Origin of the sequence: Phytohabitans maris (genome assembly GCF_031085175.1) — a bacterium.
Taxonomy (GTDB): Bacteria; Actinomycetota; Actinomycetes; order Mycobacteriales; family Micromonosporaceae; genus Phytohabitans; species Phytohabitans maris.
Genome location: NZ_JAVHUY010000005.1, coordinates 1 through 114,961, shown reverse-complemented (window position 1 = coordinate 114,961; position 114,961 = coordinate 1). Strand labels below are relative to the sequence as shown.

The window sequence follows — 114,961 nt, the reverse complement described above, 5'->3', positions numbered from 1 at the left end:
GTGACCGTCGCCTCGCCGGCCGCCACCGGGGCCCGCGCCCAGGTCACGCCGTCGTCGTACGAGACGTCGACCGTGAGGCTGGTGTTGCGGCCGGCGGTCGAGTCGGGCTGGGCCACCACGCTGACCGGGATCGTCACGGTCTGGCCGGCCGGGGCGGCGTTCTGCTCGTCCACCCGCGGCGCGAACCGCACCGTGGAGAGCGGCAGCCGCGCGGCGGCATCACCGGAGACGTGCGAGGAGCGGAACGTCCACGCCACGCTCACCCGCGTGGAGAGCGTCGCCGGGCCGCTCCGCTCGGCACTCATCTCCAGCCGGTAGTCGGCCGCCTCCGGCGGTACCTCGAACTCGCCGGTCAGCTCCGCCACCGACGCGACGCGAACGCCGGCGCGGTAGAGCGTGATCTCCCCGGCCGCGATCGAGGAGTAGCCGGCCCGGCCAGCGCCGTCGCCGTACAGCGGGGCGAGCACCAGGAGCGTGTCGCCGCGGCGGGTCACCCACTGGTGCTCGTACGCCGGGGAGGCCACCGTCGGACCGAAGACGCCACGGCTCCACTGCTCCTGGTACGACTGCCCGGCCCGGTACGCGACCGGCGGCGCGACGGTGGACGTCACGTACTGGTCGGCGGTCATCTCGTCGAACGAGCGGAACCACCGCACCCGCCCCTCGACGTTGTAGAACTCGGTGCGCGCCGAGGGGAGCGTGACCGGCATCGCGTACGCGAAGCCGCCCATCACCGTGTCCGGCAGCACCGGCCAGGCCATCTTCTGCCCGGTGGTACCCGACGCCTCGTGGCCGTGGTCGGCGCGGACGGTGGCCAGGTCGGCGGCGGTCAGCGTACGGCCGAAGCCGGTCGGCATGCGGTCCTCGGTGAGCCAGCCGAGCAGGTAGGCCCCGCCGTCGAAGCCGTACGTCGCGGAGACCCGGTTGACGAAGCCGGCCCCGGTGGCGCCGATCCCCGCCGTGTACAGCCGGGCGAACGTGCGGCCCAGCGTGCCCACCTCGACCGTGCGGCCGGGCGTGATCGAGACGGCGGCCACCTCGGCGAACTCCTGCGCCGCGTCGGTCCGCGGCACGGTGACCGAGATCGGCGCGCCCTGGCGGGCGTCGAGGGTCGCCGTGGTCGCGCCGGCCACGTCCAGGGTGGGCTGGCCGAGGATCGTCGTCGCGTACCCGTCACCGTCCGGCCCGGTGATCGCGCTGAGCACCGAGTACCGCCCCCGGGGCAGCCGGGTGGTGACGGTGCCCGTCGAGGCGGGCAGGTTTCGGGCGATCGTGCCGTCGGCGGAGGCGAGCACGGTCACGTACCCGTCGGCGGCCGCGCCGTCCCGCCCGAGGTGCGCGACGGTCACGTCGTAGCTCTCCACCTCGCGGTCCACGGCGAGCGGCAGCCGCAGCGAACCGGCGACGAGGTGCCCGGTGAGCAGCCCCTCGCCGTCGTCGACCGTCCCGTCGGCGGTGACCGTCACCTCTGCCGAGCCGCCCGCGGGAACGGTCACCGACGCCGGCGAGACGGTGAACACGCCGGGTCCGTCGACGGCGGGAGCGAGGTCGACCGCCGCGGTGCCGCTGTTGTGCAGGGAGACGGTGCGGGACACGGGCGAGTCGTCGGCGTGCGGCCAGGCGAACCGGCCGAAGCTCAGGCTGGCCGGGCTCGCGGTCAGCGTCTGCGCCACCGCCCGCCCCACGTCGAGCCGCCCCGCGCCCTCCGCGAAGACGTCGCCGGTCAGCGGGTGCGCCGAGGTCATCAGGGCGCCCTTGAGCCGCGCCGCCGTCCAGTCGGGGTGCTGCTGGGCGAGGATCGCGGCCGCGCCGGCGGCGTGCGGGGCGGCCATCGAGGTACCCGAAAGGGTTGTCTCGCTCTCCCCCGGCAGCCCGGAGTCGGCGCCGCGGGCGGCGACGATGTCGACGCCCGGCGCGGTGAGGTCCGGCTTGATCACGCCATCCAGGCGCGGGCCGCGGCTGGAGAAGCTGGCCAGCGCGTCCGCCTTGCTGACCGCGCCGACCGAGAGCGCGTCGTCGGCGGTGGCCGGTGAGGCGATCGTGCCGGCGCCCGGCACGTTGCCGGCGGCGACCACGAAGAGCGTGCCGTGCTCGGCGGTCAGCGTGCCGACCGCCTCTTCGACCGGGTCGAGGCCGGGCGTGTCCGGGCCGCCGAGGCTGAGGTTGACGACCGTGGCGCCCTGTTCGGCCGCCCACTGCATGCCGGCGAGGATCCACGACTCGGCGCAGCCGCCGGCCACGCAGACCTTGCCGTCGAGCAGCCGCGCGCCGGGGGCCACGCCGGCGGTACCGGCGACGGTGGAGGCGACGTGGGTGCCGTGGCCGGTGCGGTCCTTGTCGTCCTCGTTCTCCTCGGTGAAGTTTCGCTGGGCGGTCACCCGGCCGGCCAGCGCCGGATGGGTCGCGTCGATGCCGCTGTCGAGCACGGCCACGCTGACACCGGTCCCGTCGTAGCCGGCCGCCCACGCCGCCGGCGCGCCGACCTGCGGCACGCTCTGCGCGAGCGCGGGCTGGCGCAGGCCGTCGAGCCAGATCGTGTCGACGCCGACGGTCAGCCGCCGCTCGGCCGGCCCGCCGACGGTGAACGTGCCCCAGAACGAGGTGAGCAGCGCCGACTGCGCCGCTACCGCGAGCGCGTCGACGGTGGGCAGCTCGCGGGTCACCCGGGCGCCGCCCTCGGCCACCCGCTCGCCGACCCGGGCCCGCTCGTCGTCGCTGGCGTACGCCACGATCAGTGGAAGCTCGGCCCGGCCGTCGTAGCCGTACTCCAGGAGGGTGGTCACGTCGAACAGCCGCGGGTCGAGGTCACCGGCGCGGAGCAGCGGCAGCGCGTCCGCCGGTACCACGTGGATGTGGCCCCGCTCGTCGCGGCGGGTGACGAACGGCATCGCCTCGCGGCCGGGCCCCGGCCGCACCGACGCCTTGTCGCCGGCCGTCACGGTGACCGCGTCGCCGGAGACCAGCGTGACCCCGCGGGAGTCGGCCGCCGCGCGCGGCGCCGGCGCCGTCCTCTCTTCGGAGGCGGCAGCGGGTACGACTCCGACGGCCGCGCACAGCACCACCAATGCCGCCGCTCGCCCGATAACCCGCCGCACTGTGTCACCTCCACCGAAAAGGACATCGATGGATGACTATACACGCACTTCCGTGATCGAAGCTCCCGCCAAGTCGTTCTAGCGACGTGGCGGGAGCTTCGATCACGCGAGGAGGCGCGCGGCGATGGCCTCCGCGAACCGCTCGGGGGCGCCCTGCGCGGTACCCAGGAACAGCGACGGCTCGGTGAGCTCCAGCTCGACCAGCACCGGCAGGTCGTCGGGGCCGGGTATGAGGTCGACCCGCGCGTAGAGCAGCCGGTCGGCACCGCCCGGCACGGCCGCCAGCGCCGCGCGCGCGATCTCCAGCTCGGCGTCGAGCGGCGTGCGGGGGCGGATCGTCTCCTCCTTGTACAGCCCTTCGGTGCCCTCGTCCGGCCCGGTCAGCATCGCGCCCTTGCGGACCGCGTGGCTGAACGCGAGCCCCTGCTGGCCGCGCTCGCTCCGCTCGCCGAGGGTCCCGGGCGGCCGGCGCCGCCCGACCCCGTCGCCGCGCTCCTCGGACCGGATGTCGCCGGCCCCGGAACCGCTACCGGCCGGGAAGAAGAGCAGGGCGGTCTCGCCGTACGTGTCGACGGCCGCCAGGTACGGCTGCACCATCGCCAGCCGCCCGGCCAGCTGGAGCCGCGCCACGTGGGCGGCGGCCAGGTCTCGGTGCTCGGGCCGGTCCAGGTCGTACCGCCCGGAGTCGAGGCTGCCCGCGCCGACCGCCGGCTTGACCACGACCTCGCCGCCCGGCGGCGGCTCCCACGCGTCGCTCGGCTCCACCCAGGTGGTGGGCACCACGGGCACGTCAGCGGCGGCGAGGTCGCGCAGGTAGCGCTTGTCGGTGTTCCAGGCGACGACGTCGGCCGGGTTGGCCAGGCGGGGCACCGTGCCGGCCCAGGCGACGAACTGCTCGCGCCGGGACACGTAGTCCCACGGCGAGCGGATCACGGCCAGGGCGAAGGAGGCCCAGTCGACGGCGGGCGCGTCCCACACGACCGAGACGGCCTCGACGCCGTGCTCGCGCAGCGCCGGTACGACCAGCCGGTCGTCGTGGTCGAGCTCGGGAATCCGGTCACACGTAACGAGAGCGACCCGGGATCGCTCCCGGGTCGCTGGGACAGAATTTTCGTTCAACACAACGGCTTAACGAGCGAGCGATCGCCGGCCCATCGACCTCCACAGGTCGTTGCTCGGGCGCATCTGGTCCATGAGCTCGCGCTCCCACTCGTTTTCCACCTCGACGCCTGCCTTGGCGCACGCCTGGCGCGCCACGTCGGTGCCGTCGGCGAACTGGTCCGCCCACTCGCCGTCTCCTCCGACGAGAACGATCCGGGCTCCCCGCTTGCCGACGTACTCGATGACCGCCTTCGCGCCGCCGTGACCGGCGGCGAATGCCCGCAAACCAGCGACGAGGCCGTTAGGGGCCTGCGCCGTGGCCGTCGGGCCAGCGGTCATGTTGGTATCGGAACCATCTGCCATGAGCCCGAGCCTAAGCAGCCACACAGCCGGGTGACGGTCCTCTCGCGTTTTTTTGTGATGCCAATTACCCGACGTTTAAGCCCGACAACCTTGCCCTTTTGCCCGATTTATGAGGCTAAATCAGGCCAATCAGTCCGGGCAAAAGGGACACTATTTCGGGCCTCAAACAGCCTCGCGACTAATCCGGCGTTTCGCGGACCGAAAGCTTCGAAACGGACGCGCCATTCACCCGAAGGCGTCAGACCAATGCGTCGGCGGCGACCGCGACGAAGAGAATCGTCAGGTACGTGATGGTCCAGTGGAACAGCCGCATCGGGCGCATCTGCTCGCCCCGCCGGGCCCGGCCGACCAGCGCGTGCGCCTCGCGCAGCAGCAGCACGCCGGTGACCAGCGCGGTCAGCCCGTAGATCGGGCTGAGGCCGAGCGCGTCGCGCCCCAGCGGCCACACCGCGACCGAGGCGGCCACGGTGAGCCAGCTGAAGAGCAGGATCTCCACGTTGACCCGGCGCTGCGAGGCGACCACCGGCAGCATCGGGATGCCGGCGCGGGCGTAGTCGGCCTTGAACCGGATGGCGAGCGCGTAGAAGTGCGGCATCTGCCAGAAGAACACGACGGCGAACAGGCCCCACGCGGTGGCGGAGAGCCCGCCGGTCACCGCGGCCCAGCCGATCAGCACCGGCGCCGCGCCGCAGACCCCGCCCCAGAACGTGTTCGCCGGGGTGCTGCGCTTGAGCCACAGCGTGTAGACCACGTCGTAGTAGACGATCGCCGCGAGCGTGAGCCCGGTGGCCAGCCAGTTGGTGAACGCGGCCATCAGCGCCACCGACACCACGCCCAGCACGAGGCCGAACGCGAGCGCGCTGCGCGGCGAGACCCGGTGCGCCGGCAGCGGGCGCCGGGACGTGCGCTTCATGACCTGGTCGATGTCGCGGTCGATGTAGCAGTTGAGCGCGTTCGCCGCGCCGGCCGCGAGGGAGCCGCCGACCAGCACCACGGCCATCAGCCACAGCGACGGGACGCCGCCGGCCGCGAGCATCATCGCCGGCACGGTGGTCACCAGCAGCAGCTCGACGATGCGCGGCTTGGTCAGCGCCACGTACGCCTTGATCACGGCGGCCACGTCGCCCGCGCCCACGCGCTGCCGGGGCGGAACCAGGTCGCGCGGGGCGACCGGCACCAGCGGCCGGGCGGTGGCCGGTGGATGGGGGCGCTCGGTGATCGTACTCACGTGGTGGGTCACCTTCCGGGCGTCGGCGCGGCGCGCGCGCCTGCGAGGCGGCTCGGCGACGCGGCGATCCGGCAAGGTCAACGCGCCGTCCGACAGGGTACGCGCTGGCAGAACGCCACCTACTACGACCCCACGTAGATAGACGCCACGACCACACGTAGACATACCGGAGCGTGCCGCCGGTCACAGCTTGTTGTCCCACGCGTCGGCCGGTCACCCCGCGCACGTTTAGCACGGGTAGATAGGGTCATCGCAAGAGGGTTGCCGCATTGCCGAGGAGCACACACCGTGACCGCGAACGAAGCCTCACTACCCTGGTCTGAGCTCGACCGCAAAGCGGTCGACACCGTACGGGTCCTGGCCATGGACGCCGTGGAAAAGGCCGGCAACGGCCACCCCGGCACCGCGATGAGCCTGGCACCGGCGGCGTACCTGCTGTTCAACAAGCTGCTGCGGCACGATCCGACGGATCCACAGTGGCCGGGCCGGGACCGCTTCGTCCTGTCCATGGGGCACTCCAGCCTCACCCTCTACATCCAGCTGTACCTAAGCGGCTACGGGCTGAGCCTCGACGACCTCAAGTCACTGCGGCAGTGGGGCTCCCTCACGCCGGGTCACCCCGAGCACGGGCACACGGTCGGTGTCGAGACCACCACCGGCCCGCTGGGTCAGGGCGTCGGCAACGCGGTCGGCATGGCGTTCGCCGCGCGGCGCGAGCGGGGCCTGTACGACCCGGAGGCGGAGCCGGGGCAGTCCCCGTTCGACCACCACATCTGGGCCTTCGCCTCGGACGGCGACCTCGAAGAGGGCATCAGCCACGAGGCGAGCGCGCTCGCCGGGCACCAGAAGCTGGGCAACCTCATCCTGCTCTGGGACGACAACGAGATCTCGATCGAAGACGACACCCGGATCGCCAAGAGCGAAGACATCGCCAAGCGGTACGAGGCGTACGGCTGGCATGTGCAGACCGTCGACTGGCGGGCCGGCCACCACGCCGACGAGGGTGAGTACCACGAAGACGTGCAGGCGCTGTTCGCCGCGTTCGAGGCGGCCCGGGCGGAGACCGAGCGCCCGTCGTTCATCGCGCTCCGCACGATCATCGCCTGGCCGGCCCCCAACAAGCAGAACACCGGCAAGTCGCACGGCTCGGCCCTCGGCGCCGAAGAGGTCGCCGCGACCAAGAAGCTGCTCGGCTTCGACCCGGCGCAGTCGTTCGCCGTGGACGAGAAGGTGCTCGCCCACGCCCGCGAGGTGGTCGACCGCGGCCGGGCCGCGCACGCCTCCTGGCAGTCCGGCTTCGACGCGTGGGCGGCCGCCAACCCCGAGCGCAAGGCCCTCTTCGACCGGCTCGCCACCCGTTCGCTGCCGGACGGCTGGACCGAGGCGCTGCCGGAGTTTCCGGCGGACGCCAAGGGGGTCGCGACCCGGGCCGCCTCCGGCAAGATCCTCTCGGCGCTCGCACCGGTCCTCCCGGAGCTGTGGGGCGGCTCGGCCGACCTCGCGGAGAGCAACAACACGACGATGAAGGGCGAGCCGTCGTTCGTGCCGCCGGAGCACGCCACCAAGGAGTTCCCCGGCGACGTCTACGGCCGCACGCTGCACTTCGGCATCCGCGAGCACGCGATGGGCGCGATCCTCAACGGCATCCTGCTGCACGGCGGCACCCGGCCGTACGGCGGCACGTTCCTGGTCTTCAGCGACTACATGCGCCCCTCGGTGCGGCTGGCCGCGCTGATGAAGCTGCCGGCCATCTACGTCTGGACGCACGACTCGATCGGCCTCGGCGAAGACGGCCCGACGCACCAGCCGATCGAGCACCTCTCGGCGCTGCGCGCGATCCCCGGCCTCGACGTGGTCCGCCCGGCCGACGCCAACGAGACCGCGTGGGCGTGGCGGCTGGCGCTGGAGCACACCGACCGCCCGACCGCGCTGGCGCTGACCCGGCAGGCGGTGCCGACCGTCGACCGCACCCAGCTGGCCGGCGCCGAGGGCGTCGCCAAGGGTGGGTACACGCTCGCCGACGCCTCCGGCGGCCAGCCGCGGGTGATCATCATCGCCAGCGGCTCGGAGGTGCAGCTCGCGCTCACCGCCCGGGAGCGGCTGGAGGCCGACGGCACGCCCACCCGCGTGGTCTCGATGCCCTGCCAGGAGTGGTACCGCGAGCAGGACGAGGCCTACCGCGAGTCGGTCATCCCGCGCGGGGTACGGGCGCGGGTCAGCGTCGAGGCCGCGGTGGCGATGTCCTGGCGCGACCTGGTCGGTGACTGCGGCGAGACCGTGAGCATCGAGCACTACGGGGCGAGCGCGCCGTACACGGTGCTGTTCGAGCAGTTCGGCTTCACCGCCGACCGCGTGGTGGCCGCCGCGCACGCGTCGCTCGCCCGGGTCGGCGAGATCACTGGCTCCACGACCGGAAACTAAGCACACGGGAACTGAGGGAGATTGATACTCATGACTGACCGGCTTGGTGAGCTGTCGGCCGCCGGTGTGGCGGTATGGCTCGACGACCTGTCCCGGCCGCGGCTGGAGTCCGGCGGACTCGACCAGCTGCGCCGCGAGAAGCACGTGGTGGGCGTGACGACCAACCCGACCATCTTCGCGAAGGCGCTCAGCGACGCCTCCTCGTACGACGGCCAGCTGCGCGACCTCGCCCTGCGCGGGGTCACCGTCGAGGAGGCGGTACGCATGCTGACCACGTACGACGTGCGGTGGGCGGCCGACGTGATGAAGCCGGCGTACGAGGCGTCCGCGGGCGTCGACGGCCGGGTGTCGATCGAGGTCGACCCGCGCCTGGCGCACGAGACCGAGAAGACCATCGCGGAGGCCAAGTCACTGTGGTGGCTGGTCGACCGCCCCAACCTGTTCATCAAGATCCCGGCGACCCGGGCCGGGCTGCCGGCGATCACCGCGACGCTCGCCCAGGGCATCAGCGTCAACGTGACGCTGATCTTCTCGCTCCAGCGGTACGCCGAGGTGATGGACGCGTTCCTGGCCGGCCTGGAGCAGGCGAAGGCGAACGGCCACGACCTGACCCGGATCGGTTCGGTGGCGTCGTTCTTCGTGTCCCGTGTGGACACCGAGGTCGACAAGCGCCTCGACAAGATCGGCTCGGAGGAGGCCAAGGCGCTCAAGGGCAAGGCGGCGATCGCCAACGCCCAGCTGGCGTACGAGCGGTACGCCGAGGTCTTCAGCTCCAACCGCTGGCAGGCGCTGGCCGACGCGGGGGCGCACCCGCAGCGTCCACTGTGGGCATCCACCTCGACCAAGAACCCGGACTTCCGGGACGTCATCTACGTCGAGGAGCTCATCGCACCCGGTGTCGTCAACACGATGCCCGAGCCGACCATCCACGCGTACGCCGACCACGGCGAGACCCGCGGTGACACGGTGACCGGCAGGTACGCCGACGCCCGCAAGGTGCTCGACGACCTGGCCAAGCTCGGCATCGAGTACGACGACGTGGTCGATACGCTGGAGCGCGAGGGCGTGGAGAAGTTCGAGGCGAGCTGGCTGGAGCTGTTGCAGACCGTGGAGAACCAGCTTTCCAATGCCACCAATGCGTGAAGTCGAGGCGGCCGCGGGACTCGCCGTCTGGGGCGCGGACGCCGTCGGCTCCGCGGCCCGGGCGGCCCTCGTCAGAGACGGGGTCCCGGGGCTCCTCGCGCGCAAGGACCCCACGCTGTGGGGTCCGGACGCGGAGGCCGAGGCCAAGATCCGGCTGGGCTGGATCGACACCCACCGGCGCAGCCGCGCGCTGCTCCCGCTGCTCGCCGAGCTGAAGGCGGAGCTGGGCGACCTCGACCGCGTGGTGCTCGCCGGGATGGGCGGCTCGTCGTTCGCCGCCGAGGTGATCGCCCGTACGCTCGGCCGGCCGCTGACCGTGCTCGACACCACCGACCCGGGACAGATCGGCCGGGCCATCGCCGACCGGCTCGACCGCACGGTCGTGGTCGTGTCCAGCAAGTCCGGCACCACGATCGAGACCGACAGCGTCCGCCGGGCTTACTTCGGCGCGTTCCTCGACGCCGGGCTCACCCCGGCCGAGGCGGGGCGGCACTTCGTGATCGTGACCGACCCCGGCTCCCCGCTGGAGGAGGCCGCCCGCGAGATGGGCGCGACGGTGGTGCTCGCCGACCCCGAGGTCGGCGGACGCTACGCGGCGCTGACCGCGTTCGGCCTCGTACCCGCGGCTCTCGCCGGTGTCGACGTGGCCGAGCTGCTCGACCAGGCCGAGGAGCTGCTGCCGGCGCTCTCCGCGGGGGGTGACAACCCCGCGCTGGCGCTGGGCGCCGCGCTCGGCGCGGCGACGACCGCCGGCAAAGACAAGATCGCCCTGGTACCGGACGGGACCGGCATCGTCGGCCTCGACGAGTGGGCCGAGCAGTTGCTCGCCGAGTCCACCGGCAAGGAGGGCACCGGCATGCTGCCGGTGGTGCTCGAGTCGCCGGGGGCCCCGGTCGACGGCCCCGACGTGCTCACCGTGACGCTGGGCGGCTCGCTGCCGGCCGGCGCGGTGCCCGGCGGCGGCGTGCATCCCGACGTGGCGGTCAACGGCCCGCTCGGCGCCCAGTTTCTGACCTGGGAGTTCGCCACCGCGCTGGCCGGCCGGGTGATCGGCGTCGACCCGCTCGGCATGCCCAGCAAGAGCGAGTCCAAAGACAACGCGGCGGCGATCCTCGCGCAGGGCCCGCCGGCCGAGGAGCCGTCGTTCGTCGAGGGCGCGATCGAGGTCTACGGCACCAGCACCTCGACGCTCGCCGGGGCGCTCAGCGCCGTCCTCCTCGATGCCCGGCCGCACGGGTACGTCGCGGTGATGGCCTACCTCGACCGCGACGCCGACACCGACGCCGCGCTGCTGCGGCCGATCCTCGCCGCGATCGCCCGCCGGCCGGTCACGTTCGGCTGGGGACCGAGGTTTCTGCACTCCACGTCCCTCTACCACAAGGACGGGCCGCCGCTCGGCGCCTTCCTCCAGATCACCGGCGCGGTCGCCAGCGACCTGGCGGTGCCCGGACGGCCGTACACGTTCGGCCAGCTCCAGGCCGCGCAGGCCGCGGGTGACCGGCAGGCGCTGACGCGCCGCGGGCGCCCGGTGGTACGCCTCCACCTGACGGACCGGGCGTCGGGCATCGTTCAGCTACTGGACGCTGCCCGGTCCCTGGGGAACTGAAAGGATAGTCCTGTGGGTAATCCGTTGCGCGATCCCCAGGACCGGCGGCTGCCGCGGATCCCCGAGCCCTGCGCTCTGGTGATCTTCGGGGTGACCGGCGACCTGGCTCGCAAGAAGCTCCTGCCGGCCGTCTACGACCTGGCCAACCGCGGGCTGCTGCCGCCCGGTTTCGTGGTGCTCGGCTTCGCCCGCCGCGACTGGGACCACGGCACGTTCGAGCAGATGGCGTACGAGCACGCGAAGGCGCACGCGCGCACCCCGTGGCGCGAGGAGGTGTGGGCGCGGCTGGCCGGCAACCTGAAGTTCGTCGGCGGCGCGTTCGACGACGACGCGGCGTTCGACACGCTCGACCGCACGCTCGACGAGCTGCGCGACACGCACGGCATCGGCGGCAACGCGGCGTTCTACTTCTCCATCCCCCCGGCGGCCTTCCCGACCGTGCTCAAGCAGCTCGCCCGCACCGGCATGGCCGACAACGAAAAGTGCGGCGGCTGGCGGCGGGTGGTGGTGGAGAAGCCGTTCGGCACCGACCTCTCCTCGGCCAAGGCGCTCAACGACCTGGTCGACGACGTCTTCACCGGGCAGGACGTGTTCCGCATCGACCACTACCTGGGCAAGGAGACGGTGCAGAACATCATGGCTCTGCGCTTCGCCAACTCCCTGTTCGAGCCGGTGTGGAACTCGAAGTACGTCGACTCGGTGCAGATCACGATGGCCGAGGACGTGGGCATCGGCACCCGGGCCGGCTTCTACGACGCCACCGGCACCGCCCGCGACGTGCTGCAAAACCACCTGCTCCAGCTGCTCGCGCTGGTCGCGATGGAGGAGCCGACGAGCTTCGACGCGTCGGAGATCCGGGCGGAAAAGCTCAAGGTGCTCCGCGCGATCAGCCTGCCCAAGGACATCCACGAGGGCTCGGTGCGCGGGCAGTACCTGCAGGGCTGGGTGGCCGGCGAGCGGGCCAAGGGGTACCTGGACGAGGAGGGCGTGCCGGAAGACTCGACCACGGAGACGTACGTGGCGGTCCGGCTCGGCATCCAAAACCGGCGCTGGGCCGGCGTCCCGTTCTACATCCGGGCCGGCAAGCGGCTGCCGCGGCGGGTCACCGAGGTGGCGGTGCTGTTCAAGAAGGCGCCGCACCTGCCGTTCAACCCGACCGACGTCGAGGCGCTGGGGCACAACCAGCTGGTGATCCGGGTGCAGCCGGACGAGGGCGTGGTGCTCAAGTTCGGTTCCAAGGTGCCCGGCACCACGATGGAGCTGCGCGACATCGCGATGGACTTCCAGTACGGCGAGGCGTTCACCGAGCAGAGCCCGGAGGCGTACGAGCGGCTGGTCCTCGACGTGCTGATCGGCGACCGCACGCTCTTCCCGGACGCGGCCGAGGTCGAGCAGAGCTGGCAGGTCATCGACCCGATGGAAGAGGCGTGGCAGGGCACCAAGCCGGAGCCGTACCGGTCCGGCGAGTGGGGGCCGCGCGCGGCCGACGAGATGCTGGCCCGCGAGGGCCGTCACTGGAGGCGTGCATAGATGATCGGGTTGTGGGACACCACGGGTAACGAGGTCGTCAAGGCGCTCGCGGCGGAGCGGCGCAGCGCCGGCGGCGTCGCCAGCGGCATGGCGCTGTCGCTCATCGTCGTGGTCGACGAAAAGCGGGTGCGCGAGGCGGAGGCGGCCGCCACGATCGCCACCTCCCAGCACCCGTGCCGCCTGCTGATGGTGGTCCGCTCCGACTTCGAGCGCCCGATCAACCGCCTCGACGCCGAGATCGTGGTCGGCGGGCGGCTGGGGCCGTGCGAGGCGGTGGTCATGCGGATGTACGGCCGGCTGGCCCTGCACGCCGAGTCGGTGGTGATGCCGCTGCTCGTACCGGACGTGCCGGTGGTCACCTGGTGGCACGGCGAGCCGCCGGAGCTGATCGCCAACGACTTCCTCGGCGTCGTGGCCGACCGGCGGATCACCGACACCGGGCAGGCCGACGACCGGATCTCGGCGCTGCGGCAGCGGGCCGCCGACTACGCGCCGGGCGACACCGACCTGGCGTGGACCCGCATCACCCCGTGGCGCACGCTGCTGGCCGGGGCGTTCGACACGCTCGACACGAAGGTCACCGGGGCGACGATCGTGGCGCCCGCGTCCGACCCGACGGCGGCGCTGATGAGCGGCTGGCTCGCCGCGCGGCTGGGCATCCAGCCGAGGCTGGAGGCGACGGCCGACTTCCCGCGCATGCGCTCGGTATCGCTCCAGTGCGCGAACGGTGAGGTGCTCACGCTGACCCGCGAGGACAGCATGGCCACGTTCGCCCGTACCGGCCACGCCGAGCGCAACCTGCCGCTGGTCCGCCGCCCCACCGGCGAGGAGCTCGCGGAGGAGCTGCGCCGGCTCGACTCGGACCAGATCTACGCCGAGGCGCTGAGCGCGTACGCCGGTGTGTCCGATCTGGACGGTCGCCCGCACAAGCGGGTGCACATCTGGAAGGACCCGGTGCTCGCGTCCCGTACCCCGGTCGCCACCCCGGCACCGGCACCCGCCGCCAGTACGCCGGAGGGGGGTTCCACCGATGGGTGAGACCAACGTCGTCGTCCACTCGGACGCCAAGGTGCTCGCCCAGGCCGCCGCGGCCCGCCTGGTCGTCAAGCTCATCGACGCGCAGGCCGCCCGGGGCTTCGCCGGCGTGGTGCTGACCGGCGGCAGGATCGCCGCGGCGGTCTACGAGGCCGTCCGCGACCTGCCAGCCCGCGACGCCGTGGACTGGTCGCGGGTCGACGTGTGGTGGGGCGACGAGCGCTTCCTGCCCTCCGGCGACCCGGACCGCAACGAGACCCAGGCCCGCGAGGCGCTGCTGGAGGCGCTCCCGCTCGACCCGGCGCGGGTCCACCCGATGCCACCCTCGGACGGCCCCGACGGCAACGACCCGGAGGCGGCCGCCGCCCGGTACGCCGAGGCGCTCGCCGCCGCCGCCAAGCCCGGCACCGCCCAACTCCCCCACTTCGACGTGCTGATGCTCGGCGTGGGTGAGGACGGGCACGTGGCGTCGATCTTCCCGGAGCACCCGGCCGCGTACGAGGCCCGCGTGGTCAGCGCCGTCCGCGGCTCGCCCAAGCCCCCGCCGGTCCGGATCACCCTGACCCTCCCGACCATCAACACGGCCGAGGAGGTCTGGCTGATGGCCGCCGGCCCGGAGAAGGCCAATGCGGTGGGCATGGCCATGGCCGGCGGCGGCCCCGTGCAGGTGCCCGCCTCCGGCGTGCAGGGCGTCGAGCGCACCCTCTGGCTCCTCGACCGCGCCGCGGCCGCCTCGGTCGCGCCCAAGCTCCGCAGCCTCCGCTGACGCGGCCTTCAGCCCGCCCCGCATGCCCGGGCGCGGTCCGCGGATCTATTCCCAACACATTGGGCTACCGCGACGTCCGCCGTGGTCCAGACCGTCGCTCCCGCGGCCTCACCCTCCGCGTTTGGTCGCGGTTACCCCACTTCGCCTCCGGCGGGAGCGCTCCGGACAATCAGGGCAGCGACGGTGCTGAGCGCGCTCGGCCCGCGTCGTGGTCGGTCGACAAATTCGCGGAGCTGTCGAGCTGCCCCGTCTATGCGCATGTGCGTCGGCGCAAGGCATGGACCCAGATGGGCGCCTTCTGACGATTTGTCCGATAACCGTGACGTCCAGGGCCAGAGCCCACCGCCCGCGAGCACGCTTCTTCAGCAGATCGTGGTACGAAACCGCCCTTCCAACGGCGGTTTCGTACCACGATCTGCCGCCGCTCTCCAACCGCCCAGCGGCCGTCCGGCCTTGTGCCCCCGGAGGCGCTGAAATACCACGATCCAAGGCGTCGCGGAGCGACTCGACCACTGCTTTGGCTGGCGGCCCGTTCCGGGCCGAAATCGGCCGGTGGACACCCAGGTGGTTGGAGATCTACTCACCCGGTGTCCCTTGGATCATCGAACTAAAGGGGCCAAACCGGCCCCGGGGGCCAAGGTGGGGTTGTGAAACCACGGAGGGTGAGGCTGCGGGAGCAGCGGTCCGGACCACGGCGGACATCGCGGTAGCTCAGACCTCGGAGGATCAGACGTCCGAGCGCCACGGACCGTACGGGCGTTGCGGAGCGGGGTGGGTCAGGCCTCGCCGCGGCGGCGCCGGAGGGCGGCCAGCGCCTCGGCGAGCAGTGCCTCACCGTCGGCGTCGGAGCGGCGCTCCTTCACGTACGCCAGGTGGGACTTGTAGGGCTCGGCGCGGGACGGGCCGGGCGGGTTGAGCTGGTCGAGGCCCGCGGGCTGGCCGCAGCGGGGGCAGTCCCAGTGGGCCGGCGGCGCGGCCTCGGCCGCCAGCAGGACCTCGATCGAGTGGCCCTTGGCGCACCAGTACGTCACGGGCCGGCGGGGGGCGGGGTCACACCGCTCGGTGGGCCGGACAGGGCCCGATCCGACGCGAGTGCCGCGGATGGCGCTGCCATGTGGCACGGCTCTTCGCTCCTGTCGTCGAGTGAGGGTTCGACGTTCGCGATCGACGCTCCGGCCCTAAGTGCCGCAGAGGGCCGAAACGCGTCATAGGGGAACCACGGATAAATCAGACCGCGCAGAGTCTATGACTACGTACGGTGCGGAGGGCCCTAAGAGTTCATCGCGAGTTTGAGCCAAAGGCCCAGGCCGACAATGCAGGCAAACCAGACGATTCCCACCAGGATGGTGTAACGGTCGAGGTTTTTCTCGGCGACGGACGAACCGGCGAGGCTGGTGCTCACACCGCCACCGAACATGCTCGACAGCCCGCCGCCCTTGCCCCGGTGCAGCAGGATCAGCAGCATCAGCAGGAAGCTGGTGATGACCAGCAACACGATCAACGTGTATGCGAACGCGATCGGCATGGTGGCGCTCAGTCCTCTCGACACAGAAGCCCATCGAAGATAGCCCATCGACGATGGACACCAAGGAGCCCACCAAGGATAGCGGAAGCGCATCCGGGCGGGCCGGCCCGTACCGCCCCCATATCCGGTGCGAACCGGCCCGACCGGCCAGCCTGACGATATGGACCACCGCCCGCCGCTGACACAACGCGCGGTAACCGGCCGGACCGGTGGCCGCACCGGCGTTGACCAGGGAAAACGCGCTCCTGCCGGAAAGCGGGTTTGCTCAGCCGGCAGAAAGCGGCAGGATGACCCGGGTACCGGCCCGGACGCTTGCGAGGAACAAGTCGGATATGGCGCCCCAGAACGCCGAGGCGACGGTGGGCTCGTTGCTGCGCCGATACCGCCTGGCGGCCGGCCTCTCCCAGCAGGAGCTGGCGGCCGGCGCCGCCGTCAGCGTACGCACGATCCGGGACATCGAGCACGAGCGGGTCGACGCGCCCCGTGCCCCCTCGCTGCGCCGGCTCGCCGAGGCGCTCGGGTTGGCCGCGTTCGACCGTGACCGGCTGCTCGCCGCGCTGCCCGGCCCCCGCCCGGAGCCCGACGCCGGCCGCCCGCTGCGGGTGGAGGTGCTGGGGCCGCTCTCGGTGCGGACCGGCCCGGCGGCGGTCGACCTCGGCCCGGCGCCCCAGCGCGACCTGCTCGCCCTGCTCGCGCTCCAGCCCGGCCGAGTGGTCAGCCGCGACGAGATCGTCGACGTGCTCTGGGGCGACCAGCCGCCGAAGACCTGCCTGAGCATGGTGCAGACGTACGTGGGGCGGCTGCGCGGGCGCCTCGACCCGGACCGCGAGCCGCGCTCCCCCGGCAAGGTCATCCGGCTGGCCGGCGACGGGTACGCGATCGACCTCGACACCGACGAGCTCGACCTGGCGCAGTTCCAGGAGCTGGTCGAGCGGGGCACCGCCGAGCCCGATCCCGCCGCCGCGGTCGACCTGCTCGACCGGGCGCTGCGCTGCTGGCGCGGCCCGGTGCTGGCCGGTGCGAGCCCCCGGCTCCGCTCCCACCCGGCGGCGGTCGCGGCGGCCCGGCGGCGGGTGCGCGCCGCCCTGGCGTACGCGGACCTCGCCGCCGACCTGGGGCTCCACGAGGCCGCCGTGGCCCGGCTGCAGGAGCTCGCGCCGGACGAGCCGCTGCACGAGGGGGTGGCCGCCAAGCTGATGGTCGCGCTCTCCGGCTCCGGCGAGCGGGCCGCCGCGCTCTCGCTCTTCGCCGAGGTGAGCCGCCGCCTCGCCGACGAGCTCGGGGTCGAGCCCTCCGCCGAGCTGCGCGACACCCACCTGCGCATCCTGCGGCAGGAGCAGGTCGTCCGGCGCGCGGACCCGCGACCGCGCCAGCTCCCGGCCGCGGTGCCGGGCTTCACCGGGCGGGCCACCCAGCTGGAACGGCTCGACGCGCTGCTGCCCAGCGCCCGCACCGGCCCCGGTACGGCGGTCGTGATCTCGGCGATCGACGGCACCGCCGGCGTGGGCAAGACCGCGCTCGCCGTGCACTGGGCCCACCGGGTCGCCGACCGCTTCCCCGACGGGCAGCTCTACGTCAACCTGCGCGGCTTCGACCCGGCCGGGCCGGTCCCGCCCGACGAGGCGGTACGCGGCTTCCTCGACGCCCTCCACGTCCCGGCGCAGCGGATGCCCGTGGGGCTGGACGCCCAGGCCGCGCTCTACCGCAGCCTCCTGGCCGGGCGGCGGATGCTGGTGGTGCTCGACAACGCCCGCGACGCCGACCAGGTACGCCCGCTGCTGCCCGGCTCCCCCGGGTGCCTGGTGATCGTGACCAGCCGCGACCAGCTCGCCGGCCTGGTGGCGGCCGAGGGCGCGCACCCGGTACCCCTGGATCTGCTGGACCCCGACGAGGCCGTGCGCCTGCTCGCCCGCCGCCTGGGTGCGGACCGGGTGGCGGCCGAGCCGGAGGCGCTGGCCGAGCTCGTGCGGGCCTGCGCCGGCCTCCCCCTCGCCCTGGTGATCGTCGCCGCGCGGGCCGCGACCCGGCCCGGCCTCTCCCTCGCCGCGCTCGCCGCCGAGCTGGGGCAGGCGCGCGGCGGGCTCGACGCGTTCTCCGGCGCCGACCCGGCCACCGACGTGCGCGCTGTCTTCTCCTGGTCGTACCGGTCGCTGAGCGAGCCGGCCGCGCGCCTCTTCCGGCTGCTCGGCCTCCACCCCGGCCCCGACCTGGCGACGGCCGCCGCGGCCAGCCTCGCCGGCGTACCGCCCGCGCAGGTGCGGCCGCTGCTGGCCGAGCTGGCCCGGGCCCGGCTGCTGGCCGAGCAGGCGCCCGAGCGGTACGCGTTCCACGACCTGCTCCGCGCGTACGCGGCCGAGCTCGCCGCGCGGGCCAACCCGCCCCAGGAGCGGCAGGCGGCGCTGCACCGGCTGCTCGACCACTACCTGCACACCGCGTACGCGGCGGACGAGCGGCTCAACCCGCACCGTGACCAGATCACCCGCACACCGGCCCAGCCGGGCGTGACGGTCGACGGGGTGGGTGACCAGCGGCAGGCGCTGGCCTGGTTCGCGGCCGAGCACGCCACGCTGCTCGCGGTCGTCGAGCACACCGCCACCGCCGGCTGCGACTCGCACACGTGGCAGCTGGCCTGGGCGCTCACCACGTACCTCGACCGGCAGGGGCACTGGCACGACTGGGCCGGGGTGCAGGACCTGGCGCTCACCGCCGCCCGCCGCCTGGGCCACCGCCCGGACGAGGCCGACGCGCACCGCGGGCTGGCCCGGGCGTACGCGCGGGTGGGGCGCTTCGTGGACGCGCACGTGAACTACTGGCGGGCGCTCGACGTCTTCGGCGAGATCGGCGACTGGCTCGGCGAGGCCAACACCCACCGCAACCTCGCCTTCATGTGCGGCTCGCAGGGGCACCAGCGGGACGCGCTCTACCACGCGAGCAAGGCGCTCGACCTGTACCGGGCCGGCGGCCACCGGGTCGGCGAGGCGAACGCGCTCAACAACGTCGGCTGGTACCACGCGCAGAACGGCGAGTACCGGGAGGCGCTGGAGCACTGCGAGCAGGCGCTGGCGCTGCTGCGCGAGATCGACCACCGGCCGGGCGTGGCGGCGACGCTGGACAGCATCGGGTACGCCCACCACCATCTGGGCAACCAGCGCGAGGCGGTGGCGAGCTTCGGGCGGGCGCTGGAGATGTTTCGGGTGGCCGGCGACCGGTCGCACGAGGCCGGTACGCTCACCCGCCTCGGCGACGCCCACCACGCGGCCGGTGATCGCGAAAGGGCCCGCCGCGCGTGGCGGCAGGCCCTGGTGCTGCTGGAGGAGCTCGACCAGCCCGAGGCGGACGAGGTCCGCGGCAAGCTGGCGGGCCTGCCTCCTCCCGCATGATCAAAGCTCCCGCCAAGTTGTTAGAACGACTTGAAGGGAGCTTTGATCACAGAAGCGTCAGCGCTGGATGTGCTCCGGAAAGCGGCAGATCTGCACGAACTCCTCGGCGTCGATGCTCGCCCCGCCAACCAGGGCGCCGTCGACGTCGGGCTGGGCCATGATGCTGGCGACGTTGGCCGCCTTGACCGAGCCGCCGTACAGCACGCGCACGACCTCGGCCGTCGACGCCCCGAACTTCTCGCCGATCCGCGCGCGGATGGCTCCGCACACCTCCTGGGCGTCCTCGGGCGTGGCGGTCTTGCCGGTGCCGATCGCCCACACCGGCTCGTACGCCACCACGACCTTCTCCACCTGGGCCGGGGTGAGCTTGTCGAGGCCGGCGTCGAGCTGGGCGATCACGTACGCCACGTGCTCGCCGGCCTCGCGGATCTCCAGCCCCTCACCGATGCACATGATCGGCGCGAGGTCGTTGGCCAGCGCGGCCTTGACCTTCGTGTTGACCAGCGCGTCGTCCTCCTGGTGGTACTCCCGGCGCTCCGAGTGCCCCACCACCACGTACTGGCAGCCGAGCTTGGCCAGCATCGGCCCGGAGATGTCGCCGGTGTAGGCGCCCTTCGGGTGCGGCGAGAGGTCCTGCGCGCCGTACCCGAGCAGGAGCTTGTCGCCGTCGACCAGCGTCTGCACCGTACGGATGTCGGTGAACGGCGGCAGCACCACCGCCTCGACGTCGGTGAGCTGCTGCTCGTTGAGGCTCGCGGCCAGCTTCTGCACGAGCAGGTTGGCCTCGAGGTGGTTGAGGTTCATCTTCCAGTTGCCGGCCATCAGCGGCCGGCGCGACGCCTTCGCTGCCATCACTGCTCCAACGCGGCGACACCGGGGAGGGTCTTGCCCTCCAGGTACTCCAGCGAGGCGCCCCCGCCGGTCGAGATGTGCCCGAACGCCGCCTCGTGGAGGCCGAGCGTGCGCACGGCCGCCGCCGAGTCGCCGCCGCCGACCACGGTGAAGCCGTCGACCTTGGTGATCGCCTCGGCTACGCCCCGGGTGCCGGCCGCGAACGGCGCGAGCTCGAAGACGCCCATCGGGCCGTTCCAGAACACGGTCTTGGCCGGGGCGAGCGCCTCGGCGAAGAGCGCGGTGCTGGCCGGGCCGATGTCGAGGCCGAGCCGGTCGGCCGGGATCGCCCCGGCGTCGACCACGTCGTGCTCGGCGTCGGCCGCGAACGCGGTCGCCGCCACCACGTCGACCGGGAGCACGATCCGGCCGGCGGCGCGGTCGAGCAGGTCGCGGCAGGTGTCGACCATGTCCTCTTCGAGCAGCGACTTGCCGACCTCGTGCCCCTGTGCCTTGAGGAACGTGAAGCACATGCCGCCGCCGACGAGCAGCTTGTCGACCTTGGGCAGCAGCGCCTCGATCACCGCGAGCTTGTCGGAGACCTTGGAGCCGCCGAGCACCACCACGTACGGCCGCTCGGGCTGCCCGGTGAGCTTGCTCAGCACCTCCAGCTCGCGCAGCACCAGCCCACCCGCGAAGTGCGGGAGTCGGGCCGGCACGTCGTACACGCTGGCGTGCTTGCGGTGGACGGCGCCGAACGCGTCGTCGACGTACGCCTCGGCGAGCGCGGCCAGCTCGTCCGCGAACGCGCCGCGCGCGGCGTCGTCCTTGCTGGTCTCACCCGGGTTGAAGCGCAGGTTTTCGAGCAGTGCCACGTCGCCCGAGGCCAGGCTCGCGGTCACCACCTTGGCCGCCTCGCCGACCGTGTCGGTCGCGAACGCGATCGGCCGGTCGAGCAGCTCACCCAGGCGCTGGGCGACCGGTTCGAGCGAGTACTTCGGGTCGGGCGCGCCCTTGGGCCGGCCCAGGTGGGAGACGACGACGACCCGGGCGCCCGCCTCGCTGAGCGCACGCACCGTGGGCAGCACCGCGCGGATGCGCCCGTCGTCCGTGATGGTCTTGCCGTCCAGAGGGACGTTGAGGTCGGCGCGCACGAGCACGCGGCGACCCTCGACTCCCTCGGCGAGGAGGTCGTCCAGCGTTTTCATCAGAGCGACGAACCCACGAGCTTGACCAGGTCGACGAGGCGGTTGGAGTAGCCCCACTCGTTGTCGTACCAGCCGACGACCTTGACCTGGTCGCCGATCACCTTGGTGAGGCCCGAGTCGAAGATGCAGGAGGCCGGGTCGGTCACGATGTCGGTCGAGACGATGTCGTCCTCGGTGTACGTGAGGATGCCCTTGAGCGGGCCCTCGGCGGCCGCCTTGAGCAGGCCGTTGACCTCCTCGACCGAGGTCTCCCGGCCAGCGGTGAAGGTCAGGTCGGTGGCCGAGCCGGTCGGGATCGGCACGCGCAGCGCGAACCCGTCGAGCTTGCCCTTGAGCTCCGGCAGCACCAGGCCGATCGCCTTGGCGGCACCGGTCGAGGTGGGCACGATGTTGAGCGCGGCGGCGCGGGCCCGGCGCAGGTCCTTGTGCGGGCCGTCCTGCAGGTTCTGGTCCTGCGTGTACGCGTGGATGGTGGTCATCAGGCCGCGCTCGATCGTGAGCCCGTCGTGCAGCACCTTGGCCATCGGGGCGAGGCAGTTGGTGGTGCAGGACGCGTTGGAGATGACGGTGTGCTTGGCCGGGTCGTACGAGTCGTGGTTGACGCCCATCACGACCGTCACGTCCTCGTTCTTCGCCGGGGCGGAGATGACGACCTTCTTGGCGCCGGCGTCGACGTGCGCCTTGGCCTTGGTCGCGTCGGTGAAGAAGCCGGTCGACTCGATCACCACGTCGGCGCCGAGGTCGGCCCAGGGCAGCTTGGCCGGGTCGCGCTCGGCCAGCGCCTTGAAGGTCTTGCCGTTGACGGTGATCTCGTCGCCGGTGGCCTTGACCTCGTACGGCAGGCGGCCCAGGATGCTGTCGTACTTCAGCAGGTGGGCGAGCGTCGCGTTGTCGGTGAGGTCGTTGGCGCCGACGAGCTCGATGTCGGCACCGGACGCGAGCACCGCCCGGAAGAAGTTGCGGCCGATCCGGCCGAAGCCGTTAATGCCAACGCGGATGGTCACGGTCCATCTCCTCGTTTGTGACTTGTGTGTTTTATCGGCCTCGTCGCCGCCTCGACAGTAGCCGAGGCACTGTCTGGGATTTGGCCCGGGGTGACCGGCTTCGGGTGGTCAGGCTTGATCCCTGGGCCGGTCACCCCGGGCCAAATCCTGACCTGGTCAGCCTGCCTGCGGACGCCTCCCCGCCCAGCGCCGTTACGCCCAGCGGATGGTTACCCGGTTCGCGGCTCTCGTGATTATCCGACGAGCATTTCGGGTGTGACGGCGGCCTCAGTGTCGGGGATTCCGAGGTCTCTCGCGCGCTTGTCGGCCAATGCGAGGAGCCGGCGGATTCGTCCCGCGATGGCGTCCTTTGTCAGTGGCGGGTCCGCCAAGGCGCCGAGCTCTTCCAGTGAGGCTTGGCGGTGTTCCAGGCGCAGTTGGCCGGCGCTCGTCAGGTGGTTGGGGGCGTCGTCGGCGAGGATCTCCAGGGCGCGGGTCACCCTGGCCGCCGCGGCGACCGCCGCCCGCGCGCTGCGGCGCAGGTTGGCGTCGTCGAAGTTGGCCAGGCGGTTGGCGGTCGCGCGGACCTCGCGGCGCACCCGGCGCTCCTCCCACGAGAGCACGCTGGAGTGCGCGCCGATGCGGGTGAGCAGCGCGGCGATCGCGTCGCCGTCCTTGACCACGACCCGGTCGACGCCGCGGACCTCGCGCTGCTTGGCGCTGACGCCGATCCGCCGCGCGGCGCCGACCAGCGCGAGCGCCGACTCCGGCCCGGGGCTGGTGATCTCCAGCGCGCACGAGCGGCCCGGCTCGGTCAGCGAGCCGTGCGCCATGAACGCCCCTCGCCACGCCGACACCGCGCAGCACACGCCGGCCGAGACCACGTGCGGCGGGAGGCCGCGCACCGGCCGGCCGCGCACGTCGAGCAGGCCGGTCTGGCGGGCCAGCGCCTCGCCGTCCTTGACCACGCGGACGATGTAGTGGCTGCCCTTGCGCAGCCCGCCCGAAGCCAGAACGTGTATCTCGCTCGGATAGCCGTACACCTCGGCCACCTCGCGCCGCAGCCGCCGGGCGACCGCGCCGGTGTCCAGCTCGGCCTCCACGACGACGCGGCCGGAGACGATGTGCAAGCCGCCGGCGAACCGGAGCAGCGCGGCCATCTCCGATCGGCGGCAGCACGGCTTCGGCACGTCGACCCGGCTCAGCTCGTCCTTGACCGCCGCGGTCATAGCCATCTCGTCGTCATCTCCTGGACAGTTGCGGGTGCTTCAGTTGTGACTAACGACCGGCGCCCAAGACAGGCACCAGTGCGGCGCCGAGCGCCGCCGGATCGTGCCGCGCGCTGCCGTCGGACATCGCCACCGGGGCGAGGGTGAGCCGCGCACCCAGCGATTCTGCCGCATGCCGGACGGGTTCGGGGTCGCCTACGGCCTTCTCGTCCGCGACGACCGTGTCGACTTTCAGCTCCGGCAGGTACCAGCGCAGGGCCGCCAGATGGCCGGCGACCGAGAGCCCCAGCGTCTCCTTCTCCTCCGCCAGGTTGAGGGTGACCAGGCGGCGGGCGGGGCTGGCGACGATCGCGGCGGCCAGCTCGGGCATGAGCAGGTGCGGGATCACGCTCGTGTACCAGCTGCCCGGCCCGAAGATCAACCAGTCGGCCGCCGCGATGGCCGCGACCGCCTGGGGGCAGGCCGCCGCCCGCGGTGGCGTCAACCGCACCGACAGCACGCGCCCCCGGGTCACCGCGACCGCGTGCTGCCCGCGGACGGTCAGCACGTCGTCGGGTACCGCCGGGTCGGCGCCCTGCACCTCGGCCTCGATCCCGAGCGGCTCGCACGACATCGGCAGCACCCGCCCGGCCGCGCCCACCATCGCGGCGGCGTGGTCGAGGGCGGCCACCGGGTCGCCGAGCAGCTCCATCAGGCCGAGCAGCACCAGGTTGCCCACGGTGTGGCCGGTCAGCGGCCCGGGCGGCCGGAACCGGTGCTGGAAGAGGTCGGCGGTGGCCACGCTCGTGCCGGGCATCTGTTTCCCGGGCGTGGCGAGCGCGGCCAGGGCCTGGCGCAGGTCACCGGGGGGCAGCGCACCCCGCTCGGCCCGCAGCCGCCCGCTGGAGCCGCCGTCGTCACCCACCGTCACCACGGCGGTGATGTCCAGGTCGAGCTCGGCCTGGCACAGGCGCAGCGCCCGCAGCGAGGCGGCAAGCCCGTGCCCGCCACCGAACGCCACGACCCGCTGCGGCGGGCCGGCGGCACCGCCCGCTGAGGTTTCGCGCTCGCTCACTCGCGCCCCAGGTCACGGTGCGACGCGTGGGCGGAGATGCGCGACTGTCTCAGCCGATCGGCCAGTTCCTCGGCGATTGCCACACTGCGGTGCTTTCCACCGGTACACCCGACGGCCACGGTGAGGTAGCGCTTGCCCTCCCGCTCGAAGCCGGGCGCGGTGGCCCCGATCAGGCTGGCGTACGTCGCGACGAACTCCCCGGCGCCCGGCTGCCCCAGCACGTAGCCGCTGACCTCCTCCTCCTGCCCGTTGTGCTCGCGCAGCTCGGGCACCCAGTACGGGTTGGGGAGGAAACGCGCGTCCAGCACGAAGTCGGCGTCCTGCGGCAGCCCGTACTTGAAGCCGAACGAGAGCACCGTCACCCGCAGCCGCCGCGCGTCTTCGCCGCCGAAGAGCTCCTCCACCCGCCGCCGCAGCTGGTTGACGTTGAGGTGGCTGGTGTCGATGATCACGTCGGCATGGTCACGCGCCTCTTCGAGCAGCTTGCGCTCGGCCGCGATCCCGTCCGCGAGCCGCCCGTCACCCTGCAGCGGATGCGAACGCCGCACGCTCTCGAACCGCCGGATCAGCACCTCGTCGTCCGCGTCGACGAACACCACCCGCGGGTGGAAGCCCCGCTCCTTGAGCGCCCTGATCGCACCCACCAGGTCCGTCGAGAACGCGCGGCTGCGCACGTCGAGCACCATCGCGGTGTGCCGGGCGGCGCCGCCGGCCTTTTGCGCCAGCTCGGCCATGTCGAGCATGAGAGCCTGCGGCAGGTTGTCGACCACGTAGAAGCCGACGTTTTCCAGCGCCCGGGCCACGGTGCTGCGCCCGCCGCCGGAGACGCCGGTCACCACCACAAGCTCGGTGTCGTCGTCGGGCGGCGCGCTGGAGTCGTCGTGCACCAGAGAATCCTAGGCGCTCCGCGCACCGAACGCCCCGCCGGCACGGCCGCCTCCACCCCACCGGTTGGTCACCCTCCGCCGCACGCCCGCCTCCACCTCGGACAGGAGGATCCTCGAAAAGACAGAATTCCGAGCTACCGCGACGCCCGCGGTGGTCTGGACCGTCGCTCCCGCGGCCTCACCGTTCGCGTCTGGTCACGGTCGCGCGACTTACGCTGCGCCGTAAGCGTCCGGGCCCGCGGCCCTGGGGCCCGGACGGTGTCGGTGATCGCGGAGCCAGCCTGCCGTCCGCTGGGTGAGTGGGCATTGTCGGGGACAAACCCCCACCGAAGTCCCGGGGTGTCGAGGTGGCGCGCGGGACCGACCCGGCTGTGACGGATGCGCGCGGGAGGCTATCGCGCCGCACGCACAGACGGGGCAGCTCGATAGCTCCGCGGTGAGACCTCTGGCGTCGCGGGCCGCGCGAAGGGGTGACCGCGACCACGCGCGGAGGGTGGGGCCGCGGGAACGCACCCCAAGAAAACGCTCCGCTGCGCTCCACGTTTCCCCGGGGACCCCGCGCAACGGTCCGGACCACGACGGCCATCGCGGTAGCTCGAATCTCTATTTAGGAATCGACTCCCCGGAGGCGGCGCTCCGCTCCGCCTCCGGGGAGGGGCCAGCGGCGGCCGGCGGGTCGGCCAGCGCTTCGACGATCGCCTCGGCGGTGCGGCGGCCGATGCCCGGCACTTCGGTGATCTCGTCGGCGCTCGCCGCGCTCAGCCGCTTGAGCGAGCCGAAGTGGCGCAGCAGCGCCTTGCGCCGCACCTCGCCGAGTCCGGGGATCGAGTCCAAACTGGACACCGTCATCCGCTTTGACCGGCGCTCGCGGTGGAACGTGATCGCGAACCGGTGGGCCTCGTCGCGCAGGCGCTGCAACATATACAGCCCCTCCGAGGCGCGCGGAAGGATCACAGGAAAGTCGCCTGAGCCATCGGAGGCGGACGGCAGCCACACCTCCTCCAGCCGCTTGGCCAGGCCGCAGAGTGCCACGTCGTCGATGCCCAGGTCGGCCAGGACCGTGGCCGCGGCGTTGACCTGGGGCTGGCCGCCGTCGACGACGACGAGCTGCGGCGGGTACGCGAACTTGCGCGGCCGCCCGGTCGTCGGGTCGATGCCCGGCCGCTCCGGGTCTTCGGCCTCCTCGGCGTCGAGCTCGCCCATCGACGCGCGGGCCTCCAGGTATCGGGCGAACCTGCGCCGCAGCACCTCCGACAAGGCGGAGAGGTCGTCGGTGGCACCGCGCACCGCGAACCGCCGGTATTCGCTCTTGCGGGGCAGCCCGTCCTCGAAGACCACCATGCTCGCCACCACGTCGGTGCCCTGGATCTGCGAGACGTCGTAGCACTCGATCCGCAGCGGCGCGGTGGCCATCCCCAGTGCCTCGGCGATCTCCTCAAGCGCCTTGCTGCGGGTGGTGAGGTCGCCCGAGCGGCGCAGCTTGTGGCGGGTGAGCGCCTCGGCGGCGTTGCGCGCGACGGTCTCCAGCAGCGCCTTCTTGTCGCCGCGCTGCGGCACCCGCAACTGCACCCGGCTCCCCCGGTGCTGGCTCAGCCAGTCGGCGAGCGCGTCGGCGTCCGGCGGCAGCGCGGGCACGAGCAGCTCGCGGGGGACGTCGCTCTCGCCCTGCTCCCCGCCGTACACCTGGCTGCAGAAGTGATGCACCAGGTCGCCGGTGGTCAGGTCTTCGACCTTTTCCACCACCCAGCCGCGCTGGCCGCGCACCCGCCCGCCGCGCACGTGGAAGACCTGGACCGCGGCCTCGAGCGGATCTTCGGCGAACGCCACCACGTCCGCGTCCGTCCCGTCGCCGAAGACCACGGCCTGCTTTTCCAGCGCCCGCCGCAGCGCCACGACGTCGTCGCGCAGGCGGGCGGCGAGCTCGAACTCCAGCCGCTCCGAGGCGGCCATCATCTCCCGCTCCAGCCGCTTGACCATCGTCTCGGTGCGGCCCGCCATGAAGTCGCAGAACTCCTCGACGATCGCCCGGTGCTCCACCGCACTGACCCGCCCGACGCAGGGCGCCGAGCACTTGCCGATGTCGCCGAGCAGGCAGGGCCGGCCGATCTGGCCGGCCCGCTTGAAAACCCCGGAAGAACAGGTGCGCGCCGGGAAGACGCGCAGCAGAAGGTCGAGCGTCTCGCGGATCGCCCAGGCATGCGAGTACGGCCCGAAGTAGCGCACGCCCTTGCGCTTGGCCCCCCGCATGACCTGGAGCCTCGGGTACTCCTCGTCGAGCGTCACGGCAAGGTACGGGTACGACTTGTCGTCGCGGTACTTCACGTTGAAGCGCGGGTCGTACTCCTTGATCCAGGAATACTCCAGCTGGAGCGCCTCGACCTCGCTGCCCACCGTGACCCAGTCGACAGAGGACGCGGTGGTGACCATCTGCTGGGTGCGCTGGTGCAGGTGCCACAGGTCGCCGAAGTACGAATTCAGCCGGCTGCGCAGGCTCTTGGCCTTGCCGACGTAGATGACCCGCCCGCTCGCGTCACGAAAGCGATAGACCCCTGGCGCGTCCGGGATGGTGCCGGGCGCCGGACGATAGGTAGAGGGGTCTGCCACTCGAAAAGACTAGCCCGCGCCCCTGTCAATTCCGCGAGGCGCGGGCCGGCCGGCGTGGTGTCACGCGAGCGTGATGTTGTCCCCGTCGACCTTGATCTGCTTCTCGGCCAGCGGTTTGGTGGCCGGGCCACCCTTCACCGAGCCATCCGCGATCGAAAACTTACTGCCGTGGCAGCTGCAGTTGATCGTCCCGCCCTCGACGGCCGTCACCGGGCACCCCTGGTGGGTACATTGCGAATCGAAGCACTTGAACTCGCCCTCGGTCGGCTGCGTCACCACGACGCTGGACGCCGCGATGATCGTCCCGCCTCCGACCGGCACCTTGCTGGTCTGGGTCAGCGCACCGCCGCCCGAGTCGCCGCCTTGGTCACCGGCGCCCGCGGAGGGGTCGCTCCCGCCGTTCGACTGGGTGCCGCCGGAGGAAGAGGTGTCCTCGTCGGGGTCGGTGCCGCACGCGGCCAGTACCGCGGTCGTGCCGACGGCTCCCGCACCCACCAGCAGCGCCCGGCGGGTGGTCACCCCCGACTGCGTCACCGGCTGTTCCTCGCTCATGCCTCACCCTTCCTGTCCTCGGCCCGCGGTCGGGTCGACCGCGGCCACGACAGTACACACGAGTGCCTCGCCGCTGCGGTTCACCTCGGACGTCGCGTCACCGCCTCGCCGAGCCGAGCGAACCCGAGTCATCCCTGGTCAGAGGCGACTCCAGCGAGTCGTCAAAAGCTCAACATCCCGACCGTCCAGACCGCACGAAACCCACGCCCGTCGATCCAGCGTTCCCTCTCCCGGCATTCGCCACCGCCCGACACCTCGCGACACCGCGATGCACGGACAGTAACCGTCCGTAGCCACCCCGCGCCGCGGAGGGCCCTTCTCGCCTCGTTGATCAAGAGGATCTATTCCAAGACTTGGGCTACCGCGATGTCCGTCGCGGTCCGGACCGTTGCGCGGGGCCCCGGGAACGTGGAGCGTTTTCTTGGGCGCGTTTCCGCGGCCTCACCCTCCACGGTCGGCACTCCCGCCCCGATCCGCAGCGGTCCGGGTTCGACATCGGGACGCGGAATCAGATCGTGGTATCCAGGTGCCCCCAGCGGGGCACTGAAATACCACGATCACCAGCCGAAGCCGGGTTCGGGCCGCGGCAGGGGCGCCTATGATCGTTCGCCCGTTCTCCGCGTGACGCGCCGGGAAAGACGCGGGTTTTGGGCGAACGATCACTGGGAGCGGCTCGCAACGGGCGATGTCCCGGACATTGCCCATTCACCCCGTTGGCAGCAGTCGCTCCCCTTCGAGGCCGCCCGGCCTCTGCGACCGCGCGCGCCGGCCGCTGCCGCGCGGGACCGGCCGGCGGGGGTCATCAAGCGCGGAGGGTGAGGCCGCGGGAACGGTAGCCCATCCCTTGAAATGGATCCTCTAGGGTGTGCCCGTGCAGTTGGAGATCGACTCACGCGGATACGCCCTAGATCAACGGGGCGAGATGCGGTGGCTCAGCCGCGCGACTTGGCGGGGGTCCGCCGCGCCTTCGCCGGCGCGGTCTTCACCGGCTCCTTCGCCGCGCTCGCCGCCTTGGTGGCCTTCGCCGCCTTCGTGGTCTTCGCCGGAGCGGCCGCCTTCGGCTCGGCGGCGGCCTTTGTGGACGTGGCCGCTGGCGCCCGCTTCGTGGTCGCCCGGCCGGTGCCGTTGGCCTTCGCCGCCCGGGATGTCGCCGCCGCCGCGCCGGTGGCCGCGCCGTCGAGCTTCAGCACGTGCCGCAGGAACTGGCCGGTCGCGCTCTCCGCCACCTCGGCGATCTCCTCGGGAGTGCCGGTGGCCACCACCGTGCCGCCCTTGTGGCCACCGTCGGGACCCATCTCGATCAGCCAGTCGGCGGTCTTGATGACGTCGAGGTTGTGCTCGATCACGATGACCGTGTTGCCCTTGTCGACCAGGCTCTCCAGCACCCGCAGCAGCTTGCGGATGTCTTCGAAGTGGAGGCCGGTGGTCGGCTCATCCAGCACGTACACCGTGCGGCCGGTCGAGCGCTTTTGCAGCTCGGAGGCGAGCTTGACGCGCTGCGCCTCACCACCGGAGAGGGTGGGTGCCGGCTGGCCCAGGCGCACGTACCCCAAACCGACGTCGACCAGCGTCTTGAGGTGGCGGTGGATCGCCGGGATCGCCTCGAAGAAGGTGGACGCCTCCTCGATCGGCATCTCCAGCACCTCGGAGATCGTCCGCCCCTTGTAGTGCACCTCGAGCGTCTCGCGGTTGTACCGGGCGCCCTTGCAGACCTCGCACGGCACGTACACGTCCGGGAGGAAGTTCATCTCGATCTTGATGGTGCCGTCGCCCGCGCAGTTTTCGCAGCGGCCGCCCTTCACGTTGAACGAGAACCGCCCCGGCCCGTACCCCCGGACCTTGGCCTCGGTCGTCTCCGCGAAGAGCTTGCGGACGTGGTCGAAGACCCCCGTGTACGTGGCCGGGTTTGACCGCGGGGTGCGGCCGATTGGCGACTGGTCGACGCCCACCACCTTGTCGACGTCGTCGATGCCGGTGATCCGGGTGTGCCGCCCCGGCACCATGCGGGCACCGTTGATCTGGTTGGCCAGCACCGCGTACAGGATGTCGTTGACCAACGTCGACTTGCCCGACCCGGAGACCCCGGTGACCGCGATGAACTGCCCCAGCGGAAACGACACCGTCAGGTTTTTCAGGTTGTGCTCGCGCGCGCCCTGCACCACGAGCTCGCGCCCGGGGATCTGCATGCGCCGCAGGCCCGGCGTGGGGATCTCGCGGCGGCCGGAGAGGTAGGCCCCGGTCATCGACTCCTTGTTTTTCAGCAGCCCGTCGACCGAGCCGCTGTGCACGATGTGGCCACCGTGCTCGCCCGCGCCCGGGCCGATGTCGACCACCCAGTCGGCGGTGCGGATCGTGTCTTCGTCATGCTCGACGACGATCAGCGTATTGCCGAGGTTTTTGAGGCGGACCAGCGTTTCGATGAGCCGGTGGTTGTCGCGCTGGTGGAGGCCGATCGAGGGCTCGTCCAGCACGTACAGCACGCCGACCAGTCCGGAGCCGATCTGCGTGGCGAGCCGGATGCGCTGCGCCTCACCACCGGAGAGCGTGCCCGCCGGCCGGTCGAGCGACAGGTAGTCGAGCCCCACGTCGACCAGGAAGCGCAGCCGAGCGTTGATCTCCTTGAGCACCCGCTCGGCGATCATCTTCTGCCGGTCGTTGAGCGTCATCGCGCCCAGCAGGTCGGCGCACTCCCCCACCGACAGGCCGCAGACCTCGGCGATGCTCCGCCCGTCGATCGTGACCGCCAGCACCTCGGGCTTGAGCCGCGCGCCGCCGCAGGTCGGGCAGGGCACGTCCCGCATGTACCCCTCGTACTTGTCGCGGGACCAGTCGGACTCGGTGTCGGAGTGCCGCCGCTCGATCCACTGCACCACGCCCTCGAAGCCGGTGTAGTAGGAGCGCTCCCGCCCGTACTTGTTGCGGTAGCGGACGTGCACCTGGTCTTCGGAGCCGTGCAGGATCGTCTTCTGTGCCCGGGACGGCAGCGCCCGCCACGGCGTGTCGATGTCGAAGTGCTCCTGGTCGCCGAGCGCCTCGAGCAGCCGCAGGAAGTACTCCAGCGTGGTGCCGCCGGACCACGGCTGGATCGCCCCCTCGCGCAGCGTGCGCTCCGGGTCGGGCACGACGAGCTCGGGGTCGACCTCTTTCTTGGTGCCGAGACCGGTGCAGTCGGGGCAGGCGCCGTAGGGCGAGTTGAAGGAGAAGGAGCGCGGCTCCATCGCCTCGAACGACAGGTCGTCGTAAGGGCAGGCGAGATGCTCGGAGAACGTCCGCTCGCGGTGCTCGTCGTCTTCCGGCAGGTCGACGAAGTCGAGCAGCACCACGCCGGCCGCCAGCCGCAGCGCGGTCTCCACCGAGTCGGTGAGCCGCTGCTTGGCGCTGGCCTTGACGGTGAGGCGGTCGACGACCACCTCGATCGTGTGCTTCTCCTGCTTTTTCAGCTTGGGCGGCTCGGTCAGCGGGTAGACCACGCCGTCGATGCGGACCCGCGCGTACCCCTTCGACTGGAGCTCGGCGAACAGGTCGACATACTCCCCCTTGCGCCCCCGCACGACCGGCGCGAGCACCTGGAAGCGGGTGCCCTCGTCCATCGCGAGCACCCGGTCGACGATCTGCTGCGGGGTCTGGCGGGAGATCGGGCGGCCGCACTTGGGGCAGTGTGGCTCACCGACCCGGGCGAAGAGGAGCCGCAGGTAGTCGTAGACCTCGGTGATCGTGCCGACGGTGGAACGCGGGTTGCGCGAGGTCGACTTCTGGTCGATCGAGACCGCCGGGCTCAGCCCCTCGATGAAGTCGACGTCGGGCTTGTCCATCTGGCCGAGGAACTGCCGCGCGTACGACGACAGCGACTCCACGTATCGCCGCTGCCCCTCCGCGAAGATCGTGTCGAACGCGAGGCTGGACTTACCCGAGCCGGAGAGCCCGGTGAAGACGATCATGGCGTCGCGAGGCAGGTCGAGGTTGACGTCGCGCAGGTTGTGCTCGCGCGCGCCTCGAATGATCAAACGATCCGCCACTCTTGCCCCCGGGGAGATACGTCCAGACTGCCGCAACGACTCTAGACCCCCGGTATGACACTTTCCCGCGCCGCCGCATTCCCCCAGCTCAACGACCCTCTTTAGGGACGGCTGCGGCCGCGGGCCTCCTTGTGGATCCGCTTCCACATCGCCCGCTGCTCGGCCTGCAGCCGCACGTCCTTGCGCCGCGTCTCGTACGCGATCTCGCGCTGCAGCCGCTGCCAGCTCTCGTACCGGCGCGGTGTGAGGTCTCCGGCCTCCAACGCCGCGCGCACCGCGCAGCCCGGCTCCTCCTCGTGCCGGCAGTCCGCGAACCGGCAGGTCGCGGCGAGGTCGGCCACGTCCGCGAAGGCCCGCTCCAACCCTTCCTCCGCGTCCAGGAGGCCGACCGCCCGGATGCCCGGCGTGTCCAGGACGGCCCCGCCGTCCGGAATCGGGATCAACGCCCGGTACGTGGTCGTGTGCCGCCCCTTGCCGTCCGCCCGCCGGATCGCCTGGGTGCCCATCACGACCGCGCCGGCGAGCGCGTTGACCAGCGTCGACTTGCCCGCGCCGGAGGGCCCGAGCAGCGCCAGCGTGCGCCCCCACGCCACGTGCGGCGCGAGCGCCGCCAGCCCGTCGCCGCGCTGCGCGCTGACCGCCAGGACCTCCGCACCGGGCGCGACCTGGGCGATCTCCGCGGCGACCGCGCCCGGGTCGGCCGCGAGGTCACATTTCGTGAGTACGACCAGGGGCTGCGCGCCGGACTCCCAGGCGAGCGCCAGCAGCCGTTCGATGCGCCCCACGTCGGGCTCGGGGTGCATCGGCTCGACCACGGCGGCCGCATCGACGTTGGCGGCGAGCACCTGGCCCACCGAGTCCTTGTCCGAGGTGCGGCGCACGATCGCGGTCCGCCGCGGCAGCACCGCCTCGACCGTGATCCGTTCGTCGGGCCAGGTCCGCACCGCCACCCAGTCGCCCGCGCAGGGCAGCCTGACCGGGTCGGCGGCGGCCGCCGACAGGATGGCGCCGGCGAGGCTGGCGCGTACGGTGCCGTCGGCGCAGAGCACCGTGCAGACCCCGCGGTCCACGCGGGTGACCCGGCCGGGCCGGGCGTCGTCGGGCAGGCGGTGGCTGGCGTCCCAGCCGAGGGACGCGAGGTCGAACGTCATCGGTATGACCCTTTGTGAAGAGAGACTCAGAAACTCGCGCGGCTTGAGGCGAGGACGGTCATGACTCCCCACCTCCTCTCCTCGGGCTCGTTCGTCGTGACGCGTCTGCCCCAGACCGTAAGGGCCAAAGCCGGTGGGGCGAAAGCCATTTCTGTAGGGTCAGGAGTGTGACGGCTGACCCGCTCGTACTCCTGCCCGAGCTCGACCGCGCCACCGACCGCCTGCTCCGCACGGCGGAGGCCCTGGACGACGCCGCCGTCGCCGGCCCGTCCCTGCTGCCCGGCTGGACCCGCGGCCACGTGCTCACCCACCTGGCCCGCAACGCCGACTCGTACCGCAACCTGCTCACCTGGGCCCGCACCGGCGTGCGCACGCCGGGATACCCGAGCGCCGAGGCCCGCGAGGCCGGCATCGTGGAGGGCGCCGGGCGCCCGCTGGCCGAGCAGTTGGAAGACCTGCGGACGGCCTCCACGCGGCTGGCCGAGTCGGCCGCCGAGCTGCCCGCGGACGCCTGGGGCGCCATCGTCGAACGCACCGGAGGGCGCAAGGCCCCGGCGGCCACCTGCGTCTGGGGCAGGCTGCGCGAGGTCGAGGTGCACCACGTCGACCTGGACGCGGGCTACCGGCCGGACGACTGGCCGGAAGCCTTCAGCCAGCACCTGCTCCGCGAGGTGGTCAGCGACCTCGACGACGGCACCGGCGTCACCCCGCTGATCCTCCGCCCGACCGAGCTCGAGCACGACCTCACGATCGGCCAGACGGAGCGGGACACGCCAGTGGTGGCCGGCCCCGCGTTCGAGCTGGCCGCCTGGCTGGCCGGCCGATCGTCCGGTGTGGACCTCAACGCCACACCCGAAGGCCCCCTGCCCACACCACCCGCCTGGATCTGATACCCATGCCGTACACCGGAGACGTCACCCCCGGCGGCCCGCCCGACGTCCGCAGGCTGGGCGCGCTGACCATCACCAAGCTGTCGGTCGGCCCGATGGACAACAACGCGTACCTGTTGCGCTGCAATGCGACCGGCGCGCTCCTGCTGGTCGACGCCGCCAACGAGGCCCCCCGCCTGCTAAAGCTGCTCGGCGACGATCAGCTGTCCACTGTGGTCACCACCCACCGCCACATGGACCACTGGGTGGCCCTGGAGGCCGTGACAGCGGCGACCGGCGCCAGGTCGGTGGCGCACGAGGCCGACGCGGGCGAGCTCCCGGTCACCTCCGACACCGTCCACGATGGAGACACCATCATGGTGGGCGACTGCCCGCTGGAGGTCATCCACCTGGTCGGCCACACGCCCGGGTCGATCGCCCTGCACTACGGCGACCCGGCCGGCATCCACCACCTCTTCACCGGCGACAGCCTCTTTCCCGGCGGCGTCGGAAACACCAGAGGCAACAAGGAAAACTTCGAATCCCTGATCGGCGACGTCGAGCGCAAGCTCTTCGACCGCCTCCCGGACGACACCTGGTTCTACCCCGGCCACGGCAACGACTCGACCCTCGGCGCCGAGCGCCCGCAGCTCCCGGAGTGGCACGCCAGGGGTTGGTAGTAGGGCACCATGTGTGTCGTGTCGGACTCCCCCGCCCCGCACGACCCTTCTCGTCCACTCGACCTGCAAACCTGCCGTGAGGCGGCGAGGTCAGTCCGCGCCTCGCCGTACTGGCGGCAGGTCCGCGGCGTGGTACGACCGCGCGAGGTCTCGATCCACCGGTCCCGCCCACCTCTCGCCCTCCTGCTGTACGCGGCGGCTCGCGACGGGCGGCTGGTGTGGCGTTCGGCCGACGAGTTCGCCGTGCTGGAGCCACCGATCGCGCGGATGCGGGACTGGGCCGGCAGTGACGCCGGCCGCACCTGGCTCGCCAGGCTGGACCGGTGGTGGGAGCAAGTCGTGCTCGCCGGAGCGCCGCTGATCCTCGTGCTGCTCGCCGTGCCGGTCGCCGTTGTGCCGGTGGTCGGCCTGGTGGGCGCTGGGCTGCTGATCCTCCTAGCTGTAGCCGTGATCGCGGCACAGCTAACCGTAGGGCTTCTCCACCAGGTGCTCCACTTCCGCGCCTCGCCGGGTGACAGCGGACGTGGCTTCCACTGGACTGTGACGTTGTGCCATGTAGCTGAACCTTCACATCTGGATCGGCTGCTCCGGGCCGCCCTCGACCGGTCGAAGGAGCTGGCCGCCGCGCATGTGCGGCCAGATATCGCCGACGGTACCCACGTCGTGATGTGTCCGGAGCGGTGCATTACGACGGCGGCGGCCCGCGAGGCAACGGCGACCGCGCCATCGGTGGTGCGGGCGGACCCGGACCGCTCCGGTGTCCTGGTCGTCCGCGACGGCAACGACTTCCAGCCGCCAGAGCCCGGAGCGCAGCGCCCGATCAGTATCATTCCGCTTCTCCTGGCAGTTGTGGCGATGTCCATCGCGGCGAATGCCCTGATCGTCGCGGACGCCGAAAAGGCCGCATGCCGCTCAGCGCAGGATTGTGCCGAACGGCCCGCGAACTGGCTCGATGCCGCGTCCTGGCTGCTGAGCCGCATGGTCTTCCAAAACCGCGACCTGGCCGCCGCCACCTCGCTCGCGCAGTGGCTCGGCCATCTCATGCCGGCACTCGGCATCGTGCTCGTGCTCTGTCTCGGCGTCGCGGGCCGGCAGCGGGCAAGCTACATCCGAAAACGGCGTGAGCTGCGGTATCGGCATCTGCGCGACACCTTCGCGGGTTCGGTGCGGGTGCTCGTGCTGGTGGTACTCGACATCGAGCGGGAGGCGGTCATCCAGGCGGTGGCCGAGGCCGGCGGATCCGGCGCACAACCCGACACCGCAGGCGGCCACGCGATCTTCCGGCTCGGGCGCATCGAGCAGGTCGAGGTCGTCCTCGCCCAGGCCACCCAGGGCACGGTCACCCCGGCGGCCATGATGCTCACCGCGAACCGGCTGATCGAGCGGCTTCGGCCGGACTACGTCGTCCTCGCCGGCATCTGCTTCGGACTCTGGTCGCGCGAGCTGGACGGCGGCGACCAGCAGCTCGGTGACGTGGTCGTCTCCGAGTACGTCCAGAACGTGGACCACCGGCGGGTCACCACCGAGCACGGCGTCGAGCGAATCCTCTGGCGGGGCGAGCGGGTGCAGGCCACCGGGACGCTCCTGGCCGCGTTCCGCGCGGCGACACACGGATGGGACGGACCCCGCGTGCACGTGGGCACGGTGCTGTCGGCGAACGTCCTCGCCGACAGCGCGCCCTTCCGTGCCCGCCTGCGGCGCGAGTTTCCCGAGGCGTCGGCCGGCGAGATGGAGCTGACCGGCGTGTACGCGGCAGCGGCCGACCAGCGCTGTGCCTGGATCATGGCGAAGGGCATCTCGGACTGGGGCGCGGGCGGCCTCACCGACGACACGAGGCGAGCCGCCGCCACGGCCGCGGCCGCCTTCACCGTCCGCGCGCTCACCTACGGCGCCCTCCCGGCCGCCAACCGCGACAGGTGACCACGGTAGCCATACTCCATGTTGATCCTGTTTTCCGCAGGTGAGTCTCGGCCGCCGCAACCGCGTCTATCTCAACCGGGCCGCCCTGCGCCTGCTGGACGACTTCGAGCGCGACCTGCTCTCGGCCGGCGACGGCATGCCCGGCCGTCTCCGCACTTCGGCGCGGGCGAAGACCGCGATCCCGCCGGCCGTGCTCCCGTCGGTCGAGCACGCGCTGCTGGAGTCCTTCCCCCTCGGCTCCGACCCACCCACGGCGGGCGCGCTCGCTGCGATCTCCGGCTACCGTCCCGATCAGGTGCGTCCCGTCCTCGACCGGCTCGTGGGCGAAGGACTTGTGGAGAGAGCCGACCAGCACGGGTGGACCCTGACCCCAAAGGGACACCGCCTTCGGACGATGCTGCGGAGCAACGAAGACCTCCGGGGCGCCGGCGGCTGAGGGCTGGGTCAGCCGAGGTCGAGGGCGAGCACGAGTGCACCGTCGACTCAGTGGCAGGCCAGCGCCGGGTGGTGGACCGGGATCGAGCGAAGCGCGCGCCCGTCGCCGGGTCCCACAAGCGTACGGTGCTGTCGTGGCGGTCGAGGGGGGCCGAGTTCCAGAAGCTGCAGGCCCCGCTCTGCCTGACCCACCACCCGAAGAGTCCGCTCACTCCGGAGGAAATCATCGAGCGGGCGCGGGCCTGACGCTCTACGATCCGGCCTATGACGGTCGAAGAGATCCACGGCGTGCGCGTGCTCACCGTCCCCGGGCAGGGGCCGGCCATCCGGGGCGGCGCCGATGCGCTGGATCTCATCGCCGCCTCGTTCGAGGAGCAGGCCGAGTTCGTCGTCATCCCGGTCGAGCGGCTCGACCCCGCGTTCTTCACGCTCAGCAACGGCCTGGCCGGCGAGTTCCTGCAGAAGCTGGTCAACTACCGGCTCCGGGTGGCGATCGTCGGCGACGTCTCCGCGCACGTCGAGGGGAGCAACGCCCTGCGTGACTTCGTCCGGGAGAGCAACCGCCGCAAGCAGAACTGGTTCCTGGCCAGCCGCGACGAGCTTCGGGAGCGGCTCGCCAGCGAGGTGGCGGTCAGCCCCGAAGCCTGACGCCAGGCCTGACCGGTCGGCTGCGCCGCGGCTCAGGAGCCTCGACGATCCATTCAGGACAAAGATGGAGCTACCGCGACGTCCGTCGTGGTCCAGACCGCTGCGCGGGGCCCCGGGGAAACGCTCCGCGGCTGATGCGGACCGGGGCATATCCCATAGTGGAGGTTCGAGGGTGCCGGCTGGTGGCCCGACTAGCCGGGCGCAGGTCGGAGCCACCAGCCGGTGACCGTGGGGTGTGTGGTGCCCTCCCTCCTTTACCGAGTCGTTGACACGACCGGAGGCCAGGCCCGCATCGAAGCCGGGCCCCGGTGCGCTCGCGGGTGGGCGGCCGGGTCGTCGGTGGTGGCGGGACGGAGGGCGCCGTCTATGTGAACGTGAACCCAGCTACGACCGGACATGCGGGCACCCTCTGACGTACCGACAGGACCTGGCCGCCCGGTGGCCCGAAAACCTTTTCGGCAATCTAGCGATGTCGCTGTAACGCTGTCAAGGGTGTCTTGGTGTACCCTCCGACGAAACGCCTCGCGAAAGGATTTCGGTGGCCAGGCAGCGTTCCAGACCGGTCACGCTGACCGACGTGGCTCGCCGCGCCGGCGTGTCCGTCGCCACCGCGTCCAAGGCGCTCAACGCGCGCGACGAGGTCGCCCCGGAGACCCGCCGGCGGGTGCTCCAGGCGGCCGACGACCTCGCGTTCCAGCCCAACGTACTCGCTCGGGGCCTGCTGACCGGCCGCACCCGCACCATCGGGCTGCTGACCGACGAGCTGGCCGGGCGGTTCTCCATCCCGATCCTGCTCGGCGTCGAGGATGCCCTCGCGAGCGGCCAGATGTCCGTGCTGCTCTGCGACGCGCGTGGTGACGCGATCCGGCGCCAGCACTACATCCGCACGCTGCTCGCCCGCCAGGTCGACGGCTTCGTGGTGCTCGGCGACTCCAACGACCTGCGCCCCTCGCTGACCCGCCAGATCCCGGTCCCGGTCGTGTACGTGTACGGCGAGTCCGACGACCCGCGCGACCTGTCCGTGCTCGCTGACGACGAGCACGGCGCCCGCCTCGCCACCGAGCACCTGGTGTCGCTGGGGCGCCGGCAGATCGCGCACATCACCGGCCCGGAGACCTACCGCGCCGCCCGCGACCGCGCCGCCACGTTTCGCAAGGTGCTGACCGACGCGGGCCTTCCGGTGGCCGGCGGCGACCCGCTCTTCGGCGAGTGGTCGCAGCGCTGGGGCCGCCACGCCGCCCGCACGCTCCTCACCGCGCACCCCGGCATCGACGCGGTCTTCTGCGGCAACGACCAGATCGCCACCGGCGTGGCCAACACCGTTCGCGAGATGGGCCGCCACGTCCCCGACGACATCTCCATCGTGGGGTACGACAACTGGCACGAGTTCGCCTCCGACTGCCAGCCGCCACTGACCACAGTAGACCTCAACCTGCAGCAGCTGGGTGAGACGGCCGTGCACCACCTGTTCGCCGCGCTGGACGGGCAGCCCGCCTCCGGCGTCATCCGCCAGCCGTGCCGGCTGGTCGTCCGCGACTCCACCGGCCCGCCGGCCACTCCACACCCGTGATCGAAGCTCCCTTCACGTCGTTAGAACGACTTGAGGGGAGCTTTGATCACCAAGAGCTCGCACCCGCTACGAAAGCAGGTCGCGCACGGCCTTCTCGCTCGGTGCGGCGGCCACCCGGCCGTCGTGGTAGAGGTCGACCACGCGCGGGTCCACATAGGAGGCCTTGGCGACCGCCGGCGTGTTGCCCAGCAGCTCGGCCACCTCGCGCATCACCGCCGCCACCGCGCGCTTGCGCCGCGTCGCCGAGCCCTGCGGCCCCTCCCCCGCCAGGCTCCACGCGGCCAGCAGCGTCGCGTGCCAGGTACGCAGGTCCTTGGCGGTCATGTCGGTGCCGCTCGCCGCCCGCAGGTACTCGTTGACGTCGTCGCTGCGCATGTCGTGCCAGCCGCGCCCGTCCCAGTACCCGAACAGCCGGTCGCTCCCCTTTCGCCGGCGGTGCAGTGCGCGCAGTACCTCGCAGACCCGCGCGTCGGTCACCTCGCAGGCCTGCTCCACGCCGCCCTTGGCCGGAAACTCCAGCACCACACCGCCCTTGCGGCCGCGTACGTGCTCGGGGCGGAGCGTCGCCACCCCGTACGTCGGGTCGTCGCCGTTCGCGTACTCGTCGCCGCCGACCCGGAACGCGCCGGAGTCGAGGAGTGCGGCGATGGCGGCCAGCACCCGCTCCCGCCCGAGGCCGCGCCGGCCCAGGTCGGCGTTGACCTGGCGGCGGAGCGCCGGAAGGCGGGCGGCGACGTCGAGCACGTGCTCGTGCTTTTCCGCGTCGCGGTCGGCCCTCCACTGTGGATGGTAGAGGTACTGCTTGCGGCCGGCCGCGTCGATGCCCGTGGCCTGGATGTGCCCGAGCGGGTCCGGCGAGATCCAGACGTCGCTCCAGGCCGGCGGGATGACCAGCTCGCGCAGCCGCCGCAGGGTTTCTGGATCGGTGATCTTCGCGCCCCGCTCGTCCACATAGGAGATCCCGCGCCCGCGCCGGCGCCGCCCGTAGCCGGCCGTGGTCAGGTCGCTACGCCGCAGCCGCACACGTCACCTCGTCCACGGCGGCGAGCACCTCCTCGACGCCGATCGACGCGACCGTCGGCCCGCGCCACAGGGCGCGGTGCTCGGCCCGGTCCGGGGGCGGTCCCCACAGCTCGGGCGTGACCGGTCCGAAGAGGACGACCGACGGGACCCGGTACGCGGTCGCGAGGTGGGCGACACCGGTGTCCCCGCTGACCACGAGCCGCGCGTGGCCCACCGTGCCGGCCAGCTCGGCCGGATCGGTGCGGCCGGCCAGTACGGCCTCCTCGGGCAGGCCGGCCAGCGCGGCCACGCACTCGGCGACCGGCCGCTCGGCCGTGGAGCCGGTGACCGCCACGTCGAAGCCGCGGGCGGCCAGGTCGCGGGCCACCGCCGCGAAGCGCTGCGGCGACCAGCGCCGTTCCGGGGCCTTGGCGCCGGGGTGCACCACCGCGACGCCCCGGCGGGCCGGCGCGGGCGGCGGGTGCAGCGCGAGATCGGTGGGGTCGGTGGGGACGCCGTACCACTCCAGCAGCCGGCACCAGCGCCGCACCTCGTGCTCGTCGTCGCTCCACTGCGGACCGTCCACATGCTCCGCCTCGGGGCAGGCGAAGCCGCCCAGCCGCGCGGGCTGGGAGCGGCGCAGCAGCCGGTGCGACTGCGGCCCTTTGCCGTGCAGGTTGACCGCCCAGTCCGCGCGCGGCAGCGCACGGGGATCGAGGCCGTCGCACGGCACCAGCGCGTCGATCCCGCCGACCAGCTCGGCCAGCGGGCCGAGCCAGGCGGGCGCGGCCAGCGCGAGCGTCCGGTCCGGAAACGCCCGGCGCAGCGCGCGCAGCGCCGGCACACCCGTGGCCAGATCGCCGATCCCCAGCGCCCGCAACACCAGGATCATGGGTACGACGACTCCTGCTCGGCGCAGACCACGATCTCGCGTACCGCGGAGCCGGGCGGCTGGTTGAGCGCGAACATCGCCGCGGCCGCCACGTTCGCCGGGTCGTTGAGCTGGGCGTCCGGCCCCGGCTTGTACTGCTCGTCGCGCCCGTCGAAGAACGGCGTGCGCATCCCGCCCGGCACCAGCAGCGTCACGCCCACCGTGCCGGCCAGCTCGGCGGCGAGGGCCCGGGTGAAGCCGACCACGCCGAACTTCGCCGCGCAGTACGCGGTCGCGTCGCTGACCGCCTTGAAGCCGAGCGTTGAGGCCACCGTGACGACCGTGCCGTGCGCCCGCTCCAGGGACGGCAGGGCGGCCCGGACCACCGCCGCGGTGGCGAGCAGGTCGATCGTGACCGTCCGCTCCCACACCTCGGCCGGTACGTCCGCCAGCCGGCCCGGCACGTCCACGCCGGCCGCGGTCACCACCGCGTCCAGCCGGCCCGCCTCGTCCACGATCCGCCGGGTGGCGTCCTCGGCCGCTCCGGTGTCCGCCAGGTCACACTCCACCCAGGTCACACCGTCGACCGGTGCGGCCGGCGGCCGCCGGTCGAGGATGAACGGCCGCCAGCCCTCCTTCGCCGCCGCCTCCACGACCGAGGCGCCGAGCCCACTGGACCCGCCGCTGACCAGAACGACCTTCATCAGACTCCCTCCAGATGCCGGGCCGCCGCGATCATCCGCGTCGTCGAGCGGCCGTCCAGGTACGGCACGATCACGCATTCCCCACCCCACCGCTGGACGAGGTCGGCCTCGGGAAGCAGACCTCCGTCGCTGCCGTAGTCGCCGCCCTTGACCCACACGTCCGGACGGAGCCAGGAGAGCACCGCGTCCGGTGTGGACTCCTCGAACACCACGACCGCGTCCACAGCGGACAGTGCGGCGAGCAGTCGGGCCCGGTCGTCCTGGCGGACCATCGGCCGTTCCGGCCCCTTGAGGGAGGTGACGCTGCTGTCGGAGTTGAGGCAGACCACGAGGCAGTCGCCGAGCCGGCGAGCCGCCTCAAGAGTGGCGATGTGCCCCGCGTGCAGCAGGTCGAAGCAGCCACCGGTCGCGACCACCCGGCCGCCCCGGGCGCGTACCCGGCCGACGAGCTCGCCGGCCGCCTCCCGGCCGACGCCCGCGGCGTTCACCGCCGGCACTTCCGGGGCGAGCGCGGCGTGCACTCCCCCGCTCGCCACGTACGCGGTCGCCTCCCGCACGGCCGCCTGCACGGCCTCGGAGACGAGCGCGCCGCCGGCGAGGGCGAGCGCGGCCGTGGCGGCGAACCGGTCGCCGGCACCGCACGTGTCGCCGCCCACCCGGGCGGGCGTCGGTACGACCAGCGGGGTAGGGCCGTGGCAGAGGAGTGCGCCGTCGCCGCCCATCGTGACCGCGACGGCGCCGGTACGCCAGCGCTGGCGCAGCTCCTGCCCGCCCCGGGCGGCGGTCGCGACCCGGTGGCCGCCGGCTGAGTCACCGGTCAGATGGCGGACCTCGGCCTCGTTCGGCGTGGCCAGCCGCACCCCGCGCACCGGCGCCGGCCCGCGCGGATGCGGGTCCCAGACCACCGGGGCGGTCGTCTCGGCGAGCGCGGCCCGCAGCGCCGGCTGCCGGGCCAGCCCGCGCCCGTAGTCACTGACCAGGATCGCGTCGGCCTCCGCGATGGCCATCAGCGCGGCCGCGTTCGGTTCGCCGGCGACCTCCGCGTCGCCCCGGTCCAGCCGCAGCAGCGCCTGGCCGCGCGAGCGCAGCCGGATCTTCTCGGGGGTGGTGCCGGTCATGCGCAGGGGGTACAGCCGGACGCCGGCGTCGGACAGCAGCGCGCTCAGCCGGGCGCCGGCGGCGTCGTCGGCCAGCCCGGTGACGAGCGCGACGTACTCTCCGCGCCGCGCGGCCAGCAGTGCGGCCAGACCCGCGCCGCCCGGACGGTCCAGTGTGGACTGCTCGGCCAGCACCGGTACCGGCGCGTCCGGGCTGACCCGGGTCACCGCGCCGTCGACGTCCCGGTCCAGCAGCGTGTCTCCGACGATGACGATCATTGAAGCCCTCCCACCGGTACGGCGCGCCACGCGGGCGCGGGGAGTGACGGCAGCGCCAGGTCCACGTACTCGCAGAGCACGTGCACCGACACCAGGTGGAGCTCCTGCACGACCTGCTGGTCCGGCGACGGCACCGCCAGCACGTCCGAGCAGAGTTCGGCGAGCGGGTTGGGGCTGGGGCCGGTGAGTCCCAGCACCCGCAGCCCGCACTCGGCGCCGGCCTCGGCGGCCGCGAGCAGGTTGGTGCTCCGCCCGCTCGTCGAGAGCAGCAGCAGGACGTCGCCCTGGCGGCCGTGCGCCCGTACCTGCCGGGCGAACACCTCGTCGTACCCGAAGTCGTTGCTGACCGCGGTGAGCGAGGACGTCTCGGCGGTGAGCGCGATCGCGGACAGCGCCGGCCGGTCGTCGCGGAGCTTGCCGACGAGCTCGGCGGTCAGGTGCTGGGCCTCGGCCGCGCTGCCGCCGTTGCCGGCCGCGAGCAGCCGCCCGCCGCCGACCAGCAGCGCGGCCAGCTCGGCACCCCAGCGGTGGAGCTTGCTGGCGGCGTGGCGGTACGGCACCAACGCCGAGGCCAGACCCGCCAGGTGACTGTCCAACACGGACACCCGGCCGGAGACGTCGTCGTCCATCAAGCCACCGCCCCGGTCGCCGGACGCAGCCCGCTCACCGTGGCGTACACGGCTCCCAGTTGCTCCGCGGCCCGCTTCCAGGAGTAGCACTGGCGGGCCCGATCGAGCGCCGCGGTGGCGTACGCGAACCGCCGCACGGGGTCGCCGAGCACCCGGCGCAGCGCCATGCCGAGCGAACGCGGGTCGCGTGGCGGTACGAGGTCGCCGGTGAGCCCGTCCACGACGGTGTCGGTGAGGCCGCCGACGGCGGTGCCGATCACGGGTACGCCGCAGGCCATCGCTTCGAGCGGGGTCAGCCCGAACGGCTCGTACCAGGGGGCGGTCGCCAGGACGTCCGCGGAGCGGTACCAGCGCGGCATCTCGTTCGCCGGCACGGCACCGACGATCCGCAGCCGGTCGGCGACCTTTGTGGACTCGGCGAGGCGGCGCAGCTTGCCGGCGAACTGGTCGCCGTCGAGCCGGTCGGGTGGCGGCCCGCCCACGACGACGCACTCGGCGCCGGGAACGATCTTCAGCGCGCGGATCAGGTCGGCGAAACCCTTGCGCTCCACGAACCGCCCCACCGTCAGGATCCGTGGCCGGTCCGGGTCACGCGGCTCCGCCGCACCCTCGGGCGAGAACCGCTCACTGTCCACACCGGACGGGATGAGCGCCATGCGGTTGCGCGGCACACCCATCCGGACCAGCTCGCGCACCTCGTCCTGGCACTGCGCGACGACCCGGTCGACGGCCCGGCCGAGCGCCCGCTCGTACCCGATCCGCCGCGCCGGGCTGGTGTCCGCCGCGCCCTGGTGCCGCCGCTTGACCGTGCCGAGCGCGTGGTACGTCTGCACCACCGGCACGCCGGTCTGGCGGCCCGCGGTGACGGCGGCGAGCCCGCTCATCCAGAAGTGCGCGTGCGCCACGCTCGGCGCCCACTCGTCGCCGCGCCACTGGTCGACGAGCCAGCGGCTGAAGTCCTTCATGTACGGCAGGAGCTCGTCCTTGGGCAGCGGCTCCGGCGGGCCGGCTGGTACGTGCGCGACCGTCACGCCGTCTGCCATCGGCACCAGCACCGGCTGGTCGGTGGAGTCCCGGCGGGTGTACACGCGAACGTCGTGCCCTTCGCCGGCCAGCGCGGTGGCCAGCTCCGCCACGTGGGTGTTCTGCCCGCCGGCGTCGACTCCCCCGAGCGCGGCCAGCGGGCTGGCGTGTTCCGAGATCATCGCGATGCGCATGGCGAACCTCCTCATCCCCCACGACCACAGATCGACTCGAACAGCCTGTCCCAGTCGGCCAGGAACCGGTCGAGCCCGTAACGTTCATTAGCCGCCACCCGGGCGCGGTCGCCCAGCCGGCGGGCCTCCTCCGGCTCCTCCAGCAGCCACCGCGCCGCCTCCACGAGGGTCTCCACCCGGGTGGAGACCACGCCCGCGTCGGGTGGCACGGCCTCGACCGCCTCGGTGGTGGCGAGCGCGGCGACGGGCATCCCCATCGCCATCGCCTCGACGAGGCTCAGCCCGAGCGACGTCCACCGGCACAGGTGCAGGTACGCGCGGCGGCGAGCGATCTCGGCGTGCATCCGCGCCTGGGGCAGATCGTCGTGGGCATCCACATCAGACAGTGCTAGCCCCGAGACACCCATCCCGTACACGTCGAGCGGCGCCACGGCGGCGAACCGCGGGAACAGGTCGGTGCCGGTCACCCGGCCGCGGCGCACCGGCTCGTTGGTGGCGACGGCGAGGCGGCTCAGCTCACCGGAGTAGCGGGCCGCAGGCGGCACGATGCCGTGCTCGACAACGGTCGTACGGGTGCCGCCGGTGTCCCAGAAGAGCTCGTTGAAGTGGGTCACGTGCACGATCAGGACGTCGTCCCGGTCCGCCATCGGGTGGCGGGAGTCGGGCACGTCCCCCTTCGGGGTGTTGTGCTCCACGAAGACCAGGGGCGGGCGGCGGCCCAGCCAGCGGTCGACCAGCTCCAGCTCGTCGGGGCGCTGCAGCACCACCACGTCGACGTCCTCGGCCGCGAGCCGCTCCGGCGGGACCTCCTCGGCGGTGTCCGGCCAGTCGTACGTGCGGGCGCGGCCGAGACCGTACCGGCCCCGGTCCGGGGTGACCGGTACGAGGTAGCGGTGCTTGCCGTGCACGAACGCGGTCGTCCACGATCCGTGCACGTGCCAGAGCAGGACGTTCACGGCGCACCGACCCGGCGGACCGCCTCCACCACCGCGAGCGGGTCCACCGTGGACAGGCAGGGATGGCCGGCGACCGGGCAGACAGCCGCCCGGGTGTTGCGGCACGGGGCGGTCGCGTCGCCGATGCGCACCCACGGCACCCGGTACGGCCCCCACTGTCCGAACGGGACGGTCGGCGCGAAGAGGCTCACCACCGGCGTACCGACCGCGGCGGCCAGGTGTGCGGGGCCGGTGTTGGCGACCACGAGGCAGGCGGCCCGGGCGATGACCGCGGCCAGCGCGCTGAGCGAGGTCTGCCCGCCGAGGTCGAGCGCGGAGGCGCCGGCGACCCGGGCGCTGAGCGGCAGCTCCTCCGGTCCGCCGGTGACCACCACGCGGTGTCCGGCGCCGGTGAGCGCGGCGACGATCTCGGCGTACCGCTCGGGCGGGCAGGCCCGGGCCGGCACGGAGGCGCCGGGGTGCACCACGACGTACCCGGGAGCCAGGTCCGGTCCGCCCTCGACGTCGCGCAGCCGCAGCTCCGGCACGTCGTCGGGCGGGAGTGGAAAGCCGGCCGCGGCGGCCAGCGAGAGCGCCCGCTCCGGCTCGGGGATGCCGAGCGGCACGCGGTGCCGTACGTCCAGAAGGGAGCCCGGGTAGTCGTCGCTGATCGCGGCGATCCGGCGCACGCCGGCCATCCGCAGCACCAGTGCGAGCGGGAGCGCCGACTGGTGGAACGAGGTGAACAGCACAGCCTCCTCCGGCGCCGCCGCCGCGAGGCGGTCCACCATGGCGTCCACTTCGGACCGGGCCAGCGGCTCCGGGCTGGGGTCGATCCACGGCAGCCGCCACTCGATCAGCTCGTCGACGCCGGGCAGCAGCTCGGCGGCGCGCCGGCCGCGCGGCCCGCAGAGCATGACGACCCGCTCGGCGCCGGCCGAGACGGCCCGGATCGCCGGGCCGGTGACCAGCACGTCGCCGGCGGAGTCGGGGCGGGCCACGAGCACGGTGCCGCGGCGGGGCCGGGTGGTGCCCGCGGGTACGAGTCGGGAGCGGCGCAGGATCTGGCGTACCGCGGCATCCAGGTCGCCGGCCACGGTGGGCGCGGCGGCAACCTCCTCGGGTCGGGTGACCTCGGTGGGCACCAGGATGCCGGCGGCGCCCGCCGCTCCGGCCGCCGCCATGTCGCGGCCGATGTCGCCAACGACCACGCAGCGCTGGGGTGTGGTCCCCAGCGCCGCGGCGGCATCGACGATCATGCCAGGCTGTGGCTTGCGACACCGGCACCCGTCGCGCTCTCCGTGCGAGCACACCTGCCAGGTGTCGAACGGCCCAAGCAGCTCCTCCACCCGGGCGTTGACCTTCGCCACGTCCTCGGGCGCCAGCCGCCCGCGGGCGATTCCTGACTGATTGGTCACTACACCGAGCCGGAACCCGGCCGCGCGAAGCCGGTCCAGCGCGGCCCGTGCGCCCGCTACCGCGCGCACGAGGGCTGGATCCCCGTTGTACGGCACATCGTGCACGAGCGTGCCGTCGCGGTCGAAAAGCACCGCATCGAACAGATGGCTTCGCACATGACGCTGGTTCCCGAGGTCAGAAGAAGTAAACATCAACTGGACCCGCCCCCGAGCGGGCGCGCGCCACGCCAGCGCCACCAGCCGCGCAGCCAGTGCACGGTCGCCAGTGGAGGGATGAGCACGCTCGTCAGGAGCGCGGCGGCGATCTCGCGGGGTGCCTTCGGGCCGGGCTTGATGCGGGCGGCCGCGAACTCCGCCGTACCCGCCAACCAGGCCGCCCCCGCCACCATCCGCAGGCGCGGCACGGTGGCGGCCACGACGAGCGCCGCGGTGATGACCGCGTGACGCGGACGCCGCCCGGGCAACCCCTCCACGCGCGCCCGCCACCGCGGCCCGTACAAGCGCCGCAACAGCGCGTCGTCCGCGTTGCCGCGCTGGGCCCGCAGGCTCACCCACGGCCCTTCCGGCCGCACCGGGTGGGTCACCCGCCGCGCGCCGCGCACGAGCTCCCAGCCCGCGCACCGCACCCGGTAGGCCAGCTCGGCGTCTTCCCGGTACGCGCGCGGAAAGCGTTCGTCGAAGCCGCCCACGCCGGCCAGCGCGGTCCGCCGGTAGGCCATGTCCGCGGTTATCCAGCGGGCCTCCTCGAGGCCCGCAGTGGCGCGCTCCCAGTCGGTGGGCGGCCGGTCGCGCGGCAGCGGCACACGGATCCGCCCCTGCACGCCGCCGACCCGCGCGGGCACGTCCAGGTCCGCGCGGAGCCGCGCGAACCAGTCCGGGTCCGGCACCACGTCGTCGTCCAGAAACGCGACCCACGGGAACCGGGCGGCCCGCCAGCCCGTGTTGCGCGCCGCCGCCGGCCCGCGGCCGCGTCCCGCCAGCATTTTCGGGTACGCGCCGTCCCGCACCGGGAGCCCCGGAGAGCTCGACCGGCCGGGGCGGTCGTCCACCACCAGGATCTCCGCACCCTCCGCTGTGGACGGAGCCAGGCGGTCGAGGAGCACGGCGAGGCTGGGCCGCCCCACGGTCGGCACGACGATCGAAATCAACGGAACGCCTCGGCCCGGCGCACCGCGTACGGCCCGATCGCGAGCAGGTCTACCGGTGCCGAGCCGAAGAGCTCCATCGCCTCGCGCGGGGTGTCCACTATGGGCAGCCCGGCGGTGTTGAGCGAGGTGTTGACGACGACGGGCAGCCCGGTCAGCCGGTCGAACTCGGCCAGCATCTCGGCCACCAGCGGCTCCTGGGCACCGTCCACTGTCTGCACCCGCGCGGTACCGTCCACATGCACCACCGCCGGGATCCGGTCCCGCCACTGTGGCCGTACGGTGTGGACGAACAGCATGTACGGGCTCGGCAGCACCCCGTCGAAGACCTCGGCCGCCCGCTCGGCCCGCACCATCGGCGCGATCGGGCGAAACTGCTCGCGCCCCTTCACGTCGTTCATCCGCCGGGTGGTGTCCCGGTCGCCGGGGTGGGCGAGCAGCGAACGGTGGCCGAGCGCCCGCGGGCCGTACTCGGCGCGCCCCTGAAACCATGCCACGATGCCGTTGCCGGCCAGTACCCGCGCCGCCTCCGCGGCGATCGACTCCGCCCGGGTGAAGGGGAGCGCGGCGCGGCGCAGCTCGGCTTCGAGGTCGGCGTCGCTCCACCCGCGGCCGAGGGCCACGCCCGGCATCGGCTCGGGCCGCGCTCCCTCCTCGCGGGCGACGTGCAGCGCCGCGCCGAGGGCGGTGCCCGCGTCGCCGGCCGCCGGCTGCACCCACACGTGCTCGAACGGCCCCTCCGCCGCGATCCTGGCGTTGGCGACGCAGTTGAGCGCGGTGCCGCCGGCCATCGCCAGCACTCGCGGGCCGCCGGCCGCCTCGTACGTCCAGCGGGCCAGGTCGAGCAGCACCTCCTCCAGCCGCGCCTGCGCGCTGGCGGCCAGGTCGGCGTGCTCCCCGGTCATCTCACCGCCCGGCGCGCGGGGCTTGGCGAGGGTGCCCCAGGCGACCGGCTCGACGGTGAACCCGCCCTCCCCGTCCGCCCGGACCAGCTGGCGCAGCAGCGGCAGGTGCTTCGGCTCGCCGTAGGACGCGAGGGCCATCACCTTGTACTCGTCACTGGAGTGCTGGAAGCCCAGGTGGCGGGTCAGATCCTCGTAGAGCAGCCCGAGCGAGTGCGGCAGCCGCTGGGCGCGCAGCGCGGTGATCCAGCCGTCCCGGTACACCCCGGCGAGGTGACTGGCCGACTCACCCCGCCCGTCCAGCACGAGCACCGCGGCGTCGTCCCGGTACGGCATGGCGAGCCCGGCCGAGGCGGCGTGCGCGACGTGGTGCGGCACGAACCGGACCATCCCCGGGTCCAGCCCGGGCAGGGCGGTGGCCAGAAACTGCGGCGCACGCTGGGCATACTCGACGCGCAGCCAGTCCCACGGGTCGCTGTCGTCAAGATCCTCACGGCAGAGCGCCGGGTCGAACGAGTACGCCACCGCGTCCAGGTCGCCCGCCTCCAGCCCGGCCCGCTCCAGGCACCAGGCGGCGGCCAGCTCGGGCAGCTCCCAGGCGCTGAAGGGCACCGGCCGCTTACCGTGCTTCCGGCGGCTGAACCGCTCCTCCTCCGCGGCGGCCACCACCCGCCCGTCCACGACGATCGCCGCCGCCGGATCGTGAAAGATCGAGTTGACCCCAAGCACCCGCATGACCCGCGAGATACCCGGCCATTCCCCTTCTAACCCTCGCCCCACCAGCAGCTCAGAGCGTTCCCAGAAGCAGATTTACCCCGGTCCGCCTCACCTGCGGACCGCATGCGCGGGGTCCCCCGGGGGAAACGTGGAGCGCAGCGGAGCGTTTTCTTGGGGTGCTTTCCCGCGGGCACCGCTCCGCCCGGCGGCGAGCTGGCGCTCGCCGACTTCCCCGGCCTCCGCTGCCAGCTCCGCCCGGGTTCCTCGCCCCGTCACCGCCGGAGCCCTACGGAGCTCTCGAGCTGCACGCGCGGACGGGGCACCTCGGCGACCGCGCGGCGGCGAGGGGTCACCGCGGCCGAACGCGGAGGGTGCGGCTCCCACGCCCAGGCCGCGCCGTTGGGCCGGCGCCGGCGCTCGCGCGATGCCCGAAAGACCACGATCACCAACCCCAGCGCCGATCATGGGATCCGCCCACCCTTCGGGTGACGGGCCGGCCGGCCGCGCCGGACGGCGTCGGCGGAGTCCCGGGTCGAGCCCTGTCCGTCCGGGCCGCCGGGCCCCGGTGCCGGCTGGATGTGACCCCACCCACCGGCACGGCTACGCCGACGTCCGCGATCCGCGCGAACGACCTCCTGCCGGGCAGGCGGCAGCTCCGTGGGCGGAGCCCTCGGCTTGATGCGGCGCGGTCGGCCCGGACCGGGAAGGTCCCGGGTCCTTGATCGACGGACCGTGCGCCCAGCTCGAGAGCTTCAAGGACGCACGGACCCGCTGGCGGCGCGCGCCCCGCCGACCGCGGCGGGTGGACTGTGGACGGCGGAGGGTGAGGCCGCGGGAGCAACGGTCCGGACCCAAATGCCACTCACGCCAGTTCGATCGAGGCTGTGAGCCGGGCGCGCTCGGGAGCGTCAGGCCGCCGCCCGGCCCCGGGTGGGGCCGGGCCACGATCACACCGCGGCGGCGGTCGAGATCGTGGTACGCCGCTGCCCCTGGGCGGGCGGATCCGTACCACGATCTGCTGGAACGGTCCACTGTCGAGCTCCTCTCACCGGCTTTGGCCGGCGAGCACCGGGCGGTCGTTGAGATCGTGGTATCGAGGTGCCCTCGGAGGGGCACAGGAATACCACGATCGCCGCACGTCGACCCCGCGCGGGACGGGCTAGCCATGATCGACTTGAGCTGGGCGGCATTTCGTTCGGACCCACCGCGGGCGTCGCGGTAGCGCAAATCTCTCGATCGCGGCGCGGGCCGACACGCCACGGGATGCCTGATCAACATGGCGGATGTGGCACGGCGCTGAGCTGGGCCGGAGCCCCGCGCGCGGCGGGCGGGCATGCGAATGTATCGACCGCGGAATTGAGCCGTGGGCCGGAACACAGGATACTTGGGGTCCCATCACCAGAGGAGCGCGATGACGGACCGACCGGACTGGGCACCCGACGACGTCGATCACGACAGCGCGACCGTGGCCCGGGCGTACGACTATCTGCTCGGCGGGTCGCACAACTTCGCCGCCGACCGGGCGCTGGCGCGCCAGCTGATCTCCGTCTTTCCCGATGTGAAGGTCCAGGCGCGGGTCAACCGGGCCTTCCTCCACCGGGCCACGCGGTTCGTCCTCGACCAGGGCGTCCGGCAGTTCCTCGACATCGGCTCGGGCATCCCCACGGTCGGCAACGTCCACGAGATCGCGCAAAAGGTCGACTCCGAGGCGCGGGTGGCCTACGTGGACATCGACCCGATCGCGGTGGCGCACAGCCGGCAGATCCTGGCCGACAACCCGTACGCCACGGCGATCCGCGAGGACTTCGCCAACCCGCGCGCGGTCCTGGAGCACCCGTCCGTGGTGGAGCTGATCGACTTCGACCGGCCGGTGGCGCTGCTGCTGGTCGCGCTCCTGCACGCCGTGCGCGACGACCGCGATCCGTACGGCGCGCTGGCCGTGCTCAAGCAGCGGCTGGCGCCGGGGAGCTACCTGGTGATCGGCCACGGCACCCACGAGAGTCACCCGGACGAGTTCCGCGAGGCGGCGGAGGCGATCGAGCGCACGCCCACGCCGCTGGCGATGCGGACGCACGCCGAGATCCTGCGGTTCTTCGACGGGTTCGAGCTGGTCGAGCCGGGCCTGGTCTGGGTGCACGAGTGGCGCCCCGACTCGCCGGACGACAAGCCCAGCGGCCTCTCCGCGCTCAACTACGGAGGTGTGGGGCGCAAGCCATGACACCGGTAGAGCGGTTCGCGCGGGAGTGGGGGCGGTCGGTCCACGACGCCAGCTATGTGCTGCTGACCGGGGCCGAGCGGGACGCGTTCTTCGTCGACCTGACCAAGCGGATAGCGGCGGCGCTGACCGCGGAACTGTTCGACCCCGCGGTCGGCTACCAGGTCGGCGTCGACCTGGCCAGCACCGAGGAGATCGCCCCGGAGGCGCTCGGGCGCACCATCACCGAGCTCTCCACCCGCCTTCTCTCCACACTGGACCTGTCCGGTGTGGTCGGTCGCGAGCGGGTCACCGCGCTGGTCGAGGCGCTCTCCATGGGGTATTCGACGGCGCTGCACGACCACACGCTCGACCGGCAGGAGGCGGTGCGCCGGGCCGACATCGTCGCGCGGTCGGAGGCGGAGCAGGCCCTGCGCCGCAGCGAGGAGCGGTTGCGTCACGCCGCCCTGCACGATTCCCGCACCGGCCTGCCCAACCGGGCGCAGCTCACCCAGTGGCTGGGCGAGCTGCGCACCGACCCGGCCGCGCCGGCCCGCTTCGGCGTCTGCCTGATCGGCCTCGACCGCTTCCGCGCCGTCAACAACAGCCTCGGGTACGCGGCCGGCGACCGCCTCCTCGCCGCGGCCGCCGAGCGGCTGGCCGACCTCCCCGAGGGCGTCGCCTGCCATCTGGGCGGCGACGAGTTCGCGCTGCTGGTCCGCGGCACGACCGGGCCGGAAGACGCCATCAAACCGGCCGACCGGGCGCTGGCGGCGCTGCGCACACCGTTCGAAGTGGACGGTCACGAGCTGCCGATGTCGGCGAGCGCGGGCGTCGTGGAGCGGGCGGTCGACGACGGCGACCCGGCCGACGCGCTGCGCGCCGCCGCGATGGCGCTGCACTGGGCCAAGGTGGACGGTCGCGACCGGTGGCGGTTCTTCGACGAGGAGCGCAACGCCCGCGCCGTGGCCCGCTACCGGCTCTCCGCCGCGATGCCGGGCGCGCTGGCCCGGGGCGAGTTCGGGCTGGCGTACCAGCCGATGGTCAACCTCGCCACCGGCGCCGTGGTGGGTGTCGAGTGCCTGGCCCGGTGGGACCATCCGGAGCTGGGGCGCCTCTTGCCCGGCCGGTTCATCACCCTCGCCGAAGACTCCGGCTTCATCCTGCCGCTCGGCATGCACCTGCTGGAGATGGCCTGCCGCCAGGCGGTGCGCTGGCACGGCGACGGCGGCGAGCCGCCGTTCGTGAGCGTCAACCTGGCCGCCCGGCAGCTCTGCCATCCGGGGCTCGCGGCCGAGGTGGCCGTGGTGCTCGACCGGGTCGGCCTGCCGCCGCACCGGCTCCAGCTGGAGATCACCGAGCACGCGGCGATGACCGCCGAGGGCGACGCGGTCGACAATGTACGGGCGCTCGCCGGCATGGCGGTCCGGGTCGCGCTCGACGACTTCGGCACCGGCTACTGTGGACTGTCGTACCTGCGCCGACTCCCGGTGCAGGCGATCAAGCTGGCCGGCTCGTTCGTCGCCGGTCTCGACGGAGACGGTCCGACCGGCCGCACCGACGAGGCGGTGCTCCGCGCGCTGATCCAGCTTGGACACACGCTGCGGCTCACCGTGACCGCCGAGGGCATCGAATCGGAGCACCAGCGCGCCCGGCTGCACGCGCTCGGCTGCGACCTCGGGCAGGGCTGGCTGCTCGGCCGCCCCAAGCCGTCGTTCCCGTGATCGAAGCTCCACCCAAGTCGTTCTAGCGACGTGGGTGGAGCTTCGATCACGGGAAGGGGGTCAGTAGAGGGCGCGGTGCGCGGCGGCGATCAGCGCGTGGTACGCGTCGCCGGTGAGGAAACGGTCGCGGGCCAGTGCCGCGCGGGCCGCGTTGGCGCCCGGGCCGCCGTGCACGCCCGCGCCGGGATGCGCCGACGAGCTGGCCAGGTAGAGACGGTCGACCGGCGTGTCGGCCCGGCCCAGCCCGGGGATCGGGCGCAGGAAGAGCTGCTGGTACGCCGCCGAGGTGCCACCGCCCAGCGCGCCTCCGACCAGGCTGGCGTTCTCCCGCTCCAGGTCGCCGGGGCCGGCCACGTGCCGCCCCACGACGAGCCGCCCGAAGCCCGGCGCGTGCTCCTCCAGCACCCGCTCCATCCGCTCCACGTGCGCGAGCACCTCCTCGGCCGGCCACTCGCGGCGAAACGGCAGGTGCGTGTAGCACCACAGCGACTCGGTGCCCGGCGGGGAGTGGGACGGGTCGGCGGTGCTCATCTGCCCGAGCAGGAGGAACGGGTCGCGGGGCAGCTCGCCGGTGGCGAGCGCGGTCGCGTACCGGGCCAGGCCGTCGAGGTCGGCACCTAAGTGGACGGTGCCGGCGCCCGCCGCGGCCGGATGCTTCCACGGCATCGGGGCGGAGAGCGCCCAGTCCACTTTGACCGTCGAACCGTCCCACTGGAAGTGGGCCAGGTCCTCCACCAGCCGGGGCGGCAGCAGCGCCGCGCCGACCAGGTCGAGATAGAGCGCGGGCGCGGGCACGTCGGCGAGCACCGCCCGCCGGGCCCGCCACCGCTTGCCGTCCACGGTGGACACACCCATCGCCCGCCCACGCGCGGTCAGGACCCGGTCGGCGCGGGCCGCGTACTCGATGCGTCCACCGCGGGCCCGCAGCCGCGCGACGAGCGCGTCGGTGATCCGCTGCGCGCCGCCCTCCGGGACCGGCCAGCCGTACTCCTGGCCGAGCATCGCCAGCAGCCAGCCGTAGACGCCGCTGCCGGCGTCGTCGACGGAGAGGTCGGTGTGCAGCGCGCTCCCGGCCATCAGCAGCTGGGCGCCCTCGCCGCGAAACATCTCCCCGCCCAGCTTGCGACTGGGCAGGACCAGCCGGCGGGCCAGGCGCAGCGCCCCGGCCGGCCGCAGCCGGGCGAGCAGCGCCGCGCCGCCCCGCACCGGGGGAAACGGCGTGAACAGCGTCTCCAGCAGCGGGGCGGAGACGGACCGCCACTCCTCGTACGCGCGCAGCCACCGCTCCCCGTCACCGGCGGCGAACTCCGCGACGGAGGCCGCGGTGGTCTCCGGCCGCCGGTTGAGCGTGGCCGTCCGCCCGTCGGGCAGCAGGTGGGTGAGCACGTCGGGCGCGTGCCGCCAGCCGATGTCGAGGTCGAGCGCGCGCATGACCGGCGACGCGTACCCGAGCGGGTAGAACGAGCTGTAGAGGTCGCTGAGGTAGCCGGGCGCGGTGACCTCGGCGGAGCGGACGGCCCCGCCGGCCGAGCCGGTCGCCTCCAGCACGACCACGTCCCACCCGGCGTCGGCCAGCAGGTTGGCGGCCACGAGGCCGTTGTGCCCCGCGCCGACGACGACGGCGTCGGCTACCTCGGCTGGGCTCACACCAGAAAGCTACCGCCGCCGGGCCTTCGCCGTTTGCCGGTTGTTCGCCTTCTCGATCGCCTTGACCAGCTCGGCCTTGTTCATCGTGGACCGGCCGCGGATGTCGAGTTCGCGGGCGACGCCCATGAGGTGCTCCTTGGGGGCGTTCGCGTCGACGCCGCCGGCCGTCTTCCTCGGCTGGTCGCGGTAGGAGCGCTCGGCCTGCTCGTCGCTCGGGCCCTTGCGCCCCTTCGGCTCCCAGTGGTCGCCGACCTTCTCGAACGAGTGCTTCAGCGCGGCGAACGCGGTGCGGTGCGACCGCTCACCCTCGCCGTACGTCTCGACCGCCGAGTCGTGTGTCTCGGCCCAGGTGTCCTGCGCCTTCTGGGGAGAACGCCGGATCGTGCTGGGCATGTCCTCGCGTCCGGGCATGACTGCCTCCTGTTCGTGAAGTCCTGCATAGGGCCCTACCCGCCTCCCCGAAAAGCAAACGTTTGCGCACGTCACAGGCCGGGTAGAGGCGGGCATGGCAGTCACTGCGGCACGGGCGGGCACGGTGCGGCGGGCTTCGTTCGCGACCTGGCGGGGCGTGCTGGTCCGCGCGGTACGGGAGTTCATGGACGACAACTGCACCGACTGGGCGGCCGCGCTCACGTACTACGGCGTCCTCTCCCTCTTTCCGGCGATGATCGTGATCGTGGCGCTCGTCGGCCTCGTCTCCGACGGGGAGCGGACCGTCGACGCGATCGTCGACATCGCCTCCGACCTGGGCGCCGGCTCGGTCGTCAACAACCAGAGCGTGGTGCAGCAGATCCGCGACGTGACCAGCCAGGGCTCGGCGAGCGTCCTGCTCAGCTTCGGCCTCGTCGGCGCGCTCTGGTCCGCCTCCGGCTACATCGGGGCGTTCACCCGCGCGTCCAACGCGATCTACGAGGTCGAGGAGAGCCGCAAGTTCTACAAGCTCCGCCCGCTCCAGCTGCTCATCACCGCGGCCGCGCTGGTGCTGCTGGCGCTGGTCGCGGTAATGCTGATCGTCAGCGGCCCGGTCACCGACGCGATCGGCGACGCGCTGGGCGCCGGCGACACCGCCCGCCTGACCTGGTCGATCCTGAAGTGGCCGGTGTTGGTTCTGGTGATGATGGTGCTGCTGGGGCTGATGTTCTGGATCGCGCCCGACGCCGAGCGGCCCCGCTTCCGGTGGATCACGATCGGCGGTGCGGTGACGCTGGTGGTGTGGGCGATCGCGTCGTTCGGCTTCGGGCTCTACGTGGCCAACTTCGGCTCGTACGGCGCCACGTACGGCACCCTCGGCGGCGTGATCGCGTTCCTGGTCTGGCTGTACCTGTCGAACTGCGCGGTCCTGCTCGGTGTGGAGATCAACGCGGAGGCCCGCCGGGTGACCATGCCCGAGCGGGGGTTTGCCCCGGAGACGCCCGGGTAGGACCAAACGCATGGATCGGGGTAACAGCAAGCACGGCCCGCGCCTGGACGACGAGATGGCCCGCGAGGTGCGGGGCACCGTCCAGGGCGTGGCCGGATCGCGGGTCGAGGAGTGGCGCGAGCCCGAACCGGCCGGCGAGGACCAGCCCGAGGCCACCGGAGTGCCGGCGGGAGACCGCCGCGCCGGGGCCCCGCAGGGCATGACCGACGAGGAGGTGGAGCAGCGCAGCGAACTGGGCCGGTACCTCGACCTGTCCGCGCTGCCCGCCGACCGCGAGGCCCTGCGGCGTACGGCCGAGAAGAACCAGGCACCGGACGAGGTACTCGACGAGCTGCGCCGCCTGCCGGCGGACCGCACGTTCGAGACCGTGTCCGAGGTGTGGGCCGTGCTCGGGCACGCGAACGAGACGACACGCTGGTAAGGAGGCACCCGATGGGTGGTGTGACCGAATCGGTGGACGTGGCGGTACCCGTGCGGACCGCCTACAACCAATGGACCCAGTTCGAGGAGTTTCCCCGCTTCATGCAAGGTGTCCAGGAGGTCCGGCAGATGTCGGACACCATGACCCACTGGAAGACCGAGATCGGCGGCGTCAAGCGCGAGTTCGACGCCCGGATCACCGAGCAGATCCCCGACGAGCGGGTCGCCTGGACCTCGACCGAGGGGACCCGGCAGGCCGGCGTGGTGACGTTCCACCGGCTCGACGACACGCACAGCCGGGTGACGGCGCAGATGGAGTTCGCGCCGGAGGGCGCGATGGAGCAGGCCGGCGACAAGCTCGGCGCGGTGACCCACCGGGTCAAGAGCGACCTCAAGCGGTTCAAGGAGTTCATCGAGGGCCGCGGTCAGGAGACCGGCGCCTGGCGCGGTCAGGTCTGAACGGCAGCCGCGGTCTCGATCGTCCCGTCGCCGACCCGGCGGCGGGACGACGCCGCGTAGAGGAGCATCAGCAGCAGGCTCATCGCGACCAGCGACGGGCCGAGCGCCTCCACGTCGACCCGGCTGAGCAGGATGCCGACCAGGCCGGGCAGGAGCGCGCCGCCGAGGGCCGAGCCGCCCAACTGCACCCCGATCGTCCGGTCCGCGTGCGCCTCGCCCACCCGGTCGGCGGTCATCAGCGTCATCAACGGGAAGACCGGCGCGGCCGAGAACCCGATGACGCCCAGGCCCAGCGCCGCCACCCAGCCCGGCGCGGGGAGCGCGACGAGCACCGCGCCTGCGGCCATGCCGGCGAGGCTGGCCCAGAGCACCTGGCCGCTGCCCACCCGCTCGGCGACCACGCCCTGCACGACCCGGCCGAGGAAGAGGCAGGCCCAGTACCCGGAGACGCAGACGCCGGCGACCGCCTCGCTGATCCCGCGCCCCTCGGTCAGCAGCGTGTACGCCCACAGGCCGGCGGCCACCTCGACCGCGACGTAGACCGCGAAGGCGAGCGCGCCCAGCCACACCGCCGGGATCACCAGCGTCGCGCGGATCGGCACCGGGGGCGGCGCGGGCACGTCGGCCTGCGCCGGCCGGTGCACGGCCCACCGGTTCACGGTCACCACGAACGCGGTCGCGAGCAGCAGCTGGGCGGTGGCGACCACCCCGTACCCCCAGCGCCAGGACAGGCCCGCGGAGAGTGCCGTGGTCATGATCAGCGGGCCGATGGCGACGCCGAGGCCGAAGAACGCGTGCAGCCAGTTCATGTGGCGGGGGCCGAAAGCCGCCGCCGCGTAGGCGTTGAGGCCCGAGTCGATCGCGCCGCCGCCGAGCCCGAGGACCAGCGCGAACGCGATCATCACCGCGAGGACCGGCGAGGCCGCGTACGCCGCGAGGCTGATCGCGCAGAGCGCGGTGCTGCCGGCGAGCAGCCGCCCGACGCCCAGCCGCGCGATCGTGAACCCGGCCGCCACGCTCGACGTCAGGTAGCCGACCGTGCCGACGGTGAGCAGTACCCCCACCGTCTCCCTGGGCACGTCGAACTCCTCGCTGATCGACGGCCAGCCCACACCGAGCAGGCCGTCGGGGAGCCCGAGGCTGATGAACGCGAAATAGGCGAGAAGGAGCATTCCCCCGCGGGTACGAGTCACGGGTACCGATTTTATGCCGGTGGTGACTCCCGGCGGATCTTGGATGAACCGGTCCCCACCGACCAGGCGGCCACCCAGCGGGCGGCCGTGTCGGCGCGGGTGCGGTCGGCCAGGTGGTACCAGTCCATCCGGCAGCGCTGGGTGGTCACGTCCAGCACCCCGTACCCGTGGCCGTCGAGCTCGGTCCAGCGCACGTGCGGGTTGGCCGCGCGCACGATGCCGGCGGCGAGGACGCTGAGCGGGCCGCCCGGGCTGGTGCCCAGGAAGTCGTCGACGTTGTCGCTGGTCACCGAGGGCACCACGAACTCCGCGGCGGCCGGCGCGCCGGGCCCGGTGGCGCGGGTGACCAGCTCGTTCGCCCAGGAGGTGTGGATGTCGCCGGTGAGGAAGACCACGTCCTTGGTACCGGCCGCGCGCAGGTGGTCGACCAGCTCGTCGCGGTCGGCGTTGTAGCCGTCCCACTGGTCGGTGTTGACCGCGAACCCGTTCGCCGGGATGCCGAGCAGCTTGCCCAGCGGCCCGAGCAGCCAGGCCGGGAGCGTCCCGACGTCCAGCCGCGAGATCATCACCGGGTTGCCGACCAGCTTCCACCGCGCGGTGCTCGACACGAGGCCCTGCTTGAGCCAGCTCATCTGGTCGTCGCCGGTGATCGTGCGCGCCGGGTCGTCCACGGCCGTACCGGAGGCCTGCACCGAGCGGTAGGTGCGCAGGTCCAACATGGACAGCTCGGCGAGGCGCCCGAAGCGCACCCGGCGGTAGATCGAGCCGCCGGCGCCGAGCCGCACGGGCATCCACTCCGCGTACGCCTGCCGCGCCGCCGCCAGCCGCGCCGCGAACGACCCCTCGGTGGCCGGGGTGTGGTTTTCCGCGCCGCCCGCCCACTGGTCGTTGGCCACCTCGTGGTCGTCCCAGGTGATCACCCAGGGCACGGCGGCGTGCAGCGCCCGCAGGTCCGGATCGGTCTTGTAGTGCGCGTGCCGGATCCGGTAGTCGGCGAGCGTCAGCACCTCGTGCGCCGGCCGGACGGCCCGCACCACGGTCCCGCCCGCGTCGAACTCCCCGGTCCCGTACTCGTACAGGTAGTCGCCCAGGTGCAGGACGAGGTTGAGGTCACCGCGGGCGGCCAGGTGCCGGTACGCCGCGAAGTAGCCGGCCTCCCAGTTGGCGCAGGAGACCACGCCCACGCGTACCCGGTCGACGGCCGCGTCCGGCGCCGGCGCGGTCATGGTCCGCCCGGTCGGCGACCAGTCCTGTCGAAGGCCGAAGCGGTACCAGTACGTCGTGCCCGGCGCGAGCCCGTCGACGTCGACCTTGACCGTGTGGTCGCGCAGCGGCCCCGTGGTGACCACGCCGTCGCGTACGACGCTCGCGAAGTCCGGGTCGGCCGCGACCTGCCAGGTCACCTCGACCTCGGGACCGGCGCCCGAGCCGGGCTGTGCCTCCTCGGTCGGCGTCACCCGGGTCCAGAGCAGGATGCCGCCGGGCAGGGGGTCGCCGGAGGCCACCCCGTGCCGGAACGCGGGCGAGGCGGCCACGGCGGCCGACCCGGCCGGACCCGCGGCGGCGATGGTGGCGAGCGTGGCGCCGGTGGTGAGGCCGGCGGCGCGCAGCAGGGTACGGCGGTCGAGCGGCGCGTTCGTCATGGTCGATGTGTCTATCAGCGTTACCTTGCGCGCGGCCGACGCCCGGGCGTCCAAACCGGACGCACACGGCAACATCAGCCGAACGACCGACGGGCGATCGGGGCACATCGAGCAAAACTGTCCGGATGCGCCGTGCCCCCCAAGCCACCGGCTTCCTGACCGCCCGCCAGCGCCTGCTCGCCTGGCTGGGCTTCGTCCTGGTCGCGTGCCAGGCGCCCATCGCCGCGAAGGTGCTGCCGGACGACTCCTGGTTGTTCAGCATCGTGGTCGCCCTCATGGTGGCGACGGTCATCATGGCCGACGACTCCATGCGACGGCGTCCTGCCGCAGAGTAATCAGAGCGTCGGTGACGTCGGTCTCAACCCAGCGGGCGGTCCCAAGATTCAACCGACCGGCGGAGGCTGGCCTCGCCGCGCCCCGACTAGCGTCGATGTCCATGACAGGGCTGTTCAGTGGCTTCACCTCACGCGCCGCGACGCGTTCGGCACGTTCCGAGATCAGCGGGATGATGTCGGCGTTCGGCGCGTCCGGTCTCGAGGCCGCCGCCCGCCACCCCGGCCTGCTCGCCGCGATCGACCAGCACGCGGCGGCGATCCGCGACAGCCTCCTGGGCGACCTGCGGCCGCTCACGCCGGTGCACCTGGCGGGCTACGCGGAGGGCGTCCGCGACGCGGCCGCCGAGCACGGCTGGCACCTGCCCGAGGGCCCGATCGACTGGTCGGCCGGCGTCGACTGGGTGCTGACCCGGCTGCTCGCCGTCTGCCACCTCGCCCACCCGGCGGTGCCGGCGCCCCGGCGCGCCTGAGCCCGGCCGCCCTTTTCCCTCGGCCCTTCGGGGTTCGGTTCAGTGGTTACGCCGCCGCGAGAGCCCCTTCCGGGTGAGCGTCCCCTCCGCCGAAGCGGCCGGTGACGCGCGGATGACGGGTTCGCGACAGTCGCCACCCGGTGCCAACCGATAGCGTCGCGGCGGGCCGGCCCGGGGATACGGTCGCGCCCGACCGCGCGCGAAGACAGGAGATCCGAATGGCCCGCCGGGTGTTGATGGGGATGGCCGCGCTGGTGCTAGCGCTCGGCGCCGGCGCCTGCGGCGGCGACTCCCCCGACCCGGCCCCGGAGCCCTCCCAGCCGGCCAGCACGCCGAGCCCCGGGCGCGAGGGGGTCGCCGGCATCGCGCCGGAGCCGGACCAGGCGACCGCCTTGGAGTACGTGGACGTGCTCATCAAGATCGACCGCGACATCGTGCACAACGAGGAGGAGAAGGCGGTCGACCGCGGCCGCGACCTCTGCGCCGCGGTGAAGCGCACGCCCGACGACGAGAAGACGCTGGTCGAGGCGACCACCCGCCGCTTCACCTCGCCCAACCACCCGAAGGGCTTCGGTGAGGCCAAGTCCAAGCGCATCCTGGCCGCCACCCGCAAGTACATCTGCCCGTCGTACTGACCCCGCCGTCGGTGATCGAAGCTCCCGTCATGTCGTTCCAGCGACGTGACGGGAGCTTCGATCCCCCCGCGGGGGTGTCACCCCCCCGGCCCCCCCCCCCCCCCCCCCCCCCGCGGGGCCCCCCCCCCCCCCCGGGGCCGGCTACCGCTGCGGCTCGACACGTGACGGCGTCGGGGCGGCTTCGCCGCGGTCGGCCATCTGCCGCTGCGTGTCGTCGCGGCCGCTGCTGTACGCCTGCGCGTGCTCGCGGATCGCCTGCGACTCGGCCGCGGCGCGGTCGAGCAGCCCCTCCCAGCGCTGCTGCATCGGGCGGATCAGGCCGCCGCCCACGCCGACGATCAGGATGCCGGCGATCGTGGCCAGCGCGGCGATCAGCACCGGGGTGGTGACCGTGGTGGCGATGCCGACCTGGTTGAGGGCGGCGATCGCGCCGAGCACGATGATGAACGCCCAGGCGAGCGTGGCCAGCAGCCGGCCGTACGAGAGTCCGCCCAGCGCGCTGCCGACCAGGTCGCGTACGGCGTTCGCGATCGCGATGGCGACCACCATGATGACGATCGCGACGAAGGCCTTGGGCAGCCACGACACCACGCTCGTGATCAGGTCGCTGACCGGGTTGGGGCCCCAGACGGAGAAGCCGATCTGGAGGACGAGCAGCAGCAGGGCGTAGTACACGATGCGGGACGTGATCGTGCTCGCGTCGTACCGGCTGCGCTCGAACGCCCGGCCCATGCCACCCCGCTCGATGGCGCGGTCGAAGCCGACCCGCTTGAGCGCCTTCTGCACCATCCGCCGGATGAACCGGGCCACGATCCAGCCCACGAAGAGGATCGCCAGGAAGGCGACCGCCTTCGGGAGGAAGACGAACACGGACTTCCACATATCGGTGAGCGCGCCGTCGATGTCGACCCGCCGTACCGCCAAGGGTTCGGACATTGGTGCCTCCAGTTCCCAGAGCGACCGTTTTGTCACTGATGGTCAACTCTGATCATGCACCGACATCCCGGCACCTATCCCGTCTTTCGGACAAAAGGGAAGCCCACCCCGAAGGGCGGGCTTCCGAACGTGACCGGAACTCAGCGGAGGCCGTTGCGGATCGCCACCGCCACGAGCGTGTCGGGGTCGTCGGAGATGATCCCGTCCACGCCCAGGTCGATCACCCGCTGCATGACCGCCGGGTCGTTGACCGTGTACGGCACGACCTTGAGGTCGTACCGCTCCTGGAGCACCGGCACCGCCGGCCCGTGGAAGTACGCCGGGTCGGTGCGCAGGTACCAGTCCGGCGAGGAGGCCGCGACCTGCGCCGGGTCGTGCACCTGCCAGTTGGACGAGACCGTGGCGGCACCCGCGGCGCGGACCAGCTTGCCCAGGTCGCGGTAGCGCCACCAGTCCAGCCCACCGGTCCACGGGCTCTTCGCGGACGGGTCCCCGTACACCGCCTGGAGCGAGCACTCGTCGGCGATCGTGGCGCACTCGGCCGGGCCGTACTGCCAGACCAGCGCGACGGTCTCGATCCGCCGGTCGAGCTTGCGGGCGAGCATGATGGTGCGCCAGTCGAACGACTGGATCGTCACCCGGTCGACGAAGCCGGCCTTCTTCACCGCGGATACCAAGAGCTTGGTGAAGACATCATAGGGAGCCGTATCCGCCACGGTCGGGCTGATCTTGGTCTCGATGTTGAGCCGGACGTCGCGGCGGCCGGACGCCTTGACGAGCGCGAAGACCTCGCTCAGCGTCGGGATCCGGGCGCCCGGCACCGCCACCTGCGCCGGAAACTCGGGCAGCGTCTTCGACCCGCAGTCGATCGTCTTGAGCTGGCGCAGGGTCAGGTCGTGCACCCGCTTCCCTACGTACGGGTACTCCGGGTCACCCGGCCACGCCGGCGCGGTGTCGACGCAGTGCGAGCCGTTGATCGTACGGTCGTGCAGCACGACGAGCTGCCCGTCCTGCGTGACGCCGGTGTCCAGCTCCAGTGTGGAGACCGCCCGGTTGGCCAGCGAGTACTCGAACGCGGCGAGCGTGTTCTCCGGCCGTACCGCCCGGGCACCCCGGTGACCCTGGACGTCGAACGGCGAGGCGTACCCGCGGGGGAGCTTGAAACCGCGCTGCGCGAGCAGCCCGCGGAGCCGGTCGGGGTAGTCGGTGATGATGCCGTCCACCCCGTCGTCGATCAGCTTGCCCATCGTCGGCAGGTCGTCGATGGTCCACGGCACCACCTTGATGCCGTTGCGGTGCGCGTGGCGGACCATCTGCTTGGTCACGTACGGCTGGTAGCCGGGGTCGACCACCGAGCCGCCCTGCGGGGTGCCGTGCACCGGCGAGAACGTGGTCGCCCCGAAGCTCTTGATCGCCTTGATCGGGTCGCCACCGAAGTCGTCGATGTCGATGCCACCCAGCCACGGCGAGGCGCCCGGCTGGCCGGTCTGCAGGAAGTCGATGTTGGTGAGCGCCACCAGCGGGAGGCGCCGCTCGACCTGGCGCATGCGCATCAGCGCGCCCCAGTCGAAGCTCTGGATGGTCACCTGGTCGAGCAGCCCCGCCTTGCGGACCTCCCGCGCGGTTACCTGCACGAACTGCTCGCGCGGCGCCGTCTCGCTCGGCGCCCCGGCCTCCACCTTGGTCTCGACATTCAACTGCACCGAGGCAGCGTGGTACCGCTTGACCAGCGCGAACACCTCGCTCAGCAGCGGCATCCGGGCACCCGGCACGGCGAGCTGGCCGGGCTTGTCGGCGAGCGTCCTGCTGCCGCAGTCGAGGGTGCGCACCTGGGCGAGGGTGAGCGTGTTGACGTACTTGCCCACGTACGGGAACTCGGGGTCGCCTGGGGTGGCCGGCGCGGTGTCGACGCACTTGGTGCCGGTCACGCGGCGGTCGTGGGTGACCACCGCCTGCCCGTCCTCGGTGATCTGCACGTCCAGCTCCAGCGTGCTCACGCCGAGCTGGAGAGCGTTGCCGAACGAGGCGAGCGTGTTTTCCACGCGCAGCCCGAGCCCACCGCGGTGGGCCTGAAGGTCGAACTCCGGCTTGTGCTTCGGGTGCGCCACCGCCGCGCCGGGCAGCGCCGTGAGGGTCAGGCCCGCGGCCAGCGCCGCCAGCGCGATTCTCCGCATCATCACGCGCGTGATCGTCGCGAAGCGGGGCGGCCACCGCGTGGGCGCCGGGTGAACAGGAAGCTAACTACTCGCAGGGACGGCCGTTGATGGCGCACCCGGTGGGCTCGCCGGCCAGCAGCCCCGGCACCTCGAACGTGAACACGACCGATCCACCCGCCGCCACCTCGCGCTCCCCGGCCAGCGGCGTGAACGTCACGAGCTCGCCCTCCTGCCGCGCGTCCGCCCCGCGCACGCTGTCGACCCGCTGCCCCGCGGGGAGGCTGAGCGTCACCGTCCAGCCGTCGGCCGCGCCCTTGCCGCGGTTGGCGATGGTGACCTTGCCCCGGTAGCCGGTGAGCCCGAGCAGACCGGTGTTGGCATCCCGGGCGTAGCTCGCGACCAGGTCGGGCACGGCCGCCGGCGCCGTCGCCTCGAGCGTGGGCGGCACGCTGCCACCCGCCGGACCGCCGACACCGGACGGTGCGGCGCCGCGCGCGGACGGCGTCGGCGAAGGTCCGGCGCTCCGCTCCGGCTGGCCGGTTGGGGGCCCACCGGTCGCGGCCGGGGTCTGCTCTCCCGCGGCGTCCACCGACGGCAGCGGCAGCGCCAGGTCACCGGTGGGCGGCCGGCTCGCCATCAGCACGGCATAAGCGCCGCCGACGATGGCCACCGCGGCCACCAGGACGAAGGCGATCGCAAGACCGACCTCGGTGCGGGTCCACGGGGGTCGCCCTGGCTTTCTTGGTACGCGTGACGCCGCCCCGGACCTCGGCGGCCCGAAGCCTCCGGGGCCCCGCCCGCCGCCCGACCCGCCAGGCGGCTCCGCCGGGCCCCCGCCACCCGGGCCGCCCGGAGCGCGGCGCGGCCGTGGGGCACGGTCGAGCGCGGGCGGCCGGTTGGGCGCCGGCGGGCGGCCCTGCGCCGGCGGGCGCTCCTCGGGCTCGGCCTCCGGCACCTCCCCGTCGGCGGAGGCGGTCATGCTGTCGTCGAACTGCTGCAGCTCAGCGACGTACCCCATCACGCCGGCGTCGCGCTGGCGCGGGATGGGCGCCTCGACCGCCTCGTGGGTACCCGCGGGATCAGCAGTCACGCCGCGACTATATGTGGGCAGCTCATATCGGGCGCAACCCCCTAATCCCTAGGGGTTGGTTTCCGGATGGTGTGATCGTTGCCGTACGGTGACCGTTCGCCGATGTGCACGTGAAATCCCACCCCACTACCGTGACCGGTAGGCGAATACCACACCCGTTGGGAGGGCAGGCGTGGTCGGGGCCCTGGTCCGCACCCGCGTGGCGAGCAACGGCAGCATGGTCGTGCAGGTGCGGGGCCACGTGAGCGAGGCCGCCACGGCGCAGCTGCGCCGCGCGCTGCTGCACGCCCTGCTCCGGGTCCGCTCCGATCGCCTCGTCGTCGACCTGCGCCACGCGGGCTGGCTCGACCCGCTCGGCGTCGGCGCCGTGGTCGCCGGCTGCGAGGTCGCCAGCGACCGGTCGGTCACGGTGGTCGTCCACCGCCCCACCCACGGTGTGGCCCGCCGCCTGCGCGCCGCCGGCCTGCCCGGGAAGGCACTCCTGCGCCGCTAGTCGCTGCCAGGCCAGCAGATCCTATCGACCTTCGTCGATTTTTTCGAAATGCGGTGAAGCCGGTTCGACGCGGGGTCTTCACATCCGCGCAACATACCCGTACGGTAATCGATGTCTATGGGAGCGCTTCCAACGAGGAAGCTCTATGCCGGGAAGGAGTCCCGCATGCGCAGGAGATCCGCGCTCTCCGCCATCGGCGCGGCCGCCGCCGCAGCGTTGGCCACAGCGACGGCGGTCGGTGTCGGGCTGCTGCAGCCCCAAGCCGCGTCGGCCGCCGATTCCGTCTTCTACGTGGATCCGGATACCAACGCGGCCCGCTGGGTCGCCGCCAACCCCAACGATTCGAAGACCGCCGTGATCCGTGACCGGATCGCCAGCGTGCCGCAGGCCCGCTGGTTCACCACGACCAACACCTCGGCCGTGCGCGGGCAGGTGGACGCCTTCGTCGGCGCCGCCGCCGCGGCCGGCAAGATCCCGATCCTCGTGGTCTACAACGTGCCCAACCGCGACTGCGGCGGCGCGAGCTCCGGCGGCGCCCCCAGCCACCAGGCGTACCGCGCGTGGGTGGACGAGGTCGCGGCCGGCCTGGCAAACCGCCCGGCGTACATCATCCTCGAGCCCGACGTGCTCGCCCTGATGAGCGACTGTCAGAGCGCGGCGCAGCAGGCCGAGACCTCCGCCTCGATGGCGTACGCGGGCAAGCGCCTCAAGGCCGGCTCCGCGCAGGCCCGGGTCTACTTCGACGCGGCGCACTCGGCCTGGCTCTCGGCCAGTGAGATGGGGCGACGGCTGGTCGCCGCGGACATCGCCAACAGCGCCGACGGCATCTCGCTCAACGTCTCCAACTACCGGGCCAACTCGGAGCTCATCCCGTACGGCCGCTCGGTCATCGCGGCCATCGGCGCGAGCAACCTCAAGATGGTCCTGGACACCAGCCGCAACGGCAACGGCCCGGCCGGCTCGGAGTGGTGCGACCCGCCCGGGCGGGCGATCGGCATCCCCAGCACCACCAGCACCGGTGACTCCGCGGTCGACGCGTTCCTCTGGATCAAGCTGCCGGGCGAGGCGGACGGCTGCATCGCCGGCGCCGGCGAGTTCGTGCCGCAGCGGGCGTACGACCTCGCGATCGCCGCCGGCCCGGTCACCACGCCGCCGACCACCCGGCCGGCCACGACCCCACCGACGACTCCCCCGACGACCCCGCCCACCACGCCGCCGACGACCGGGCCGACCACGGGCCCGCCGCCCACCACGGCACCCCCCGGTACCTGCAGCGTGGTCTACGTGCCCAACCAGTGGACCGGTGGCTTCACGGCGGACGTGCGGATCACCAACCGGGGCGCGGCGGTGACGAGCTGGACGCTGCGGTTCACGGTCGGGTCGGGCGTACAGCTCACCAACGGCTGGAACGGCACCTGGAGCCAGTCCGGCACGCAGATCACCGTCGGCAACGCCGGCTGGAACGGCAACATCCCGAGCGGTGGCACGGTCAGCGCCGGCTTCCAGGGCACCGGCACCCTGGGCACGCCGACCGCGATCACCCTGAACGGTACGGCCTGCGCCTGACCTGTCACTGATGGATATCTGCCTCTCCTGAAAGGGGTGGCCCCGCGCGGTGTGGCGCGGGGCCGCCCACTAGGTTCCTCCAGATTGGACGGTGCCGAGATGACCGCCGACGCGACCGCCGCCACCGACCCTCTCGCCCCTCCCCCGCGCCGCCGCGGCCGGGCCCGGTGGATCGCCGTCGCGGTGGTGGTGGTCGCGGCCGCGGTGCTCGCGGTGGTGCTGCGGTCCGCCGGATCGGCCGGCACGTCCCGCCCGCCCACGCTGCGAAACCAGCTCGCCGACCGGATCGCGACGGTGCTGGAGCAGTCCACGCCGGCCGACCACCACGGGCACGGCCACCACAGCATCGGCGACACCAACGTGGTCAAGGGCCCGACCCTCTGCGCGGTGCGGACGCTCGGCTTCGAGCCGGCCGAGGCGAAGACGGCCGCCGAGGTGCGCACCGTGTACGCGTACCACCTGTGCGCGATCGTCGAGCCGGGCCGGGCGTGGGACTTCGCCCAGAAGCTCTCCGGCCCGATGGCGGTCCAGCTCACCGAGCCGATGAAGATCGAGGTCGTCGAGCCCGGCCTTGGCTTCCAGGACCGGGTCCGCGCGCTCATCCCGGCGCCGTACCAGGTGGAGGCGCTCAAGGAGCTCCTCGACGACGACCAGATGCGCGACCTGCGCGAGCGGTTCGACGAGGCGTTCAGCAAGGTCTGACTCCCCGCACCCCACGAAGAGGGGCGTCCCCGCGATCCGGGGGCGCCCCTCTTGTGCACGGGTTCGTCGAGGCGACCAGCACCACCCGGGAGGGGCGCCGCCGGCCGCCGCTTCGCCGATGTCGACGGGTGTGTGGCATGAGCGCGCTCGCCGCGGACACCATGTGGATGACCCACCGGCGGCTGCGGGCGTTCGTGCGCCAGCCCGCGTTCCTGGTCATCACGCTCGTGCAGATCGAAGCTCCTTTCATGTCGTTCTAGCGACTTGAAGGGAGCTTCGATCACGGACCATCCTGGCGGCGGAGGGTGGGGGTCATGGGCGGAGGAGGACCTTGACGGCGCCGTCCGTCTTCTTCTGAAACATCTCGTAGGCGCGCGGGGCCTCGTCCAGCGGCAGGTGGTGGGTCGCGAAGGTCTCGGTGCCCAGCGGGTCGTCGTCGCGGGCGAGCAGGGGCACGATGTCGTCGACCCAGCGTTTGACGTTGCCCTGCCCCATCCGCAGCTGTATCTGCTTGTCGAAGAGGATCCGCATCGGCAGCGGGTCGGTCATGCCGCCGTATACGCCGATCAGCGAGATCGTGCCGCCGCGACGGACCAGCTCGATCGCCGTGTGGAGGGCGACCAGGCGGTCCAGGCCGGCCTTCTCGACCAGCATGGCGCCGAGCGTGTCGGGGAGGATGGCACCGACGTACTGGGCGAACCGGCCGGCGTTCGAGCCGTGTGCCTGCATGCCGACCGCGTCGATGACGGAGTCCGGGCCACGGCCGCCGGTGCGGTCGCGGATCTCGCCGGCCAGGTCGCCGGTCTCCCGCAGGTCGATCACGTCGACGCCGCGGGCCCGGGCCCGGTCCAGCCGCTCGGGTACCAGGTCGACGCCGATGACCCGGCCGGCGTGCCGGTGCGCGGCGATGCGGGCGGCCATGTCGCCGATCGGGCCGAGCCCCAGCACCACGACGCTGCCGTCCTCGGGGACGGCCGCGTACTCGACGGCCTGCCAGGCGGCGGGCAGGAGGTCGGAGAGGTACACGTAGCGGTCGTCGGGCGGGCCCGGGGGCACCTTGATCGGGCCGTACTGGGCCTGCGGCACGCGCAGGTACTGGGCCTGGCCACCGGGGACCCCGCCGTACAGCTTCGTGTAGCCGAACAGCGCCGCGCCCAGCCCGCTCTCCCGTACCTGGGTGGTCTCGCACTGGGTCTGCAGGCCGCGCGAGCACATGAAGCAGTAGCCGCACGCGATCTGGCACGGGATCACCACCCGGTCGCCGGGCCGGATCGTGCGTACCTCCGGGCCGACCTCCTCCACGACGCCGATCGGTTCGTGGCCGAGGATGTCACCGCGATCGATGACCGGCGACAGCACCTCGTACAGGTGCAGATCCGAGCCGCAGATCCCGCTCGAGGTGACCCGGATGACCGCGTCGGTGGGCTCCTCGATCCTCGGGTCGGGCACGTTGTCGACGCTCACCTCGCGCCGCCGCTGCCAGGTCACCGCTCGCATAGCGGGCGGCTACCCGACTCCGTACCCCTCAAACACCCTCACGGCGGGCGCGGGCCCGGCGCTTGCCCTCGTGCATCGCCTGTACGCGGGCGATGGGGATCGTGTGCCCCTCGGCGACGAGGTCGTCGGGGAGCCGTTGCGGCGCGGGCGTCCGCTCGGCCCACGGGTCGGTGCCGCCGAGCAGCCCGGGCGCGGTGTGGATGGTGAAGTCGGCGGGCTTGACCCGGTCGAGGTCGTCCCACGCCACCGGAAACGACACCGGCAGGCCGGGGCGCAGCCGCGGGCTGTACGCCGCCACGACCGTCGCGCCACCGGCCCTTGTGGAGTCGAGGAAGACCTTGCCGGCCCGGTCCTCCTTGATGAACGCGGTCGTCGCGACCGACGGGTCGATCCGCTCGGCGCGGGCGGCCAGGGCGCGGGTGGCGGCGGCGACGTCCACGATGTCGACCGACTCGTCGACCGGTACGAAGATGTGCACGCCCTTGGAGCCGCTGGTCTTCACCACGCCGGCGAGCCCGGCCTCGGCCAGCGCCTGCCGCACCAGGTGGGCCGCGGCGACCACCTGGTCGAACGCGTCGCCCTCCGGCGGGTCGAGGTCGAGGATGAGGTCGGTGACCGCGTCCCAGCGCTCGGCCCGGGTGAGCGCCGGGTGGTACTCGATCGCCCGCTGGTTGCCAAACCAGAGCAGCGTGCGGCGGTCGTTGCAGAGCGCGTACCGCACCTCGCGCTTGGAGGCGTCCGCCCAGCGGGTGACCGTCTGGACCCAGTCAGGCGTGTACTTGGGGAGGTTTTTCTGCATGAAGGCGTCCTGCCCGCGCAGGATCCGGATCACCGAGAGCGGCCGGTCGCGCAGCACCGGGATGATCCGGTCGCGCATCGCGTCGAGGTAGTCGACGAGCTCCCGCTTGGTCGCGCCGGCCCCCTCGAAGAGCGGCTGGTCGAGGTTGGTCAGTGCGACGCCGTCCCGCTCCTCGCCGGAAGCACCCATCCGCTCAGCCTGCCATCACGTCCCGGAGTAGGTCCAGGTTCTTGCTGATCACGGCCGATACGCCGAGGTGGCGGGCGTGCGCGAGCGCCGGTGGCGTGTCGACCGGCCACACCATGACCACCTCGACCGACTCGCGCAGCTCGGCGACCACGGCCGGGGTGAGCAGCTCGCGGCGGATCGACACGCCGTACGCCGGCTTCCGCCGCACCCGCTCGCGGAGCCGCCGCAGCGTGAACCGGTTGCTGGAGGAGTACACCCGCCGCACCGGGTCCTCGAACGAGTCGAGCATCCTCCAGTGCTTTCCGCACACGGTGATCGGCGCGTCCGGCGCGACCTCGCGCAGCAGCGCCGCCACCCGCGGCGCGAGCGCCGCGGCCGGACCCTTCAGGTCGAGCATCAACCGATGGTCACCGTCCGCGACGGCGAGGACTTCGTGCAGTTCCGGGAGTACGACGTCACGCCGTCGCACGAGTACCCAGGTGTCCCACAGCCACCCCGGGCCGAGCGTCTTCAGGTGGCGCACCTCGATCGCGCCTTTGAAGAGGTGGATGTCGGCCTCGACGAGGTCGACCCCGGCGTCGAGGGCGGCCCGGAGGCCCTGCGTGTCGTTGCCGGCGCGGTGGGCGATGGCCATGAGCGGGGGCACGGCTCAGCGTAACCCGGGTCCGTTGGCCGGATCCGATGGCGCGGAACCGCGCGTGGTGGCACGCTGGGGGCGAAACCGCCCGAGGCCGGCAAGCTCCGCCCTCGTCGCCGCGCTCCTCGGAGCGGACCGTGCCAGCCCGGGGGCCAGCGAGCGGAGCGAGTGCGACCAGCACAGCGCCGAGGAGGCTCTCATGACCAGTTCTTGGACAGGGCCGCCGGTCGGCGGGGCGGAGACCCCCGCCCGGCCCACCGTGACCGTGGCCAGCTACCCCGACTACGCCTCCGCCCAGCGGGCGGTCGACTACCTGTCCGACAACGAGTTCCCGGTCGAGCGCACCGCGATCGTCGGCACCGACCTGCGCCTGGTGGAAAACGTGCTGGGCCGCATGACCGTGGTCCGGGCCGGGCTGGCGGGCGCGGCCACCGGCGCCTGGTTCGGGCTCTTCATCGGCCTGCTCTTCGGCATCTTCAGCGAGTCCAACTGGATCGGCGTGATCCTCGCCGGCGTGCTGATCGGCGCGGTCTGGGGAGCGGTCTTCGGCGCGATCGCGCACGCCATGACCGGCGGCCGCCGCGACTTCACCTCGACCAGCTCCCTTCAGGCCGCGCAGTACGCGGTGACGGTCGACGCCGAGCACGCCGACGCCGCCCGCCAGCTGCTCACCCGCCTCAACTGGCAGGCGAGCGGCGCCAGCTAGTCTGCCGGGTCGGCGAGCCGGTTCTCTCGGGCGCGAGCGGGCAGCGCCTGTCGATGCATCGCGGTCAGTTGTAGTAGCAGGTCAGTTGTTGTAGTAACTGACCTGGCAGGGCGTCCCGCCGACATTGAAGCCGGTTGGCCGGTGGCTGACGGTGAAGGCGACTCCGGAGAAGCGCATGATGGCCGATGCGCCAGGTGCGAGGGTGTTGGTGTACGGAGGGTAGGCGGGAGTAAGCGTGCCGCTGGTGCCCACGACCGTCAACGTGGCGTTTTCCGCGTACGCGTTGACGAATGCCGGGCCCGGCACGGTGAACTGCACCGACCAGTCGACGAGTGGCTCCGAGCCCGCGTTCACGACCACGACGGTGGCGACATAGCCGGATCCGCGCATCACCACTGACACCGGGCAGAAGAGGGTGGGCGCGTCGGCAGCCGGTACGGGATCCGCCGTGGCTGCCCGGGCGGCTGTCGCTGGCGCCAGCGCGGTCACGCAGACGATGGAGAGCAGCCATAGCCGCAGGAGTCGGGATCTGAACATGCTAGGTCCTCCGATCGGAGCCGACGACCCAACCATTGTCGCCCGTCGATGCGATGCCCCACCTAGAGTTCCGCTCGACGCCGACTCGCGGCTCGCGCGCCGCCGTCGGGCGGTCACCTGCCCGGTCTGGCCCCTCGACGAGGAAGGCCGGTCCGCGGTTTTCGGTATGCCGACGATATGTGCGGGTTCGTAGCATCGGCAGTATGCGTGTGTTGATCGTCGAGGACGAGCCCTACATGGCAGAAGCCATCCGCGACGGGCTGCGCCTGGAAGCGATCGCGGCCGACATCGCCGGCAACGGCCACACCGCCCTGGAGATGCTCAGCGTCAACACGTACGACATCGCCGTGCTCGACCGCGACATCCCCGGCCCCTCCGGCGACCAGGTCGCCGAGCGCATCGTCGCCTCCGGCACCGGCATGCCCATCCTCATGCTCACCGCCGCCGACCGCCTCGACGACAAGGCCACCGGATTCGAGCTCGGCGCCGACGACTACCTCACCAAACCCTTCGAACTCCGCGAACTCGTACTCCGGCTCCGCGCACTCGACCGCCGGCGCGGCCACAGCAGGCCACCCGTGCGGGAGATCGCCGGCCTCCGCCTGGACCCGTTCCGCCGCGAGGTCTACCGCGACGGCCGGTACGTCCCGCTCACCCGCAAACAGTTCGCCGTACTCGAAGTCCTCGTCGCCGCCGAAGGCGGGGTCATCAGCGCCGAAGAACTCCTCGAACGAGCCTGGGACGAAAACGCCGACCCCTTCACCAACGCCGTCCGCATCACCGTCTCGGCCCTCCGCAAACGCCTCGGCGAACCCTGGCTGATCGCCACCGTGCCCGGCGTCGGATATCGCATCGACACCGGCAAGGGAGCAGGCCGTGGATAGGGCACCGGGGCTGAGCGTCCGCCTCAAACTCACCCTCAGCTACGCCGGCTTCCTCATGGTCGCCGGCGCCCTGCTGCTCGCCGCGGTGTGGGTTTTCCTGCTGCGCTACGTACCCGACATAGTCCAGACGCCGCGCGGAATCCAAACCCTCAGACCCGACCTGATCCGCGCCTTCACCCCGGCGGCGGCCGCGGTGCTGGCGTTCCTGCTGATGTTTGGCCTCGTGGGCGGCTGGATCCTGGCCGGCCACATGCTCTCACCGCTGAACCGCATCACGCACGCCACCCGCCTGGCCGCGAACGGGTCACTCTCCCACCGGATCCACATGGAAGGCCAGGAAGACGAGTTTCGCGAACTCGCCGACGCTTTCGACGCCATGCTCGCACGGCTCGAAGCGCACGCCGCCGAACAGCAGAGGTTTGCCGCCAACGCCTCCCACGAGCTGCGTACCCCGCTGGCGGTCACCCAGACTCTCCTCGACGTGGCCCGCAACGACCCCCGACGCGACGCCGGCGAACTCGTCGACCGCCTCCACTACGTCAACACCCGAGCGATCGACCTCACCGAGGCACTGCTGCTGCTCAGCCGGGTCGACCAACGGTCGTTCACCCGAGAACCCGTCGACCTCTCCCTCGTCGCCGAAGAGGCCACCGAAACGCTGCTCCCGCTCGCCGAGAAACGCGGCCTCACCATCGAGACCTCCGGCGACATCGCACCCGCCATCGGCTCCCACGCGCTCCTGCTGCAGATGACCACGAACCTCGTGCACAACGCGATCGTCCACAACCTGGCCGAAAAGGGCACGGTGTGGATCACGACCAGCGTCCACGCCAAGACCGTGGTGCTCACCGTCGAGAACACCGGCGAAAAGCTCTCCCCGCAGCTGGTCTCCACGATCGTGGAGCCGTTTCAGCGCGGCACCGGACGCATCCGCACCGACCACGCCGGTGTCGGCCTCGGCCTCGCGATCGTCAAAAGCATCGCCCAGGCGCACGAGGGAACCCTCACCCTCACTCCCCGGACCGACGGCGGGCTCCACGTCACCGTGCAACTGCCCGCCGCGCCACCGCAGGCCGACCGATGAAAGCCGACGGTGGTGACCATTTCCACCTCATCGAAATGGCGTTCGCGGACGTCAGCGACGCGCCTCCTCGGCTCGACGCGGTGCCTCAGGAGCGCCGCACGGCCGCCGAGCTGCCCCTCGCCTCGGCCAGCCTGGCGAGCTGCAGCCAGACGCGTTCGAACGCGTAGCCCTTGGCCGCGAGGCCCATGAGGAAGGTGGAGGTCTCGGTGAGGCCGGGCGCGACGGCCGTCTCCAACACGAACACCCGGTCGTCCTTGTCGACGATCAGGTCGGTTCGCGACAGGTCGCGCAGGCCCAGCGCCCGGTGCGCGGTGAGTGCCGCCTCCGCGACGGCCGCTGCCGCCGGGTCGCTCAAGCGGGCGGGGCAGAAGAACTCGGTCGCCCCCGCGGTGTAGTGGGCGGCGTAGTCGTAGATCCCCCTGCGGGGCACGATCTCGACGGCCGGCGTCGCGACCGGCCCGTCTCCCAGGTCGACGACGGCGACGGCGACCTCGACGCCGACCACGGCCCGCTCGATGAGCGCGGTGTCGTGGTACGCGAAGCACGCCATCAGCGCCGCGGGCAGCTGGTCCGCGTCGTTGACCCGGCTGACGCCGAAGGCGGATCCGCCGGCGCGTGGCTTGACGAACAGGGGCAGGCCGAGCCGCTTGAGGACGAGCGAGATCAACGGAGCGGCGCCCAGGTCGTGGAAGGCCTCGCGGGGCAGCGTCACAGAGGCCGGCGTACCGAGGCCCGCCTGGACCAGGAGCGCCTTCGCGAGTGGCTTGTCGAAGGCGAGCCGGCAGGCTTCGGCCGACGCCCCGACATAGGGCACGCCGACCAGCTCCAGCACCTCGCGAACGGTGCCGTCCTCGCCCGGGTTGCCGTGCAGGACGGGCAGCACGACCGATGGCGGGTCGGCGATGAGAGTCTCCATCAGGTCGGGGCCCAGATCGCCGAACTCGACGTCCACGTCGAGCCGGCGCAGCGCGTCGAACACTCGCCGCCCGGAGTGCAGGGAGACCTCGCGCTCCGGGGAGAGCCCTCCAGCGAGCACGAGTACGCGGCCAAGCTCTGGCATCAGTCCACTCCGAAACATCGCCTCGAAAGAGTCGGTCAAGATAACCACAGCCTGCCCGGCTCGAGCAGCCGTCAGGACCGCGCGGGCTGGCCCTTTTGCGGGGTGGCGAGTATGGCGTCGACGCCGCGTTCGAACAGGTCGTCGTCGCTCCATCGCCCATCGTCGAGATGGCCGGAGGCGACGAGGGTGGGGTACGCGGCGGGGTTGGCCGCGATGTGCTGTCGCGCCGCGGTTCGTGCCTCAGGGTCCGCGGCTTGACGCCAGGTGGCTTCGGTCAGGGCAGCGCCGATCACGTAGTTGGCCAACAGCCGGGTGACGACCGCCAGGTGTACGCCCGTGAGGCCGCCGCGGACGAGCGCTGACTGCAGGAACTCGGTTCGCGCGAGGACGTTGGGGCCCAGCATCGGCCGCCCGATCAGGCTGGGTGCCCAGGGATGGCGAAGCATCACCGCGCGCCACCTGGCCGTCAACTCGTACACGTTGTCCCGCCAGCCGGCACCGGCATCGGGGATCTCCACCTCGTCGAAGACGTGGTCGACGGCCAGGTCGAGCACGTCGTCCTTTGTCTTCACGTGCCAGTAGAGGGCGGTCGAGGTGACCCCGAGGCGCTGCGCCAGGCGCCGCACGGTCAGCCCTTCGGTGCCCTGCTCGTCCAGCAGGGCCACGGCCGCTTGGACGATGCGCTCCCGGGTCAGCGGTGGCGTGCGGCGGGGACGGGACGGCTCCTGACGCAGCCAGACCGTGTCGCCGGCGCCGCCCCGCCGACCAGCCCGGCCTCCACCTGGCGGCTCGCCCAATTCGCTCGCGTTCACCCGCACCACTCTAGTACAGTGCTCATGCAACTTAACGCTGATAAGTTGCCTGTTCGTCGTTTAGGAGGTTTCCGACCAATGCCTTTGGTACGGATACATCTGGACACCGACAAGAAAACTGCCCGCCGCGTGCTTGATCTCCACCACGCGGGAAAGGTGCACCACGAGTCGCGAAACTCCGCCCGCGAGGAAGTCTGGCGTCAAGGCCGTACCCCCGCCGCCGAACCCGTCTTCGTCGGCACCACAAACGGCGAGCCCATCCAACTCATCTACGAGGTCGAGGTGCACACGGACACGACGCCTTGAATCCTGAATCCCGGTTCACGATTGCGCGAGGATCCGTCGCGGCCGCCGCATTCGGGAGTCCAATGAGCCCGATAGCGTGTACACCCAGTTGTTTGCCTGTTGATGACGTTGTGACTTGACACCGCTTGTGGCAGCCTGACCGCGTGCAACTTGCCACCGTGGATTCCGCTCCTTCGCCCGAAACATCCCCGCCGCTCCAAGCCGGTCGTTCCCAGGCGATCTGGCGGTGGCTCGCCATCGGCTTCGTCGTGCTGGTCGGGATCGCTGGGCAGGTGCGGGTCTGGGCGAGCGATCGCGGGCTATGGGCCGACGAAATATACATCGCCATAAACCTGCGGGGTAAAAGCTGGTGGGAGCTGACCGGCCCCCTGGCCTACTCACAGATCGCCCCGCCCGGCTGGCTGTTCGAGAGCAAGCTGTTCTATCACGCACTCGGCAAAGACGAGCAATCCCTGCGGTTCGCCGGGTTACTCGGCGCGGCGTTCACCCTCATCCTGACCGCGCTGCTCGCCTGGCGAGCGATCGGTTGGGGCGCCGCCGTGCTCGCCAGCGCGCTGGCCGCGTTCAGCCCGGGGCTGCTCTACTACGCGGGGGAGCTCAAGCAGTACTCGACCGAGGCTGCCGCCGCGATGGTGCTGCTGCTGGCGATGGGGCTGTTCGTCGAAAACGACCAGCGGTCGGCGGACCCGCGCCGGCGCTGGCTGTACGCCGCCGCGCTCGCCGCGACCGGGCTGGTGGTCGCACCGTTCAGCTACAGCGCCATCATCGTGGTCGCGGGCGCCACCGCCGGCGGGGTGCTGGTCCTGCTGCTGTCTCGCCGTCGCGGCACCGCGCTGGCACTGGGCCTTGCCGCGACACCCGCGCTGGCGATGGGTGCGCTGCTGGTCTGGCGGCGCATGCAGTTTACGATCCCGGGCAACCAGTACCAGATCTTTCCCAACGGCTTCCCGCCCGAGCATGCCGGCCCGTCCGACCTGGTGGCCTGGCTGCCGCGGATGTGGTCGGGCTTCACCGACGATCCGCTCGGCTGGCACCTCCCCCTCGTCCTGCTGGTGCTGGTGATCGCCGGCCTGGTGGCGCTGGTGCTGCGCGGCAAGGCGATCTGGGCCGGCCTGCTCGGCGGCCTGGGCCTCGCCGCGCTGGGCGCGGCCGCCCTCCGGGCGTACCCGTGGGAGGGCCGGATCGCCGTCTACCTGCTGGCACCGGTCCTGGTCGCGGCGGCGGCCGGCGTGGACGCGGCGGTCCGGGTCGCCATACACACCGTGCGGGCCCTGCGCTCCGGCGACCGCCGGTGGCGGCCGGTGGCGGCACTGGTGGCGGCGGCGCTGGCCATCGTCATGACGGGCGTGGCGGCCACCCCGGCGTTCGCCGACGGCGTCGACCAGGTGCGCCAGCCGCGCTACCGCGATCCGGGCCGCGACATCCTCAACGAGGTCGCCGCCCAACTGCGCCCCGGCGACGTCATCATCTTCTACCGGTTCAGCCGGCCCTTCGCCGACTGGTACGGCCGCGGCGGCAGGGACCTGCCGATACCCGGCTTCTTCCGGCTCACCAGCGCGGACACCTGCCAACCAGGCTCGGTCGACACGGCGCTGGCCGGTGCCCGGCGGCTGTGGTTCGTGCGCTCGGCCCGCTACTCCGGCGACCCGGTCGACTACTTCGTCCGGGTGATAGCCGCCCTCGACGACCGCGGCCGGGTGGTCGACTCCCACCTTTGGACGCCGGAAGAGCCCGACTCGATGGGGTGGACGCTGATCGACCTGACCGCGCCGCCCGAACCCAACCAGACCACCCCACCACCGGACCCTGGCTACGCCTGCCTGGATTTCATCCAGTAGCGCCGCGGGGCGCCGTCGAAGCCGGCATCCTCCAGATGCCGCAGCAACGCGTGCACCGTCGCCGCCGACGGCGCCGCCGGCTTGTGGACGACATCGCCGATCAGCACGGCGCCCGTGGTTTGGCCGCCGGGCAGCCGCAGCTCACCCATCCATCGTGTGTACGCCCATCGGTATCGAATTATTCGGCGCCGTTCAGTCCAGACAGAACTCGTTGCCCTCGACGTCCTGCATCACGAGGCACGACTCGTTTTCGTCATCGGCCGGCAGCAGGCGCACGCGTACCGCGCCGAGCGCGACGAGTCGTGCGCATTCGGCCTCAAGCACGGCCAGGCGCTCCTCACCCACGAGCCCGGTGCCGACCCGCACGTCGAGGTGCACCCGGTTCTTGACGACCTTGCTTTCGGGAACGCGCTGGAAGTACAGCCGGGGGCCGACACCCGAGGGATCGACGCATGCGAACGCCGAACCCTGGCGCTCCGGCGGCAGCGCGCGATTGAAATCGTCCCAGCTGGCAAACCCCTCCGGCGGCGGCGGTACGACGTACCCCAACACCTCACACCAGAAACGAGCGACGCGCTCCGGCTCCGCGCAGTCGAAGGTGACCTGGAACTGCTTGACCGACGCCATCGACCCACCATAGAGGCGCCTCGTCGGCTCCGCGGGCCCGCCCCTGGGTGGTCACGCCGCCCGCGCCGATACCTGCCGCCGGACGGCTGGCACGCCGGCCGCACCACTACTCGCGGCTCACCACCGGACGGACCTCCAGCGCGCTCATCCCCGCGGCCAGCGGCCAGGTGGCCGCGATCCGTACCGCCTTCTCGATGTCGTCACACTCCAGCACGACGACCGAGCCGATGACCTCCTTCCGGCAGCCGCACGTACCCGTCCCACTGTGGGACGATCCCAGCGTGCCCGCAGCCGAGCAGAGTGTCCCGTTCCGCTGGGACCTGGTCACTCCCGATCAGCTCGGCTCGCTGCTGCGCGGCACCAGCCCGCCGGACCTGTGGTTTCTCGACGACCTGGTCGCGTGCACCGGCAAGGTGCTCGCTCGCAGCGGCAACGGCGACCTCGTCTTCGTCGGTAGGTCTCTGGACTCGATGTTCGACCTGCTCGGCGGCGCGCTGGCCGGCAGCGCCGACGGCCGCGGCCGGACCGGACGCCACGCATTGGTCCGCGCCGTCGGCCGCGAGCCCGCACTGGCCCAACCCTGGCTTCGCGCCCTCGTCACCGAACTCAACAGCTGAACCGCGCCACCGCGAAGGCGGCGGACAGTCAGAGCCAGCCGTTCTCGTAGGCGACACGCGCGGCGTCGGCCGACGAGCGGCTGCCGGTCTTGCTCTGGGCGGCCGCCAGGTGTGCCTGCAGGGTCGCGCTCGACAGTCCGAACACCGACCGCAGCGACGGCAGCGACGCGCCCTCCCGCAGGGCGGCCAGAATGCCGCGTTCCCGCGACGACAGCGGCCCGGCGGAGACTCTGGCGGCGGCGACCGGGGCCGGGCCGCCGGCGGCGTCGGCCAGTTCGACGTCGATGACGCGGCGGCCGGCGTGCACGTCGCGGATCGCGCGGGAAAGGCGGTCGCTCGGTGCGTCCTTGACGAGGAAGCCGGCGACGCCGGCCTGCATGGCACGGTCGAAGTTCCCGGGTGTACCCACACTCGTCAGCACCAGGATCCGCACCGGGGAGCCGGCGTCCTTCAGCCGCTGCGCGGCGACGATGCCGTCCATGCCGGGCAGGTCGATGTCGACCACGGCGACGTTCGGCCGGCTGTGCTCGATCTCGGCCAGGATCGTATCGCCGCGAGCCGTCTCGGCGACGACGGTGATGTCCGGCTCGAGTGACAGCAGGGCCACCAGTGCGCCACGGATCAGGTTCTGGTCCTCGGCGACGAGTACGCGGATCATCGTTTCCTCCCCTGGATGATGGGAATGTCCACAGTGAACGTGAATTCGCCGTTGGGTTGGGCGGCGGCGGTCAGCCGGCCGCCCAACGGGTTCAGGCGCTCGGTCAGCCCGGCCAGGCCGCTGCCGCCGTGCGTGTCCGGCTCGGCCTGGCCGGCGCCGTCGTTGACGACGGTCAGCCGCACCGACGTGTCGGTGACGTCGACGGCGATGTCGCAACGGCTGGCGACGCTGTGCCGCAAGAGGTTGGTGGCCGCCTCACGGACCGCCCACGCCAGCGCCTCCTCGACCGGGCCGGGCAGGCTGGCGGCCAGCGGTGAGATCTCGCACCGCACGCCGGCCGACACCAGCACCGACTGGACACCGCTCAGCTCGCGCTCCAGCGAGTCGCGCCGGTACCCCTTGACGACCGTGCGCACGTCGCGCAGCGACTCGCGGGCGATGTCGTGGACGTCGAGGAGTTCGGTACGGGTGCGCACCGGGTCGGCGTCGAGCAGCCGCAGCGCGAGCTCGGACTTGAGCGCGATCGCCGACAGGTTGTGGCCGAGCGTGTCGTGCAGGTCGCGGGCGAACCGGCTGCGTTCGGCGGTGACGGCCAGCCGGGCGATCTCCGCCCGCGCCGCGAACAACTCCTCGACGAAGGCGACGAGCACGATGATGCCGGCGAGCGTCATCCCGGTGAGCAGATCCTGCAGGGTGAGGAAGGCGACGCCGTTGACGCCGAGCAGGCCGCGCTCCACGGTGAGCACGGCCAGCACCGCGAGCGCCGCCAGCAGTCCGTAGCGCGGCCGCAGCGACACCGTCACGGCGGCCACCGGTAGAAACCCGATGATCTGCCAGTCGGCGTCGACCAGCACCGGCAAGGCGATCGCGATGCCGACCACGACGGCCGTCTGGCGTACGGTCTGGTTGCGCCACGGGTGCTTCATCGCGACCGTCACGACGCGGACGAACGCGAGAGCCGCGATCGCGAACGCGACGGAGCCCACCACGAGTGTCCACAGCGGACGGTCCCGGACCACGGCGTTGACGATCGGGAGCAGGCCGAAGCCGAGCATGCCGACGGCGAAGACGTACGCGATCGTGCGGGTCACGACGACGGCCCGCGCCCGTCGTACCTGCCCCTCGGCGGGGGCGCCGGCCAGGACCGGTGCGGCGACCACCGTAGAAGGCACGGCCGCACCGTCGCCAGCCATGGTCAGCTCAGCCCGATGCAGGAGCCGGGGCAGCTGACGGTACCGATCGTGGCCATCGCCGCGCCGGCGGATACGCCGAGATCCTCCACGGCGACGTCGCCGGGAGCCGGTGGCAGCTCAGGTGCCGCGCTGTCGCCGTCGAGAACGATGCCGTACTCGGCCAGCACAGCCACCGGCTCGCGTTCGTAGCGGGCCGCGACGTCCGGGTCGGACCACGCGTCCGCGATGAGCCGGGCGAACCGAGCGCGGTGCTCGGCCGGAATGGAAGCCATCTGACCCTCCTCGGAGTCCGCGCGTCCGGAACGGGGCGCTGGCGTGGCCGGCGCCCCGATCCGACGTGTGTCAGGCCTGGGCGGCGGCGGAGCCGTACGAGCCGAAGCAGGCGGCGGTGCCGGCCGGGCAGCTGACCGAGCTCGCGCTGCCGAGGGTGCCCGCGGTCCCCTCCGCCTCGGAGCCGGCGACGATCTCCTCCAGGCTCTCCAGGCTGAGGTCGCCGGACGGCTTCTCGGGCACGAGCGGCGGCGGGAAGCCCTTCGGGTACTCGATTTCGTGCTCGGCCAGAACGGCGAACGGCTCGTTCTGCCAGCGCTCGGCGAACGCCTCGTCCGACCAGATCTTCGACACGATGCCCGCGAACTTGCGACGCTCGGTCTCCGACAGAACGTAGTATCCCTCGGCCATGGCCAACCTCCTCCTACAGTGCCGGCAGGGAGCCGACTCGTGACGGTGCGGGGAGCGGGCATCTGGACTGTCCGCTACACCGGTGTTCGACGGTCATCGAACGCGTTAATCGTGCCGAATCCCGTGCCACCGCCGACAGTCACGCGCGCAACGACCCGCGCATGACGAATGTCATGCCGCACGCGACGAACCGTCCGCTGTGGACACAGTCCACAACGGACGGTCGGTAGAGGAGGGTCAGGCGCCGAGCCAGCCGCGGTCGCGGGCGATCCGTACGGCGTCGACGCGGTTGCGGGCGCCCATCTTGGACATGATCGACGAGAGGTAGTTGCGCACGGTGCCCTTGGCCAGGTAGAGGCGCGCGGCCACGTCGCTGACGTCGGACCCTTCGGCGACGCACGAGAGCACGTCACGTTCGCGGTCGGTCAACGGGTTGGCGCCCTGCTGGAACGCCGCCACGACGGCCTCGCTGTCGAGCACCCGCTCGCCCCGGTGCACGCGCCGGACGGCATCGGCGAGCCGCGCCGGGAGCGCGTCCTTGGGAAGGAACGCCGACACCTGGGCCAGCATCGCGCGGGCGAGATTGCCCGCCTCGGCGTGGCTGGTGAGGATGATGGTGCGGCAGGACGGCAGCCGTTGGCGCAGCTGCAGGGCGGCGCTCAGGCCGTCGGCGCCGGGCATGTTGATGTCGAGGATCGCCACGTCGGGCTTTTCGCGCAGGGCGGCCGGCAGCACGGCCGTGCCGGTGGCGACGTCGGCGACCACCTCGAACTCGTCTTCGAGCGAGAGAAGGGCAACCAGGGCGCCGCGCACCATGTGCATGTCCTCGGCCACGAGGATGCGGATCATTGAGCCTCCACCAGGCGCGAGCCGCTTCGCAACGGCATGTGGATGGCGAGCTCGAACCGGCCGTCGGGCAGCGGGCCGGCTCGCAGCAGGCCCCGGCCGCCGGCGACTCGTTCCCGCAACCCGTTGAGCCCGCTGCCCGGCGGCCCTTCGGCGCCGGAAGGCACACCGTCGTTGACGACGGTCAGGTCGACCCCGCCGTCGGCGGTCCGCAGCGTGATGTCGCAACGGCTGGCGCGGCTGTGCCGCAACACGTTGGTCGCGCTCTCCCGCAACGCGTACGCCAGTGGCCCGGACACCTCGGCCGGCAACGCGTCGAGCGGTGCGGCGTCGACCACGCAGTCGATACCCGCGGCGGTGAGCACGGTGGTGACCCCGGTGAGCTCCGCGCTGAGCGTGGCGGTCCGGTAGCCGCTGACCACTTCCCGTACCTCGCGGTGCGCCGCCCGGGCCAGACCCACGATCTCGGCCAGCTCGCGCTCGGCGTCGTCGCTACGGGTGTGCATCATGGCGCCCGCCAACTCTCCTTTGAGGACGATCGCGGCGAGCGTGTGGCCGAGCACGTCGTGCAGGTCGCGGGCGAAGCGCAGCCGTTCGGTGTCGACGGCGCGCTGGGCCAGCGACGCCCGCAGCCGGTGCACCTCCAGCACCAGCGCCGCCATCCGGATGAACCCGTACACGACGAGCCCGGTGACGGCCGTGGTGAGGCACGCGTACGCGATGTCGCCGATGCCTCGGTAGAACAGCGCGGCGAACGGCACCTCGGCCACCACCACGGCGGCGAAGACCAGGTATCCACGCGGCGAACGCAGCATCACGAGCGCGGAGGCGGCCAGAAACGAGGGGACGCCGAGCCACGCGTCACCGGCGAGGTACGCCGGCAGGTACGACAGGAGCGCCTGCCACAGCAGCGTGTGCGACCACGCGACCTTCGGCTCGGCCCGCAGCCCGTGCCAGGTGTGCCGGAACTGCAACGCGGCCAGCAACGCCAGCGCCGCCAACGCACCGGCCGCGCTCAGCGGGGACTCGTGGCTGAGCACCCGCGCGGCTGGAAAGCTGAAGTAGGCCACCGTGAGCAGCAGGACGGCCCACTGCGCGATGCGGACCGCCAGGTCCGGGGTGACCGGCGCCCGGTCGGGCGACTCGTCGACGGTAGCCATATGCGACGACCCCCTTACCGCGGCCAATCCTTACATGCGCCTATTCACCTGAATAACCGTCCGAACGGCCGACCTGTCCGAGCCCGAAGGAGGCCCGGGCCGCCCACTCCGGATCGTTGTGCCCGCGCCAGTGCGGCCGCCCGGCACCGGCCGCGCCGGGGGCCGACGGTGGCAGGCTGCCGAGCTGAAACTCGCCCACCGAGGACTCGCTGGCCCAGTCCAGCCCCAGCACCCGCGCCGACAGCTGCGCGTCACCGCTGCCCAGCCCGCACGGCGCCAGCCGCATGGCGGTCGCGACCAGATAACACGTCTGGTACAGGACACCGACATGCTTGAGCGTGGCGGCATAGGCCATTCCGTCGTACTTCCACGTCATCCGGCCGAATCGGGAAGTGAACGTGAGAAGGACGTCGGGTGTCGGCGTCCCACCGGTCGCGACGGCGGCGCCGCGCAGCAACGCGTCGACGCGCGCCGGATCGGCGCAGACCCGCACCAGCCGGTGCGCCACGGCGTCGTACTGGTACGCCGCCCGGTCGAGTCCGGCCACGCGGTGCGCGGTCACGTAGATCTCGATGTCACCCGACGCACCGCCGGTCGGGTACGGCCGGTCGACCGCCTCGTACGGCATTCCCTCGGCCGGGCCGTACACCGCCCGCACCCGGCCCACCCGGTACAGGAACTCCCCCAACTGGTCGAGGGTCAGCGGATCGGCCCCGTAGTGGCGCACCGACCGGCGCGCCTCCTGGACCATCACCAGCGGCGGATCGCGCCGGGCCACCGCGTCGAGGGTCACCCGCGGCAGCACGACCGCCGGACCCTCGCGGGCGGGATACTCGGCGGGCAGCGGATCGCGTTCCCCGAGATACGGAAAGGTCGCGCCGAACGGTTCGTCGTGCCGGCCGAGCCGGCTCCGCGCGTGAAACAGGATCTCGTGGAAGTTCCATTGGTCGGTCTCGGAGTCGCCGGCATCGGTAAGGTCCGCGGCGGTGAAGGCGGCGACGAGCCGGGCGACGAGGCGCGCGTCGAGCTTCAGGTCCGCGGCGAGCGCGGCGAGGTCCGCCGGACGCGCCAGCGCCGCGGCGACCGCGACCGCCTCGGATCCGCACAGCACCACGCGGTACGCCGACCGTCCCGACTCCAGCACCGCTTCGGTGCCACGCCGGCGCAGGAACGCCAGCCGTGACAACGCGATCGGGCCGTGCGGCACCGGCGCGGGGCGGTACGCGCCGTCACCAGTAAGCGGGACCACGCGGGCGACCTCGCGTCCGTCGACGGCCACCGAGTGGACGAGCGCGCCGTGCAGCCTGGCCAGCAACCAGTCCAGCCTCGCCAGGACCGACACGGGGTCACCACCCGCCGCCAGCGCCGCCGCTTCGAGCTCGGTGCGGCTCACCGGCCCCGCTTCGAGCGCGGCCAACACGGCACCGAGCGCCGTGTCACGCGCCCCGAACGCGACCCGCCCGTGGCGGAACACGACCACACACTTGTCGCCGGTCCGCACGACGGACACGTCGTCGGCGAGGCGGACCTTGTCGGCTACGACGGAGGTGAGCACGCGGCCTCCTAGAGGAACATCGGGATCGGGTTAAGGTCGGCCTCGTCGATCGGGGCATCGCGCCAGCCGAGCGCGACCGGCGTGTCGTAGAGGCGTCCGGGGCCGAAGCGGGCCCAGAAGTGCCGCATGCCCGGCACGATCACCTTGACGACGGGCAGCCCGATGTCGGGCCGGGTCTGATCGAGCACCAGAAACTCCATCCCCCGCGACTCCACGAGCCGGCGCGCGGTCAGCACGTCGTCGCGGAGGTCCATCGAGGACAGATCCGGGCGGTCGCCGGCGCGGGTCGCCGGCCCGGGCGCCGGTGACAGGTACGGGTGGTCGGCGATCCGCGCTTCGCGCCACCACTCCTGCTGCACCGCGTCTGGGAAGGCGTAGCCCGTCCCGTCGCGCTGGACCCCGAGGACGGCCGGCAGGAACTGGTTCTGCTCGGCCAGCGCCCGCTGGACGGCGAGCTTCGCGTCGAAGTGCGCGCCGAGACCGATCAGGATGTCTTCGGCCGGCTTGTCGACCCGCCAGCTGATCGCGGCGGCGGCCGGGATTCCGAGATCCGCGGTGATGTCGAGGACGTGCACCTCGCGGTGCAGTCCCCTGTAGACCTCGACGAACTCGTCGAACCACGGGTCTCCGAAGCTGGCCAGGTCGTACGCCGGCCGCTGGACGCGGTTGTACCACCACAAGGCCACCGAGTCGCGTTCGACGAGCTCCAGGAACCCTTGCAGGATCGCGTCTTCGAGGCTGGCGCCGGCGGCGTTGCCGTTGGAACAGGCCCATGCCCAGAGCTTTCCGGGCGGCAGCGTCGGGTAGCAGTAGAAGAGCTGTGACGTGGCCACGTACCGGGTGCGCTCGTTCGTGAGCGACCAGACCGGGCTCCACTCGATCGGCTCGTCGGCGGGCAGCGGGTCGCAGACGGTCTGGAACGACGATCGCTGCGCGCTGTTCCACTCGGCGCGGCTCGCGTACTGGCGCTCGCTGTAGAGCTGGATGTCGTTCGGCGCCACCGCCTGCTCGCCCAGCTCGGCGAGGGTGGCCGTACGCCGGGGCTCGTCGCCGCCGAACAGACCGGAGTAGCGCTCGATCGCCTCGCAGATCGCGCTGGCGCGCGCCTGCGTGTCGGTGGTGCCCTTGCCGGCCGCCATGCTGCGCAGGCCCTTGCGCAGCTGGCTCAGGCGCTCGACCCGGCGGGCGAAGTTGTGGCCGGCGGAGTAGCCCTTGACGAACTCGATCCCGGTCTCATACGGACGGAGTTCCCGCACGACACCGGTAACGGGGCTCACCTGCGGCCCGTACGTCTCGAGCACCTGGTCCGGGTTCTTGGCCCGGTGGCCGCCGTCTCCCGTGTACACCTTCGGGCGGGGGGCGAGGAGCACCGGCGCCGACATCCGTTGCGCGGCCAGCGTATCGTCGCCACACTGTGGGCACTGTGGACGGCGATGCAGAGCGTGCCGTCGCGAGTCCAGGTGGATGGTGTCGAGCGTCAGCACGCCGTTCTCCTCGGCCGTGCCGAGCCCGGCCAGATGCTTGGCCGTTTCCAGCGCGACCAGCCGGGCACCCATGTCCCGCGTGACGGCGAGGTCGGCCAGCGGCACCCGCAGCGGCCCCTGATGCTCGGCGCGGTCGCGCAGGTACTCGTCGACCTGGCGGTGCCCGCTCAGCCGGTATGCGAGGCACGCCCAGCAACCACCGCCGGGCTTGAAGACCGGACCGACCCACAGCGTCAGGCCGACCGGCTTGGCCAGCAGCCACGGGCGTCCGGTACGCAGGGCCGTCTCGTTGTGCCGGGCCAGATCGGGGTTGAGGTAGTTGTCGGTGACGACGACGCGGAAGCCTTCGCCGGCCTCGCCCAGCCGAGCCTGGACGCCGGCACTCGCGAGCGCGTCGAGCACGGGCCCGGGGTCCACCTCGCCGGCGACCGCCAGCGCCACGGCGGTCTGCGCCAACCGTTCGCGCGCCTGCTCGGCGGCGACGCCGGTGACGTCCCAGAAGCCGGCCTCCCGCTCCGGCAGGTCGGGGTCGGCCCACACGACGGCCTTCATCGCGACCAGCCGCTCGATGAGATAGAGCACCTGCTCGGGCGGGATGTCGTCGAGCTGGTCGAGCAGGTCGTCGACGTCGTGCTTGCCGTTGAGCAAGGGCAGGACGCGCTCCACCAACGCGCCCTCGACGACATGGTGCTCCCGCTCCGAGACGAGGTAGACGGCCTCGCCGGGCACCGTCTCGACGCGGTGTCCCCGCCGGATCCGTGGGCGGCGCGTGTCCATGCTGGTCCTCCTCAGGCCATCGTTCGTAGCGGGGTCACGTCGTCTTCGGCGAGCGCGAGGCACGCCAGGCCGACCGCGGCCACACCGTCCACTGCGGACAGTTGCATCTGGTCGGTACGGCGCCGGTCGGGCAGCCATTGGCCGTGGCTCGCGCGTCGGTTCAGCAGGATCCGCATCGCGGTGTGCGCGGCGACCCGGTGGGCCTCGCCCGCCTCGCCGCCGCCGGTGGCCCGCGCCGCGGCGAGCGCCAGCTCCACCCGGTCGAGCAGGTCCGCGGTGCTTCCCGCGCCGGCGAACGGTTCCCCGCCCGGCAGCGGCGCCTCGACCAGCTCGGCGAGCGCGATCGCGGCGAGCCGCTCGCCCGGCGTCCGCGGCACCGGGACGGAGCCGGCGATCCGGCTCAGGTCCGCCGGTCGGTGTGCCGCCGCGTACCGGGCCAGGGCCAGCGCCACCCCGGCCGCACCGGACGGCAGTGCCTCGACGATCCGCACGCCCTTCGGGTACGCCGAAGCGATGCCGGCGTCGAGCTCCGCGATCAGCTGGTCGTAGAGCCGCGCCGCCAGCCGCGCCGCCGCCGGCGACGGCCGCGCGTCGATCAGCTTCAGCAGCGCCATCAACAGGCCGGCCCGCCCCACGACCGGATCGGCCGGGCTGCTGCCTTCTCCCACCAGCGCCGCCGCGATCGGTACCAGGTCGTCGGCCTGCTCCAGGAGGTAGGCGTCGCCGATCACCTGGCCGCACCGGGCGAGCGCGTAGATGGCGGCGCCGATCCCGACGAAGCCGCCCACCGCCGGCCGCCCACCGCTCAACCGCGCGTACGCGCTGGACCGGCCCGACACCGAGACGAACTCGGTCGTGGCGGCGAGCGCGTCCTGCGCGAACGCCCAGTAGGCCGGCTTGCCCGTGGTCTGGTACAGCTCGGCGAGGAACACGGCGATCCCCGCGGTGCCGGTGAGCAGGTCTCCGTGCAGCGGCTCGACCTGGTCGAGGCCGAACATCGGGTAGTGCACCACGCCGACCCACCCGTACCGGCCCGACCCGACCGAAACCGCCGCCGACATGATGTCGTTCGCGGCCGCGCACGCGGTGGCGAGCAGCTGCGCGTGGTCGACCTCCGGCCGCAGCGCCTTCGGGTCGTAGACGTAGACGCCGAGCTTGCGCGGATCCGGTGCCTCGCCGGTGTCGGCGGGCGGCTCGGTCCAGAGGGGACGGTCGCGGGCGGCGAAGTCGAGGCAGGCCCGGAGGATGTGCTCGGCCGGCGGCGCGCCGGTCTCCCGCCGCTCGGCCAGATCGGCGAGGCGCTGGGTGAGCCGCCCCCACGCCGTACCGCTGAAGTGGTTTTCCACCGTCGCGCCCTCGGGCGTCCTTACGTCGCAGGTGGTCGTCACCGACTGAAACAGCGGGATGTCGAGGCGGCGCAGCATCTCGATCTCGCGTTCGATGATCTCCAGGCAGTCGGCCCGCTCGGGGTCGGTGCGCAACACCTCGCGGGTGCCGCGAAACAGCCGCGCCAGCACCAGTTCCCGGGCCACCCCGTCGGTGAGTGCGAGCGGGCTGGTCGAGACCCGCAGCACCGCCATGTAGTCCCATGTGCTGCGGAAGATGTAGCGCACGCGGGCGCCGGCGAGCAGGTGCAGCGGGCCGCGCTCGTCGCCGAGGCCGGCGACGTTGGCGACGAGGCAGGCGTCCATCTCGCGGTAGCCGGTGACCACGTCGTCGGTGTGCGCGGCCGGATCCACCGGCCGGCCGTCGACCACCGGACGGTACGGCGGCGCCTCCCAGCCGAATGGGAAGCCCTCCGGGTCGACGGCGAGCTGTTCCTGGATCGGCGCGACACAGCCGATGTCGTGCGCGCGCTTGCCGGGCGTCCCGATCCGCGGGTACGAGATCATCGCGGTCTTCGCGACGCTCTCCTCGATCTCGTGCCACAGCGCCTCGGTGCGCTCGCCGAGCAGTGCCGGCTTGCGCATCCGGCCCTGCAACACGTTCTCCAGGTCGATGAACATCGGCGCGTCGCCGATCGCGATGAGGTTGTCGAGCCACAGATCCCGGCACTCCAGCAGCTCGGCGAGGCGCGCCAGCATGCCGAGCCGGCGGTAGAACCGGGCCGGCTCCTCGCCCGGCTGGCACGGCCGGGCGACCACGAACTCCTCCCAGCCGTAGCCCTCGCGCAGCAGCACCCGGCGGGTGGCCAACGGCAGCGGCAGGCCGTGCGAGTTCAGGTAGGTGAGGACGTCCATGAAGCCGGCGACGCTGCGCAGGTCCTTCGGCTTGTACACGACCCGCTGGCCGCCCGTGAACGTGAGCAGGCTTACCGTGCGGCCGCTGTCGTGCAGGTCGCCGGAGTCCCCGGAGTACGAAGCGAGCGGGCCCGGGTCGGACCAGGCCCACAGTTCCCGGCGCAGGGTCGGCAGGTCGGCGTGCAGCCGGTCGAACACCTCGGCGACGTTGCGCTTGTAGTTCAGGCAGGTGACGCCGATGACGTAGGCGAGGCCGGGCAGGCTCTCCAGCCGCGAAAGCCACCCGAGCCGGCTCACGTCGATGCCGGCCCGCCCGTACCACTCCGACGGCGCGGATGCCCCGTCGGCGACCTGCAGTTCGAACGCGATCGCGGCCTCGGTGACCTGCAGCAGCCGCTGCACCAGCTGCCCGGCCACGTCGTCGGCGGCGTCGTCGGTCATCCGCACGCCGCGCAGTTCCGCGCCGTCGTTCGACCGCCGGACGCCGGTGAGCCGCACGGCCGCCCGCTGGAACGCGACCAGCACGCCCCCGACGAGTTCGGTGGCCCGGTCTTCGGTCGGCGTGGGTGGCTGGGCGAGCAGGAAATCGACCAGCGCGTACGCCCAGTCGGGCAGCCGTCCCGGGTTGCGCACCTTGACGTCGACCAGGCCGGCGCCGAGGTCCCGGCCGGTCTGCTGGCGGTGCAGCAGCAGTGCGCGCCGTGACACGTCGTCGGCGGCGACGGCCGCCCGAAGCCACCGCTGCGCGCGATCGGCGAGCTTGCGCCGGCCACCGGCGCGCACCGGCAGAAAGTGGACACCGGACTCGCGTTCGTCGAACGGCGCGGCGGCGGCGATCACGCTCAGCAGTCGGTCGTCGGCGCCGGCCAGGCCGAGTAGCGTGTCCGGCGCGGCGGCCGGCTGGGTGAGGCCGAGTGGCGTGGTCGTGGTCATCAGTTGACCTCCTGCCGGGCGACGAGACGGGCGAAGAGGGGGCTCGTGGCGGCCAGTTCCGCGTAGCTGCCGCAGGCGGCGACGGTTCCTCCGTCGAGGACGTAGATCCGGTCGGCGGCGCGGATGGTGCTGAGCCGGTGCGCCACCACGATCCGGGTGACGCTCAACGCGGCGATCCGGTCCGAGACCGTGCGCTGGGTGATGTTGTCCAGGGCGCTGGTCGCCTCGTCGAGCACCAACAGGGGCGGCCGCTTCACCAGCGCCCGGGCCAGCATCAGGCGCTGGATCTGGCCGCCGGAGAACGACGCGTTGTCCTCGCTGACCATCGTGTGCAGGCCCATCGGCATCGCCCGCACCTCGTCGCCGAGGCCGGCCAGTTCGAGCGCCTCCCAGACCCGTTCGTCCGGCACGTCCTCGGCACCGGCGACCACGTTGTCCACAATGGATCCCCGGACCGCGCGGGCCAGTTGCAGCACGACGCCGAGTTGGGCCCGCACCGCGCGCAGGTCGAGCTCGGCGAGGTCGCGGCCGTCGTACCGGACGGCGCCGCTGCTCGGCCGGACGAGCCCGAGCAGCAGCCGGATCAGCGTCGACTTTCCCGCGCCGGACGGGCCCACCACGGCGACGAACTCGCCCGGCTCCGCCGAGATGCTCACCTGGTCGAGCACCGGACGGCCGCGGCCCGGGTAGGTGAACGAGACCTCGTGCAGTTCGACCCGGCCGTGCAGCGGGCCGGGGTCCGCGGCGCCCGGCGCGACGTCGGGCTCCGCGTCCAGCAGTGGCCGCAGCTGCCGGTGCGCCGACACGATCGAGAACGACGACATCACCGCACCGTGCAGCAGGCCGGCCGACGCCGCGAACTGTCCAACTGCGACACTCGCGGCCACGAACGTGCCCAGCTCGACGCCGGGACGAAGCAGCGCGACCGACACGCCCAGAGCGGCGAGCGCGGCGGGCTGCATCGACAGCGCGAGCCCCGCGACCACCGCCTTCCACCGCAGCGCGGCGGCGTCGGTGCGGCGCTGGTGGGCGTACCGGTCGGCCCAGCCGGCGAACACACGCTCCTCGCGCGCGGCGACCTGGAGCTTTTCGATCGCCAGCAGCGCCGCGTGGAGGAACGACGCGACCCGGCTGAACGCCTCCCGATTGGCCATCTCGTGCCGTTGCAGGTGGCGGGCCGCCCAACTCGCGGCGCCCAGCAGTACCACGGTCGTGGTGAGCACCACGCCACCCACCACCGGGTCGACGGCGAGCAGCACGCCCAGGCTCACCAGACCGAACGCGCTGCCGAGCACGGCCGAGGCCGCGCTGTCGCTCAACGACCGCCGCAGTTCCGAGACGGCGTTCGCGCGCTGGGTCAGGCCGGCGGTCCCGAGCTCCTCCAGGAACCGGACGTCGCGCCCGAGCAGGTGCCCCCATACCGCGGGCTCCAGCCGTAGCTGCAACCGCCCCTGCAGCCGCACGAGCGCGGCGTTGCGGACCGACAGCAGCAGCACGTTGCCGACCACCAACCCGGCCAGCAGGGTCGCGGTCCACCACACCAGGCCGCCGCCGGCGCCGCCGCCCGCGGTCCGGGTGAGCAGCCACCCGGACAGCAGCGGCATCGCGCCGGCGAGGCCGGCGGCGAGCAGCCCGGCCAGCAGCAGGAACCGGATGTCCGGGCGAGCGCCCCGGGCGGCGAACCGCAGTAGGCCGCGCGCGGTGCGGTCGCGCTCGGTCAACGGCGGGTACACCTGCCAGGCGACCTCGTCGAAGCCGGCCGCCTCGGGTTCGGTGATCCGGGCCCCGCCGGCATGCCGGTAGCCGCGCGGACCGGGCAGCAACGTCTCCGGAGCGCCGTCGCGGAAGGCGATCAGCGGTGCGACACCGGTGCGGTGCCACCCGTCGGTGAGCCGGACCTCGACCCAGTGCACGCCGGCCGCGCGAAGCGCGCGGGTCAGCGTCGGCTCGGTCGGCACCGGAATCCCGAAGTGTTCCGCCAGTGCCGCCACCGCCGTCGGGATCGGGGTGTCGCGGCGCTCGGCCGCGGCGCGCGCCAGCGTCTGCCACACACCGTCGACGGCGGTCATGCCGCACCCCCGGTCGCCAGCCGCCGATACAGGCCCGGCGCCGCGATCAGCTCCTCGTGCCGGCCGCGCTGGGCGACCCTTCCCTTGTCCAGCACCAGGATCAGGTCCGCGTCCCGCACGGTGGAGATCCGGTGGGCGATGAACAGGCAGGTGACACCGCGACGGCGCAACGCATCCAGCACCACGTGCTCGGTGGAGCTGTCGAGGGCGCTTGTCGCCTCGTCGAGTACCAGAAGGGGTGGGTCTCCGGCCAGTGCCCGGGCCAGCTCCATCCGTTGCTGCTCACCGCCGGACAGGTTGCGGGCGTGCTCGGTGACCTGGCCGCCGTCGAGGCCGCCGCGTTGGTCGACCAGCCGGTCGAGGTCGGCGTCGCGCAGGGCGGCCCGCAGCCGTTCCTCGGGCACGGTGTCGTCCCAGAGCGTCAGGTTGTCGCGCAGGCTCCCCTCGAACAGCCGCAGCGTCTGCTCGACGTACCCGATCGACGCGGCGAGCCGCTCGCGGGTGTAGGTGTCGCGCGGCCGGCCGTCCAAGCGGATCGTTCCCTTCCAGGGATCGACCGCGCCGACGGCGAGCCGGGCGATCGTCGACTTGCCGCTGCCGGTCGCGCCCACGAGCGCGACCCACTCCCCCGGCTCCGCCGCGAACGACAGGTTTCGCAGGAGCGGCTTTCCGTACCGGTCGTACCCGAAGGTCACGTCGTCGAACTCGATGGCGCCGGTGAGCCGTTTCGGCGCCGACGGCGTTTCGGCCGGCGGAGCCGCCGCGCGGTCGAGGACGTGGGCACGCGCCGGGTGCGGTACGGCCTGCAGCGCGTCATCGGTGATCGACATCTGGACGCGGGTGATCTGGACCTCGGAGCCGAGGCCCACGAGCACGCCGAGCGGGCTGAGCAGCCCGCCGGCGACGAGTTGCGCGGTGAGCAAGGTACCGAGGGCCAGCTCGCCGGAAGCGACCTGGTGCGCGCCGACCACGACGAACGCCGCGAGCGCCGCCGGTGCCACCGCCGAGCTGACCGCCAGCAGGCTCAGCGTGGCCGAGCCGAGCGCGTTGCCGGTCCGCAGGGCGCGGGTCGCCGATCGCACCCACGAACCGAAGAGCCACTGCTCGGCACCGTCGGCTTTGATCGCCTCGATCATCGAGAGTCCACTGTGGGCGGTGGCGTCCCGGCGCACCTGTTCGAACAGCAGCCGTTGCTGGTGCGGGCCGGCGACCCGCACCACCGCCCGGAGCAGCAGCAGCTGCGCGGTCGCCGCGACCGCCATCACGGCCAGCAGCGCCGGTGCCAGCACGCTGAGCAGGAACGCGTAGCCGAGGATCGTCACGCTCGCGGTCACCGGCACGGCGAGCCGATCCGACAGCATGATGGCCAGTCCGTCGTTCATCTGCGCCCGTTTGACCAGACCCGACAGGTGCCGCCGGTGGAAGAACTCGCCGGGCAGGCGCAGCAACGCCGCCAGGTACGTGCTGCTGAACCGGGTGGCCATCACCGACAGGGCACGGGACAGGACCCGTTGCTGCGCCCAGCCGGTCACGCCGGCCAGCACCGCACCGACCACGAGGACCGCCAGCAGCGCCGGCCGCCACGCGTGGTCGCCGATGACGAGCACGCGGTTCAGCAGCGCCCGCATGGTGAGCGCCGCGAGCACGGTGGGCACCGCGGCGAGTACGCCGAGCAGTGCGGCCACCGCGACGATCGGCAGGTACGGCCGCACCTTCGCGAACACGGCCCGGACGAACGGCAGCCGCGGCCCGCCCGGCCGGAAGTCCGGCGTCCGGGTGGCCACCAGCACGATCCCGCTCGACCGCGCGGCGAACTCCTCGGCGGTCAGCCGGATCCGGCCCACGGCCGGGTCGTTGATCCAGACCCGGTTGCCGCGAACGCCTTCCAGGACCGCGTAGTGCCGCCCGTCGAGCAGCACCACGGAGGGGACGGGCAACCGCGCCACACTGTCCACGTCGGACGGAACGACGTTGCGCCCCTTGACCTCCAACCCGAACGTGGCGGCGGCCCGCCCGAACCCGACCGCGGTGGTGCCGTTGCGTCCGGCGCCGCACAGCTCACGCAGTTCGGCCAGCGGCGCACGGCGCCCGTGCCGGGTAAGGATGATGCTCAGGCACGCCGCGCCGCAGTCGGCGTCCTCCATCTGTGGCACCTCGATGGTGCGGCGGGCTTTCTGTCGCGGCGGTTTCGGCTCGGCCGTCGCCGCAGGCGGCTTGACCGCCGGTTGGGTGCGCTCCGCGAGGACCATCAGGCACCGCCGTGCCACAGTAGATCGGCCGGGCGCCGCTCGCCCAGCACCAGGTCCAGGCGTACCGGGGTCAACGTCGCACCGGCCCGGGCCGGCAGGCCGAGGTCGACGTGGACGGCACGGACCAGCCGCTGCCCGTCGCCGGGCAGGGACCGTTGGCCGAACCGCGCGGCAAGGTCGTCGGCCCGCACCGGGTACGGCTCGACGGCGGTAACCCGGCCGCTCAATCCGGCGCCCCGTACCTTCGTGCCCGTGGGTACGGTAGCCATGTTCGCGGCGTCGAGCAGGAGGACCGCGCCGAGGCGCGCGCCGGCGGGCTCGACGGTGGCGAGCACCTCCCCGCCGGATACCGGACTGCCGGGTCGCACCGCGACCGACGACACCGCACCGGCGACCGGGCTGGTGACCACGCGGCGCTCGCCGGCGACGTCGAGGACGATCAGGTCCGCGCCGGCCTGGACCGCCGAGCCGACCTGTGGTGACGACACCACCGTCGCCGCGGCCGGCGCGGTCACGAGCGTCGGGCCGGCACCGGCGACAAGCATGCCGTCAAGCTCTACTGTGGACTCGACGCGGGCCAGCAGTCCCCACGTGACCAGCGCGCCGAAAAGGACCAGCACCGCGGTCAGGGTCGCCCACACCCGGCGCGTCGTCAGGTGGACGACCTCGTCGAGTTCCGCCACCTTACGTGTCATCGCGTCACTCCCACCATCAGTGGCTCCGCGACGACGCGCAGCGCCGAGAATCCGTCAATGGCCGCGCCGGGCAGCCGGGGTGTGCCGGCCTCGTCGGTGCGGCAGGTGAGCCGGGCCCGCGTCGCGAACGCCCGCAGGACCGCCGCACCCTGTTGCCCCGCCAGCGCCGCGCCGAGGCAGTGGTGCGGGCCGGCACCGAACGCGAGGCTCCGTCCCGGCCGGCCGGGACGGAACGTGTCCGGATCGGTGAAGACCCGCGGATCCCGGTTCGCCAGTGACCATGCGAGGAACACCGGTGCCCCCCGCGGTATCGCGTCGATGGGCTCCGCCGCCCGGCGCGCGCCCAGCCGGACCGGGCTGTGCAGCCGCATCAGCTCGGCGAAGACGTCGCCCGCCGATCCGGGGTCCCGCCGGATCCGGTCGGCCAGGCCGGGTTGCCAGGCCAGGGCGCCGATCGCGCGGGCGATGCCGGCGGTGACCGTCTCCAGGCCGTTCATGAACAGCAGCACGACGAAAGCCACGAACTCGTCGTGGTCGAGCGCCGCGTGCAGGTCCGCGACGAGGTCTCCGCGCCGCCGGTGACGGGCCAGGTCGTCGATGTAGCCGGTGAGCTCGGCGAGCTGGCGCTCCACCGCTTCGACGGCGTCCGGCGGCTGCTTGAACGTGAACAGCTGGGCGCTCATCGCCGTCGACCAGTCGGCCACCTGCTGCCGGTCCGCGCGCGGGATGTCGAGCAGGGCGCACGTCGTCCGTACCGGCAACGGGACGCCGACGTCGGCGACCGCGTCGAACTCACCCCGCGCGAGGGCGGCGTCGGCCAAGTCGCCCACCACCGCCGCGACGGTCTCCGCCACGGCGTTGGCGCGGCGGGCGCTGAACGCGACGGTCGCCAGCCGCCGCAGCCGGGCGTGGTCGGCCCCGTCGCGGAAGTTGAGCATGCGGGCGAGGACGGACTCCAACCGCTCGGACTGGGTCAGCGGCACCGGCGGGTCGCCGGCACGGGGATCGATGACGAGCCGGCGGTCACCGGCGAGGCGGCACACCTCCGGGTGGCCGGAGATCACCCAACCGTCCACTGTAGGCAGGACCGGCGCCTCGGCCGGCAGCCGGTAGGCGCTGCTCGATTGTTTTCCGCGCAGGAAGGATCGTGCCGCTGGCTCCAGGGCCGAAGCGGCAGGTGGGGCGGCCACGGGTTACTCCGTGTCGTTGCGGGCGTGTTGCTGCCCGCCGGTCGGGGGAACGGGCGGCCAGCAGAACGTGCCGGCGCAGAAGCAGAGCTCGCTGCCCGCGTCGCCCCGCAGCGGCTCGATCCGCAGGTCGTCCTCGGGCGGGGTGGCGGTGCCGGCGAGCCAGGCGGCGACCAGTCGCTGCGCGCGCGTCCTGTCCTCGGTCCGGGTGTCGGCGTTCGGCGGGGAGGTGACGGTCGGCGCGTCGGACATGGCGACTCTCCCTTGTTCGACCGGAGGCATGCGTGACCTCTGATGTTCGGGTTACCATCCAAGTAGCGCTGCGGGCATCTGGACTGCCCGCAGCGATCTTCGTCTGGTCAGCCGTTTAGTCGGTGGTCATCAGTCTGCGACCTCGCCTCCCGGTTCGGAAGTGCGCCGATACACGTCTGCACCCATGACGTTCGTCATGCGGCGCTGCTCCCCGGCGCGCCGGTCCCCCCGCCCCGTCACGGTCGCACCCGCCGCCCAACCCGGCACCGGATGTGCGGGTGGTCCTTCGCCGTCGTTGCCTCGGCCCGGACCCGCCTCCTCTTACCCCGACCACGATCACCGCGAACTGTTCCTCGGTGAGCGACTCGCCGATAGCCACGCCATCGAATGTCGCGGAACGCCCCTACTCGGCATAGACCTCCGGGATAGCGGCCCGGATCCGTCGCACGGTTTCGGCGACGTCCAGACCAGTCGTATCAACGCCGACGTATCGGTAGTCGGCGTCGGTCGCCTGCCGGATGGTCCGATCCTCCGGAATCAGGTCGACCATGTCGCGCCATTCCCGTGTCGTTTGTTTCGCTCGCGGTCACGTGCATCCTTGTCGACCAGAAGCCGCCGTAGGGCGTGTGGGGCAGCAGCGCGCGGATGATGGTCGGCCGCTCCGAAGACATCCAGCGAGTATTGCCCAACCCGTCAGACGGGGACGAAGCGTTTGAGCGCTACGGAGGGTGATGGAAACCACTGGGTGAAGGCGGACCGCGGAGCGCTCGAAATGAAATTCTCGTCGTTGCACCGACCAAGGCAATACGAGCGGCGGTTATGGTAGTCGGAACTACGTTTCCAATCGGGCGCTCATGCCACCTTTGCGGGGAGTGACATCATGGCGAAGCAAGTTATCACGGTGCTGACCGACGACCTCGACGGCGGTGAGGCCGACCGGACCATCGAGTTCGGCCTCGACGGAGCCAACTACACGATCGACCTGTCCGACAAGAATGCCGGGAAGCTCCGCAAGGCGCTCGAACCATACCTGACAGCCGCGTCCAGGGTCGGCCGCACCAGTGGCAGCAGCCGGATCGGATCTCGCGCCGGGACACCGCCCACCCGGACGAACCGGGATCAGAATCAAGCCATCCGGGAATGGGCGACCAAGAACGGCTACGAGGTTTCCGACCGAGGCCGCATCCCGGCATCGGTCGTCAAGGCTTTCCACGCCAACCGCTGACCATCCGCGGGCTGACGTTCACGGGTCGGCGAGGAGCACGCCGCGTTCGGCCTCGATCGAGGCCAGCCGGTCACGGGTGTCGGCCACCCGTTGCTCCAGCCGTTCCCGTGCCCGTCTGACCCGGTACATCCACACGGCGATATTGTCCCGGGCATTCTCGATCCGCCCGTCCACCGCGACATCGGTAACGGCCGCCTCCCACCCGGCATCGAGAAACCAGGTCGTCGCGTCCACGGACAGATGGGCGCTGGCGGGCGGCACGTGCTCCAGATCGGCCAGCTCGTTGCGCAGCACCGCCAGGCAACGATCGGCGTGCGCCGCCACGTCCTTCGCTCCGTCGACGTAGGTGTACTTGATCGCCTCAACCGGTGCGCCGCGAGAGAACATGTCGAGAGCCGACCAGCCCGAAGCACGCCCGAGCCCGCGATCGACCGCCTCCAATGCGTCCCGAGCGGCCTCGGCCGCCCGCAGCGCCTTGTCCAAGTCTTCCAGTTCTCCATTGAGCCGCCCCCGCTCATCGGCCAGATCGAGCAATCGCACCGCGCGCGGGTCGCCCGACTCGCTCAACTGCCGGTATTCGGCCAGGACGGCCCGATAGGCCGCCGGTGCCGAGGCAAGCTCGCTCAGCCGTGCCAGCGTCGCGGCGTGTTCACTCCGCATCATTTGCAGATGTGCCTCGGCCTCGGCAACGCGATGGTGGGCGGGTTCGCTTTCCGGCCGCTGCCGGCCCAGCGCCGCGTCCCGGTGCCCGCGCAGGGTGGCCAGGAGCCCGACCAGCCACAGGTGGAAATTCCCGCTGTCAACTAACGTACGTGACATGGCTTCGTTCAACGACACGGTGATCGTGAACTTCAGGACCAACGACGGCGTGCTCGGCGGTCACTGGGAGGGCAAGACGACGCTCTTGCTGCACGTTCGCGGTCGCAAGTCCGGCAAGCAGTTCGTCCATCCGCTTGTCGCGGCACCGTACGGTGACTCGTACATCGTCTGCGGCAGCGCGGGCGGTGCGCCGCACGACCCGCAGTGGGTCGCCAACCTGGAGGCCATCGACGGCCCGGTCACCGTCGAACTGGGCGCGGACACGGTGCAGGCGGACAACCGCGTGGTCCGCCCCGGCCGTGACGACGACTGGGACCGGTTGTACGGCGTGTGGCGCGCGTACTGGCCGGACGCCGCCGAGTACGAGAAGAAGACGGACCGGAGGTTTCCGGTCGCCGTGATCAGCCTGCGTTGACCGCCGAGCGCGTTGCGCGGGGACCGGCCCGCCGACGGCGTGATCAATCGCCTGAACCTCAGTGGTACGTGAGCTCGCCCGCCTCGATCGGGTCGGTGAGCCGGTTCTCCTCCGGAGCCAGCGGGCAGGCCCACCGGTCGTCGTACGCGCAGCTCGGGTTGTACGCGTAGTTGAAGTCGAGCCGCAGCCGGCTGCCCGCCAGCGCCACCACGCCCCGCCCGAAAGTGCCCTTCACGGTGTCCGTCAGGTACCGCCCGGCGCCGTACGTCATCGACCCGTACGTGCCGTCGCGGAACGGCAGGAAGAGCCCGCCCCCGTACGCCTCGATCCAGAAGAGCGTCAGCGGGCCCCACGGCGTGACCGCGCGCGCCACCCGCCGGTACCGGACCACGCCGTCCGGGCCGCCGGTGTCGATCTCGATCGTGCCGCCCGCCGGTTCGAGGGGCGCCTCGACCACGGCGGTCGGGTTTTCCGGAAAGTACCGGAGCCCCGCGAAGGCGGCGCGCTCGGCCGGCGGGATCGGTGACTGTGCGTGTGTGGCGAGCAACCGATCCCGGGCCGAGCGGAATCCGCCCAGGTCGAGCCCGGAGAGGTACAGGCGGGCGACGCGCTCGCGCCAATCCGCCAGATCCAGAATCTCCACGCTCTCGAACCCTAACCGTCCATCGAACGTATTCACGGCGGATGAGGCACTATTTTGCGCCCACGACTCAGCGGCCGACGCTGATACCGTTTGTCCGTGACTTCCCGGACACCCCGATGATCCACACGGTCGGGCTGGTGCTGCACCCAGAGCGTGACAGCCGGGCGGCCATGTCGACCATCAGTGCCTGGGTGCGCGGCCACCAGGCCACCCTCCTGGGGTTGCCGGAGGAGGTCGACCGCACCGAGGGCGCCACCGCGGTGCCGGCGGAAAAGCTGGCCGAGGAGTCCGACCTCGTGGTGAGCCTCGGCGGCGACGGCACCATGCTCCGCTCGATGCGCCTGTCCTGCGGCGGGCGCGCGCCGGTGCTCGGGGTCAACCTGGGGCGGCTCGGCTTCCTGGCCGAGATCGACGTCCCCCAGCTCCCCGAGGCGCTCTCCGCGATCGACGACAAGCGGTTCACGGTGGAGGCCCGGTCCGCGGTGCGGTCCCGCTTCCACGACCAGGAGGTGCTCGCCTTCAACGAGGTGGCGCTGGTGCGCCGCCCGGGCGGGCCGATGGCCGCGGTCGAGCTTTTCGTCGAGGGGCACCCGTTCATCCACTACGTGGCCGACGCGCTGATCGTGGCGACCCCGACCGGCTCGACGGCCTACAGCTTCTCGGCCGGCGGCCCGATCGTCTCGCCGCGGACCCAGGGGCTGGTGGTGACGCCGGTGGCGCCGCACTCGGCGTACAACCGGGCGCTCGTGCTCTCGGAGAGCGAAAAGGTCGCCCTGCGGGTGCTGCCGGCCAGCGGCGACCTGGAGGTCGAGTCGGACGGCTCGGTGGTCGGCCGCCTCTGCCCCGGCGACACGGTCGAGGTCTGCGCGGTGCCGGGGGCGGCGAGCGTGGTGCGGCTCGGGCACACGACGTTCTACCAGCGCGCCCAGCGCAAGCTCCGCCTGACCGGCTCGACCGAGGTCGACCGCGCCTGGTAGCCGCCCGCCCGTGATCAAAGCTCCCCTCATGTCGTTCTAGCGACGTGGGGGGAGCTTTGATCACGGGGGCGGATCGCGGCGGTTGGTTCAAATCTGAAATAGAGCTACCGTGGGGGCATGGCCGAGCCGCTCACTTCCACGGAGATGGCCGGCTGGCGGGCGTACATCGAGTCCAGCCAGCGGCTGATGACCCAGCTCGAAGACGACCTGCGCGCCGACAGCGGGCTGACCTTCGCCGACTACCACGTGCTGGTGCTGCTCTCCGAGGCACCCGGCCGGCGCCTGCGGATGGGCGAGCTCGCCAGCCGCCTGGTGTTTTCGCCCAGCCGCTTGACGTACCAGATCGGTTCGATGGAAAAGCGCGGGCTGGTGGCCCGCGAGAGCTGCCCGGAGGACCGCCGGGGCAGCGAGGCCGTGCTGACCGCCGAGGGGCTGCGCACGCTGCGCGAGGCCGCGCCGCACCACCTCCGCTCGGTGCGCGCCCACTTCGTGGACGACCTCGACGAGGCCGAGATCGCCGTCCTCACCCGCGTCTTCACCCGGCTCGGCGAGCGCCTGCGCGCTTCCCGGTCCGGCGTCACCCAGTAAAAAGGAGCACAGACCATGCCCGCCATCACCGTGGACGACGTGCTCGTCCTTCCCCGACTCCCCAGGCTCGACCCCGCGACCACCGAGTACCGCGCGGTGCGCCGCCTGGTCACCGCGCCGAGCGGCTTCGAGGGCGAGGGCTTTCCGGTCCGCCGGGCCTTCGCCGGGGTGCCGCTGACCGAGCTCGACCCGTTCATCCACCTCGATCAGATGGGTGAGGTCGACTACGCGCCGGGCGAGCCGAAGGGCACGCCGTGGCACCCGCACCGCGGCTTCGAGACCGTCACGTACATCATCGACGGCATCTTCGACCACCAGGACTCCAACGGCGGCGGTGGCACCATCACCGACGGCGACACCCAGTGGATGACCGCCGGCAGCGGGATCCTGCACATCGAGGCGCCGCCGGAGCACCTGGTCGTCAGCGGCGGCCTCTTTCACGGCCTGCAACTGTGGGTCAACCTGCCCCGGGTCAAGAAGATGAGCCCGCCGCGCTACCAGGACATCCGCGGCCGGGAGGCGAGCCTGCTGACGACGCCCGACGGGGGCGCGCTGATCCGCGTGATCGCCGGTGAGATCGACGGCCACCAGGGCCCGGGCGTCACGCACACCCCGATCGCGATCGCGCACGTCACGCTCCAGCCCGGCGCCGCGCTCGACCTGCCCTGGCGCAGCGACTACAACGCGCTGGTGTACGTGCTGGGCGGCCGGGGCACGGTCGGCACCGACCGGCGTCCGGTCCACACCGGACAGATGGCGGTCCACGGCCCGGGCGAGGCGCTGCGCGTCACGGCGGACGAGAAGCAGGACTCGCACACGCCGGCGCTGGACCTGTACATCATGGGTGGTGAGCCGATCCGCGAGCCGGTGGCCCACTACGGCCCGTTCGTGATGAACACCCGCGAGGAGCTGGTGCGGGCGTTCGAGGACTACCAGGCGGGCCGGCTCGGGGTCATCCCGGCCGAGCGGGTCCCGCACTCGGGCGGCGAGACGCCGCCGGTCTCGTAGGGGTCGCTCGGCGGGTCAGAGGGACACGAGGTACATGCCGGCGACGCCGAGCACGACCATCAGCAGCATGGTCAGCAGCAGGCCGCGGCCGGCCTCGACGGGCGCCTGAGCCTTTTCGGTGGTGATGGACTCGGTGGTCACTGTGGCCTCCTGGGGTCTCGCTCGGGTCACGTTGACGTTATGGCGGCACCCCTATCCGGGTAATCACGGATTCGTGCCGCCGGCGGACTGGTCCCTCACCGCGCCGGGGCGCGGTGCCAGTCGCGGGGGACCCAGATCGGGTACGCGGGGTCGCCGTCGAGGGCCATGCTCGCCTGCCAGGCGGGTACGGCCGGGCGGCCGCTGGCCACCCAGCGGTCGATCAGGGCCGTCGCGCGCTCCGCGTACGCCCCGGCGCTGGGGCCGCTGCCGTCGATCGAACCGTCCGGCCAGACCGTGGCGCCGCCCTCCGCGGCCTCGTCGAGCAGGGCGCAGCCGCCGTTTCCGCTGCTGTCCGGGGGTTGGGCGTACGTGGTGCGGGGATCCCAGGCGCCCAGCGCGAACCACATGTCGTGGTAGCGGAAGACGTCCAGCGGCGGGTCGAAGCGGGCCGGGCGGCGCACCGTCGCCGGCGGCAGCGGGCCGTCGCCGAGCGGGTGGGCGCCCGGAAACATGGCCGAGAGCGGGCCGGCCGCGGACATGAAGCCGGCGGGGCAGACGCCCGTCGCGCGCACGGTGCCGTCCGGGGCGCGCGCCACGCGGAGCACCGGGTGGTGGCCGGCGTGCCGGGTCGGCGCGACCACGAAACCGCCGGGTGCGAGCTGGTCGAGCCAGGGCGGTGCGGCGCCGGCCACGCCGACGGTCACGATCACCCGGTCGTACGGGGCGCCGGCCGGCCAGCCCGCGTAGCCGTCACCGAGCTTGAGGTCCACTGTGGAGGAAAGCGTCGCGAGCGCGGTCGCGGCCCGGGCCACCACGTCCGGCTGTACGTCCACTGTGGTCACCTGCGCGCCGGCGGCGGACATCAGCGCGGCGTTGTAGCCGGTCCCCGCGCCGATCTCCAGCACCCGCGCGCCGGGCGTCAGGTCGAGCGCCTCGATCATCGTGGCCATGAGCGAGGGCTGGCTGGACGAACTGGTCGCGCGGCCGGCCTCGATCTTCGTGACGAGGACGTCGTTGGTGTACACGGCGTCCAGGAAGCCCTCGGCGTCCGGGGCGAACCACGTGCCGTCCCGGCCGTGGAAGCCCGCGCCGACGAACGCCTCCCGCGGCACCGCCGCGAACGCCTCCGCCACCTCCGGACGGGTGATGGCCCCCTCGCGCCACAACTCGTCGACGAACCGTCGACGCAGCTCAGCGGAGGAGGCCATCACACCACGGTAAAAGGAGGTCCCGGACTACGACAGATCGAACTCCGGGTTACCGAGACCGGTCACCCACTTGCGGACCTTCTCCACGTCGCCACCGGCGAACGCCAGGCTGAGCATCAGCAGCAGCCGTGCCTTCTGCGGCAGCAGGTCGTCGCCGGCGATGATGGGCTGGGTCGTGCTGCCGCCGTACACCGAGCCGGAGCCGGTGCGCGTCGTGCTGACGAAGACCACGCCCTTGGCCGCGGCGGCGGTGCGGGCCGCACTCTGCGCGGACGATATGCCGCCCGCGCCCGTGCCGGCGGTGACGATGCCCTTGACGCCGGCGTCCGCGAACGCCGTGATCGCCTCGCCACCCGCCTGCTGGTAGCCGGCCACCACCTCGACGCGGGGCAGCGTCTCGGGGCCGATCTTGTTGAGGTTGAACGGCGTGTACCACTTGCTCTTGTCGTCGCACTCCTGGATCCGGGCGGGTGCGCGGCCGACCTTGATGTTCGGGCCGTCGATCCAGCCGAGCACGCCGAACTCGCGGGTCTGGAACGTGTCCATCCGGTACGAGCTGGTCTTCGTCACGTCCCGCGCGGCGTGGAACTCGTCGCCGAGCATCAGCACAGTGCCGTAGCAGTACGTGGCCTGGCTGGCGGCCAGCACGATCGCGTTGTAGAGGTTGGCCGGGCCGTCGGCGCCGATCACCTTCGGGCCGTCCGGCGACCCCGCCGCCCACGGGCGCATGGCGCCGGTGAGCACCACCGGCTTCTGGCTGCGCACCGAGAGGTCGAGCCAGTACGCGAACTCCTCCATCGTGTCGGTGCCGCTGGTCACCACGACGCCGTCGGAGGACTTGAGCGCCGTCTCCACCGCGAGGGTGAGCGCGTGGAACTCGGGGATCGTGTACCCGCCGGAGCCCTTGTTGCCGAACTGGACGGTGCTGACGTCGGCGACGGCACCGATCTCCGGCTGGAGGTAGCCGACCATGTCACCGATGGCGATCTGGCCGGAGCGGTAGTCCTGGAAGCTGCTGCGCGAGGTCGCGACGCCGGAGATGGTGCCGCCGGTGCCGATGACGGTGACCTTGGGCTTCTTCGCCTTCGCCGCGGCGACGGCCTGCGTGTACGCGACGCTCTCGATGTTGGTCAGGGTTTCTACGCCGTCGACCTTGACGGACGTGGAGTCGCTTTCAGGAGCGGGGGCCGCGGACGGCTGGCCCAGCGCGGAGACGACGAGGGCCGCGGTGACCGCGGCCGACACGACGGGGAGGAGTACGGCGCCGAGGCGCGAAAACGATCTCTTCGGCATGCCGCAGATCGTCGGGGCCACTCGTTTCGGTCACGTTGCCGCGAGATTGCACGCGTTGATCAAGTATCACCCACTCAGCGGCTGCCACCAGGCATCCACCACCGGCGGCGCCTCCACGTCGACCCGTTCGCCCGGCCGCGGGATCGCCACCGACACGTCGAACGCCTTCGCCTCCCGCCACAGCCGGTCGACCGGCTCGCTCCACGAGTGGTACGAGAGCACGAACGTCGCCCAGTGCACCGGCAGCAGCAGCCCGGCGCGCAGGTCGACGTGCGCCTTGACCGCGTCCTCCGGTGTCATGTGGATGTCCGGCCAGGCCGTGCTGTACGCGCCGATCTGGATGAGGCTCGCCTCGAACGGGCCGTACTTCTCGCCGATCGCCGCGTAGCCGTCGAAGTAGCCGGAGTCGCCGGTGTAGAAGACCTTGCGCCCGCCGGCCTCGACCACCCAGGAGCCCCACAGCGTACGGTCGCGGGCGAAGAGCCGCCCGGAGAAGTGGCGCGCGGCGGTCGCGGTGAGGCGCAGGCCGGCTCCGCTGGTGGCGCGCCCCGGGGCGATGTCGACGCCGTCGTCCCAGTCGAGCTCGACGATCCGCTGCCGCGGCACCCGCCAGCGGTCGAGGTGGGCGCCCACCCCGAGGGGTACCAGGAACGGCGCCTCCTGGGTGCGGACCAGCTCGCGCACGGTGGGCAGGTCGAGGTGGTCGTAGTGGTCGTGCGAGATCACGATCGCGTCGACCTGGGGCAGCGCGGCGAGCGGCACCGGTGGCGGGTGCAGCCGGCGCGGCCCGGCGAACGGGAACGGCGAGCACCGCTTGCTCCACACCGGATCGAAGAGCACCCGCCAGCCGTCGATCTCGACGAGGGTGCTCGCGTGCCCGTACCAGGTCAGGTGCAGGCCCTCGGCGGGCACGGTGCCCGGCGCGACCAGCGGGACCGGTCCGGTGGGCCGGCGCACCTGCTTGCCGAAGATCATCTCGCGCATGGCCGCCCGCATCGCGCCGCGCGGCAGCAGCGTGGCGGCCACGGTGTTGTGGAAGCGCCCGTCCCGGTACTGCGGGGAGGCGCCGACCGTGGCGGCGTCGGGGCGCCCCCCGAACACAGCTGGACCGAACCTCATCGCCCAACCGTACGACGACCCCGACCGGTTCTTCGTAAGGCCCTGGTAACCCGGGCCTGCGAGAATGGTCCACGTGTATGACTTCGACGTGCTCGTGCTGGGCTCCGGCCCCGGCGGGCAGAAGGCCGCGATCGCCGCCGCCAAGCTCGGCCGCCGGGTCGCCGTGATCGAGCGACGTCACATGATGGGCGGGGTGTGCATCAACACCGGCACCATCCCCTCCAAGACGCTGCGTGAGGCCGTGCTCTACCTGACCGGCCTCAACCAGCGGGAGATGTACGGGCAGAGCTACCGGCTCAAGGACGACATCACCGTCGACGACCTCACGGCGCGCACCCAGCACGTGATCGGGCGGGAGATCGACGTCATCCGCAGCCAGCTCGCCCGCAACCGGATCCGGCTGCTGACCGGCACCGGCACGTTCGCCGACCCGCACACGCTCACGGTGAGCGACGGCTCCGGCCGCGAGTCCAAGGTGACCGCGGAGAAGATCGTGGTGGCCGCCGGCACCCGCCCGGCCCGCCCGACCTCGGTCGAGTTCGACGACCGCACGGTCATCGACTCCGACGGCATCCTCAACCTCGAGCACGTCCCGCAGTCGCTGGTCGTGGTCGGCGCCGGCGTGATCGGCATCGAGTACGCGTCGATGTTCGCCGCGCTCGGCTCCAAGGTGACCGTGGTCGAGCGGCGCGACCGGATGCTGGAGTTCTGCGACCTGGAGATCATCGAGGCGCTCAAGTACCACCTGCGCGACCTGGCGGTGACGTTCCGGTTCAGCGAGTCGGTCGCCTCGGTCGAGCGCCGCGCCAACGGGGCGCTCGCGGTGCTGGAGAGCGGCAAGCGGATCGCGGCCGACGTCGTCATGTACTCGGCGGGCCGCCAGGGCATGGCCGACCAGCTCAACCTGGAGGCCGCCGGGCTGAGCGCCGACGGCCGCGGCCGCATCAAGGTCGACGAGCACTTCCGCACGGCGGTGCCACACATCTACGCGGTCGGCGACGTGATCGGCTTTCCGGCGCTCGCCTCCACGTCGATGGAGCAGGGCCGGCTGGCCGCCCACCACGCCTGCGACGAGCCGGTGCGCGCGATGCACCAGCTCCAGCCGATCGGCATCTACACGATCCCCGAGATCAGCTTCGTCGGCCGCACGGAAGACGAGCTGACCGAAGCCCGGGTCCCGTTCGAGACCGGCGTCTCCCGCTACCGCGAGCTGGCCCGCGGCCAGATCATCGGCGACTCGTACGGCATGCTCAAGCTCCTCGTCTCCCCCGACGACCGCACCCTGCTCGGCGTGCACGTCTTCGGCACCGGCGCCACCGAGATCATCCACATCGGCCAGGCGGTGATGGGCTGCCAGGGCACGGTCGACTACCTGGTCGACACGGTCTTCAACTACCCGACGCTCGCCGAGTCCTACAAGGTGGCCGCCCTCGACGCCATGAACAAGATGCGCAGCATCGACCGCATGCGCGCGTAGAGGAGGCGGCGAGCGCGCAGGAACGCGTCCACCTGCCGCCGCTTGGCCGGGCTGCCGCCGATCTCGTCGAGGAGCGGGCGGGTCGGTACCAATGTGGTGGGAAGCTCTCGAGCTGCACGCACGAACGGGGCAGCCTGCACGCACAGACGGGGCAGCTCGAGAGCTCGTCGAAGACGGCACCGTCGCGGGACGCGGCGCGCCCACCCCGCCGCCCGCGCCACCCGACGGCCCGGAGCGTCCGGATGCGGCCGCTAGCGGACCGCCGCGGGGAGCGGGCGCCAGCTCATCTCCGGGCGTTCCGCCGAGCGGGCGTACCCGGACGCGGCGGCGGCCGCCGGCCGGGCGTTCGACCTACTGGAGCGCGGCCACGACCACGCCGGCGACCTCGCCGAGGGCTAGCTCGGGGCGACCCGGCGCGGCGGGCACCCGGCCGCGGATCACCACCCGGTCGCCGTCCTCCAGGAACGACCGGGTCACGCCGCCCGCCAGCTCGATCGGCGACCGGCCGCCCCGGCTCAGCTCCAGCAGCGAACCCGCCTGGTCCGGCTCCGGGCCGCTGACCGTGCCGGAGGCGAAGAGGTCGCCGGGGCGGATCGAGGCGCCGTTGACGGTCATGTGGGCGAGCATCTGCGCGGCGGTCCAGTACATCGCCGGGAACGGCGGGCGGGACACCACCGTGCCGTTGAGCTCGACCTCCAGCGCGATGTCGAGACCCCACGGCGGCTGCGCCGCATCGTCCAGATAGGACGCCAGCGCGACGTCGCGCGGCGGCGGCGCGGTCCGCGCGCCGTCAAAGGCATCCAGGGGTACGACCCAGGGCGAGACCGACGTCGCGAACGACTTGCCGAGGAACGGGCCGAGCGGCACGTACTCCCACGCCTGCAGGTCGCGCGCGGACCAGTCGTTGACCAGGCAGACGCCGAAGACGTGCTCGGCCGCGTCGGCCAGCGCGACCGGCTCGCCAAGGCGGGTGCCGGCGCCGAGCACGAAGCCCACCTCGGCCTCGATGTCCAGCCGGCGGCTCGGCCCGACCTCGATCGCGCCACCGGAGAGGCGGCGCTGTCCGGACGGCCGGGCCACCGGGGTGCCCGAGACGACCACCGTGCCGGAGCGCCCGTGGTACCCGATCGGCAGGTGCTTCCAGTTTTCCGGCAGCGGCGGCGAGTCGGGGCGGAAGATGCGGCCGACCGCCGACGCGTGGTGCTCGGAGGCGTAGAAGTCGACGTAGTCCCCGACCGCGAACGGCAGGTGGGTCCGCGCCTCCGCGAGCGGCGTCAGCAGCGGCTCGACGACCGGCCTGACTGACTCGTCAGTGAGCCACTCCACGAGCGCGGCGCGCAGCCGGCGCCAGGTCGGAGCCGGCGCGGCGAGCAGCGGATTGAGCACCGGCCCGGCGACCAGCGGCGCCAGGTCGGGCAGCAGCCGCTCGCACGCCGCCGCGAGGTCCAACCCGAGGTCGCCGACGCGCACCACGAGCCGCGGGTCGCCGCCGCCCTCGGAGACCGCGCCGTACGGCAGGTTGTGCACACCGTACGGATGCCCGGAGTCCACCCCAGTCACCCAACTCACAGAGCCTCCCGCTGGATTCGTGATCGAAGCTCCCTTCAAGTCGTTCTAACGACGTGAAGGGAGCTTCGATCACAGGGGTTAGAGGTTGCCGCGGCGCTGCTGCTCGCGTTCGATCGCCTCGAAGAGCGCCTTGAAGTTGCCCTTGCCGAAGCCGAGCGACCCGTGCCGCTCGATGAACTCGAAGAACACCGTCGGCCGGTCCCCGATCGGCTTCGTGAAGATCTGCAGCAGGTAGCCGTCCTCGTCCCGGTCGACCAGGATCTTCCGCTCCTGCAACTCCTCGACCGGCACCCGCACCTTGCCGATCCGCGCGCGCAGCTCGGGGTCCTCGTAGTAGGAGTCCGGCGTGTCGAGGAACTCGACGCCCGCCTCCCGCAGTGCGTCCACTGTGGCCAGGATGTCGTTGGTGGCGAGCGCTAGGTGCTGCGCGCCCGGCCCCCGGTAGAACTCCAGGAACTCGTCGATCTGGCTCTTGCGCTTGCCCACGGCCGGCTCGTTGAGCGGGAACTTCACCCGGTGGTTGCCGTTGGCGACCACTTTGGACATCAGCGCCGAGTAGTCGGTGGCGATGTCGTCGCCGATGAACTCGGCCATGTTGGTGAAGCCCATGACGCGGTTGTAGAAGGCGACCCACTCGTCCATGTGGCCCAGCTCCACGTTGCCGACCACGTGGTCGAGGGCCTGGAAGAGCCGGCGGCGCCCGGGGAGCGTCGAGGTGCGGGCGGCGTACCCGGGCAGGTACGGGCCGTGGTAGCGGGAGCGGTCGACGAGCGTGTGGCGGGTGTCGCCGTACGCCGCGATCGCCGCCAGCCGCACCGTGCCGTGCTCGTCGGTCAGCTCGTACGGCTCGTCGAGGATCGTCGCGCCCTGCGAGCGGGCGTGCGCCACGCAGGCGTCCACGTCGGGCACCTCCAGCGCGATGTCGCTCACCCCGTCGCCGTGCCGGTCGTGGATCGCGACCAGCGGGCTCTCCGGGTCGACCGCGCCCTTGAGCACGAACCGCACGGCACCGCTGCGCAGCACGTACGCGCAGTGGTCGCGGTTGCCCGTCTCGGGGCCGGAGTAGGCGACCAGGTCCATCCCGAAGGCCAGCTGGTAGAAGCGGGCGGCCTGGGTCGCGTTGCCGACCACCCACACGATCGCGTCCCAGCCGATCACCGGGAACGGGTCGGCCTGCTCGTCGTACTCCACCAGCCCCACGAGTTGCTTGAGCTGCTCGAGGCTCAGATCGGCGAGCCGCTCGTCATCGGTCAGAACGTGTTCGACGGTCATGCAGACCATCTGAACGCGCATCGGCAGCCTGTGCAACTGGCGTATCGTGAGCTAGTCAGGATGAGCAATTAGCGCAGCGATACACCGAAACAGCTAGGCAGATTGGTAAGACGATGGAGCTCGACACACTCGACGTGGCCCTGCTCCGGCTGCTGACCGAGCACCCGCGGGTCGGCGTGCTGGAGCTGTCCCGCCTCGCCGGGGTCGCCCGCGCCACCGTCACCGCCCGGCTGGAGCGGCTGCGCGCCGCCGGCGTCGTCACCGGATACGGGCCGCAGGTCGACCTCGCCGCCGCCGGCTACCCGGTGCAGGCGTTCGTGACGCTGGAGATCGCGCAGGGGCGGCTCGACGAGGTGACCGAGCACCTGGTCGCGCTCCCCGGCGTGCTGGAGGCGTACGCGACGACCGGCACCGGCGACGTGCTCTGCCGGCTCGCCGCCCGCTCCAACGACGACCTCCAGCAAATCCTGCTCGAACTCAACCGGTCGACCGGCATCCGCCGTTCCACAAGTGTGGTGGTCCTCTCGACGGTGGTCGCGCACCGCACGCTGCCGCTGCTCACGCACCGTCAGCGGCCGGCCGCGCAGCACGCGCCGTCGTACAAGAATCCGGGTTGATTTCGGTAATCCGGGCTTGGGCCGCCGGTCTCCACATAAGAGGGCATCTGATCTATAACTGACAGATAATGTCCGTATTTGTTGGGGTGGTGCGCCACGTCGATGTTGATTCTCCGGTTAACCGCCGGGACATGTTGTCGATCATTGCCCAGAGAATCATCGTCCGTTGATTTCGGTAATCCGGGCTTGGGCCGCCGGTCTCCACATAAGAGGGCATCTGATCTATAACTGACAGATAATGTCCGTATTTGTTGGGGTGGTGCGCCACGTCGATGTTGATTCTCCGGTTAACCGCCGGGACATGTTGTCGATCATTGCCCAGAGAATCATCGTCCGGGATCGGGCCGGGTCGGCCTCGTAGTCCCGGACCAGCCGGCGATGAAGCATCAGCCAGCCCAAGGTCCGCTCGATCGCCCACCGCTTGGGTTGCGGTTTGAACCCGCGCTGGTCGGGATCCTTGGTCACCACCACGACATCGATGCCGTGTGCCGCGCCCTGGTCGATGACGCTCTGCTTGTAGCCGGCATCCACCCACACCCTGACCACATCTGGTCGGTGGGCGGCGAGCTCGTCGACCACGTATCGGCCGCCGGCCGTGTCGTGCACACTCGCCGCAGTGACCAACACGACCAGCAGCAGGCCGAGCACGTCTGTGGCGATGTGCCGTTTCCGGCCCTTGATCCGCTTGCCGGCGTCGATTCCTTGCGATGACTCTGGAACATTGTTGGAGGTCTTGACCGTCTGCGCGTCGATGATCGCCGCGCTGGGCTCCTCGGCCCGCCCGGCGGCCCGCCGCACCCTGCGGCGCAGCGCCTCGTGGATCGCTTCAGTCGTGCCGTCCTTTTCCCACAACGCATAGTAGTGGTAAACCGTCTTATGTGGAGGGAAGTCGTGCGGCAGGTACTCCCATGGAATCCCGGTCCGGTTGATGTACAGGACCGCGTTCACGATCTCGCGTAGGTCATGTTGTATCGGCGCTATCCCCAACCCGACCCGGTCCGCCCGCCACCGCGTCAGGATCGGCTCGATCAACGCCCAGCGCGCGTCGGACAGGTCGGTTCGGTACGGGCGTCGGGAAGCGGTCACCCACGTGCTGTACCAGACCAGATGGACTACGTGTGGGATGTTGTTTTCGAATACATCGTCGCGCCTATACCAAATTATCCCGTATTGAGATCAGATGCCCTCT

100 protein-coding genes and 6 pseudogenes (1 of these 106 cut by a window edge) are annotated in these 114,961 nt (G+C 72.2%); 38 read left to right on the top strand and 68 right to left on the bottom strand.

The window, feature by feature from the left end:
* From RB614_RS06830 to RB614_RS06815, 4 genes are all read right to left on the bottom strand, one after another.
* On the bottom strand, window positions 1-3,095 hold the 5' portion of the coding sequence (locus tag RB614_RS06830) for a S8 family serine peptidase (protein WP_308711511.1). It extends 106 nt beyond the left edge of the window; 3,095 of the gene's 3,201 nt are visible here — the first part of the coding sequence; it begins with the start codon at window positions 3,093-3,095; its stop codon lies off the left edge, out of view.
* Between the two features lie 102 nt (window positions 3,096-3,197).
* Entirely contained in the window at window positions 3,198-4,214 is a 1,017-nt protein-coding gene (locus RB614_RS06825) for an ATP-grasp domain-containing protein (protein WP_308711510.1), read from the bottom strand.
* Window positions 4,215-4,223: 9 nt separating this feature from the next.
* Window positions 4,224-4,559 (bottom strand): hypothetical protein, encoded by a 336-nt coding sequence (locus tag RB614_RS06820; protein ID WP_308711509.1) that lies wholly within the window; start codon window positions 4,557-4,559, stop codon window positions 4,224-4,226.
* Between the two features lie 238 nt (window positions 4,560-4,797).
* A complete protein-coding gene (locus RB614_RS06815) occupies window positions 4,798-5,715 on the bottom strand; it encodes a heme o synthase (protein ID WP_428982950.1) in 918 nt (305 codons plus the stop codon).
* Window positions 5,716-6,075: 360 nt separating this feature from the next.
* Here RB614_RS06815 and tkt point away from each other — a divergent pair, with 360 nt between their 5' ends.
* Genes tkt through pgl form a run of 6 tightly spaced genes read left to right on the top strand, consistent with a single transcriptional unit; the run spans window position 6,076 to window position 14,288 of the window.
* Window positions 6,076-8,208, top strand: a complete 2,133-nt coding sequence (gene tkt, locus RB614_RS06810) for a transketolase (RefSeq protein WP_308711507.1) — start codon at window positions 6,076-6,078, stop codon at window positions 8,206-8,208.
* 30 nt (window positions 8,209-8,238) lie between these two features.
* Entirely contained in the window at window positions 8,239-9,351 is a 1,113-nt protein-coding gene (gene tal / locus RB614_RS06805) for a transaldolase (RefSeq protein ID WP_308711506.1), read from the top strand.
* Window positions 9,344-10,957, top strand: a complete 1,614-nt coding sequence (locus tag RB614_RS06800; RefSeq protein ID WP_308711505.1) for a glucose-6-phosphate isomerase — start codon at window positions 9,344-9,346, stop codon at window positions 10,955-10,957. The genes tal and RB614_RS06800 overlap by 8 nt, the downstream gene beginning before the upstream one ends.
* 12 nt (window positions 10,958-10,969) lie before the next feature.
* Window positions 10,970-12,487, top strand: coding sequence for a glucose-6-phosphate dehydrogenase (zwf, locus tag RB614_RS06795; protein ID WP_308711504.1), 1,518 nt, complete (start codon window positions 10,970-10,972; stop codon window positions 12,485-12,487).
* On the top strand, window positions 12,488-13,525 hold the full coding sequence (locus tag RB614_RS06790) for a glucose-6-phosphate dehydrogenase assembly protein OpcA (RefSeq protein ID WP_308711503.1): 1,038 nt from the start codon (window positions 12,488-12,490) through the stop codon (window positions 13,523-13,525).
* Window positions 13,518-14,288 carry a 6-phosphogluconolactonase gene (gene pgl, locus RB614_RS06785; protein ID WP_308711502.1) on the top strand — a complete coding sequence of 257 codons (771 nt, stop codon included), beginning with the start codon at window positions 13,518-13,520 and terminating at the stop codon, window positions 14,286-14,288. The genes RB614_RS06790 and pgl overlap by 8 nt, the downstream gene beginning before the upstream one ends.
* Before the next feature lie 776 nt (window positions 14,289-15,064).
* Here the strand turns inward: pgl and RB614_RS06780 are convergent.
* Both RB614_RS06780 and secG read right to left on the bottom strand, forming a co-directional pair.
* Entirely contained in the window at window positions 15,065-15,409 is a 345-nt protein-coding gene (locus RB614_RS06780; RefSeq protein ID WP_308711501.1) for an RNA polymerase-binding protein RbpA, read from the bottom strand.
* A gap of 149 nt (window positions 15,410-15,558) precedes the next feature.
* Window positions 15,559-15,813, bottom strand: coding sequence for a preprotein translocase subunit SecG (secG, locus tag RB614_RS06775; protein ID WP_173038233.1), 255 nt, complete (start codon window positions 15,811-15,813; stop codon window positions 15,559-15,561).
* Window positions 15,814-16,145: 332 nt separating this feature from the next.
* Between secG and RB614_RS06770 the strand changes: the two genes are divergently transcribed.
* Entirely contained in the window at window positions 16,146-19,193 is a 3,048-nt protein-coding gene (locus tag RB614_RS06770; RefSeq protein ID WP_308711500.1) for a BTAD domain-containing putative transcriptional regulator, read from the top strand.
* Between the two features lie 57 nt (window positions 19,194-19,250).
* Here the strand turns inward: RB614_RS06770 and tpiA are convergent, their stop codons facing one another.
* The 10 genes and pseudogenes from tpiA to rsgA all read right to left on the bottom strand — a co-directional run bounded on the left by tpiA (window position 19,251) and on the right by rsgA (window position 33,708).
* A complete protein-coding gene (gene tpiA, locus RB614_RS06765; RefSeq protein ID WP_308711499.1) occupies window positions 19,251-20,045 on the bottom strand; it encodes a triose-phosphate isomerase in 795 nt (264 codons plus the stop codon).
* On the bottom strand, window positions 20,045-21,232 hold the full coding sequence (locus RB614_RS06760) for a phosphoglycerate kinase (protein ID WP_308711498.1): 1,188 nt from the start codon (window positions 21,230-21,232) through the stop codon (window positions 20,045-20,047). Before RB614_RS06760 ends, tpiA begins: the two co-directional genes overlap by 1 nt.
* Window positions 21,232-22,236 (bottom strand): type I glyceraldehyde-3-phosphate dehydrogenase, encoded by a 1,005-nt coding sequence (gene gap, locus RB614_RS06755; RefSeq protein WP_308711497.1) that lies wholly within the window; start codon window positions 22,234-22,236, stop codon window positions 21,232-21,234. Before gap ends, RB614_RS06760 begins: the two co-directional genes overlap by 1 nt.
* A 233-nt stretch (window positions 22,237-22,469) precedes the next feature.
* The gene (gene whiA, locus RB614_RS06750) at window positions 22,470-23,450 is read right to left on the bottom strand and encodes a DNA-binding protein WhiA (RefSeq protein ID WP_308711496.1); all 981 of its coding nucleotides are present in this window, start codon (window positions 23,448-23,450) and stop codon (window positions 22,470-22,472) included.
* Between the two features lie 43 nt (window positions 23,451-23,493).
* Window positions 23,494-24,498: a gluconeogenesis factor YvcK family protein gene (locus RB614_RS06745; protein WP_308711495.1), complete on the bottom strand. Its 1,005-nt coding sequence runs from the start codon at window positions 24,496-24,498 to the stop codon at window positions 23,494-23,496.
* Window positions 24,495-25,385 (bottom strand): RNase adapter RapZ, encoded by an 891-nt coding sequence (rapZ, locus tag RB614_RS06740; RefSeq protein WP_308711494.1) that lies wholly within the window; start codon window positions 25,383-25,385, stop codon window positions 24,495-24,497. The genes RB614_RS06745 and rapZ overlap by 4 nt, the downstream gene beginning before the upstream one ends.
* Window positions 25,386-25,988: 603 nt before the next feature.
* On the bottom strand, window positions 25,989-27,989 hold the full coding sequence (gene uvrC / locus RB614_RS06735) for an excinuclease ABC subunit UvrC (protein WP_308711493.1): 2,001 nt from the start codon (window positions 27,987-27,989) through the stop codon (window positions 25,989-25,991).
* A gap of 60 nt (window positions 27,990-28,049) precedes the next feature.
* A complete protein-coding gene (locus RB614_RS06730; RefSeq protein ID WP_308711492.1) occupies window positions 28,050-28,541 on the bottom strand; it encodes a Rieske (2Fe-2S) protein in 492 nt (163 codons plus the stop codon).
* 1,064 nt (window positions 28,542-29,605) lie between these two features.
* Window positions 29,606-32,557 (bottom strand): annotated as a pseudogene (gene uvrA / locus RB614_RS06725) (excinuclease ABC subunit UvrA); the annotation flags it as partial.
* A gap of 101 nt (window positions 32,558-32,658) precedes the next feature.
* Window positions 32,659-33,708, bottom strand: coding sequence for a ribosome small subunit-dependent GTPase A (gene rsgA / locus RB614_RS06720; protein WP_308711491.1), 1,050 nt, complete (start codon window positions 33,706-33,708; stop codon window positions 32,659-32,661).
* Window positions 33,709-33,875: 167 nt separating this feature from the next.
* On the opposite strand from rsgA, the gene RB614_RS06715 reads away from it, so the two are divergent.
* The 6 genes from RB614_RS06715 (at window position 33,876) to RB614_RS06690 (ending at window position 39,830) form a co-directional block, all read left to right on the top strand.
* Entirely contained in the window at window positions 33,876-34,598 is a 723-nt protein-coding gene (locus RB614_RS06715; RefSeq protein WP_308711490.1) for a maleylpyruvate isomerase family mycothiol-dependent enzyme, read from the top strand.
* A gap of 5 nt (window positions 34,599-34,603) precedes the next feature.
* A complete protein-coding gene (locus tag RB614_RS06710; RefSeq protein ID WP_308711489.1) occupies window positions 34,604-35,257 on the top strand; it encodes an MBL fold metallo-hydrolase in 654 nt (217 codons plus the stop codon).
* A gap of 18 nt (window positions 35,258-35,275) precedes the next feature.
* Entirely contained in the window at window positions 35,276-37,177 is a 1,902-nt protein-coding gene (locus RB614_RS06705) for a 5'-methylthioadenosine/S-adenosylhomocysteine nucleosidase family protein (RefSeq protein ID WP_308711488.1), read from the top strand.
* Between the two features lie 40 nt (window positions 37,178-37,217).
* Window positions 37,218-37,613: a helix-turn-helix domain-containing protein gene (locus tag RB614_RS06700; protein ID WP_308711487.1), complete on the top strand. Its 396-nt coding sequence runs from the start codon at window positions 37,218-37,220 to the stop codon at window positions 37,611-37,613.
* 263 nt (window positions 37,614-37,876) lie between these two features.
* Complete coding sequence (locus tag RB614_RS06695) at window positions 37,877-38,260, top strand: DUF4180 domain-containing protein (RefSeq protein ID WP_308711486.1); 384 nt, start codon at window positions 37,877-37,879, stop codon at window positions 38,258-38,260.
* 538 nt (window positions 38,261-38,798) lie between these two features.
* Window positions 38,799-39,830, top strand: coding sequence for a LacI family DNA-binding transcriptional regulator (locus RB614_RS06690; RefSeq protein ID WP_308711485.1), 1,032 nt, complete (start codon window positions 38,799-38,801; stop codon window positions 39,828-39,830).
* 66 nt (window positions 39,831-39,896) lie between these two features.
* On the opposite strand, the gene RB614_RS06685 is transcribed toward RB614_RS06690, so the two are convergent.
* From RB614_RS06685 to RB614_RS06640, 10 genes and pseudogenes are all read right to left on the bottom strand, one after another.
* Window positions 39,897-40,853 (bottom strand): DNA topoisomerase IB, encoded by a 957-nt coding sequence (locus RB614_RS06685; protein WP_308711484.1) that lies wholly within the window; start codon window positions 40,851-40,853, stop codon window positions 39,897-39,899.
* Window positions 40,837-41,724, bottom strand: coding sequence for a glycosyltransferase family 9 protein (locus RB614_RS06680; RefSeq protein WP_308711483.1), 888 nt, complete (start codon window positions 41,722-41,724; stop codon window positions 40,837-40,839). The genes RB614_RS06685 and RB614_RS06680 overlap by 17 nt, the downstream gene beginning before the upstream one ends.
* Window positions 41,721-42,407 carry an SDR family oxidoreductase gene (locus RB614_RS06675; RefSeq protein ID WP_308711482.1) on the bottom strand — a complete coding sequence of 229 codons (687 nt, stop codon included), beginning with the start codon at window positions 42,405-42,407 and terminating at the stop codon, window positions 41,721-41,723. The genes RB614_RS06680 and RB614_RS06675 overlap by 4 nt, the downstream gene beginning before the upstream one ends.
* Complete coding sequence (locus RB614_RS06670; protein WP_308711481.1) at window positions 42,407-43,783, bottom strand: PfkB family carbohydrate kinase; 1,377 nt, start codon at window positions 43,781-43,783, stop codon at window positions 42,407-42,409. Before RB614_RS06670 ends, RB614_RS06675 begins: the two co-directional genes overlap by 1 nt.
* Before the next feature lie 5 nt (window positions 43,784-43,788).
* A pseudogene (locus RB614_RS06665) lies at window positions 43,789-44,412 on the bottom strand (D-sedoheptulose-7-phosphate isomerase); the annotation flags it as partial.
* Window positions 44,412-45,629: a glycosyltransferase gene (locus tag RB614_RS06660; protein ID WP_308711480.1), complete on the bottom strand. Its 1,218-nt coding sequence runs from the start codon at window positions 45,627-45,629 to the stop codon at window positions 44,412-44,414. The pseudogene RB614_RS06665 and the gene RB614_RS06660, both read right to left, overlap by 1 nt.
* Window positions 45,630-45,640: 11 nt before the next feature.
* Window positions 45,641-46,585, bottom strand: coding sequence for a glycosyltransferase (locus tag RB614_RS06655; protein WP_308711479.1), 945 nt, complete (start codon window positions 46,583-46,585; stop codon window positions 45,641-45,643).
* On the bottom strand, window positions 46,582-48,138 hold the full coding sequence (locus RB614_RS06650; RefSeq protein ID WP_308711478.1) for an HAD-IIIA family hydrolase: 1,557 nt from the start codon (window positions 48,136-48,138) through the stop codon (window positions 46,582-46,584). The genes RB614_RS06655 and RB614_RS06650 overlap by 4 nt, the downstream gene beginning before the upstream one ends.
* Before the next feature lie 35 nt (window positions 48,139-48,173).
* Entirely contained in the window at window positions 48,174-49,130 is a 957-nt protein-coding gene (locus RB614_RS06645; RefSeq protein WP_308711477.1) for a glycosyltransferase family 2 protein, read from the bottom strand.
* The gene (locus RB614_RS06640; protein WP_308711476.1) at window positions 49,127-50,764 is read right to left on the bottom strand and encodes a carbamoyltransferase family protein; all 1,638 of its coding nucleotides are present in this window, start codon (window positions 50,762-50,764) and stop codon (window positions 49,127-49,129) included. Before RB614_RS06640 ends, RB614_RS06645 begins: the two co-directional genes overlap by 4 nt.
* A gap of 1,393 nt (window positions 50,765-52,157) precedes the next feature.
* Here RB614_RS06640 and RB614_RS06635 point away from each other — a divergent pair.
* Together RB614_RS06635 and RB614_RS06630 are read left to right on the top strand one after the other, a co-directional pair.
* Entirely contained in the window at window positions 52,158-52,964 is an 807-nt protein-coding gene (locus tag RB614_RS06635; RefSeq protein ID WP_308711475.1) for an SAM-dependent methyltransferase, read from the top strand.
* Window positions 52,961-54,664 carry a putative bifunctional diguanylate cyclase/phosphodiesterase gene (locus RB614_RS06630; protein WP_308711474.1) on the top strand — a complete coding sequence of 568 codons (1,704 nt, stop codon included), beginning with the start codon at window positions 52,961-52,963 and terminating at the stop codon, window positions 54,662-54,664. Before RB614_RS06635 ends, RB614_RS06630 begins: the two co-directional genes overlap by 4 nt.
* A 60-nt stretch (window positions 54,665-54,724) precedes the next feature.
* Here the strand turns inward: RB614_RS06630 and RB614_RS06625 are convergent, their stop codons facing one another.
* Window positions 54,725-56,311 (bottom strand): phytoene desaturase family protein, encoded by a 1,587-nt coding sequence (locus tag RB614_RS06625; RefSeq protein ID WP_308711473.1) that lies wholly within the window; start codon window positions 56,309-56,311, stop codon window positions 54,725-54,727.
* 9 nt (window positions 56,312-56,320) lie between these two features.
* Window positions 56,321-56,722, bottom strand: a complete 402-nt coding sequence (locus RB614_RS06620) for a ChaB family protein (protein WP_308711472.1) — start codon at window positions 56,720-56,722, stop codon at window positions 56,321-56,323.
* A gap of 94 nt (window positions 56,723-56,816) precedes the next feature.
* Here RB614_RS06620 and RB614_RS06615 point away from each other — a divergent pair, with 94 nt between their 5' ends.
* The 3 genes from RB614_RS06615 to RB614_RS06605 are packed head-to-tail and all read left to right on the top strand — an operon-like array spanning window position 56,817 to window position 58,610.
* Window positions 56,817-57,731 (top strand): YihY/virulence factor BrkB family protein, encoded by a 915-nt coding sequence (locus tag RB614_RS06615; RefSeq protein ID WP_308711471.1) that lies wholly within the window; start codon window positions 56,817-56,819, stop codon window positions 57,729-57,731.
* Between the two features lie 10 nt (window positions 57,732-57,741).
* Window positions 57,742-58,152: a DUF2795 domain-containing protein gene (locus RB614_RS06610; protein ID WP_308711470.1), complete on the top strand. Its 411-nt coding sequence runs from the start codon at window positions 57,742-57,744 to the stop codon at window positions 58,150-58,152.
* An 11-nt stretch (window positions 58,153-58,163) separates the two neighbouring features.
* A complete protein-coding gene (locus tag RB614_RS06605; protein WP_308711469.1) occupies window positions 58,164-58,610 on the top strand; it encodes an SRPBCC family protein in 447 nt (148 codons plus the stop codon).
* Here the strand turns inward: RB614_RS06605 and RB614_RS06600 are convergent.
* A complete protein-coding gene (locus RB614_RS06600; RefSeq protein ID WP_308711468.1) occupies window positions 58,601-59,803 on the bottom strand; it encodes an MFS transporter in 1,203 nt (400 codons plus the stop codon). The two genes, RB614_RS06605 and RB614_RS06600, sit on opposite strands and share 10 nt — an antisense overlap.
* Window positions 59,804-59,814: 11 nt before the next feature.
* Complete coding sequence (locus tag RB614_RS06595; protein WP_308711467.1) at window positions 59,815-61,446, bottom strand: alkaline phosphatase D family protein; 1,632 nt, start codon at window positions 61,444-61,446, stop codon at window positions 59,815-59,817.
* A gap of 125 nt (window positions 61,447-61,571) precedes the next feature.
* Between RB614_RS06595 and RB614_RS06590 the strand changes: the two genes are divergently transcribed.
* The 3 genes from RB614_RS06590 to RB614_RS06580 all read left to right on the top strand — a co-directional run bounded on the left by RB614_RS06590 (window position 61,572) and on the right by RB614_RS06580 (window position 62,886).
* Window positions 61,572-61,781 (top strand): hypothetical protein, encoded by a 210-nt coding sequence (locus tag RB614_RS06590; RefSeq protein WP_308711466.1) that lies wholly within the window; start codon window positions 61,572-61,574, stop codon window positions 61,779-61,781.
* A gap of 101 nt (window positions 61,782-61,882) precedes the next feature.
* The gene (locus RB614_RS06585) at window positions 61,883-62,251 is read left to right on the top strand and encodes a DUF6401 family natural product biosynthesis protein (RefSeq protein ID WP_308711465.1); all 369 of its coding nucleotides are present in this window, start codon (window positions 61,883-61,885) and stop codon (window positions 62,249-62,251) included.
* Window positions 62,252-62,469: 218 nt separating this feature from the next.
* Complete coding sequence (locus RB614_RS06580) at window positions 62,470-62,886, top strand: hypothetical protein (protein ID WP_308711464.1); 417 nt, start codon at window positions 62,470-62,472, stop codon at window positions 62,884-62,886.
* 77 nt (window positions 62,887-62,963) lie between these two features.
* On the opposite strand, the pseudogene RB614_RS06575 reads toward RB614_RS06580, so the two are convergent.
* From RB614_RS06575 to RB614_RS06565, 3 genes and pseudogenes are all read right to left on the bottom strand, one after another.
* Window positions 62,964-63,822: pseudogene (locus RB614_RS06575) on the bottom strand (mechanosensitive ion channel family protein).
* Window positions 63,823-63,962: 140 nt separating this feature from the next.
* Window positions 63,963-65,999, bottom strand: a complete 2,037-nt coding sequence (locus RB614_RS06570; protein WP_308711640.1) for a glycerophosphodiester phosphodiesterase family protein — start codon at window positions 65,997-65,999, stop codon at window positions 63,963-63,965.
* A gap of 64 nt (window positions 66,000-66,063) precedes the next feature.
* Window positions 66,064-67,068, bottom strand: coding sequence for a cellulose binding domain-containing protein (locus tag RB614_RS06565; protein ID WP_308711462.1), 1,005 nt, complete (start codon window positions 67,066-67,068; stop codon window positions 66,064-66,066).
* A gap of 172 nt (window positions 67,069-67,240) precedes the next feature.
* On the opposite strand from RB614_RS06565, the gene RB614_RS06560 reads away from it, so the two are divergent.
* From RB614_RS06560 to RB614_RS06545, 4 genes are all read left to right on the top strand, one after another.
* Complete coding sequence (locus tag RB614_RS06560) at window positions 67,241-67,561, top strand: STAS domain-containing protein (protein WP_308711461.1); 321 nt, start codon at window positions 67,241-67,243, stop codon at window positions 67,559-67,561.
* Between the two features lie 165 nt (window positions 67,562-67,726).
* Window positions 67,727-69,127 (top strand): glycoside hydrolase family 6 protein, encoded by a 1,401-nt coding sequence (locus tag RB614_RS06555; protein ID WP_308711460.1) that lies wholly within the window; start codon window positions 67,727-67,729, stop codon window positions 69,125-69,127.
* Window positions 69,128-69,226: 99 nt separating this feature from the next.
* The gene (locus RB614_RS06550; protein ID WP_308711459.1) at window positions 69,227-69,829 is read left to right on the top strand and encodes a hypothetical protein; all 603 of its coding nucleotides are present in this window, start codon (window positions 69,227-69,229) and stop codon (window positions 69,827-69,829) included.
* Between the two features lie 137 nt (window positions 69,830-69,966).
* Window positions 69,967-70,089 (top strand): hypothetical protein, encoded by a 123-nt coding sequence (locus RB614_RS06545; RefSeq protein WP_308711458.1) that lies wholly within the window; start codon window positions 69,967-69,969, stop codon window positions 70,087-70,089.
* Between the two features lie 52 nt (window positions 70,090-70,141).
* Here RB614_RS06545 and RB614_RS06540 read toward each other — a convergent pair whose 3' ends face one another.
* From RB614_RS06540 to RB614_RS06530, 3 genes are read right to left on the bottom strand one after another with little or no spacing between them, the layout of a single operon-like run.
* The gene (locus RB614_RS06540; protein WP_308711457.1) at window positions 70,142-71,326 is read right to left on the bottom strand and encodes an alcohol dehydrogenase catalytic domain-containing protein; all 1,185 of its coding nucleotides are present in this window, start codon (window positions 71,324-71,326) and stop codon (window positions 70,142-70,144) included.
* Window positions 71,327-71,354: 28 nt separating this feature from the next.
* Entirely contained in the window at window positions 71,355-72,314 is a 960-nt protein-coding gene (gene ligD, locus RB614_RS06535) for a non-homologous end-joining DNA ligase (RefSeq protein ID WP_308711456.1), read from the bottom strand.
* A 4-nt stretch (window positions 72,315-72,318) separates the two neighbouring features.
* On the bottom strand, window positions 72,319-72,960 hold the full coding sequence (locus RB614_RS06530; protein ID WP_308711455.1) for a glycerophosphodiester phosphodiesterase: 642 nt from the start codon (window positions 72,958-72,960) through the stop codon (window positions 72,319-72,321).
* Window positions 72,961-73,150: 190 nt separating this feature from the next.
* Between RB614_RS06530 and RB614_RS06525 the strand changes: the two genes are divergently transcribed.
* Window positions 73,151-73,657 carry a YflT domain-containing protein gene (locus RB614_RS06525; RefSeq protein ID WP_308711454.1) on the top strand — a complete coding sequence of 169 codons (507 nt, stop codon included), beginning with the start codon at window positions 73,151-73,153 and terminating at the stop codon, window positions 73,655-73,657.
* A gap of 81 nt (window positions 73,658-73,738) precedes the next feature.
* Here RB614_RS06525 and RB614_RS06520 read toward each other — a convergent pair whose 3' ends face one another.
* Entirely contained in the window at window positions 73,739-74,194 is a 456-nt protein-coding gene (locus RB614_RS06520) for a cellulose binding domain-containing protein (RefSeq protein ID WP_308711453.1), read from the bottom strand.
* Window positions 74,195-74,397: 203 nt separating this feature from the next.
* On the opposite strand from RB614_RS06520, the gene RB614_RS06515 reads away from it, so the two are divergent.
* Both RB614_RS06515 and RB614_RS06510 read left to right on the top strand, forming a co-directional pair.
* Window positions 74,398-75,078, top strand: a complete 681-nt coding sequence (locus RB614_RS06515; protein WP_308711452.1) for a response regulator transcription factor — start codon at window positions 74,398-74,400, stop codon at window positions 75,076-75,078.
* Window positions 75,071-76,162 (top strand): sensor histidine kinase, encoded by a 1,092-nt coding sequence (locus RB614_RS06510; RefSeq protein WP_308711451.1) that lies wholly within the window; start codon window positions 75,071-75,073, stop codon window positions 76,160-76,162. Before RB614_RS06515 ends, RB614_RS06510 begins: the two co-directional genes overlap by 8 nt.
* An 85-nt stretch (window positions 76,163-76,247) precedes the next feature.
* On the opposite strand, the gene RB614_RS06505 is transcribed toward RB614_RS06510, so the two are convergent.
* Both RB614_RS06505 and RB614_RS06500 read right to left on the bottom strand, forming a co-directional pair.
* A complete protein-coding gene (locus RB614_RS06505; protein ID WP_308711450.1) occupies window positions 76,248-77,222 on the bottom strand; it encodes a D-alanine--D-alanine ligase family protein in 975 nt (324 codons plus the stop codon).
* Between the two features lie 71 nt (window positions 77,223-77,293).
* A complete protein-coding gene (locus tag RB614_RS06500; protein WP_428982931.1) occupies window positions 77,294-78,034 on the bottom strand; it encodes a TetR/AcrR family transcriptional regulator in 741 nt (246 codons plus the stop codon).
* A 78-nt stretch (window positions 78,035-78,112) separates the two neighbouring features.
* On the opposite strand from RB614_RS06500, the gene RB614_RS06495 reads away from it, so the two are divergent.
* Together RB614_RS06495 and RB614_RS06490 are read left to right on the top strand one after the other, a co-directional pair.
* The gene (locus tag RB614_RS06495) at window positions 78,113-78,340 is read left to right on the top strand and encodes a hypothetical protein (RefSeq protein WP_308711449.1); all 228 of its coding nucleotides are present in this window, start codon (window positions 78,113-78,115) and stop codon (window positions 78,338-78,340) included.
* Between the two features lie 143 nt (window positions 78,341-78,483).
* Window positions 78,484-80,178, top strand: a complete 1,695-nt coding sequence (locus RB614_RS06490) for a hypothetical protein (RefSeq protein ID WP_308711448.1) — start codon at window positions 78,484-78,486, stop codon at window positions 80,176-80,178.
* Here the strand turns inward: RB614_RS06490 and RB614_RS06485 are convergent.
* From RB614_RS06485 to RB614_RS06475, 3 genes are all read right to left on the bottom strand, one after another.
* Entirely contained in the window at window positions 80,151-80,327 is a 177-nt protein-coding gene (locus tag RB614_RS06485; protein WP_308711447.1) for a hypothetical protein, read from the bottom strand. The genes RB614_RS06490 and RB614_RS06485 overlap by 28 nt on opposite strands.
* A gap of 43 nt (window positions 80,328-80,370) precedes the next feature.
* Window positions 80,371-80,805: a VOC family protein gene (locus RB614_RS06480; protein WP_308711446.1), complete on the bottom strand. Its 435-nt coding sequence runs from the start codon at window positions 80,803-80,805 to the stop codon at window positions 80,371-80,373.
* Between the two features lie 106 nt (window positions 80,806-80,911).
* Entirely contained in the window at window positions 80,912-81,133 is a 222-nt protein-coding gene (locus tag RB614_RS06475) for a YciI family protein (RefSeq protein WP_308711445.1), read from the bottom strand.
* On the opposite strand from RB614_RS06475, the gene RB614_RS06470 reads away from it, so the two are divergent.
* The gene (locus RB614_RS06470) at window positions 81,033-81,422 is read left to right on the top strand and encodes a hypothetical protein (protein WP_308711649.1); all 390 of its coding nucleotides are present in this window, start codon (window positions 81,033-81,035) and stop codon (window positions 81,420-81,422) included. The genes RB614_RS06475 and RB614_RS06470 overlap by 101 nt on opposite strands.
* 28 nt (window positions 81,423-81,450) lie before the next feature.
* Here RB614_RS06470 and RB614_RS06465 read toward each other — a convergent pair whose 3' ends face one another.
* The 17 genes and pseudogenes from RB614_RS06465 to RB614_RS06395 form a co-directional block, all read right to left on the bottom strand.
* A complete protein-coding gene (locus RB614_RS06465) occupies window positions 81,451-82,080 on the bottom strand; it encodes a response regulator (RefSeq protein WP_308711444.1) in 630 nt (209 codons plus the stop codon).
* Window positions 82,077-83,252, bottom strand: coding sequence for a sensor histidine kinase (locus RB614_RS06460; protein ID WP_308711443.1), 1,176 nt, complete (start codon window positions 83,250-83,252; stop codon window positions 82,077-82,079). The genes RB614_RS06465 and RB614_RS06460 overlap by 4 nt, the downstream gene beginning before the upstream one ends.
* A 23-nt stretch (window positions 83,253-83,275) precedes the next feature.
* Complete coding sequence (locus RB614_RS06455; protein ID WP_308711442.1) at window positions 83,276-83,545, bottom strand: TIGR04351 family putative TOMM peptide; 270 nt, start codon at window positions 83,543-83,545, stop codon at window positions 83,276-83,278.
* A gap of 70 nt (window positions 83,546-83,615) precedes the next feature.
* Complete coding sequence (locus RB614_RS06450) at window positions 83,616-83,954, bottom strand: thiocillin family RiPP (protein WP_308711441.1); 339 nt, start codon at window positions 83,952-83,954, stop codon at window positions 83,616-83,618.
* Between the two features lie 237 nt (window positions 83,955-84,191).
* Complete coding sequence (locus RB614_RS06445) at window positions 84,192-84,803, bottom strand: response regulator transcription factor (RefSeq protein WP_308711440.1); 612 nt, start codon at window positions 84,801-84,803, stop codon at window positions 84,192-84,194.
* Entirely contained in the window at window positions 84,800-85,960 is a 1,161-nt protein-coding gene (locus RB614_RS06440) for a sensor histidine kinase (RefSeq protein WP_308711439.1), read from the bottom strand. The genes RB614_RS06445 and RB614_RS06440 overlap by 4 nt, the downstream gene beginning before the upstream one ends.
* Window positions 85,961-86,000: 40 nt before the next feature.
* Window positions 86,001-87,515 (bottom strand): SagB family peptide dehydrogenase, encoded by a 1,515-nt coding sequence (locus tag RB614_RS06435; protein WP_308711438.1) that lies wholly within the window; start codon window positions 87,513-87,515, stop codon window positions 86,001-86,003.
* 8 nt (window positions 87,516-87,523) lie between these two features.
* Window positions 87,524-89,776 (bottom strand): TOMM precursor leader peptide-binding protein, encoded by a 2,253-nt coding sequence (locus RB614_RS06430; protein WP_308711437.1) that lies wholly within the window; start codon window positions 89,774-89,776, stop codon window positions 87,524-87,526.
* An 11-nt stretch (window positions 89,777-89,787) separates the two neighbouring features.
* Window positions 89,788-92,949 carry a type 2 lanthipeptide synthetase LanM gene (lanM, locus tag RB614_RS06425; protein WP_308711436.1) on the bottom strand — a complete coding sequence of 1,054 codons (3,162 nt, stop codon included), beginning with the start codon at window positions 92,947-92,949 and terminating at the stop codon, window positions 89,788-89,790.
* Window positions 92,949-95,018, bottom strand: coding sequence for an ATP-binding cassette domain-containing protein (locus RB614_RS06420; protein WP_308711435.1), 2,070 nt, complete (start codon window positions 95,016-95,018; stop codon window positions 92,949-92,951). Before RB614_RS06420 ends, lanM begins: the two co-directional genes overlap by 1 nt.
* Window positions 95,015-95,665, bottom strand: a pseudogene (locus RB614_RS44260) (ATP-binding cassette domain-containing protein); the annotation flags it as partial. The pseudogene RB614_RS44260 and the gene RB614_RS06420, both read right to left, overlap by 4 nt.
* 246 nt (window positions 95,666-95,911) lie before the next feature.
* Window positions 95,912-96,802, bottom strand: a pseudogene (locus tag RB614_RS44255) (ABC transporter transmembrane domain-containing protein); the annotation flags it as partial.
* Window positions 96,797-97,162, bottom strand: a pseudogene (locus RB614_RS44250) (cysteine peptidase family C39 domain-containing protein); the annotation flags it as partial. The pseudogenes RB614_RS44255 and RB614_RS44250, both read right to left, overlap by 6 nt.
* 104 nt (window positions 97,163-97,266) lie before the next feature.
* Window positions 97,267-97,962: a biotin/lipoyl-containing protein gene (locus RB614_RS06410; protein ID WP_308711433.1), complete on the bottom strand. Its 696-nt coding sequence runs from the start codon at window positions 97,960-97,962 to the stop codon at window positions 97,267-97,269.
* The gene (locus RB614_RS06405) at window positions 97,959-99,152 is read right to left on the bottom strand and encodes a cytochrome P450 (protein WP_308711432.1); all 1,194 of its coding nucleotides are present in this window, start codon (window positions 99,150-99,152) and stop codon (window positions 97,959-97,961) included. Before RB614_RS06405 ends, RB614_RS06410 begins: the two co-directional genes overlap by 4 nt.
* Window positions 99,153-99,155: 3 nt before the next feature.
* Window positions 99,156-99,401: a hypothetical protein gene (locus RB614_RS06400; RefSeq protein ID WP_308711431.1), complete on the bottom strand. Its 246-nt coding sequence runs from the start codon at window positions 99,399-99,401 to the stop codon at window positions 99,156-99,158.
* 403 nt (window positions 99,402-99,804) lie between these two features.
* Window positions 99,805-99,951 carry a hypothetical protein gene (locus tag RB614_RS06395; RefSeq protein ID WP_308711430.1) on the bottom strand — a complete coding sequence of 49 codons (147 nt, stop codon included), beginning with the start codon at window positions 99,949-99,951 and terminating at the stop codon, window positions 99,805-99,807.
* Window positions 99,952-100,281: 330 nt separating this feature from the next.
* Here RB614_RS06395 and RB614_RS06390 point away from each other — a divergent pair, with 330 nt between their 5' ends.
* Window positions 100,282-100,626 carry a histone-like nucleoid-structuring protein Lsr2 gene (locus tag RB614_RS06390; protein WP_308711429.1) on the top strand — a complete coding sequence of 115 codons (345 nt, stop codon included), beginning with the start codon at window positions 100,282-100,284 and terminating at the stop codon, window positions 100,624-100,626.
* A gap of 18 nt (window positions 100,627-100,644) precedes the next feature.
* Here the strand turns inward: RB614_RS06390 and RB614_RS06385 are convergent, their stop codons facing one another.
* Entirely contained in the window at window positions 100,645-101,457 is an 813-nt protein-coding gene (locus tag RB614_RS06385) for a citrate synthase family protein (protein ID WP_308711428.1), read from the bottom strand.
* On the opposite strand from RB614_RS06385, the gene RB614_RS06380 reads away from it, so the two are divergent.
* Window positions 101,444-101,860 carry a nitroreductase/quinone reductase family protein gene (locus RB614_RS06380; RefSeq protein WP_308711427.1) on the top strand — a complete coding sequence of 139 codons (417 nt, stop codon included), beginning with the start codon at window positions 101,444-101,446 and terminating at the stop codon, window positions 101,858-101,860. The genes RB614_RS06385 and RB614_RS06380 overlap by 14 nt on opposite strands.
* 58 nt (window positions 101,861-101,918) lie before the next feature.
* Here RB614_RS06380 and RB614_RS06375 read toward each other — a convergent pair whose 3' ends face one another.
* The gene (locus RB614_RS06375) at window positions 101,919-102,503 is read right to left on the bottom strand and encodes a DUF1684 domain-containing protein (RefSeq protein WP_308711426.1); all 585 of its coding nucleotides are present in this window, start codon (window positions 102,501-102,503) and stop codon (window positions 101,919-101,921) included.
* Between the two features lie 116 nt (window positions 102,504-102,619).
* On the opposite strand from RB614_RS06375, the gene RB614_RS06370 reads away from it, so the two are divergent.
* The 3 genes from RB614_RS06370 to RB614_RS06360 all read left to right on the top strand — a co-directional run bounded on the left by RB614_RS06370 (window position 102,620) and on the right by RB614_RS06360 (window position 105,076).
* On the top strand, window positions 102,620-103,480 hold the full coding sequence (locus RB614_RS06370; RefSeq protein WP_308711425.1) for an NAD(+)/NADH kinase: 861 nt from the start codon (window positions 102,620-102,622) through the stop codon (window positions 103,478-103,480).
* Between the two features lie 117 nt (window positions 103,481-103,597).
* Window positions 103,598-104,068 carry a MarR family winged helix-turn-helix transcriptional regulator gene (locus tag RB614_RS06365; RefSeq protein ID WP_308711424.1) on the top strand — a complete coding sequence of 157 codons (471 nt, stop codon included), beginning with the start codon at window positions 103,598-103,600 and terminating at the stop codon, window positions 104,066-104,068.
* A gap of 15 nt (window positions 104,069-104,083) precedes the next feature.
* Window positions 104,084-105,076, top strand: a complete 993-nt coding sequence (locus RB614_RS06360) for a pirin family protein (protein ID WP_308711423.1) — start codon at window positions 104,084-104,086, stop codon at window positions 105,074-105,076.
* A 15-nt stretch (window positions 105,077-105,091) separates the two neighbouring features.
* Here RB614_RS06360 and RB614_RS06355 read toward each other — a convergent pair whose 3' ends face one another.
* From RB614_RS06355 to RB614_RS06340, 4 genes are all read right to left on the bottom strand, one after another.
* On the bottom strand, window positions 105,092-105,217 hold the full coding sequence (locus RB614_RS06355) for a hypothetical protein (protein ID WP_308711422.1): 126 nt from the start codon (window positions 105,215-105,217) through the stop codon (window positions 105,092-105,094).
* Window positions 105,218-105,312: 95 nt separating this feature from the next.
* Entirely contained in the window at window positions 105,313-106,425 is a 1,113-nt protein-coding gene (locus tag RB614_RS06350) for a protein-L-isoaspartate O-methyltransferase family protein (RefSeq protein WP_308711421.1), read from the bottom strand.
* Window positions 106,426-106,452: 27 nt separating this feature from the next.
* Entirely contained in the window at window positions 106,453-107,718 is a 1,266-nt protein-coding gene (locus RB614_RS06345) for an asparaginase (protein ID WP_308711420.1), read from the bottom strand.
* A gap of 66 nt (window positions 107,719-107,784) precedes the next feature.
* Complete coding sequence (locus RB614_RS06340) at window positions 107,785-108,837, bottom strand: MBL fold metallo-hydrolase (RefSeq protein WP_428982930.1); 1,053 nt, start codon at window positions 108,835-108,837, stop codon at window positions 107,785-107,787.
* 73 nt (window positions 108,838-108,910) lie between these two features.
* On the opposite strand from RB614_RS06340, the gene sthA reads away from it, so the two are divergent.
* Window positions 108,911-110,314: a Si-specific NAD(P)(+) transhydrogenase gene (sthA, locus tag RB614_RS06335; protein WP_308711419.1), complete on the top strand. Its 1,404-nt coding sequence runs from the start codon at window positions 108,911-108,913 to the stop codon at window positions 110,312-110,314.
* 351 nt (window positions 110,315-110,665) lie between these two features.
* Here the strand turns inward: sthA and fahA are convergent, their stop codons facing one another.
* Both fahA and hppD read right to left on the bottom strand, forming a co-directional pair.
* Window positions 110,666-111,883: a fumarylacetoacetase gene (gene fahA / locus RB614_RS06330; protein WP_308711418.1), complete on the bottom strand. Its 1,218-nt coding sequence runs from the start codon at window positions 111,881-111,883 to the stop codon at window positions 110,666-110,668.
* Window positions 111,884-111,961: 78 nt separating this feature from the next.
* Window positions 111,962-113,155, bottom strand: a complete 1,194-nt coding sequence (gene hppD, locus RB614_RS06325; RefSeq protein ID WP_308711417.1) for a 4-hydroxyphenylpyruvate dioxygenase — start codon at window positions 113,153-113,155, stop codon at window positions 111,962-111,964.
* A 113-nt stretch (window positions 113,156-113,268) separates the two neighbouring features.
* On the opposite strand from hppD, the gene RB614_RS06320 reads away from it, so the two are divergent.
* Window positions 113,269-113,772 (top strand): Lrp/AsnC family transcriptional regulator, encoded by a 504-nt coding sequence (locus RB614_RS06320; RefSeq protein ID WP_308711416.1) that lies wholly within the window; start codon window positions 113,269-113,271, stop codon window positions 113,770-113,772.
* Window positions 113,773-113,994: 222 nt separating this feature from the next.
* Here the strand turns inward: RB614_RS06320 and RB614_RS06315 are convergent, their stop codons facing one another.
* The gene (locus RB614_RS06315) at window positions 113,995-114,858 is read right to left on the bottom strand and encodes an IS5 family transposase (protein ID WP_308711415.1); all 864 of its coding nucleotides are present in this window, start codon (window positions 114,856-114,858) and stop codon (window positions 113,995-113,997) included.
* Window positions 114,859-114,961 lie beyond the last annotated feature (103 nt).

Excerpts from the sequence above, each read along its gene's own strand:
- RB614_RS06635 (WP_308711475.1), top strand. The coding sequence starts at position 52,158 with ATGACGGACCGACCGGACTGGGCACCCGACGACGTCGATCACGACAGC.
- RB614_RS06680 (WP_308711483.1), bottom strand. The coding sequence starts at position 41,724 with ATGATCCTGGTGTTGCGGGCGCTGGGGATCGGCGATCTGGCCACGGGT.
- lanM (WP_308711436.1), bottom strand. The coding sequence starts at position 92,949 with ATGACCACGACCACGCCACTCGGCCTCACCCAGCCGGCCGCCGCGCCG.
- RB614_RS06430 (WP_308711437.1), bottom strand. The coding sequence starts at position 89,776 with ATGGACACGCGCCGCCCACGGATCCGGCGGGGACACCGCGTCGAGACG.
- RB614_RS06760 (WP_308711498.1), bottom strand. The coding sequence starts at position 21,232 with ATGAAAACGCTGGACGACCTCCTCGCCGAGGGAGTCGAGGGTCGCCGC.
- RB614_RS06610 (WP_308711470.1), top strand. The coding sequence starts at position 57,742 with ATGGATCGGGGTAACAGCAAGCACGGCCCGCGCCTGGACGACGAGATG.
- RB614_RS06390 (WP_308711429.1), top strand. The coding sequence starts at position 100,282 with ATGGCGAAGCAAGTTATCACGGTGCTGACCGACGACCTCGACGGCGGT.
- RB614_RS06660 (WP_308711480.1), bottom strand. The coding sequence starts at position 45,629 with ATGCGCATCGCGATGATCTCGGAACACGCCAGCCCGCTGGCCGCGCTC.
- RB614_RS06730 (WP_308711492.1), bottom strand. The coding sequence starts at position 28,541 with ATGAGCGAGGAACAGCCGGTGACGCAGTCGGGGGTGACCACCCGCCGG.
- RB614_RS06340 (WP_428982930.1), bottom strand. The coding sequence starts at position 108,837 with ATGAGGTTCGGTCCAGCTGTGTTCGGGGGGCGCCCCGACGCCGCCACG.
- RB614_RS06605 (WP_308711469.1), top strand. The coding sequence starts at position 58,164 with ATGGGTGGTGTGACCGAATCGGTGGACGTGGCGGTACCCGTGCGGACC.
- hppD (WP_308711417.1), bottom strand. The coding sequence starts at position 113,155 with ATGACCGTCGAACACGTTCTGACCGATGACGAGCGGCTCGCCGATCTG.
- RB614_RS06590 (WP_308711466.1), top strand. The coding sequence starts at position 61,572 with ATGCGCCGTGCCCCCCAAGCCACCGGCTTCCTGACCGCCCGCCAGCGC.
- RB614_RS06400 (WP_308711431.1), bottom strand. The coding sequence starts at position 99,401 with ATGTCCGACGCGCCGACCGTCACCTCCCCGCCGAACGCCGACACCCGG.
- RB614_RS06555 (WP_308711460.1), top strand. The coding sequence starts at position 67,727 with ATGCGCAGGAGATCCGCGCTCTCCGCCATCGGCGCGGCCGCCGCCGCA.
- RB614_RS06380 (WP_308711427.1), top strand. The coding sequence starts at position 101,444 with ATGGCTTCGTTCAACGACACGGTGATCGTGAACTTCAGGACCAACGAC.
- RB614_RS06520 (WP_308711453.1), bottom strand. The coding sequence starts at position 74,194 with ATGTTCAGATCCCGACTCCTGCGGCTATGGCTGCTCTCCATCGTCTGC.
- RB614_RS06695 (WP_308711486.1), top strand. The coding sequence starts at position 37,877 with ATGACGGTCGAAGAGATCCACGGCGTGCGCGTGCTCACCGTCCCCGGG.
- RB614_RS06350 (WP_308711421.1), bottom strand. The coding sequence starts at position 106,425 with ATGGCCTCCTCCGCTGAGCTGCGTCGACGGTTCGTCGACGAGTTGTGG.
- RB614_RS06485 (WP_308711447.1), bottom strand. The coding sequence starts at position 80,327 with ATGGGTGAGCTGCGGCTGCCCGGCGGCCAAACCACGGGCGCCGTGCTG.
- RB614_RS06455 (WP_308711442.1), bottom strand. The coding sequence starts at position 83,545 with ATGGCTTCCATTCCGGCCGAGCACCGCGCTCGGTTCGCCCGGCTCATC.
- RB614_RS06470 (WP_308711649.1), top strand. The coding sequence starts at position 81,033 with ATGACCTCCTTCCGGCAGCCGCACGTACCCGTCCCACTGTGGGACGAT.
- RB614_RS06790 (WP_308711503.1), top strand. The coding sequence starts at position 12,488 with ATGATCGGGTTGTGGGACACCACGGGTAACGAGGTCGTCAAGGCGCTC.
- RB614_RS06620 (WP_308711472.1), bottom strand. The coding sequence starts at position 56,722 with ATGCCCGGACGCGAGGACATGCCCAGCACGATCCGGCGTTCTCCCCAG.
- RB614_RS06570 (WP_308711640.1), bottom strand. The coding sequence starts at position 65,999 with ATGATGCGGAGAATCGCGCTGGCGGCGCTGGCCGCGGGCCTGACCCTC.
- ligD (WP_308711456.1), bottom strand. The coding sequence starts at position 72,314 with ATGGGTGCTTCCGGCGAGGAGCGGGACGGCGTCGCACTGACCAACCTC.
- RB614_RS06320 (WP_308711416.1), top strand. The coding sequence starts at position 113,269 with ATGGAGCTCGACACACTCGACGTGGCCCTGCTCCGGCTGCTGACCGAG.
- RB614_RS06800 (WP_308711505.1), top strand. The coding sequence starts at position 9,344 with ATGCGTGAAGTCGAGGCGGCCGCGGGACTCGCCGTCTGGGGCGCGGAC.
- RB614_RS06395 (WP_308711430.1), bottom strand. The coding sequence starts at position 99,951 with ATGGTCGACCTGATTCCGGAGGATCGGACCATCCGGCAGGCGACCGAC.
- RB614_RS06675 (WP_308711482.1), bottom strand. The coding sequence starts at position 42,407 with ATGAAGGTCGTTCTGGTCAGCGGCGGGTCCAGTGGGCTCGGCGCCTCG.
- RB614_RS06770 (WP_308711500.1), top strand. The coding sequence starts at position 16,146 with ATGGCGCCCCAGAACGCCGAGGCGACGGTGGGCTCGTTGCTGCGCCGA.
- RB614_RS06545 (WP_308711458.1), top strand. The coding sequence starts at position 69,967 with ATGAGCGCGCTCGCCGCGGACACCATGTGGATGACCCACCGGCGGCTG.
- tpiA (WP_308711499.1), bottom strand. The coding sequence starts at position 20,045 with ATGGCAGCGAAGGCGTCGCGCCGGCCGCTGATGGCCGGCAACTGGAAG.
- RB614_RS06345 (WP_308711420.1), bottom strand. The coding sequence starts at position 107,718 with ATGCCGAAGAGATCGTTTTCGCGCCTCGGCGCCGTACTCCTCCCCGTC.
- RB614_RS06585 (WP_308711465.1), top strand. The coding sequence starts at position 61,883 with ATGACAGGGCTGTTCAGTGGCTTCACCTCACGCGCCGCGACGCGTTCG.
- RB614_RS06505 (WP_308711450.1), bottom strand. The coding sequence starts at position 77,222 with ATGCCAGAGCTTGGCCGCGTACTCGTGCTCGCTGGAGGGCTCTCCCCG.
- RB614_RS06445 (WP_308711440.1), bottom strand. The coding sequence starts at position 84,803 with ATGATCCGCATCCTCGTGGCCGAGGACATGCACATGGTGCGCGGCGCC.
- RB614_RS06365 (WP_308711424.1), top strand. The coding sequence starts at position 103,598 with ATGGCCGAGCCGCTCACTTCCACGGAGATGGCCGGCTGGCGGGCGTAC.
- RB614_RS06595 (WP_308711467.1), bottom strand. The coding sequence starts at position 61,446 with ATGACGAACGCGCCGCTCGACCGCCGTACCCTGCTGCGCGCCGCCGGC.
- RB614_RS06370 (WP_308711425.1), top strand. The coding sequence starts at position 102,620 with ATGATCCACACGGTCGGGCTGGTGCTGCACCCAGAGCGTGACAGCCGG.
- secG (WP_173038233.1), bottom strand. The coding sequence starts at position 15,813 with ATGCCGATCGCGTTCGCATACACGTTGATCGTGTTGCTGGTCATCACC.
- RB614_RS06495 (WP_308711449.1), top strand. The coding sequence starts at position 78,113 with ATGCCTTTGGTACGGATACATCTGGACACCGACAAGAAAACTGCCCGC.
- RB614_RS06410 (WP_308711433.1), bottom strand. The coding sequence starts at position 97,962 with ATGACACGTAAGGTGGCGGAACTCGACGAGGTCGTCCACCTGACGACG.
- RB614_RS06525 (WP_308711454.1), top strand. The coding sequence starts at position 73,151 with ATGACCAGTTCTTGGACAGGGCCGCCGGTCGGCGGGGCGGAGACCCCC.
- RB614_RS06820 (WP_308711509.1), bottom strand. The coding sequence starts at position 4,559 with ATGGCAGATGGTTCCGATACCAACATGACCGCTGGCCCGACGGCCACG.
- RB614_RS06630 (WP_308711474.1), top strand. The coding sequence starts at position 52,961 with ATGACACCGGTAGAGCGGTTCGCGCGGGAGTGGGGGCGGTCGGTCCAC.
- tal (WP_308711506.1), top strand. The coding sequence starts at position 8,239 with ATGACTGACCGGCTTGGTGAGCTGTCGGCCGCCGGTGTGGCGGTATGG.
- rsgA (WP_308711491.1), bottom strand. The coding sequence starts at position 33,708 with ATGACGTTCGACCTCGCGTCCCTCGGCTGGGACGCCAGCCACCGCCTG.
- RB614_RS06515 (WP_308711452.1), top strand. The coding sequence starts at position 74,398 with ATGCGTGTGTTGATCGTCGAGGACGAGCCCTACATGGCAGAAGCCATC.
- RB614_RS06550 (WP_308711459.1), top strand. The coding sequence starts at position 69,227 with ATGACCGCCGACGCGACCGCCGCCACCGACCCTCTCGCCCCTCCCCCG.
- RB614_RS06420 (WP_308711435.1), bottom strand. The coding sequence starts at position 95,018 with ATGACCGCCGTCGACGGTGTGTGGCAGACGCTGGCGCGCGCCGCGGCC.
- RB614_RS06710 (WP_308711489.1), top strand. The coding sequence starts at position 34,604 with ATGCCGTACACCGGAGACGTCACCCCCGGCGGCCCGCCCGACGTCCGC.
- RB614_RS06450 (WP_308711441.1), bottom strand. The coding sequence starts at position 83,954 with ATGGCCGAGGGATACTACGTTCTGTCGGAGACCGAGCGTCGCAAGTTC.
- pgl (WP_308711502.1), top strand. The coding sequence starts at position 13,518 with ATGGGTGAGACCAACGTCGTCGTCCACTCGGACGCCAAGGTGCTCGCC.
- RB614_RS06670 (WP_308711481.1), bottom strand. The coding sequence starts at position 43,783 with ATGATCGTCATCGTCGGAGACACGCTGCTGGACCGGGACGTCGACGGC.
- RB614_RS06440 (WP_308711439.1), bottom strand. The coding sequence starts at position 85,960 with ATGGCTACCGTCGACGAGTCGCCCGACCGGGCGCCGGTCACCCCGGAC.
- RB614_RS06540 (WP_308711457.1), bottom strand. The coding sequence starts at position 71,326 with ATGCGAGCGGTGACCTGGCAGCGGCGGCGCGAGGTGAGCGTCGACAAC.
- RB614_RS06640 (WP_308711476.1), bottom strand. The coding sequence starts at position 50,764 with ATGCGGGTGCTTGGGGTCAACTCGATCTTTCACGATCCGGCGGCGGCG.
- RB614_RS06360 (WP_308711423.1), top strand. The coding sequence starts at position 104,084 with ATGCCCGCCATCACCGTGGACGACGTGCTCGTCCTTCCCCGACTCCCC.
- RB614_RS06480 (WP_308711446.1), bottom strand. The coding sequence starts at position 80,805 with ATGGCGTCGGTCAAGCAGTTCCAGGTCACCTTCGACTGCGCGGAGCCG.
- whiA (WP_308711496.1), bottom strand. The coding sequence starts at position 23,450 with ATGGCTATGACCGCGGCGGTCAAGGACGAGCTGAGCCGGGTCGACGTG.
- RB614_RS06465 (WP_308711444.1), bottom strand. The coding sequence starts at position 82,080 with ATGATCCGCGTACTCGTCGCCGAGGACCAGAACCTGATCCGTGGCGCA.
- RB614_RS06580 (WP_308711464.1), top strand. The coding sequence starts at position 62,470 with ATGGCCCGCCGGGTGTTGATGGGGATGGCCGCGCTGGTGCTAGCGCTC.
- RB614_RS06615 (WP_308711471.1), top strand. The coding sequence starts at position 56,817 with ATGGCAGTCACTGCGGCACGGGCGGGCACGGTGCGGCGGGCTTCGTTC.